We start from the raw sequence: 111,044 nt of genomic DNA, 5'->3' as shown, positions 1-111,044 counted from the left end.
GGACACCAACACCCAGGCAGCCGTCGCCAGGGCTGTCGGCATCCCGAGCCTGAAGTTCTTCAGCCACATCGGTTACGGCGGCGGCGCGGCCTGCGCGACCGTGCAGCAGGCCGCCATGGCGGTGGCCACCGGCGTCGCTGATGTGGTGGTCGCCTACCGTGCGTTCAACGAGCGGTCCGGCGCCAGGTTCGGTCAGTTCTCGCCCGCGCTGGCAGCCGCGCCGACGTCCTCGGGCATCGATGCGGGCTGGGCCTACCCGCAGGGGCTCGGCACGCCCGCCGCGCAGGTCGCGATGGTCGCCCGGCGGTACATGCACGTCACCGGCGCGACCAGCGCCGATTTCGGCGCCGTCGCGGTGGCCGACCGCAAACACGCCGCGGTGAACCCGAACGCCTTCTTCTACGGCAAGCCGATCACCCTGGAACAGCACCAGGATTCACGCTGGATCGCCGAACCGCTGCACCTGCTGGACTGCTGCCAGGAAACCGACGGCGGCGTCGCCATCGTGGTCACCAGCGCCGAGCGCGCCCGCGACCTCCCGCAGCGTCCCGCGATCATCGCGGCCGCGGCCCAGGGCAGCGGCGCCGACCAGTACGTGATGACCAGCTACTACCGCGACGCCATGACCGGCCTGCCGGAAATGGGTCTCGTCGGTGACCAGCTGTGGGCGCAGAGCGGCCTGAGCGCCGCCGACATGCAGGCCGCGATCCTCTACGACCACTTCACCCCGTTCGTGCTCATGCAGCTCGAGGAGCTGGGTTTCTGCGGGCGCGGCGAAGCCAAGGACTTCATCGCCGACGGCGCCATCGAGATCGGCGGCAGGCTCCCGCTCAACACCCACGGCGGGCAGCTGGGCGAGGCCTACATCCACGGCATGAACGGCATCGCCGAGGCGGTCCGCCAGATCCGCGGCACCTCGGTCAACCAGGTCGACGAGCTCGAACGCATCCTCGTCACCGCGGGCACCGGCGTTCCGACCTCGGGCCTGGTACTCACCGGAGCCGCGTAGGGGACCAGGTATTCGTAGGCTCGGCAGGGTGACCCCACGCCATCTGGTCGATGTCCACATCATCCTGATCCGCGACGAGCGGATCCTGCTGAGCCTGCGTCGCAGCGGCGACAAGTACGACAACCGCTGGCACCTGCCCTCCGGCAAGCTCGAAGCCGGCGAGTCCGCCACGGTGGGCGCGGCGCGCGAAGCCGCGGAGGAGATCGGCGTCGAGCTCGAGCCGGCCGCCCTGCGGCTCGTCCACGTCGCCCATGTGACCGCCCCTGGGCGCGATTCACGGCTCGGTCTGTTCTTTCGCGCCGAGCGGTGGCGTGGCGAGCCTTTCAATAGGGAACCCGACAAATGCTATGCGCTGCAGTGGTTTCCACTGAATGATCTCCCCGCCGACCTGATCGAGTATTCGGCGCTCGGAATTGCCGCGCTCAATTCCTCGGCCCCCTATTCGGAATTGGGTTGGGAATAGTCATCACTCGCGTTCGCCAGAAACTGTGAGAGTGGACGGGCGAGCTGCTCGACGGTCGCCGGCTGATCCGCGCGCAGACCGGCGAAGCGGTCGAAGACCAGTCCCTCCAGCAGGGCGAGGAAGTCGCCCGCCGCGGCTGCGGGGTCGGCGGCGCCGAGCGCGGTGAACAGCTCGGTGGCGCGGTCCAAGGAGAACAAACTGCCTGCTAGGCGGGCGTGTAGACCGGCGTCGGCGAGGGTCTCGATGATCAGCGCATGCCGGGCGATGAGGTCGTTGCGGCGGTGGGTGAGCAGGTGTTCGAGCCAGCCCGCGACATCCCGTGCGACATCCGCCGCGCTCCCGGCTGGTTCCCCGCCCCCACGAGGCCTGCCGGACGCACGCCACGCTGGGGATTCAGACTGCCCACCTGGTTCGCGCGGCGCCGGAGCTTCGCCCTGTGCCGCGGCGAAGTCGGCGTGGGAACGCGCGGTGATGCCGTCGGCCACCGCCTCGATCAGGGCGTGCCTGGTGCGGAAGTAGTAGGACGTGGAGCCCGCGGGCAGGTCGAGCCGGGTATCGACCGCGCGGTGGGTGAGCGCGCGGATGCCGCGGGTCGCGATGAGATCGATTGCGCCCGCAACGATCTGGCTGCGCCGGTCTGTGGACATCGTCACCTTCTCTGGTCGGCTGTCGGCCTGTCCTCTACAACTGTAGAGGAATAGGAGGTTGCGATGAATTCCGGCACGGTGGTTCTCGACCCGGCCCAGGTGGCGGCGGCAGATGCGCTCGCCGCCCTGCTCGACCGGCACGCCCGCCCACGCAAGCGGCACCGGGGTCTCTACCTGCACGGCAGGCCCGGCCGCGGCAAGACGATGGTGATGGACCGGTTCTTCGCGAGCGTGGACTCCGACCGCAAGCGCCGCTTCCATTTCCACAGCTTCTTCGCCGCCCTGCACGCGGCGGCACACGAGCTCGGCTCGATCGAACGGGCCGTCGCCGCGCTGCTTGCCGACGCCGACCTGGTGTGCTTCGACGAATTCCACGTCAACGACATCGGTGACGCCATGCTCGTCGCCCGCCTGCTCGACACGCTGTTCGCCCAGCGCCGCACGCTGGTGGTCACCTCGAACTACCCGCCCCGCGACCTGCTGCCGAACCCGCTGTTCCACGACCGTTTCGTGCCGACGATCGAGCGCATCCTGGCCAACCTCGACGTCGTCACCCTCGACGGTCCACTCGACTACCGGACCCTGGGCACCCGCCGCGACAGCGGCTTTGTCTCGGGCGCCTACATCCTCGAGCCGGCCGGCATCGGCGCAGCGCAGCGGACCGACATCGAGGCCGGGGACAGGACCTGTGTCGACCTCACCGTGGGGAACGGTCGCACGGTGCGGGCACACACCGTCGACGGCGATGCGGTGACCTTCGATTTCGAGCAGTTGTGCGGCGCGCCGACGAGTGCGGCCGACTATCTCGCCCTGAGCAGGCGTTTCCACCGCTGGACCCTGCGCGCGGTCCCGCCGCTACGCGAGGTGCCGCCGGACTGGGCCATGCGGCTGGTGAATCTCATCGACGTGCTCTACGACGCCGACCTGCACTGCACGATCCGGGCTCGCGAACCGGTGACCGCGCTGACGGCGGGTGTTCCCGTGATCCCCGACCTGGCCCGGACGGCGAGCAGGCTCGGTGAGTTGCCACTGGTCGACGCCGCGATGGTTCGCACCGCGTAACAAGCCGGGAAATTCGGGGGGACAATAAAAGGGGAGGTTATCCAAAGTATCGATTTCCTCCCGAGCGAACCACTCGGCATGTAACTATGTGGCTGTTTTGTGCAGGCACTGGGGTTTGGTGGTACAGCTGTGATCGGGGTGAGTCAGCCCATTCCGCGGGCGATCGTCGTGATCGCACTGCTTGTCGCTGCGACGATCGCGTTGCAGGGCTATGTCCCCGGTGCCGGTCCCGCCGAATCGCCGACCAGCGCGCCGTCGCCGCTGATGGTGGCGGTGATGCCGGTGCTGCTGCTGGTGTCCATCGTCATCCTGGTCGCCGGAGTGATCGCCAGTCAGCATCGTCTTCCGCTGGCCATGCCGCAAGCCGAACGCGAGGCGATGCCCCGCTTCCAATGGCGCAGGCTGGTGCTGCTCGGCCCGATCATCCTGGCCGTGCTCGCGCTGGTCTTCGCGGGCGGTGTGACCGCGCTGTTCCTGCTGCCAGGAGCCCGGCCGATGCGCCCGGCCTCGGAGACCCTGCCCGAAGGCTCCGGCCCGGTCCCGACCCCGACCGACGCGCCCGCGCCCGACCCCGGCACCGGCCCCGCCGAACTGACCGGCACCGCGCTCGTGATCGCCGGCGTGCTGGCCCTCGTGCTGATCGCTGTCGCGCTGCTGGGACTCATCGTCGTCGCGCTGGCCTCGCGCCGTGAACCCGCGCCCACCGCCCCCGCTCTCCCCGACACCGCGCCGAGCGCGGTCGACTCGCTCACCAGGGCCGCCGAGATGGGCCTGGCCGCGATGAACGCGCCGGGCCAGGACCCGCGCACCGCGATCATCGCCTGCTACGTGGCCATGGAACGTGGCCTGTCCAGTGACAGCGCCGCCCGCCCGCAGGCTTCGGACACCCCGATGGAAGTCCTGGCCCGTGCGTTCGAAAGCGGTGTGCTGCACGATGCTTCGGCACGTGAGCTGGTCGCGCTGTTCGAGGAGGCGCGGTTCAGCCCGCACTCGATGCTCGAATGGCAGCGCATGCGCGCCGAGCAGCTGCTGCGCATCGTGCTGTCGGATCTGCAGAGAAGGCTGGTTGCGGCATGAATCGTTCGTCCGTGATTGTGACCGCGGTCGTCGTCGTGCTGCTCGTCGAGGTGGCGCTGGTGCGGGTGGCCCGCGACGCGGTGCTGCTCGCCGTCGCACTGCCGGTCGCGATCGCACTGGCGACGCTGCTCTGGTCGCTGCGGCATCGCGTGGTGCGCGAGGAACCGCTGACCGAGTACATCGACAACGGCCCGGCGGAGATGCTCGGCCGCTGGCACGCGCGCGCCGAGATGCTGACCGCGCGCGCCGACGGCACGCGCGCCGACTGGGACCGCCACCTGCGGCCGTTGCTCGCCAAGGAGTTCGAACTGTCCACCGGCCTGCGGGTCGCCAAGAACCGAAGGGCCACCGAAGCTGCCGGGCAACTGCAGTTCGGTCCCGAGTTGTGGCGCTGGGTAGACCCGGCGAACTCGGCATTGCGCGACCAGACCGGTCGCGCACCGGGTAGGGAGGCGCTGGACGAGATCCTGCGCCGATTGCAGACGATGTGAGGGGTTAGAGGCCACCGATGACCATGCCGTTGAACGTGACCGTCCAGCGCTCCGACGCCGTGCTGCGTGAGCTGGGCCGAGTCGTGGTCGGCAAGCGAGATGAGTTGCAGCTCATCATGATCGCCGTGCTGTCCGGAGGACACGTCCTCATCGAGGACCTGCCAGGTCTGGGCAAGACGCTGATCGCGCGGTCCTTCGCGGCCGCGCTGGGCCTGGATTTCACCCGCGTGCAGTTCACGCCTGATTTACTGCCCGCTGACCTGCTCGGCTCGACGATCTACGACATGTCGTCGGGCCGGTTCAATTTCCGTCGCGGTCCGGTTTTCACGAATGTCCTGCTCGCCGACGAGATCAACCGCACCCCGCCCAAGACGCAGGCGGCGTTGCTGGAGGCCATGGCGGAAGGGCAGGTGAGCATCGACGGCGAGACCTTCCTGCTCCCACAGCCTTTCATCGTGCTGGCCACCGACAACCCGATCGAGTACGAGGGCACCTATCCGCTGCCGGAGGCCCAGCTCGACCGCTTCGCCATCCAGCTGCGGCTCGGTTATCTGTCCGAGCAGGACGAGACCCAGATGATCCGGCGCAGGCTCGAGCGCGGCGCGACGCCACCGCAGGTCGGCCAGGTCGTCGACGCCCAAGGCATGATGGAGATGCGCCAGTCGGTCGAGTTCGTCACCGTGCATCCCGATGTCGTGAACTACGTGGTGGCCCTCGCCTCGGCGACGCGCAGCCACCCGCAGGTCGAGGTCGGCGCCAGCCCGCGCGCCGAACTCGATCTGGTGCAGATGTCGCGGGCTCGCGCCCTGTTGCTCGGGCGCGACTACGTGATCCCCGAGGATGTGAAGGCACTGGCGGTGCCCGCGATGGCGCACCGCATCACCCTGCGGCCGGAGATGTGGGTGCGCCGCATCCGGGGTGAGGACGTCATCACCGAGCTACTGCGCCGGCTACCGGTGCCCCGCGCCACCAGCACATGAAGCACCGCGACGAATCCAGGACGGTCGAGGTCGACCTGCGCTGGCGGCCCGCGCCGCTGGTGTTCATCCTCGCCGGGTGCGCCGCGGCGGCGCTGGTCGTCGCGGTATTGCGCGGACAGTGGCAGCTGGTGGTCTTCGCCGCCCCGATGCTCGGCGTGCTCGCTACCGCGCCGTGGCAACAGAACCCGACCAGGATCCAGGTCGACGGCAGCGGCACCGTGCGCTGCTTCGAGGGCGAGGTGGTCGGCTGCAACGCTGCCGCTTTCGTCGAGAGCGGGCACGCGCTGCTGCGGATGACGGCGGTGCCGCTGACCGGTCTCGAGATCGAGGTCGAGGAGTCGCACGACTCCGGCGGTGCGCCGGCGGGCTTGCAGCTGGCGCTCTCGGCGGCGCGCTGGGGCCGATATCCGGTGCAGGTCAAGGTTTCCGCGCTGAGCCCGGCCGGCCTCGCGATCGCCACCGCCGAGCTGCCCGCGGCCAAGCTGTATGTGTACCCGATCGCCGATCCGCAGCGAATGCGCTTGCCACGCACCGAACTTCCCGACCGCATCGGCACCCACCTGACCCGCAGGCACGGTCCCGGCGTCGAATACGCCGACATCCGCGCCTTCGCGCCCGGTGACCAGCTGCGCACCGTCAACTGGGCGGTGAGCGCGCGCCGGGGCAGGCTCTACGTCACCGAACGCTTCACCAACCGATCCGCCGACGTGGTCGTCCTGGTCGACACGTCCCTGCAGGCGCCCGGCCCGGCCACTGCCTCGCTGGAGCTGTCGGTGCGCGGCGCGGCGCAGGTGGTGCAGTCCACCCTGCAAGCCGGTGACCGCACCGCCGTCGTCTGCCTGGGTGATGCCCCGCGCTGGCTGCGCCCCGACATCGGCCGCAGGCAGTTCTACCGGATCGTCGACACCGTGCTCGGCGTCGGTGACGAGCACGTCGAGACCACCGGCACGCTCGCCCCGCACGCCGCGGTGCCGATCGGCGCGATCGTCGTCGCCTTCTCCACCCTGCTCGACACCCAGTTCGCGCTGGCCCTGATCGACCTGCGCAAACGCGGACACGTGGTGATCGCGGTCGACGTCCTGCGCGGCACGCCGTTCGAGGACGGCCTCGACCCGACCATGGCCAAGATGTGGCAGCTCGAGCGTGCCTCGATGTATCGCGACATGGGCACCGTCGGCGTCGACATCATCGCCTGGCCCGCCGACACCAGGCTCGATCAGGCCATGCGCCTGCTGCCCGACCATCGCCGAACAGTGCGGGTGCGCCGATGACGAGATTCCTTGCCCTGCTCGCCGGCCTGTTGCTGGTCGCCGCGGTCGCGTTGATCAATACGTTCGCCGGGGTCGCCGCGCTCGCACTGGTCGTCGTGAGCTGGTGGTGGCGGCCCGCCGCGATCGGCGCGGTGCTGGTGGTGATCGCGGCGCTCGCGTTCTCCGATGTCGGCGTGATCGCCGCCGCCGCGACGGGCCTGGTGGCTACCACCTACCTGCTCAACGCGGCCGTCCTGCACGCACCCGAAGGTGTTGTGCCGACGACGATTCCGTCGGTCGGCGGCGCGGTGCTGTTCACCATCGCGGCGGCCACCGCGGCTCTGGTCCCGGTGGAACTGGTGTGGGCGCCGCTGGCCGCGCCGGTACTGATCGTGCTGATCTACGCGCTGCTGGTCGGCGGGCTCACCGGCAACGGCACCCGACCCACCGCCGCGGCCGAGACCGACTGAAACGCACACTGCCCGCCGATCGGATCGACCGGCGGGCAGTGTGTCGTGGGAGATCAGGCGATCTTCAGGGCGATCTCGCCGAGCACCGGCGCGTCCTCGCGTTCGATCACGGTGGCGGCGCCGATCAGCTCGTCGCCCTCGCGCCACACCTTGATCCGCAGCGTCTCGCCCGGGTACAGCACCCCGGCGAACTTGGCCCGGAAGCCGCCGACCCGGCTCGCGTCACCGTCGAGCAGGCCGTCGGTGAGCGCCTTGCAGACCACGCCGTAGGTGCACAGGCCGTGCAGGATCGGCGCGGGGAACCCGGCGCCCTTGGCGAACTCCGGGTCCGAGTGCAGCGGGTTGCGGTCACCGCAGAGCCGGTAGAGCAGGGCCTGCTGCGGCAGCGTCGGGGTGATGAGCTCCGCGTCGGGCGCCCGATCCGGCAGCGCGGCCTTGGCGCTCGGGCCACGCTCGCCGCCGAAACCGCCCTCGCCCCTGGCGAAGATCGAGGATCGCACCGTCCACAGCGGTTCGCCGTCGGAGCCGAGCACGGTGTTCTCCTGGACGATCACCGCGTTGGCGCCCTTGTCCCAGATCTCGCTGATCCGGCCGGTGCTGGTCGCCTTGCCACTGGCCGGAATCGGCTTGTGCACCACCACTTCCTGGTGCCCGTGCACGACCTTGGCCAGATCGATCTCGATGCCGGGGAAGCTGACCCGCGGCGCCGCGGTCTCGCGCAGGGTCGGGGCGACCGTCGCGAACGTGGGCAGCACCTGGGGCGCCTGGTCGTCGAGATAGGTCAGCTCGACCGGATCCGTCGGGTGCGCACCCGCGCCGAGGCCGAGGTGGTAGAGCTGCACGTCGGTGGGCGTCCAGCTGAACTCCCGCGCCGGGAGCGGCGCGCCGAGCGCGGTCTGGAGGTCGATGGGCATTGCTTACTCCTGCGAGGTCGGGGTGTGCTGGTCGTTGGTCACGCGGTGGCTTCGGCCTTCTTCGCGGCGACGATGTCGAGCACCGCGAGGTAGGCGAAGGTGATCGCGGGGCCGATGGTCGCGCCTGGACCCGCGTAGGTGTGGCCCATCACCGGCGCGCTGGTGTTGCCCGCGGCGTAGAGGCCATCGATCACCGAATCGTCCTCGCGCAGCACGCGACCGGCGGTGTCGGTGACCAGGCCGCCCTTGGTGCCGAGGTCGCCGGGGACCATCTTGGCCGCGTAGAACGGGCCCTGCGAGATCTCGGCCAGGCACGGGTTGGGCTTCACGGTGGGGTCGCCGTAGTAACGGTCGTAGTGGCTGTTGCCGCGACCGTAGTCGTCGTCCTTGCCCGCGGCGGCGAAGCCGTTGAACCGGGTCACCGTCGCGCTGAGGCTCTCGACGGGCACGCCGATGCGCTCGGCCAGTTCCTCGATGGTGTCGGCCTTGACGATGTTGTCGTTCTCCAGCCAGCGCGAGGGGAAGCGCTGACCCGGCTGGAGACCGGCGAAGATGTAGCGGTTGCGGTAGCGCTGGTCGAACACCAGCCAGGCCGGGACGTTCTCGCCCGGACCCGCGCCCTGGCCGTACTCACCGCCGTACATGGTGTGCACCGCCTCGACATACGGCGCCGACTCGTTGCCGAACCGCTCGCCCCGGTCGTTGACCATGATGGTGCCGGGCAGATTGCGCTCGGCGAGGGCGAACCAGGGCTTGCCGCCCTTGAAGATGGTCGGACCCCACCAGGCGTCCTCCATGAATCCGACCGTCGCTCCCGCTGCCATGCCCGCGACGATGCCATCGCCGGTGTTGGCCGCGGCGCCCGTTGTCCACTCAGTGGTTATCGGCTGTCGCTGGTACTTGGCGCGCATGTCGGCGTTGTGCTCGAACCCGCCGCTGCCCAGCACCACGCCGTAGCGCGCGGTGAAGGTGACCGACTCGCCGTCGACGGTGGCCTTGACCCCGGTGACCTTGCCGTCGGTGACCACCAGGTCGGTGAGCGGGGTGTTCAGCAGCACCGGGACGCCCGCGTCGAGCAGGCCCTTGCGCATGGCGGCGATGATCGCCTGGCCCATGCCGAGCAGGTGCTTGCCGGTGAACTTGGCCAGGTAGGTGCGGGCGCCGACGCGCAGTGCCCGCATCATGCCCTTGGGGTGGCGCTTGATCAGGTTGAGCCGCACGAAGTCGGCCTGCATGACGACCACGTTCAGCGGCGCCTTGGCGTAGGGCGGTTCCAGGTTGGCCAGTTCCGCGCCGAGCACCTTGCCGTTGAACGGCGTCGGCTCGCACGAACGCCCCTGGCCGAGCCCGCCCGGAGCCTCCGGGTAGTAGTCGGAGTAGCCGGGAACCCACTTCATCTTCAGCGGGGTGTGATCGAGGACGAAGTCGAACGCCTCGGCGCCGCGATCGAGGTAGGTGTCGATCTTCTCGGCGGGCACCACGTCGCCGATGATGCTGTGCAGGTAGGTGCGCGCGTCCTCGCGGTCGTCGGGGCGTCCCGAGGCCTTCAGCGCCTTGTTGCCCGGAATCCAGACGCCACCGCCGGATCGGGCGGTCGAGCCACCGTAGTGGGCGGCCTTCTCCAACAGCACGACGCTCAGTCCGTTGTGGGCCGCGGCGAGGGCGGCCGTCATCCCGGCGGCGCCGCTACCGACGACCACCACATCGTATTCCCGATCACTCATGTAGAACACGTTATAGAAGGGGTCCGATGTTTGGCGACCAAAACGGCGCTCCTGTTCGTGGGCTCCGCAGTTTGCCCTTGATATCGGTGGAACGTGTTATAGAAATCACCTGTGGGTGCGTTGTATTGTCAGGTGAACGGCTGACGGAGAAGGGCGCAACCGGTTACAGTTTTGGCGTCCGGAACCTACGGGCTGTGCCGCTTGGTCCTGTGGGCCGTGCGGCGTAGCCTTCCGGCCGGTGTCTAGCCGCACCGGCCGCGGCCTAGTCCAACCGGCTGTGCGGGTTTGGCTCAATCAGCTGAGTCCGGGCCGCACTGCTTACACCTACTGACCGTGCTGCCAAGGAGGTCCGCGTGCTGCCTGACGCGGTACGAACTCAACTCGCCGATGAACTGACCCGTGCCGAGGAAGAACGTGTGGCAGTTTCGCCGCTCATCGATCGGTTCCCCGACATCGATGTTGTCGATGCCTACGAGATCCAGCTGCTCAACATCCAGCGCCGGCTGCGGTCCGGCGCGAAGGTCGTCGGTCACAAGGTGGGGCTGTCGTCCAAGGCGATGCAGCAGATGATGGGCGTCGACGAGCCCGACTATGGTCACCTGCTCGCCGAGATGGAGGTCTTCGAGGACGTTCCGGTCGACACCGCCAAGTACCTGCTGCCGCGGGTGGAGGTCGAGGTCGGGTTCGTGCTCGGCGCCGACCTGCCCGGCGAGGACTGCACCGAGGCCGATGTGCTGGCCGCGACCGTCGCGTACGCGCCCTCGATCGAACTCATCGATTCGCGCATCAAGGACTGGAAGATCGGCCTGGCCGACACCATCTCCGACAACGCCTCCTCGGCCGGTTTCGTGCTCGGCAAGGAGCGCGTCGCACCCGGCGACATCGACATCAAGGCCATCGACGCCGTGCTCACCCGCAACGGCGAGGTCATCGCCGAGGGGCGCAGTGACGCCGTCCTCGGTGATCCGGTGATCGCGGTCGCGTGGCTGGCCCGCAAGGTCGCGACCTTCGGGGTGCGGTTGAAGAAGGGCGACATCGTGCTGCCCGGTTCCTGCACCCGCGCCATCGACGCCCGCCCCGGTGACGACTTCCTCGCCGAGTTCACCGGACTCGGTTCCGTCCGTTTGCGTTTCAGCTGACCCAGACTTCCCAAGGAGTACACCGTGACCAGCAAAGTCACCGCCGCGATCGTGGGGTCCGGCAACATCAGCACCGATCTGCTGTACAAGCTGCTGCGCTCGGACAAGATCGAGCCGCGCTGGATGATCGGCATCGACCCGGATTCGGAGGGGCTGAAGCGGGCGCGTGGGCTGGGTCTGGAAACCTCCGCCGAGGGCGCGGACTGGCTGCTCGCCCTCGAGGAGAAGCCGGATCTGCTGTTCGAGGCCACCTCCGCCTACGTGCACCGCGCGTACGCGCCGAAATACGAGGCCGCGGGCATCCGTGCCGTCGACCTCACCCCGGCCGCGGTCGGCCCGGCCGTGATCCCCCCGGTGAACCTGGATTCGCTGCGCGACGCGCCGAACGTCAACATGATCACCTGTGGTGGTCAGGCCACGATTCCCATGGTGGCGGCCGTATCCCGCGTCGTGCCGGTGGCCTACGCCGAGATCGTGGCGTCGGTGTCCTCGGTGTCGGCCGGTCCGGGAACTCGCGCGAACATCGACGAATTCACCAAGACCACCTCCAAGGGTGTCGAGACCATCGGCGGCGCACAGCGGGGCAAGGCCATCATCATCCTGAACCCGGCCGAGCCGCCGATGATCATGCGCGACACCATTTTCTGCGCCATTCCCGAGGACGCCGATCGGGATGCCATCGCCGAGAGCATCTTCCGCATGGAGAAGTCGATCCAGGAGTACGTGCCCGGCTACCGGCTGCTCAACGATCCGCAGTTCGACGAACCGTCGGTGATCTCCGGTGGGATGGCGAAGGTGTCGATCTTCGTCGAGGTCGAAGGCGCGGGTGACTTCCTGCCGCCGTACGCGGGCAACCTCGACATCATGACCGCCGCCGCCACCCGCGTGGGTGACGTGCTGGCCGACCAGATCATCTCGGCTCGGGTGTAAGGAGATTCGACCATGAGCAATATCCTGAAGCCCTTCTCGGGCGAACTCGATGTGCGTGTCACCGACACCTCGCTGCGCGACGGCTCACATCACAAGCGTCACCAGTTCACCGTGGACGAGGTGCGCAATATCGTTGCCGCCCTGGATGGTTCGGGCGTCCCGGTCATCGAGGTGACCCACGGTGACGGCCTCGGCGGATCCTCGTTCAACTACGGGTTCTCGAAAACCCCTGAGCAGGAGCTGATCAAGGCCGCCGCCGAGACCGCCAAGCAGGCCAAGATCGCCTTCCTCATGCTGCCGGGTGTCGGCGTCAAGGAAGACATCAAGATCTCCCAGGACAACGGCGCGTCCATCTGCCGTATCGCCACCCACTGCACCGAGGCGGATGTCTCGATCCAGCACTTCGGTCTGGCGCGCGAACTCGGCCTGGAGACCGTCGGATTCCTCATGATGGCCCACTCCACCACGCCGGAGAACCTGGCCAAGCAGGCCCGCATCATGGCCGACGCGGGCTGCCAGTGCGTCTACGTCGTCGATTCCGCGGGCGCCCTCGTCCTCGAGCAGGTGTCGGACCGCGTCTCGGCACTGGTCGCCGAACTCGGCGACGACGCCCAGGTCGGCTTCCACGGCCACGAGAACCTCGGCCTCGCCGTGGCGAACTCGGTCTACGCCGTGCGCGCGGGCGCCACCCAGATCGACGGCTCGGCCCGCCGCTTCGGCGCGGGCGCGGGCAACCTGCCGGTCGAAGCCTTCATCGGCGTCTGCGACAAGCTCGGCATCAAGACCGGCGTCGACTTCTTCGCCGTCACCGACGCCGCCGAGGACGTCGTCCGCCCGGCCATGCCGTCGGAATGCCTCCTCGACCGCCAAGCCCTGATGATGGGCTACGCGGGCGTCTACTCCAGCTTCCTGCGCCACGCCGAACGCCAAGCCGAACGCTACGGCGTCTCCGCCGCCGAAATGCTCGTCCGCGCAGGCAAGCGCAAACTCGTCGGCGGCCAGGAAGACCAGCTCATCGACATCGCCCTGGAACTCCAGCGCGAAGCCACGGTCACCACCTCGGCCTGACCACTCACCCCTGACGGCGTGACCCGAACCTCGGGTCACGCCGTTCGGCGTCTCGGGACAACCTGATTCGCTTGCGCCCGAACAGTCTGGATGCGCTTCGAAGCAGGCGGAACGGTCCCCAGCCTGCCCGTACTCGAGCGCCTGGCCCGAGCCCTCGACGCCGACCTCGTAGTCCAGGTGCGCCCCCGCGTCGCCTGACGCCGCCCGCGATCAACCTTCTCGGTCCGCGCTGGGTGCTGCGCGTCATCTGGGAGCTCCTGTGTAAGGCTTCCGTCACCGCGTGAGAGCACCTGCGGCGACGTAGTCGTCGCCGCCGACATAGAACGTCTGACCGATGGCGGCGGCTTCCGTGCCCGCCCGCACGATCACTCGCGCGAAATCCTCGACGGTGGGCAGCGGGCCTGCTGCACGGCGTGACTCGACACTGATCGGGTCACGCCGTTCCAGTAGACGGACGATGATCGTCCCGTCGATCATGTCGCCGGACACCACCGTGAAACCGATTCCGCGCTCCTGGAATTCGGGAATCAGCGCTCGCAGCGCGTCCTCGCCCGCCCGCTTGCTCCTCGCGATCGGCGCGTAACCCTGGGGCACATCGTCTTTCTCGTGGATGAAGTGCGCCTGATGGCTGGTGACGAACACGATCCGTCCACCCGCGGGCATCAACGGCAGCATTGCCGTCGCCAGATTCACCTGCGCATCCCGGTTGAGCCGTAGCGCGTACCCGGGATCGGCATCTCGTTCGAGCCCACCGGATGCATTGAGCACCAAGGTATCCAGCCGCCCGAACGTCCGTCCGATCTCCACGACCATCTCCGCGACATCGTCCGGATCCGACACATCCGCACCGAGCGTCGACGCACTACCTCCGGCGGCGACGATCCCGTCCACCACGGTCTGCGCACGCTTGCGCTTCTCCCGGAAGTTCACGATCACCTGCGCCCCCGCCGCCCCGAACTGCGCGGCCGCCTCCGCCCCGATCCCCCGTGAGGCCCCCGTCACCAGCACCACCCGCTGCACCGTCGAATCCACGATCGTTCTCCTTCCGCCGCCCCCGAGCGGTCCAGATGCTTCTGATTCAGAAGCAACTATCGTGCTTCTGAATGAGAAGCGCAACAGGGGATGGCGACCCCACCGAACCCTCCCGGAAGATCCTTGCCGCGATCGACCTCCTCGGTCAGCGCTGGATGCTGCGCGTCATCTGGGAACTGGAACCCGGCCCCCTCGGCTTCCTCGATCTCCGCCGCCGCATGGGCAACTGCTCGTCGAGCATGCTCTCCGACCGCCTACAACAACTCCAGTCCGCCGGCCTCACCCGCAAAAACGGCCCCCGCGGCGCCTACGAACTGACCACCGAAGGCGCCCTCCTCGCCGAATCCCTCCAACCTCTCTGGGACTGGTCCGAACAATGGACCTCCACTGGCGACGGCAACGGCCGAATCCCCTGGCGCGCCGCCCGCTAGGGAATTCGCCATCGCGCGCTCGTCTGGACGATTGATCACCAGGCCTTCGCGTCACTATCGCCCGAGAGCGAAAATCCCTCATTGCCTAGTGATCATGTGTCCAACCTCCCGCCTCGAAAAGGATGTGCTGCGAGGGTGGTTCGGGCGTAGGTTGGCGGCGTGGCTGACCTGTGCTGATGTGAGTTCGCGCAGCGCGTCGTCGGAACCGCCGACGGCGAGCCGGGGACCGAACCGGTGGAGATCGAACGTGGTGATGTGATCGCGGAGGGAATCGACCAGCAACTCGGCGCGACTCCCGTCGACCACCTGGCATTCATCGTCGGCACCATCCGCGACTATCTGTGGGCGGGCAAATGTGATCACGAGGGTGCGCTGTTCTATTGCCCGCGTTGCGGAGTCCGGATCCTGGATCCGCGCTGACCAGGCATGTCGGTGGGGTGGAGGACCATCTCGCGCATGGGGTATTCGATGAACCGTTTATCGGGTCGTGGGCGTTGGCGGCGGGAGCGGTCACACGGCATGAGTTGCGGCATGACTTCGACAGGGTTGCGCCGGATGTCTATGCGCGCAAAGGCATACAGCTCGATGTGACAGGCCGGGCCAAAGCGGCGGTCCACTGGACCAAGGGCGAGGGGGTGCTCGTCGGCCGGTCTGCCGCGGCGCTGCTGGGTAGCGCCTATGTCGATGCCGATCAGCCGGTTGAGATCGCCTTGCCGCGGCATCGCCGTCCGCCGCCGGGCATCACCGTGATACAGGCCGAGCTCACCCGGGGCGAGCGGTGCGAGGTCCACGGATACCCGGTCACGACACCGCCCCGCACAGCCTTCGACCTCGCCCGCCGCCTTCCCCGTGACCAGGCGATCCCCGCGCTCGACGCCCTGTGCCGCGCCACCGGTCTAGACCCGTCGACCGTGCTGTCCTTCGCCGATGGTCACCAGGGAGTGCGGGGCTGCGCGAGGGCGCGCGCTGTGCTCGGGTTGGTCGATCCCGGTGCCGAGTCCCCGCAAGAATCACTGACCCGGTTGCTGCTGATCGACCACGGACTGCCCGCGCCGACCACCCAGATCGTGGTCCGGGATCACGGTGGAGAGTTTCTGGCACGCCTGGACATGGGCTGGGAACGGTGGCAGGTGGCAGTCGAATACGACGGCGCCCAGCACTGGACCGACACCGCGCAGCGCACGAAGGACATCGACAGGCTCGCGATCCTCGCCGAGCACGGCTGGCTGATCGTCCGCGTCGGCGCCGACCTGCTGCGCAACCGCCCTTACATCGTCATCGACCGGGTACTGGCAGCACTGAATGCCCATGGCGTCCACCTTGATCCCGCCAGAGCGTCGTGATCTTGGTCGAGGTTCATGCTGGGCGGGCGAGCCAGGCGGGCAGTGGTTCGCAGCGGGTGGTCCATTCCTGGGGCGGTGGGGTTCGGGTGGCGAGGATTCCGCCGATGATGGCGCAGAGGGTGTCCGTGTCGCCGCCGGTGGCTGCGGCTGTGCGGAGAGCGGCGGCGAAGTCCGTGGGGTGCTGGGCTGCTGCCCAGAGGCAGAAGGGGACGGTGTCGGCTGCCGAGGTCTGTGCGCCGTTGCCGAGTTCGGATGCCGCGAGGTGTGGGTCGGCGGTGGTCAGGAGGTGCACGGCGTGCCGGATTCCTCGGCGGACGGTGCCGTCTGGGGTGCTGTCGATGACGTGGGTCAGCCATTCTTCGCCGGACGAGGCCGTCGTTGCGGCGCCTGCCGCGGCGACCGCGACGGCGATCGCTCCCGCGATGCCCTCAGGGTGGGTGTGGGTCACCTCGGCGGAAGCGGCCGCCTCGGCGATCACACGGTCGAGGTCGTCGGCGAAGAACGCGCCGAGTGGGGCGACTCGCATGGCCGCTCCGTTGCCCCATGACCCCTGCCCATTGCGGGCCTGCGGCGCGAGGTCTCGCCAGGTGCCGCGGCCGGCGCGGATGAGGCGGAGAATCCGGTTGGTTCCTGGCCCGTATCGCCGGTAGATGTCGTAATGGGTGACGAAGGACGTGGCCAGGGCATCTTGATCGATGCGCCCGAACCTCGCGAGGATGTCGACGATCGAACTGGCCATCTCGGTGTCGTCGGTCCACAACCAGGGGCCGGGCGGCAGTGGGTCGGTGGTCGCGACAACGGGATCGGCTGCCGCGCAGGCGCCGAATGCGTCCCCGACGGCCAAGCCGCGCAAGGAGATCTCCGCCCGCGCCAGTCGTGCCGGGGTCATCGGTGGTGGATGGTCGAGCTGATGATCGCCGCCGTAGTCGTTGGGAAGTTCCGTAGTGCAGCCTATTCGGACCGGATGCGCGGGACCGGGGAACGGGGGCGCGATCGCGAAACTCGCTGGACAGGGGCCTTATAACTGGTTGATGAGCGAAAACGTGGGGACGTTGTTCTGCGGGGTTGGGTTGGCGCGTCGGATCGAGGGGGTGGAGACCGGGGCTATTGCCGGTGCGGTGGAGGTGGGGATGCGGCGGGGGACGGGTGGGTTCGTGCGGGCGTTTGGGGATGGGGCGGCGTGTTTTGCGGGGGTGGGGTCGCCGTTGACCAAGGTGGTGGGGGTTGGGTTCGGTGGGGCGCCTTCAGTGGGGGAGTGGGAGGAGGTCGAAAGGGCTTATGCGGAGGTGGGGGCGCCGGTGCAGGTGGAGTTGGCGCAGTTGGGTGATTCGCGGATCGCGGCGGAATTGACGGGGCGGGGGTATCGGTTGATGTCTTTCGAGAATGTGCTCGGGATCGAGCTGGATGGGCGGACCTGGGTGGGGCCGGAGCAGGTCCAAGTGCGGCGCGACGAGGGGGATGAGGTGGATGTCTGGCTCGATGTCGTTGTCGACGGATTCGCTCATCCGGATGAGGATGGGGGCTCGTCGCATGAGGAGTTTCCTCGTGCGGCCATTGCCGAGGTGATGCGAGACATGGCTTCCGCCAATGACACCCGTCGCTACCTCGCCTATCGCGATGGGGCACCGGCCGGCGGTGCGAGCATGCGCACCGATGGTGGTATCGCGGCTCTCGTGGGTGCCGCGACGCTGCCCGCCCTCCGCAGGCATGGCGTCCAGACCGCGCTCCTGTCTGCTCGCCTGACCGAGGCGGCGGCAGCGGGTTGCGACCTCGCGGTGATCACCACTCAGCCCGGATCGAAGTCGCAACAGAATGCTCAGGGCCGAGGGTTCTCCCTGCTCTACACCCGCGCGTTACTCGTCAAAGAGGTCTGACGCGGCGTCGTGGGGCGATTCGGAGCAGCCCATCGCGTACCTGTGCTCGTGTGCGAGTGGGTCCCGATCCTGTCCGCGGACTGGTCCGAGGCGAGTGTCCGCAGATTTCGGCCGGCTGGTGGTCGGCTACGCGGCCGACCAGCCCGGTGGTGGACCCCGCACGATGCGAGTAGCACGAATTCGATGTCACAAGGCGCCGACAACCTGCGCAACCCGGGTCGCCCGTTCGGCCGGGGAGGTGGCCTTGAGGATGGGCAGGAACAGCCGGTACTGGTCGGAGCGACCGAGGGCTGCGTAGGCGGCGCGGGCTTCAGGCGCGGCGGCAAGCGCGGAGACCAGGTCGGCGGGAGTCTCGGCGGTGCTTTGACGCTCGTAGGCGCCCGCCCAGCGCCCGTCAGCCACGGCCTCTTCGATCACCGCATACCCCGCGGGCTGCATCCGCCCGGCCACGATGAGGGCCTCGGCTTTGGCCACATTGACCTGCGACCACGGGCTGCGGGCCCGGCGCGGCGAGTAACGCTGCAGGTAGTGATGGGCATCGAGCCCACGCCGATGGCTGTCGATCCAGCCGTAGCAGAGCGCGCCGTCGAGGGTCTCGGTGATCGTCACCGACGGTTCGGGGGCGCCCTTCTTGGCGATCCGCACCCAGACCTCACCCGCGGTGTAGTGATGGGTGGCCAGCCACGATTCCCAGTCGCTCGCCTCGGCGCAGGTGATGTAGTCGATGTTCATACGAACCATGATCCGCCGCAAAGTGCTCACCGAATGAGCACTTAAAAACGAAGGAAACGGGTGCGGCCGCGCATTGTGTGGGCGGCCGCACCCGCGGGACTCACAGCCAGGTGTCGAGGCTGGTGGTCGTGAGGAAATGGTCCAGATCCGCGCGCCAGGGCGCGGGGGTGGTCTTGTCCGGCTCGATGCCGGTGTACTGACCGCGGTAGAACAGCAGCGGCCGACCGCCGGTGGTGGCCGATTCCGCGAGCGCCTGGACCCGGCCGATGACGATGTAGTGGTCCCCGCCGTCGACGACGGAGTCGACGGTGCATTCGATGGTCGCCAGCGAATCGTCGAGCACCGGCACACCCAATTCCGAGGTGTGCCAGGAGACTCCGGCGAACTTGTCGGTCTCGCGCGAGCCGAAGCGCGCGCACGTCGGCTGCTGTTCCTCGGCGAGCACGTTCACGCAGAACTTGCCCGCCGCCTCGATCGCCGCCCAGGAGCGCGACCCCTTGGTGGGGCAGAACAGCACCAGGGGCGGGTCGAGGGAGAGGGCGGCGAAGGACTGGCAGGCGAAGCCGATCGGCTCACCCGCCGGATCGAGCGCGGTGATCACGGTGATGCCGGTGCAGAACTGCCCCAGCACATTACGAAATTGCCGGCCGTCGATCGCCGGTATCTGTTCGGTCATGTCCCTCGCCGCCATTCCTATTGCTGCTTGAATCCGACGGTGAAGTCGTGACCCCACAGGCTGACCGCGGTCGATTCGCGGGCGATCCAGTCGTCGTCGTCGACTTCCAGTCCCTCACAGCCGAATTCGATATCGAATCCGCCGGGAGTCTTCATGTAGAAGGACAGCATCTTGTCGTTGATGTGCCGGCCGAGGGTGGCCGACATCTTCACCTTCTTGCGGTAGGCGCGGTCCAGACAGAGGCCGACGTCGTCGGAGTTCTCCACCTCGACCATGAGGTGCACGATGCCGGTCGGATTCGGCAGCGGCAGGAACGCCAGCGCGTGGTGGCGCGGGTTGCAGCCGTAGAAGCGCAGCCAGGCCGGGTCGCCGTCGGCGGGACGGCCGACCATCTGCGGCGGCAGCCGCATGGAGTCCCGGAGCCGGAAGCCCAGGACGTCCTGGTAGAACGCCTGCGCCGCGGCATCGTCGGTGCAGGTCAGCACCACGTGGCCCAGACCCTGCTCGGCGGTGACGAACTTGTGGCCGTAGGGGCTGACGAAGCGGCGGCCCAGGTACTGCGCGCCGTAGAACGCCTCGAGGGTGTTCCCGGACGGATCCTGGAACCGGATCATGCCCTCGACGCGGCGCTCACCCAGCTCTTCCTTGGTGCCCTCGGTGAAGGTGACCCCGGCCTTGGCCAGGGTCTCCCGCAGCTGCTGCAGGCCGCGGGCGTCGGTGACCTCCCAGCCCGAGACCAGCAGCCGGTCCTGCTCGCCGGGGACGATCACCAGTCGCGCGGCGAAATCGTCCATGCGCAGGTAGAGCGCGTCGGGGTTGAGCCCGGTGCCCTCCATCATGCCGAGCACCTTGAGGCCGTACTCGCGCCAGGCCGCCATGTCGGTGGCCTCGATGCGCATGTAGCCCAGAGCGCGGATACTCATTGCTTCTCCTCGAGGAAATCGACCGTGAGCCGGTTGAATTCGTCGAACTTCTCCAGCTGTGCCCAGTGTCCGCAGCCGCCGAACACGTGCAGCTGCACGCGCGGGATGACCTTGGTGGCGACGAGCGCGCCGTCGAGCGGGTTGACCCGATCCTCGCGGCCCCAGATGAGCAGCACCGGCTGACGCAGCTTGTACGCGTCACGCCACAGCATGCCCTTCTCGAAGTCGGCGCCCGCGAAGGACTTACCCATCGCGCGCACGGCGGCCAGCGACTCGGGCGTGCTAGCCAGGGCGAACCGCTCGTCGATCAGTTCCTCGGTGATCAGCGACTGGTCGAAGACCATGATCCGCAGGAACTTCTCCAGGTTCTCCCTGGTCGGCGCGTAGCTGAACGCCGAGAGCAGCTTGACGCCCTCGGTCGGGTCGGGCGCGAACAGGTTGGTGCTCAGCCCGCCCGGGCCCATCAGCACGAGCTTGCCCGCGCGCTTGGGGTTGTCCAGGGCGAAGCGCACCGAGGTGCCGCCGCCGAGTGAGTTGCCCAGCAGGTGCACCCGCTCGGTGATCTGCAGGTGGTCCAGCAGCGCGAGCAGCGCGGTGGACGCGTGCACGAAGTACTGCGGATGGTCGACCGGCTTGTCGGACTTGCCGAAACCGGGCTGGTCGAGCGCGATCACGTGGAAGTTCTCGGCCAGCACCGGGATGTTGCGGGCGAAGTTCGACCACGCCGAGGCGCCGGGCCCGCCGCCGTGCAGCAGCACGATCGTGGGGCCGTTGCCGACGCCCGCCTCGTGGTAGTGCAGCTTCAGCTCGGGGGTGACCTGCGCGTAGCGGGAGGTCGATTCGTAGGTGAGTTCAGCGGTCTGAGTCATCGGCTACACCATGGCGTCGGTGACGGGCAGACCGAACTCGTGCGTGCCGTACATGACGTAGGCGCGCTCGGGATCGTTGGCCGCGTGCACCCGGCCCGCGTGCGCGTCACGCCAGAAGCGCTGCAGCGGGGTGCCGTTGGCGAGCGCGGTCGCGCCCGAGGACTCGAAGAGCTTGTCGATCGAGGCGATCACCCGGCCGGTCGCGCGGACCTGGTCGCGACGGGCGCGCACGCGCAGATCGAACGGCACCTCCTCGCCCGCCACCAGCAGCGCGTACTCCTCGGCGACATTGCCCGAGAGCTGACGCCACGCGGCGTCGATGTCGCTGGCGGCCTCGGCCACGCGCACCTTGGCGAACGGATCGTCCTTGGCGTTCTCGCCGGCGAAGGCCGCGCGCACGCGCTTGCCCTGGTGCTCGACGTGCGCCTCGTAGGCGCCGTAGCCCATGCCGACGATCGGCGTGGAGATGGTGGTGGGGTGGATGGTGCCCCACGGCATCTTGAACACGGCGTCGGTGTTCTGCTCGAGGCCGGGCGCGCGGCCCTCGCTCATCGCGCGGAAGCTCAGGAAGCGGTGCGCCGGGACGAAGACGTCCTCGACGACCACGGTGTTGGAGCCGGTGCCACGCAGGCCGACCACGTTCCAGACGTCATCGATGCGGTAGTCCGAGCGCGGGATCAGGAAGGAGCCGAAGTCGACCGGCTTGCCGTTCTTGATCACCGGACCGCCCAGGACCGCCCAGGTGGCGTGATCGGAACCCGAGGACCAGGCCCACGAGCCGCGCACGATGTAGCCGCCGTCGACCGCCTGGCCCGCGCCCATCGGGGCGTAGGAGGAGGAGATCCGCACGTCGGTGTCCTCGCCCCAGACGTCTTCCTGGGCCTGCTGGTCGAACAGCGCGAGGTGCCAGTTGTGCACGCCGATGATGCCCGCCACCCAGCCGGTGGACCCGCAGGCGCTGGCGATCTTGCGCACGGTGTCGTAGAAGACGACCGGGTCGGCGGCGTGGCCGCCCCACTGCTTGGGCTGGAGCAGCCGGAAGAAGCCGGTCTCCTGCAGCGCCTTCATGGATTCGTCGGGAATGCGGCGCAGGTCCTCGGCCTCCTGCGCACGTTCACGCAGTGTCGGCAGCAGTGCCTCGACCCGTTCGGTCACTTCTTGCGTCATTTCGGAGCCCGCTCCTGCCTTGTCGGATCGACAACCGGTTCTTGTTCGACTCTGAGATTAGAACAGGTTCTCATTTCTGTCGAGAAGATCGCCCTACCTCGGATATAACAGGGGCGTGGAGCGAAGTTCGCTGGACAGCTGGCGTGAAGCGGCCTCGTTTTGTAACGTGTTCTAGTGAACAAGGAGGGTTCGGGATGGCAGTCAACCCCAAGGTGAGGGAACTCGATGTCGGCACCACGCCGACGAGGTTTGCGCGCGGCTGGCACTGTGTCGGCCTGGCCTCGTCGTTCCGCGACGGTAAGCCGCACGCGATCGAGATCTTCGGAACCAAGCTCGTGGTGTGGACCGACACCAACGACGAGATCCGCGTGCTCGATGCCTACTGCAGGCATATGGGCGGCGATCTGAGCATGGGCACGGTCAAGGGCGACGACATCGCCTGCCCGTTCCACGACTGGCGCTGGGGCGCCAGCGGCAAGTGCACGTCGATTCCCTACGCGCGCCGCGTTCCGCCGCTGGCCCGCACCAGGAAGTGGACGACGCTCGAGCGCAACGGTCAGCTGTTCATCTGGCACGACCACGAGGGCAACGAGCCGCCCGCCGAGGTCACGATTCCGCACATCGAGGGCCCCTACACCGACACGGAGGGCAACCCCAGCGAGGATCATGACAGCGGCTGGACGCCGTGGACGTGGAACACGATGCGCATCGAGGGCTCCAATTGCCGCGAGATCATCGACAACGTCGTGGACATGGCGCACTTCTTCTACATCCACTATGCCTTCCCGACGTACTTCAAGAACGTCTTCGAGGGTCATGTGGCGACGCAGTTCCTGGAGACCAAGGGCCGTCCCGACATCGGCATGGCGGCCAAGTACGGCGGTGAGACGCTGCTGAAGTCGGAGGCGTCGTACTTCGGCCCGTCCTACATGATCAATCCGCTGGTCAACATCTATGGCGGATACGAGATCAAGGTCGTGCTGATCAACTGCCACTACCCGGTCAGCCAGGACGAGTTCGTGCTGCAGTACGGCCTGACCGTCGAGAAGCCCAAGGGCATCGACGACGCGACCGCCGAGAAGCTGGCGGCCTCGATGACCGAGTTCTTCGGCGACGGCTTCCTCCAGGACGTGGAGATCTGGAAGCACAAGTCCAAGGTCGAGAACCCGCTGCTGTGCGAGGAGGACGGCCCGGTCTACCAGCTGCGCCGCTGGTACGAGCAGTTCTACGTCGATGCCGCCGATGTCACCGAGAAGATGACCCAGCGCTTCGAGTTCGAGGTCGACACCACCAAGGCCAACCAGGCCTGGGAGGCCGAGGTGGCGGAGAACCTGCGCCGCAAGGCCGAGGCAGAAGCCGAAGCGGGCGTGTAACCATGTCCCCGACCTGGGCCAAGGCACCCGACTTCGCCGATCAGCCCGTGCGGCAGGCCGCGGTGCGGGCCCAGACCACGGTCGACAAACAGCGCTACCTGGACGAGGGCCTGACACCGGTGCGGTGTCAGGCCTGCCAGGCCGAGGTCCTGGTGCGCAAGTACAGCGCGCACCAGACCTCGGTGCAGTGGACCGAACGACCGGACACGCACTGCCCGGTCTTCGCCCAGCTCAGCGCGCACGGCGCGCGGCCGGGCAGGCCCGAATCGTGTCCGTCGCTGGAGAAGTCCATCAAATGGGCGGTCGACGAGGGTCTGCTCGAGGTGCCCGAGTAGTCAGCTGAACGGGGTGTGCGGGCGGTCCTGGAGTACGCCGTCGAGGTAGATGTCGACCTTCTCGTTGTAGAAGCACGCCAGGCCGGCGACCTTCTGGCTCTCCGGCAGCGGTGCGCGATAGATCCACACGATGTCGCGGTGCTCGGTGCCGTCGACCTGGACGTGCCAGTAGTCGGCGGTGCCCTTGTACGGGCAGCTGGTGTGGGTGTCGGAGCCGACGAGCAGATCCATCCGGACATCGGGCAGCGGCAGGTAATACCTCGCGGGTAAGCCGGTTTCGAACAGGATGCGCGGCGAGGACGAGTCGGCGACGGTGACGCCGTCGATCTCTACCCGCACATTGCGCGAACTGCCCAGGATGTCGACCCGGGAATACGGGTCACGGGGGTGCACGAAGATCGGCTCGTCCTCCTCGAACCAGTCGAAGGTGGCGAAGTCCAGGCGCACAGCGTCTTTCAGGTCGGGCAGCGGCGAGTCGAGGTAGCGCAGTGCCGCTCCGTCGGCGCGTACGCCGTCGGCCACCACGTCGTATCCGGTGCCCTCGCCACGGCTGGGGGAGTGCTCGTCGACCCCGTTCGGTTCCAGGTCCGCTCTGACATCGGTCAGCGGGAGGTAGTAGGTCGGGTAGTAGGGGACCTCCCAGACCAGCAGTGGCCGCACCGTGTCGGCCACCAGTCGTCCGTCGAGATAGGCCCGGACGCGCTTGTGCGCCGACTCGACCCTGACCCGCCCGCGCTTGTCGTCGCTCATGGTCTCGACGCTACGCCGGGCCACCGACTTCTTCCCGGCACGAAACCGCCCCCGCTGCTCGTGGCAGCGGGGGCGGCTCGATGTCACCGGGCGGGTCAGTCGCCGACGGTGATGGCTTGTGCTTCCTCGATGCTGTGCGGGGCCGGGTCGTGCTCGTCGATATGGGCGAGCGCGCTGCGGCCGAGGAACAGGACGGCGACCGCGGCGGCGGTGAAGGCGGCGCCGAGCCAGAACGGCAGCGAGACGCTGTGCTCGCCGAGCTTGCCCGCCACCCACGGCGCCGCGGCGCCACCGGCGAACCGGACGAAGCTGTAGGCCGCCGACGCGGTGGAACGCTCGACCGGCGCGGAGATCATCACGGCCTCGGTGATCAGCGTGTTGTTCACGCCGAGGAACAGGCCGGCGATGACCACGCCGACGATCAGCACGATCTTGTGCTCGGCGAACATGCCCATCACCGCCAGATCCGCGGCGAACAGGCCGAGCGAGAGCGCCATCATCGGCAGGGTGCCGAAGCGCGCTTGCAGTTTCGGCGCGAGGAACACCGAGGCCAGCGCGAGCATGATGCCCCAGCCGCAGAAGATGAAGCCGATCGCGTAGGTGCCCATGTCCAGTGGGAACGGGGTGTAGGCGAGCAGGGTGAAGAAGCCGAAGTTGTAGAGCAGCGCGGTGATGCTCACGGTCAGCAGGCCCCTGTGCCGCAGCGCCTTGAACGGGGCGGTGATCGAGGTCGGCTTGGCCGGCTTGGGCATCTCGGGCAGCAGCACGACGATCGCGATGAAGGCGATGGCCATCAGCACCGACACACCGAAGAACGGTCCGCGCCAGCTGATACCGCCGAGCAGGCCACCCAGCAGCGGGCCGGTCGCGATGCCGATGCCGAGGGCGGCCTCGTAGAGGATGATCGCCTTGGCGACGCCGCCGGTGGCCGCGCCGACGATGGTGGCCAGCGCCGTCGCGATGAACAGCGCGTTGCCCAGACCCCAGCCCGCGCGGAAGCCGACGATCTCGCCGATCGTGCTCGACATGCCGGCCAGCGCGGCGAACACCACGATGATCGCCAGGCCGGACAGCAGCGTCTTCTTCGCGCCGAAGCGGCTGGAGATGACGCCGGTGATCAGCATGGCGACGCCGGTGACGGCCATGTAGCTGGTGAACAGCAGCGAGACCTGCGAGGGGCTCGCGTTCAGCTGTTCGCCGATCGGCTTGAGGATGGGGTCGACGAGACCGATGCCCATGAACGCGATGACACTCGCGAAGGCGACGGCCCAGACGGCCTTGGGTTGTCCGGACGAGGTGGTGGCTGCGGCGGCGGTGTCGTCGGCGCGAGTCAACGGGGGAAGGCTCACTGGCGCTCCTGGTTGCATCACTGGTGACCGCGGGCAACCGCACGCAGGGCTGTCAGCAGGTCGTTCAGGTCGGTGTCGAGCCGGATCAGGCGATCGAGATCGAAGTCGGCGAGTCCGGGAGCCATGGCGGCCGCGAAGGCGCGCCTGGCCTCGACGAGGCGGTTCCGGCCCGCCGGGGTCAGTTCGATGAGAACCGCCCTGGAGTCCTGCGGGTCCCTGGTGCGGGAGGCGAATCCGTCGGCGACGAGCCGGCCGATCAGCGCCGTTGCCGCCGGTTGCGAACATCGATCGATCCGGGCGAAGTCGCTGACCCGCAGGCCGCCGTGTTCGTCGAGCACGGCGAGGGCGCGCAGGATCGCTCGGGGCAGATCGTCGTTGCTGATCGCCCCGGCGAGCCGGGTGAGCCGACCGGCAGTGACCAACAGGTCGACCACGATGTCGTCCGGGGAGGGCTGCTCTGTCTGCTGCACGAACAGTATTATTGCATAAGCTAACTATCTAAACCCAGGGATCGGGTGTCTCGAACCCGGTGACATCACGCACAACACGCCGAAAGCCCCGGTCGCGGGGTCGCGACCAGGGCTTTCGATGGGTGCGGCTAGGCGGCCGCGACCGGACGGCGGCCGGTGCCGAAGAGCTCGGCGGTGGCGTGCGCCCGCTTGAAGTACAGGTGGGCGTCGTGTTCCCAGGTGATGGCGATGCCGCCGTGCAGCTGGATCGTCTCGGCGGCCACGTGGGAGAAGGTCTCGGTGCAGTGCTTGCGGGCGACGTAGACGTCCTCGGCGGCCGAGTCGCTGTTCTCGGCCACGGCCTGGGCGGCGGCCAGTGCCGTCGACTCGGCCGACTCCACCAGCACGTACATATCGGCCATCCGGTGCTTGAGTGCCTGGAAGCTGCCGATCGGCCTGCCGAACTGCACGCGCGAAGCGGTGTATTCCACCGTCATCTCTAGGCAGTGCCGGGCGGCGCCGACCTGCTCGGCGGCCAGCGCGGCCCACGCGATCTCGCGCAGGCGGGTGCGCAGTGCGGCCGGGTCACCGGTGCCGATCCTGGTCGCCGGGGCGTCGGTGAAGGCGATGGCGGCCAGCTTGCGGGTGGGGTCGAGGCCCGGTGTCGGGGTGACGACCACGCCAGGTGCGTCGGCCGTGGTCTCGAACAGGCCGTCGTCGGTGAGCACGAGCAGCAGGTCGGCCTGGGCACCGTGCAGCACGTAATGCGCGGCGCCGTTGAGCTTTCCGTCGCTCGCGCGCACGCCCGCCGAGTCCCAGCCGGTGGCGTCGGCCCAGCACAGCGCCGCCGTGCGCGAGCCCTCGGCCAGGTCCGGCAGCAGCCGGGCGCAGGCCTGCTCGTCGCCCGAGAGCAGGATCGCCTGGACCCCGAGCACGGCGGACCCGAGCATCGGCACCCCCGCCAGCGTGCGGCCCAATTCGCCCACCACCATCAGCGATTCGACCAGCCCGGCACCCGCACCGCCCCATTCCTCCGGCACCGCGAGCGCGGCCACACCGACCTGCTCGCACAGCATGGTCCACAACTTCGGGTCGTACCCGAGGTCGGTGTCCATCGCGGCGCGCACCGCGGCGGGCGTGGCGTGCTTGGCCAGCAGGGCGCGGACGGAGGTGCGGAATTCGAGCAGTTCATTCGATGACATGGGGTTCCTCGGCAGAGTCGGTGATGGTCACCGCGGCGGCGGGTACGGGGAGCGGCATCCGCTTGCCTCAGACCGCCGCGGCAGCGGGTTCGGCCGCGCGCAGTGCGTCGGCGATGCGTCCGCGATGGAAATCGGCGGTGCCCCAGGCGGTGCGCAGGGCCGCCACCTTGGTGATCCACAGTGACAGGTCGCATTCGGCGGTGTAGCCGATGGCGCCGTGCACCTGCAGACCGGCACGCGAGGCGCGGTGGGCGGCATCGCCGCAGGCCACGATGGCTGCCGACACATCGCGAGCGCGATCGCCGGAGTCCAGAGTGAGCGCGGCCCGGTAGAGCAGCGGCTCGGCCAGGTCCAGGGCGATCAGCACGTCGGCGAGTTGCTGTTTCACGGCCTGGAATTCGCCGATCGCGCGGCCGAACTGCTTGCGCTGCTTGGCGTAGGTGGTGGTCTGGTCGAGCAGGGCGCGGCCCGCGCCGAGCAGCTGGGCGGCACAGGCGAGGACGCCGATATCGAAGGCGTAGTCGATGGCGTCCTGAACACCGTCGGCCACGGTCTCGTCGGCCTCGACCTGGAACAGCTTGCGCGCCGGATCGATCGAGGCGATCGGCCCGCCCTGCGATCGGCTTGCATCGGCCGGCTGCTCGTCGCCCGACGGGGTGCGGCGCCCGACGGCCAGCTGTCCGCCGTCCGCGACAAGCACCAGATCGGCGACGTCGGCATCGAGGGCGATGCCGCGCTGCGGACTGCCGAAGCTGACAGTGCCGAGCAGCGCACCGCCCGCGAGCGCGGGCAGCCAGCGCTGCGCGGGCTCGGCATTCGGAAGACGCTGCAGCAGTGCCGGAAGCACCGCGGTCGATTCGATCACCGGGCCCGGCGCCGCGGCGCGGCCCAGCTCGACGAGTGCGACGACGAGGTCGACCGGCGTGGCTTCGGCGCCGTCGTACTGCTCGTCGACGATCAGGCCGAACACACCCATCTCGGCCACCTGCCGCAGCAGCGTGCGCCCCTTGGCGGTGTCGCCCTCGGCCCACGCGCGCACGGCGGCGGGCGTCTGCCCGGCGTCGAGAATCTTGCGCAGCTCGGTGGCGAAATCGAGTTGTTCGGTGCTGAGGGCGAATCTCATCGCTTGCTCTCCCTTGGCAGGCCGAGGATGCGCTCGGCGATGATGTTGCGCTGGATCTCGTTGGTGCCCGCGTAGATCGGGCCCGACAGCGAGAACAGGTAGCCGTCGGTCCACTTACTGGTCAGCTCGGCGGCGGGGCCGAGCAGGTCGAGCCCCGTCTGGTGCATGGCGATGTCGAGCTCGGACCAGAACACCTTGGTGATCGAGGACTCCGCGCCGAGCTGCCCGCCGTCGGTCAGCCGGGTGACGGTGCCGAAGGTGTGCAGCCGGTAGGCCTCGCTGCCGATCCAGGCGTCCACCACCGCATTGCGCGCGGCGGTGTCGGTGGGTTCGGCGGTCTCGGTCCACAGGTCGATCAGCCGCTGCGCGGTCGCGCTGAACCGGCCGGGGCTGCGCAGCGACAGGCCGCGCTCGTTGCTCGAGGTCGCCATCGCGACCCGCCAGCCCTCGTTCGGCGCACCGATCACGTCGCGGTCGGGGACGAAGACGTCGTCGAGGAAGATCTCGGCGAAGCCCGGCTCGCCGTCGAGCTGCGGGATCGGGCGCACGCTCACGCCGTCGGCGGAGAGCGGGAACATCACGTAGGTCAGGCCGTGATGACGCTGCGCCTCGGGGTCGCTGCGGAACAGGCCGAAGGCCCAGTCCGCGTAGGTGGCACGCGAGCTCCAGGTCTTCTGGCCGTTGAGGATCCAGCCGCCCTCGGTGCGCCGCGCGGTCGAGCGCAGGCTCGCCAGGTCGCTGCCCGATTCGGGCTCCGACCAGGCCTGCGCCCAGATGTCGTCACCGCGCGCCATCCGCGGCAGGATCCGGGCCAGCTGCTCTTCGGTGCCGTGCTCGAACAGGGTCGGCGCGAGCAGGAAGATGCCGTTCTGGGCGACTCGCCCCGGCGCACCCGCCGCGTAGTACTCCTGCTCGAACAGGACCCACTCGAGGATGGAGGCATCACGGCCGCCGTACTCGGTGGGCCACGACACCGCCGACAGGCGGGCCTCGGCCAGCTTGGCCTCCCAGGCGCGATGGGCTTCGAATCCCTCCGCCGTATCCATCGAGGGCAGCGGCTCGCTCGGCACATTGGCGGCGAGGAACTCACGCACCTCCAGCTGGAATTCCCGGACTGCCGGGTCGATCTCGAGATCCACTTACTTCGTCCCGTTCTGTTCGGTCGCGGCGCCCTTCATCGAACGGGCATTCATCCCGCCCAGTGAATCGGCGCCGACTTCGGCATTGTGCGCGTGCGCGAAATGGTGCAGCCCGAAGACCGAGTCCATCCCGGTGCGCATTCCCATCAGGTCTTCGGCCTGGTTGACGGCCTTCTTGGTGAGCGCGAGCCCGAATTGCGGCATGGCGGAGATCTTCTCGGCCAGCGCCATCACCTCGGACTCGAGTTCCTCGCGTGGCACGACCCGGTTGACCATGCCCCACTCCTTGGCCTGGGCAGCGCCGAACCGGTCACCGGTGAAGAGGAACTCCTTGGCCGCGCGCGGACCCATCACCCACGGATGCGCGAAGTACTCCACACCCGGAATGCCCATCCGGACAACGGGATCGGAGAAGAAGGCGTCATCGGAGCAGACGATCAGGTCGCACACCCAGGCCAGCATCAGCCCGCCCGCGATACAGGCGCCCTGCACCATCGCGACGGTCGGCTTGGGGATCTCCCGCCAGCGGCGGCACATGCCCAGGTACACCTCGGACTCGCGGGCGAAGCGCTGATCGCCGCCCGCGCGGTCGACGTGGTCCCACCACAGCGCGGCCTTGTTCTCGTAGTGCACATCATGGTCGCGACCCGGCGTGCCGATGTCGTGGCCCGCGCTGAAGTGTTTCCCGTTGCCCGCCAGCACGATCACCTTGACGTCGGGGTCCTCGACGGCCCGCACGAAGGCGGCGTCGAGGGCATAGGTCATCTTCGAGTTCTGCGCGTTACGGAACTCGGGCCGGTTCATGGTGACGACGGCGACCGGTCCGCGCACCTCGTAGGTGACGACCTCGGTTTCGGTTTCGGGACTCACGACTTCTCCTCACGTAGCTCACGCTTGAGCACCTTGCCCGCCGCGCTGTAGGGCAGCTGGTCGCGGAACTCCACGAGCCGGGGCACTTTGAAATTGGCCAATGTGGACGCGGCGAAGGCGATCACCTCGTCCGCGGACAGCGTCGATCCGGCCTTGCGGACGACAACGGCCTTGCCGACCTCGCCCATCCGCTCGTCCGGCACGCCGATGACGGCCGATTCGGCGACGCCGTCGAGCCGGGCCAGGGTCTGCTCGATCTCGGCGGGGTACACGTTGAACCCGCCGGTGATGTACATGTCCTTGAGCCGGTCGGTGATCTTCAGATAGCCGCGCTCGTCGACGATGCCGATGTCGCCGGTGTGCAGCCAGCCGTCGGCATCGATCGCCTCGGCGGTGGCCTCGGGATCGTCGAGGTAGCCCAGCATCACGTTGGGGCCGCGCAGCAATACCTCACCGGCCTCGGACAGGCGCAGTTCGAAGTCGGCGATCGGGCCGCCGCAGGTGTTGGCGATGGTGGCCGCGTCGTCTTCGGGTCGGCACATGGTGCCGAACCCGGCCGACTCGGACAGGCCGTAGGCCGTGATGACCACCTCGAAGTCGAGATCGTCGCGCATCCGCTCGATCAGCACCACCGGCACGGTCGCCGCGCCGGTCACCGCCACCCGCAGCGAGGACAGATCGCGCTCGCCGCGCTGGGGATGCTCGAGGATGGTCTGGTAGATCGTCGGCGGGCCGGTCAGCACGGTGATCTGCTCGGACTCGATCAGCGCCAGCGCGGCGGGCACGTCGAAGGTGGCCTGCGGCACTATCGTGGCCCCGGTGACCAGGCACGCGAGAATGCCCGCCTTGTAGCCGAAGTTGTGGAAGAACGGCGGGATCATCAGGTAGCGATCGCCCGCGCGCAGGGTCGAGCACTCGACCCAGCCGCGCACCACGCCCAGTGCCTGCCGGTGCGCGACGAGCGTGCCCTTGCTGCGGCCGGTGGTGCCAGAGGTGAACAGGATGTCGGAGATGTCGTCGGGGGAGACGGCGTTCGCCCGCTCCTCACCCGCCTCGGCGGTGACGGTCCCGGCCAGCGCGAGCAGCGCCGACCAGCTCAGCGACCCGTCGCCGACGGCGGATTCGCCCTCGACCGGGATCACCACGACGGTGCCGATCTCCAGCTCCGGCGCGGTCTCGCGCAGCTCGGCGGCGCGATCGCGACCGAGGAACGGCCCGGCGACGAACAGCGCCTTCGCGTCCACCCGGACCAGCACATCGGCCGCTTCGGCGGCGACATAACGGGTGTTGAGCGGCACCAGCGCGGCGCCGACCGAGTGCGCGGCCAGCGCCGCGATCACCCAGTGATGGGTATTGGGCGCCCACATCGCGACCCGGTCGCCGCGGTCGATATCGCGGGCGATCAGGGCGCGCGCCGCGATCCGGACCTGGTCGAGCAGGTCGGACCAGGTCAGGCGGGTCGCGCCGTCGATCAGGGCCGGCTCGTGCGGATGCGCCGCGGCGACGTCTCGCAGTGCCTGCGGGGTGGTCTGTGCAGGGGTTGTCACGGGGTCCTCACCAATCGGCTAACAAAGCAAGTGCTTGGTAGGTTATCCTACCGACGTGGGCGTGATCCAGACCTCAGATTCCGATACCGCGACCTCCGACGCGGAGTTTTGCGCGGAAATACGCGACTGGCTGGCCGAAAACCTGGCCGGGGAGTTCCGTGACCTGCGTGGCACCGGCGGGCCGGGGCGTGAGCACGAGTTCTTCGAAGAGCGGCTGGCCTGGGACCGGCACCTCGCCGCGGCGGGCTGGACCTGCCTCGGCTGGCCGGTCGAATGGGGCGGCCGCGGTGCCAGCGTGCGCCAGCAAGTCATCTTCCACGAGGAGTACGCGAAGGCCGACGCGCCCGCGCGGGTCTCGCACGTGGGTGAGGAACTGCTCGGCCCGACGCTGCTGGCCTTCGGTACCGAAGAACAGAAGAAGCGATTCCTGCCGGGCGTGCGCTCGGTGAGCGAGCTGTGGTGCCAGGGCTACTCCGAGCCCGGCGCGGGTTCGGACCTGGCCGCGGTGAGCACCACCGCGCGCCTGGACGGCGACCGCTGGGTGATCAACGGCCAGAAGATCTGGACCTCGCTCGCGCACGTCGCCGACTGGTGCTTCGTCATCGCGCGCACCGAGAAGGGGTCGAGCAGGCACAAGGGCCTGTCCTACCTGCTGGTGCCGATGAATCAGCCGGGCATCGAGGTGCGCCCGATCGAACAGCTCACCGGCACCTCCGAATTCAACGAGGTGTTCTTCGACGATGCCGTCACCGAGGCCGGCCTGGTCGTCGGCGAGCCGGGCGACGGCTGGCGCATCGCCATGGGCACCTTGACCTTCGAGCGTGGCATCTCCACGCTCGGCCAGCAGATCCGCTTCGCCCGCGAACTCGCCGACATCGAGGCGCTGGCCCGGCGGACCGGCGCGGCGGACGACCCGCTGATCGCCGAGCGCATCGACAACGCCTGGGTCGGCCTGCGGGTCCTGCGCGCGCACGCGCTGCGCACCATGAGCGAGGACGTCGACGACGCCGGTGGCGCGTCGGTCTCGAAGTTGTTGTGGGGTAACTGGCATCGCGGGCTCGGCGAACTCGCCATGGCGGTGCAGGGCGCCGCCGGGCTGGTCCTCGGTCCTGACGACATGACCGCATGGCAGCGGCTGTACCTGTTCAGCCGCGCCGACACGATCTATGGAGGTTCGAACGAAGTGCAGCGCAACATCATCGCCGAGCGTGTGCTCGGCCTGCCGCGAGAGGCCCGCCCGTGACCGGCCCACTCTCCGTCCCGCCCCCGTCGATCCCCGGCCACGGCCTGCTGACCGGCCGCAAGGCCGTCATCACCGCCGCCGCGGGTACCGGTATCGGCTCGGCCACCGCGCGCAGGCTGCTGGAAGAGGGCGCTGACGTCGTCGTCTCCGACTGGCACGAGCGCAGGCTCACCGAGACCGCCGAGCTGCTCGCCAAGGAGTTCCCCGAGCGCAAGATCGGCGCCGTGGTCTGTGATGTCCGCGACACCGCGCAGGTGAACCAGCTGCTCACCGACGCCGCCGCCGAACTCGGCCGGATCGACATCATGGTCAACAACGCGGGCCTGGGCGGCGAGACACCGGTGGTCGACATGACCGACGAGCAGTGGGATCAGGTCCTCGACATCACGCTGACCGGCACCTTCCGCTGCACCCGTGCCGCGCTCGGGTACTTCCGGTCGGCAGGCCACGGTGGCGTGATCGTCAACAACGCCAGCGTGCTCGGCTGGCGCGCGCAGCACGGCCAGGCGCACTATGCTGCCGCCAAGGCCGGCGTGATGGCGCTGACCAGGTGCAGTGCGGTGGAGGCCGCCGAGTTCGGGGTGCGGATCAACGCCGTCGCGCCGAGCATCGCGCGGCATCCGTTCCTGGACAAGGTCAGCTCGAGCGAACTGCTCGACGCCCTGAGCGAGCGGGAGGCCTTCGGCCGCGCCGCCGAGCCGTGGGAGATCGCCGCGACGATCGCCATGCTGGCCAGCGACTACACCTCGTACCTGACCGGCGAGGTGGTCTCGGTGAGTAGTCAGCGCGCATGACGAGCGGCCCCCGAGTGCGGAGTTTCCAGAAACCAAGCAAGTGCTTGGTTGTAGGATGACGTCGTGACCGCATCCGACACCGTGAAACGTACTCGCCGCGACGAACTCCTCGACCTCGCCGCGAAGCTGTTCGCCGAACGTGGACTGCGTGCCACCACCGTGCGTGACATCGCCGACTCGGCGGGAATCCTCTCCGGCAGCCTCTACCACCACTTCGACTCCAAGGAGTCGATGGTCGACGAGATCCTGCGCGGCTTCCTCGACGACCTGTTCGGCCGCTACCGCGAGATCGCGGCCGCCGGGCTCAGCTCGCGAGAGACCTTGGAAGCCTTGGTGATCGCCTCCTACCAGGCCTTCGACCGGCACCACGCCGCGGTCGCCATCTACCAGGCCGAGGCCAAGAACCTGCGCGACATCGAGCGTTTCGGCTACATCCGCGACTTCAACACCGAGTTCCGCGACCTGTGGCACAAGGTGCTCACCGCCGGCGTCGCCGACGGCAGCTTCCGGCCCGAACTCGACGTGGAACTGGCCTTCCGCTTCCTGCGCGACACCGTGTGGGTGGCGGTCCGCTGGTACACCCCCGGTGGCGCGATCACCGTGCAAAGCCTTGCCCAGCAATATCTGACCATCGTGCTCGACGGGCTCACCGTGCCCGGGAGCACCGCGAAGTAGGAGTTCCCATGACCGCATCCGCCGAGCGTCGCCCGTACGCCCCGTTGCGTGACGCCTATGTAGTCGATGCGGTGCGTACCGCGGTCGGCAAGCGCGGTGGCGCGCTGGCCGGTGTCCACCCGGCCGATCTCGGCGCCGCCGCCCTGCGCGGGCTGATCGACCGCACCGGCATCGACCCCGCCGTCGTCGACGACGTGATCGTCGGCTGTGTCGACAACATCGGCCCGCAGGCGGGCAATATCGGCCGCACCATGTGGCTGGCCGCCGGCTACCCCGAGGCCGTCCCCGGTGTCACCGTCGACCGGCAGTGTGGTTCCAGCCAGCAGGCGATCAACTTCGGCGCCCAGGCCATCATGAGCGGCACGGCCGAGGTCATCGTCGCAGGCGGCGTGCAGAACATGAGCGCCATCCCGATCTCGGCCGCCATGCTCGCGGGCAAGGAGTACGGCTTCGATTCGCCGTTCCTCGGCGCCACCGGCTGGGACCAGCGGTACGGCACCGAGGAGGTCTCGCAGTTCCGTGGCGCGCAGCTGATCGCGGAGAAGTGGGGCATCACCCGCGAGGACATGGAGCGCTGGGCGCTGCGCAGCCACGAGCGCGCGCGGGCCGCGATCGCCGACGGCCGCTTCGAGGCCGAGATCGTGCCGGTCGGCGACTTCCGCGTGGACCAGGGTCCGCGCGAGACCAGCATGGAGAAGATGGCGAGCCTGCAACCGCTGGCCGAGGGCAGCCCGCTCACCGCGGCTGTCGCCAGCCAGATCTCCGACGGCGCGAGCGCGACCCTGCTCGCCTCGGAATGGGCCGTCAAGGAGTACGGGCTCACCCCGCGCGCCCGCATCCACCACGTCAGCGCGCGCGGAGCCGACCCGATCTTCATGCTCAGCGCGCCGATCCCGGCCACCCAGTGGGCGCTGGAGAAGACCGGCCTGACCATCGACGACATCGACGTCATCGAGATCAACGAGGCCTTCGCGCCGGTGGTGCTGGCCTGGATCAAGGAGATCGGCGCCGATCCGGCGAAGGTGAACGTCAACGGCGGCGCCATCGCACTGGGCCACCCGCTCGGCGCGACCGGCGCCAAGCTGTTCGCCACCCTGCTGCACGAGCTGGAGCGGGTGAACGGTCGCTACGGCCTGCTCACCATCTGTGAGGGTGGCGGCACCGCGAACGTGACGATCATCGAGCGGCTGGACGCGGACAAGTAGTCCGGACGAAGGTCTAGTGGTCCTCGGCGGATTCCGCCGGGGACCACACTTCGTTCACTGGTCGAAGCGCGCGGGTCGTCCGGGCCTACGATGGACCGGGTGAAGGTGCTCGGTGCGTGCCCGCTCGATTGCCCCGACGCGTGCTCATGGGTGGTGACCGTCGAGGACGGGGCGGCCACCGGGCTGCGGGGGAACAAGGAGCACCCGGTGACCCGTGGCGCGTTGTGCGTCAAGGTCAATCGCTATCTCGAGCAGGTCGGCTCGCCCGACCGGCTGCGCTATCCGCTGCGCCGGGTCGGGCCCAAGGGCTCGGGCCGCTTCGAGCGGATCAGCTGGGACGACGCGCTCGACGAGATCGCCACCCGGCTCACCGGCATCGTCGACGAATTCGGCGGCGAGGCGATCTGGCCGTTCCACGGCACCGGCAGCCTCGGCTACCTACAGGGTCTCGAGGGCTATCCCGGCCGGCGGATGTTCAACGTCCTCGGCGCCTCGCACCACGCCGCGACGATCTGCTCGGTCGCGGGCGGCACCGGCCTGCGCTACACGCTCGGTACCTCCGGCGGCATGGATCCCGAGGACTTCGCCAAGTCGGAGCTGATCCTGCTGTGGGGCACCAACCCGCTCACCTCCGGCCACCACCTGTGGAAGTTCGTGCAGGACAGCGGGGCCTACCTGGTGTCGATCGACCCGGTGCGCACCAAGACCTCCGAACGCTGTGACGAGCACATCGCGCCGCTGCCCGGCACCGATGCCGCGCTCGCGCTCGGGCTGCTGCACGTCATCGTCTCGCTCGGCGCGCAGGACGAGCGCTTCATCGCCGAGCACACCGAGGGCTGGCCCGAATTCCGCTACCGGGTCATGGAATTCACCCCGGAGCGCACCGCGGCGATCACCGGCGTGCCGCGGGAGCGGATCGTCGCGCTCGGTGAGCGGATCGCCCGCACCAGGCCGACCGCCATCCGCGCTTCCCAAGGCATGCAGCGGCACGCGGGCGGCGGTATGGCATTGCGGGTGCTGGCTTGTCTGCCCGGCGTCACCGGCGACTGGGCGATTCCCGGTGGGGGACTGCACTATTCGACCAGCGGCCACTTCCGGCTCGACGACGCGGCGCTGGTCCGCGACGACCTCTTGCCGCACCCGGTCCGCACCCTGTCGATGACCCGGCTCGGCGAAGCCCTGCTCGAGACCGAGGATCCGCCGGTCAAAGCACTGTTCGTGATCGGCGCGAATCCGGTCGGCTCCAACCCCGACCAGCGCCGGGTGATCGACGGACTCTCCCGCGACGACCTGTTCACCGTCGTGCTCGAGCACTTCGGCACCGACACCGTCGACTACGCCGACATCGTCCTGCCCGCCACCATGCAGCCCGAACACCTCGACGTGATCGCGGGCTACGGCCACCTCTACCTGGTCTGGAACGAACCCGCCGTCGAACCGCCGGGCGAATGCCTGTCCACCACCGAGACCTTCCGCAGGCTCTCGCGCCGCCTCGGTCTCACCGAACCGGCGCTCTACGACTCCGACGAGGAACTGGCCAGGCAACTGCTGAAGGGCCACGACCTGGACCGGCTCCGGGCCGACGGCTTCCTGAAGATCCAGCCCGGCTCCGTTCCGGCAGGCAAACTGCAATTCGTCTCGGCGCGTGCCGAACTGGCCGGACACGATCCGCTCCCGGACTACACGCCACCGGCCGACCGGGGTGACGGACTGGTGCTGATCTCCGCCGCCTCGCACTACTTCCTGAACACCTCCTTCGGCGGCAACCCCGAATTGCGGCGCCGGGCGGGCGAATCCACCATCACGTTGCATCCCGACGACGCGGGCGCCCGCGGTATCGCCGACGGTGCGCCGGTGCTGGTGTCCAACGCGCGCGGGTCGTTCGAGGCCGTGGCCGAGGTGTCGGACCGGGTCCGGCCGGGTGTCGCGGGGACGACGAAGGGCCGCTGGGCCAAGTTCACCAACGGCGCCACCGTCAACGCGACCATCGCCGAACGGGATTCGGACTACGGCGGCGGCGCGGTGTTCCACGACAACCGCGTCGAGGTGCGTCCCCGCTGACGTGACTCCGCCGGTGCATCTGCCCGGCACCGCGCCGACGCGCTCCGAGCCGAAAAGAGCACCGGACCCGATGCGCACCTCGTGAGTGCGGCACCGGGTCCGGTGTTCGATCGCCCCATGGGACCGACGGTTGGCTCTGGGCCGTCGATCGGGGCGAGCTTGTGGAGGGAGCCGGGTACGGCTCCGGGTCAGTGGGACTCGGCGGCGGGCTCGACGGTCAGCGCCGAGATCGCCTCGATCCGGGCGACGGCGTCGGTGACGATCCCGTCGATGAGCTCGGCCACGGTCGGCAGGCTGTCGATGATGCCGGTGACCTGGCCCGCGGGCAGCACGCCCGCATCCGTGCGGCCCTCGACGAGACCGGCCTTGGTCAGCATCGCCGAGTTCGCCGCCATCACGACCTGGGACCAGCTGAGGTCCTTGGTCTTGCGCATCGCCAGGCCGTCGCGCATCAGCGTCGACCACTTCATGCCGGTCATGGACTTGAACTTGGCCGCATTGCCGACCGCCGCGGACAGGCCGCGCCAGCCGCCGGAGTGCTCCAGCTTCTCGACCAGTTCGGTGTTCAGCATCCGGTGCGGCATGCCGTCGACCTTCACCGACACCACCGTGTCCTGCAGACCGCGCGCCAGGTACTCCTGCTTCACTGCCTCGGGGACGGTGCTCTCCTGGGTCAGCAGGAAGCGGGTGCCCATGGCGACACCGGCCGCGCCGTAGGACAGCGCGGCGGCCAGGCCGCGACCGTCGAAGAAGCCGCCCGCCGCGATCACCGGGATGTCGACCGCGTCGAGCACCGACGGCAGCAGCAGCGTGGTGGCGACCGGGCCGGTGTGCCCACCGCCCTCGCCGCCCTGCACGATGACCGCGTCGGCGCCCCAGGAGGCCACCTTCACCGCGTGCTTGGCGGCGCCGATCGAGGGCACCACCACGACACCGGCGTCCTTGAGCTTGGCGATGAGGTCCTGCTTCGGCGCGAGCGCGAAGGAGGCGACCTTGACCTGCTCGCGGATGAGCAGGTCGATGCGCTCGGTGGCGTCGGTCGCGTCGGCGCGGATGTTCACGCCGAACGGCTTGGCGGTGAGCGACTTGGTCTTGGCGATCGCCGCCTCGAGCTCCTCGAAGGTCATCGTGGCCGAGGCCAGGATGCCGAGGCCGCCCGCGTTGGCGGTGGCCGCGACCAGGCGCGGACCGGCGACCCAGCCCATGCCGGTCTGCACGACCGGATGCTCGATACCGACCAGCTCCGTCAGGGGAGTCCGCAGCCGCGCGCTCACGCCGCCACTTCCTTCTCACGGAAACCCTTGGGGTCGAGCACAGTACGGATGATCCGCAGCTCGTCCTCGGTGGGCAGCCTGGTCTCGCCCGCGGTGCCCAGCTCGGCCACCTCGAAGGAGGTGTTCTCGGCGACCTCGTCGGCGCTCACGCCCGGGTGCAGCGACAGCGCGCGCAGGGTGTGGTCGGGACCGTTGAAATCGAACACGCCCAGGTTGGTCACCACCCGGTGCAGGTGGTGGAAGCGGTAGGCCGGGTTCTCGGGATCGATGCGGTCGTAGCCGACGCCGGAGATGATGTCGACCTTGTCGACGAACACTCGCCTGTTGTGCCGGGGCACGAAGTAGCTGGTGGCGTGGTTGATGGTGTTGCCCGGCGCGCCGCGCACACCGAACATCTGCCGGGTCGGCTGCTGCAGCGGACCGAAGGCCGACAGGTTCTGGTTGCCGAACCGGTCGATCTGGTTGGCGCCCATCACCACGTGCCGACGGCCGGAGGCGACCACATCGAACACCTTGGAGAACGGAATCCAGCCCTCCACAGGGGCTTTCGCGCCGATCGCCGGAACCTCGGCGAAGAACAGCGCCTCGCCGTCGGACAGCAGCAGGTCGGGTTCGAAGGTGAGCCGGGCCAGCCGGGCACCGATGGTGGTGACCGTCGACATCGGGCTCGCCATGATCTCACCGGCCCCGCGGAAGATCTCCGCGGCGGCGACGACGCAGACCTCAGCACGAGTAATGCGCCCGCCCGTCTCCCGGCCGCCACCCCTCACGGAATCGCCTAGCGATGCTGTACTCATTTCTGCTCCTCGGCGAAAGCGTGGACGGCGGACTGGTATTCGTCCTCGGAGACATCCAGGTAGCGGGCCTTGAACTCGGCCCACGACTCGGGCGTCTGCGCGGCGGCCACATAGTGCTTCTGGAACTTCTCGTCGCGGCCGTAGCTGCCGGAGAAGGTGAAGTGCGCACCGCCGGGCGATTCGACGACCCCGTCGACGAGCATCCGGTTGAGGATGATCGCCTGCTGCGGAACGGCTTTCACCAGCTCGTCGGTCTCGACGAGGCGATCCACCGAGACGTAGCGCCGCTCGGCGGCCAGGCAGTACAGGTCGTCGAAGTACGGGTCGACGCCGGTGTAGGCGGCATTGCCGTGCTTGTCGGCCAGGTCCAGGTGCACGAAGGCGGCGTCGAGGGTGAGCGCGGGCATCGCCACGAGCGTCTCGGTCCTGCCGTCGGCGGCCGGGTAGGGCGACTGGATCGTCTTCAGCTCGCCGTCCCAGAAGTCGATCACCGACGAACCGAGACCCGCCCGGATCGGCAGGAACGGCAGCCGGGCCGCGGCGGCCTGCAGGCCGCACTTCACCATGCCCTCGTCCATCTCGCGCACGGTGATCGCGCCCTCGGTGCGCGCCTTGGCGAACCACGGATCGTAGAAGGGCGCCGAATCCAGCGAGACGAAGCCGTAGTACGCCTTGCGCACCTTGCCCGCCGAGCACAGCAGACCCAGGTCGGGACCGCCGTAGGTGACCACGGTCAGATCGGTGACATCCGAGCGCAGCAGCGCGCGCACCAGCGCCATCGGCTTGCGCCGGGAACCCCAGCCGCCGATGCCGATGGTCATGCCGCTGCGCAGCTCGCCGACGACCTCGTCGAGCGTCATTCTCTTGTCGCGCATGGCGCCTACTTCTCCTTCTTCTGCGCGGCGAGATCGTCGTCGAAACGCGCCCTGATCTCGTCGGCGACCCCGGCGAGGTTGAGCTCCATGGTGAAGCCCTGCTCGTAGCGGTAGGAGCGGTGCACGTCCTGCACGTCGATGCCGTTGAGCGCGCGCTTGGCGGCACGGATCACGCGGCCGTCCTTGTTCGCGATGTTCTTGGCGACCTCCATGGCCGCGGCGTCGAGTTCGGCACGCGGCACCACCTGGTACACCGAGCCGTAGTGGTGCAGCTGCTGGGCGGTGAGCTTGCCCGCGGTGTAGAACATGGTCCGCATCAGGTGCTGGGGGACCAGGCGCGCCAGGTGGGTGGCCGCGCCGAGCGCGCCACGGTCCACTTCGGGCAGGCCGAAGGTGGCGTCGTCGGAGGCGATGATGACATCGGAGTTGCCGACCAGCCCGATGCCGCCGCCCAGGCAGAAGCCGTTGACGGCGGTGACCACGGGGACCTGGCAGTCGTAGACGGCCGCGAAGGCCTCGAAGCAGCCGTGGTTGGCGCGGATCAGCGCGGTATGGCCGGTGTCGGCGTTCATCTCCTTGATGTCGACGCCGGCGTTGAAGCCACGGCCCTCGGCCCGCAGCACGACCACCCGGGTCTCCGGATTACGGCCTGCCTCCCGGATCGCATCGGCCAGGGCGAACCAACCGTCGGACGGCAGTGCGTTGACCGGCGGGTAGTCGACTGTGACGACTTCGACGCCCTCGGTTTCGGTGTGACGGTTTATCCCCATCGCAAGTCCTGGTGCTCGTTCATTCCGTTATCCCCATCGTGCGCGCCTCGGGCGAACCCGAGACAAAGCAAGCAATTGCTTGGTAGGTTAGCACGGTGGCTGTAGAAATCGACCTTTCCGAGCAGATCGTTCTGGTGACGGGTGGCGTGCGCGGTGTCGGCGCCGGCATCAGCCGGGCCTTCCTCGCCGCGGGCGCGACCGTGCTGACCTGCGCCCGCAGGCCCGCCGACGAACCGATCACGGTGGGGGAGCGCAGCACGGAACACCTCACCTGCGATGTGCGTGATGTCGACACGGTGTCGGCGATGTTCGCCGAGATCCTGGCCAGGCACGGCCGGATCGACCATGTGGTGAACAACGCGGGCGGCGCGCCCTTCGCGATGGCCGATGCCGCGAGCCCCAAGTTCCACGCCAAGATCGTGGAGCTGAATCTGCTCGCGCCCCTGCTGATCTCCCAGCAGGCCAATGCGGTGATGCAGAAGCAGGACGCGGGTGGCTCGATCGTGATGATCACCAGTGTCAGCGGGCATCGGCCCTCGCCGGGCACCGCCGCCTACGGCGCGGCCAAGGCGGGCCTGGACAACCTGGCGTCCTCGCTGGCCGTCGAATGGGCGCCCAAGGTCCGGGTGAACTCCGTGGTCGTCGGGCCGGTCGAGACCGAACTCAGTCACCTGCACTACGGCGATGCCGACGGCGTGGCCGCGGTCGCCAAGACCGTGCCGATGGGCAGACTGGCCAGCCCGGCCGACGTCGGCGGCGCCGCGCTCTTCCTCGCCTCACCCCTGGCCGCCCACGTCAGCGGCGCCACCCTGCTCGTGCACGGCGGCGGCGAACGCCCGGCCTTCCTGGACGCCGCCACCGCCAACCACTAGACCGAACCGATAGACACAGGAGCTTTCATATGGACGACCAGCAGTTGATCTGCGCGGGCCGCACCGTCATCGTCACCGGCGCGGGCCGGGGGATCGGCCGCGCGCACGCGCTCGCCTTCGCCGCCGCGGGCGCGCGCGTGGTGGTCAACGACGTCGGCACCGCGCTCGACGGCGCCGAGACCACCGAGACCCCGGCCCAGCAGGTCGTCGACGAGATCGTCGCCGCCGGTGGCGAGGCCGTCGCCAACTACGACGATGTCGCCGATTGGGAGGGCGCCCGTCGCCTGATCCGCCAGGCCGTCGACACCTTCGGTGGCCTCGACGTGCTGGTGAACAATGCCGGCTTCGTGCGCGACCGCATGCTGGTCAACCTGGGCGAGGACGAGTGGGACGCGGTGGTCCGCGTGCACCTCAAGGGCCACTTCGCCACCATGCGGCACGCGGCCGAGTACTGGCGCGGAGAGGCGAAGGCGGGTCGTCCGGTCGATGCCCGCGTGATCAACACCAGCTCCGGCGCCGGTCTGCAGGGCAGCGTCGGCCAGGGCAACTATGGCGCGGCCAAGGCCGGTATCGCCGGTCTCACCCTCACCGCGTCGGCCGAGTTCGGCCGCTACGGCGTCACGGTGAACGCGATCGCGCCCGCCGCCCGCACCCGGATGACCGAGACGGTCTTCGCCGACACCATGGCTGCCCCCGATTCCGGCTTCGACGCCATGGCGCCGGAGAACATCTCCCCGCTCGTCGTGTGGCTCGGCAGCACCGAGTCGGCCGGGGTGACCGGCCGGATGTTCGAGGTAGAGGGCGGAAAGGTGGCGCTCGCGCAGGGCTGGCGCCACGGTGCTCCGGTCGACCGCGGTGCCCGCTGGAACCCGGCGGAGCTGGGACCGGTGGTGGCCGAACTGATCGAGAAGAGCGTCGAGCCGGAACCGGTGTACGGCGCATAGCAAACTCATGGAGCGCAGGCCGGGAAACCTCCCCGGCCTGCGCTTATGGCATGTCACACCCGTTAATGAGGCTGGACGGCTCTTGCTCTCTCCTGCGTGGAAGCGACAGTGGGTTTACTATGGGCTACTGTTCGTCGAGCCCGGAATGTGTCGCGACCGGGGGTAATGCTGCGCTGACCGGATGAGGGGATGACAAGCGCATGGCCGTTGGTCGCATCTTGCGCGTACTTGCCGCTGCGAGCGTGCTGACCGGCTCTGCTCTGCTCGGGCCTGCCCTCGCCGTCGCCGCACCGGAAAAGCCGCCGACTCCCGCCGCCCAAGCACCGGGAAGTGGCAGTAATGGACAGGGCAACGGTGGCCAGGGCAATACCGGCCACGGCAATGGCAATGGCAAGCCCGCCGAGCTGAGGCTGCCCAGCGGCTCCGGTGACGGCGGCCATGGCAACAACGGCCAAGGCAACAACGGCCAGGCCCCCGTCGATCCCCAGCACCCCGCTGGTGCGCCCGTCGCCGGTGAAGGCGAGTGGCAGCCGCTGAATATCCCCGGCCAGTCGACCCATGACATTCCGAAGAAGGACGTCGCCGGCTCCGGTTCCGCCTCGGGCTCCGCTGCCGCCGGTTCGGCCGCGGGCGCGGGTTCGGCCGCTGCGGCCGCTGTCCTCGGCACCGGCTCCGCGGGTCTCGGCCTGCTGCTCGGCAGCGGCTCGGCCGGTGTCGGCGCCATCCTCGGTACCGGTTCGGCCGGGGTCGCGGCGGTCCTCGGCACGGGTTCGGCAGGCGCCGCCGCCGTCCTCGCAACCGGATCGGCAGGTGCGGCCGCAGTGCTCGGTACCGGTTCGGCCGCGGTCGGTTCAGCCGCGGCGGGCACCGGTTCCGCCGCGCTCGGCGTGGGTTCGGCCGTCCTCGGAACCGGTTCTGCCGCAGTGGGTTCGGCCGGTGTCGGCTCGGCCGCGGTCGGCTCCGCCGGTACCGGTTCGGCCGCGGTCGGCTCGGCCGCCGTCGGTTCCGCCGCGGTGGGCTCGGCCTCGCCGCTGCTCCTGCTGCTGATCCCGATCCCCTCTGCCCCGGCCGCGCCCGCGTTGCCGCCGATCGCGATTCCACCCTCACCCGCCGCGCCGTCGGCACCGAATGTGGCTGTGGCAGAGCCGGTTCCGGCCGCCGCACCGCCCGCCGTCGAGGCGCCCGCAGCGCCGCCCGCGGCGGCCGCGCCTGCCCCGGCGGCCACGCCGAATCACGCGTTCAAGCCCACCAGCGACAACAGCGGGCTGCCCGAACCGAAACTGCTGTCGGTGATCGGCGGCCTGATCGCATTGGCGCTGGCCGGAACCGGCTCGGGCGCAGTGAGTTTCCAAGGTGCCGCGGCAGCCCAGGCACGGGTGAACGCGGCGCGTGCCGAGTTCTTCGGACCGAGGTCGTGAGGGGATCTTCGATGAGCAAGAGCAAGACCCAGAGCACCTCCAGGTCCTATCGCCGCGTCGCCGCCGCCGTGGACGCGGTGTGCGCGGTCGCCGCCGACTACGACGCGACCACCCTCGATGAGGTCGTCGCGGCGATCTCGCTCGAGCGCAAGCGCGAAATCGAGATCACCAGTGCGCCATTGGGTCCCGGCGTCTGTGGTCAGCGCCGGTTCTACCCGGAACGCGACATCATCGTCCTCGCCGACGCCCTCCCCAGTCGCGACCACACCCTCGCGCACGAACTGGGCCACATCGTCTTCGACCACGAGGGCGCGCCCGCGGTGGAGACGACGCTCGAGGTCAGCGACGACCTGATCGCCTACATGCTCAGCCAGCGGGCGCACGCGCAGATCGTCGACGACGGCGCCGACGATCTCGCCGAGTGGGAGGCCGAGACCTTCGCGGCCATGCTCATGACCCGGCTGCGCGTGTTCAACAACCGGGGCGCGGGCGTCTCGGTCCTTCGATTCGATGAGGCACTCGGATGACACTCTGGTTGACAGCCCTGCTGGTCTGGGTTGCCGCGGGTGCGCGAGTGGGTCGCGTACTGGTCAAGCCCGCGACGACCGCCCGCGTGGCCATCGTCGTCGCGGTTGCCGCCGTCGCGCTCGCGGCGACCGTCGCGATTCCCGATATCGCGGTGGCCGTCGACAATCTGCTCCCCGGCGGCCTGCGCAGCGGCTGGTTGTCCACCGGCCTCGTCGATTCGGCGTGGATTCTGTTCACCACGGCCACCTCGGTGGTCGCCTCGGCCGCGTGGCCGGTGGTGTCGCGCCGCAATCTGCGCCAGATCGCGATGGTGGTCTACAGCATCGGCGCGCTCGCGATCGCGATCACCCTGGCCTGGTCGTTCACCTTCGGCTGGATCGTGGTCGCGCTCGGCGCGGTCTTCATCGTGACCACCGGACTGCGCAACCTCGACTGGACGACATTGGGTCGCGGCATCGCGATCTACACCGCCGGAACGGCTTTGGTCGCGGTGCTCGCGGTCGCCAACGCGGGCCGCGGTTTCCGGAACGCCGAGCCGACGCCGCCCGGCGAGCCGGCCTGGGGCTGGCAGGCCTGGGAGATCGCCTGCCTGCTGATCGCGTTCGGCGCGGTGTCGATCGTGGTCGAGTTGTGGTGGCGGGCCAGGATCCTGCTGCGCCGGATCCGGCCGCTGCACACACTGATGGTCGGGCGCTTCCCCGATGTGGTCGCCCCCGAGCAGAACGCCACGTCGACGCAGTTGAAGGCGTCCGACCACGTGGCGCAGGTAATGGACGCGCTCTACCTGCTCTCCGGCAGTGGCATCGTCATCCCGGCGGCGGGTGAGCCGCCTGCCTCGGTGCCGGCGCGGGCCGCGGTCGTCGCCGAGTGGACGCGAGATCCGTTGGGGGACTTGTTCGTCGACGCGCGCTGGATCGCGCCGCCACCGGGTGTGAGCCCGCGCGGCTGGGTACTGGCGATCGCGGCCGAGTACGACACCGCCGTCGCCGCGGCGGGCTGAGCTACAGCACTACAGCGAACGGGCCTGAGCTGGTGGATTTCACCGTCTCAGGCCCGTTCGCTGTACACGTATCCGGTGTTTCTCGGCCGTACCCAGGACACCAGCAGGTGCGTCAGGCCGACCGCTGAGTGGATCCTATTCTGTTCCGTCCGGAGGAATTTCGGGCAAGCCTTCGCTGGCCCTCAACTTCTCCGCCATGGAGGTGAGCAAATTCTGTGATTCTTCCGAGAGGTCGAATGCCCTGCTGGACAGTCGACGCAGCCCGTAGCCCTGCAGCTGCGCGAGCAGCTCCAGGTCGTGATCGATCTTGGCCGCGTAGATGTCGTTGAAGAAGTAGTCAGGCTTGACCTTGAAGAACTTCGCCAGGGCGGCCACCGTCTCGTCGGACGGGTTGGTTCGTTGTCCCGACCGCAGCTGCGAGAGATACGGCTTCGAGATCGGATGCCCGGAGGCAGTCAGCGCAGCCGCAACCTCTGCGTTGGTGTGCGGCTTGCGCCCCGGAGGATGCACGGTTTCGAACAGCTTGTTCAGCCGCGCCGCGAAATCAGCCATTGTGAGCCGCCCAATTCCCTTCACTGTACTAACAGTCGTTATCTCGGATACGTATCATTGATATTAGCGGCTCAGTAACTGAAAACCTACGCCTGATTCAGGATTTCTCTACGGTTTCCGACGTTCACCTGCGTGCAGGGGCGGCGGCGGTCGCGTTTGCGGGTCACGCCAACGACTCTTGTGGAGCCGGAGGGTGTCCGGGTTCGTGCCCGTCGCGGGGTTCTTCGACCACGGGCCGATGGTAACCCCAAGTTAGCTGATGTCTCATGTTCCCCCTGGCCCCCTGGATTGTGTGGCGTACGACACGTTCCGGGCGCCCTGGGATGAATGTTCAACCTGGGCGCCCGGTTTCGGTGCTGCTCAGTCTACAGGCGTTCGATGATCGTTCCGGTGGCGAGCGCGCCGCCTGCGCACATCAGCACCATGGCCGTACCCTTGCCGGTTCGTTCGAGCTCGTGCAAAGCGGTGGTGATGAGCCGGGAACCGGTGGAGCCGACCGGATGCCCGATTGCGATCGCACCGCCGTTGACATTTACCCGGTCCATGTCCGGCTGATGTACAGAAGCCCATGAAAGTGCGACCGACGCGAATGCTTCATTGATCTCGAAAAGGTCGATATCTGCAATCGTCATTCCGGAGCGCTCGAGCAGCCGGGTGCACGCCTGCACCGGACCGTCGAGGTGGAACTCCGGCTCCGCGCCGACGAGCACCTGGGTGTGGATGCGCGCCCGCGGTCGCAAACCCTTGCTGCGCGCGACGGTTTCGTCCATCAGCAGGACCGCGGCGGCGCCGTCGGAGATCTGCGACGAGGTGCCCGCGGTGTGGATACCGTCGGCCACCACCGGCTTCAGTGCCGCGAGACCCTCGAGCGTGGTGGCGCGCAGACCTTGGTCGCGGGTCACCTCCAGCTTCTCGCCGGTGACGTTGCCCTCGCTGTCGAGCACCGGCGCCGCCACCGGGAGCACCTCGCGATCGAAGCGACCCTCGGCCCAGGCCTGGGCGGCCAATTGCTGTGAGCGCAGGCCGAATTCGTCGATGTCGGAGCGGGTGATGCCCCGCCTGCGGGCAATACGTTCGGCCGCGCCGAACTGATCGGGCAGATCGATCGACCACGACGCGGGCCGACGCGAACCCGCTTCGGTGCCGACGTTCGCGCCGAGCGGCACGCGGCTCATGGCCTCGACGCCGCAGGCGATGCCGGTGTCGATCGCGCCGGTGGCGATGAGGCCCGCGACGAGGTGGTTGGCCTGCTGTGCCGAGCCGCACTGGGCGTCGATGGTGGTGGCGCCGGTCTGCCAGGGCAGGCCCGCGTGCAGCCACGCGACCCGGGTGACGTTGTTGGACTGCTCGCCCGCCTGGGTGACGCAGCCGCCGATCACCTGCTCGACCTCGGCCGGATCGATGCCGGCCCGATCGAGCAGGCCGCGCTGGGCCAGGCCGAGCAGTTCGGCCGCGTGCAGTCCCGAAAGCTGTCCGCGGCGCTTGCCGATCGGGGTACGCACGGCCTCGACGATCACGGGTGTGCCCATGTGATTCTCCCTCGTAACTGCAACAAGTTCTGTTCCTACGCCCAGGGTAAAACCGCGTGGTTCTTCCGTCACGGCAACCCCTGTGCTTGAATGATTGTAGAACGTGTTTCAGTTTGTCGAAGGAGACATCTGGTGGTAGATCCGCGCACCGAACACGCCGGCCCCGGTCAAGCAACGGGTACCCGGCCGAACCTGCCGGACGGGTTCGACGTCACCGACCCCGATATCTACGCCGAGCGTGTCCCGGTGGAGGAGTTCGCCGAACTGCGCCGGGCCGCGCCCATCTGGTGGAACGCGCAGTCGCCCGAGGTCGGCGGTTTTCACGACGACGGCTTCTGGGTGGTGAGCAAGCACGCCGACGTGAAGGAAGTGTCGCGTCGCAGCGATGTGTTCTCGACCTACGAGAACACCGCGATCCCGCGCTTCAACGACGACATCCAGCGCGAGCAGATCGAACTGCAGCGCTTCGTCATCCTCAACAAGGACGCGCCGGAGCACACCAAGCTCCGCAAGCTGATCGCCAAGGGCTTCACTCCGCGCGCGGTCAACGGGCTGCGCGCCGAGCTGTCGGACCGGGCGGAGAAGATCGTGAAGGCCGCGGCCGAGGCGGGTTCGGGCGACTTCGTCACCCAGGTCGCCTGTGAGTTGCCGCTGCAGGCGATCGCCGAACTGATCGGCGTGCCGCAGGAGGACCGGATGAAGGTCTTCGAGTGGTCCAACGACATGACCGGCTACGACGATCCCGACAACGTGGATATCGATCCGGTCGCCGCGTCGATGGAGCTGCTGGGCTACTCGTACCAGATGGCCGAGGCGAGGAAGGCCAACCCGACCGACGACCTGGTCACCACGCTGATCGAGGCCGACGTCGACGGCGAGGCGCTCACGCCGGAGGAGTTCGGCTTCTTCGTCATCCTGCTCGCGGTCGCAGGCAACGAGACCACGCGCAATGCCATCAGCCACGGCATGATCGCCTTCATGGAGAACCCCGACCAGTGGGAGCTCTTCAAGAAGGAGCGCCCGGCCACCGCGGTGGACGAGATCATCCGCTGGGCGACCCCGGTCACCTCCTTCCAGCGCACCGCGCTCGAGGACACCGAACTCGGTGGCGTGCAGATCAAGAAGGGACAGCGTCTGGTGATGCTGTACCGCTCGGCCAACTTCGACGAGGACGTCTTCGAGAACCCGGAGAAGTTCGACATCATGCGGGCCGACAACCAGCACCTGGCCTTCGGCGGCACCGGCGCGCACTTCTGCGTCGGCGCGAACCTGGCCCGGCTCGAGGTCGACCTGATCTTCAACGCGATCGCCGACCACCTGCCCGACATCACCAAGGTCGACGCGCCCAAGCGCCTGCGCTCGGGCTGGCTCAACGGCATCAAGGAACTGCCGGTCGACTACAAGACCTCCGGGTGCCCGGTAGCGCACTGATATCCCGGAAACGAAACAGCCCCGGACCGAAAGGTCCGGGGCTGTTTTCGTCGGTGCGGTTCAGGAAACCTTGCGGGTGGTGGCCATGGCGCGGTCCACCTCCCAGAAGGCGCGCAGGGCGGCGATCTTGCCCTCGGCGTCGACCTTGTAGGTGAACACGCCCTCGGCATCGATGACATGGCCCGCCATGGTGGTGCGGATCATCCCGGTGAAGGCGATCTCGTTGCCGCAGGCGAAGGAGTCCTCGAAGAGGAATTCGATCGACTCGGTCAGCGCGATCGCCTTGTCCCAGAACGCGCCGATCGCCTCGTGGCCCCGATGGCCGACGCCCTCGGGGTCGAAACCCGAAGGGCCGACCGGATCTTCGACGATCCCGTCGGCGGCGAACAGGGCGACCCAGGCCGCCCGGTCCTTGGCGCGCACCGCGGCCTGGGAGGCCAGGCCCGCCGCGCGCGCCGAGCGGTCGACCACTGTCTCGCTCATGACACGTCCTTCCCGATGATGGGGTCGGCGATGTACTTCGCGGCGAACTTGCGCAGCGAGTCCTGCTTGGCGGCCAGCTCGCCGTCGAAGCCGATGCCGTCGGACAGCCACGGCACCACGATGGTGTCGGTGACGCCGGCGTCGGCCAGATCTTGATAGCCGCTGCGACCGAACTTGTCGATGCACACGGCCTGGATCTCGAAGGGCACCTCGGACCTGCCGTATTCGGTGCGCAGCTCGCGCAGGGTCGCGATGGTGGTGACCAGATCGTCGAACTTCATCATCGCCGAGGTCCAGCCGTCACCGATGCGGGCGGCCCGGCGCAGGGCCGGACCGGTGTGCCCGCCGATGTAGAACGGCACCCGCTCGCTCGGCGCCGGGCTGATCTGCAACTCGTCGAAGTCGAAGAATTCGCCGTGGTACTCGACCATGCCGCCGTCGAGGACCAGCCGGATGATCTTGATCATCTCGTCGACCCGGGCTCCGCGGCGGGCGTAGGGGACCCCGCACCACTCGAATTCCTCCGGGGCCCAGCCGATCCCGATGCCGAAGCCGAAGCGGTTGCCCGACATGTTGGCGATCGAGCCGACCTGGCGGGCCAGCAACAGCGGATTGCGCGAGCCGAGCTTGAGGACGTTGGTGTAGAACCGCAGCGTCGTGGTCACCGCGGCCATCGAGGCCGCGGCGATCAGCGGGTCGACCCACGGTGTCTCCGGACCCCAGAACCGGCTGCCGTCGGGGGTATACGGGTAGTCGGCGGCCTGCGACTTCATGTAGAACAGCGAGTCGGGCAGGCCGATCGAGGTGAACCCGCATTCTTCGGCCGTCTTGGCCAGCTCGGTGAGCTGGTCGAGCGGGCTCAGCGCGATTCCGAGGGTGAACTTCATTCCGGGCGCTCGCTTCCCACGACCCACATCGAGAAGTACTGGGAGCCACCGCCGTACGCGTGACCCATCGCCTTGCGGGCATTCTCGACCTGGTACGCGCCCGCCCGGCCCATGACCTGCTTGGCCGCTTCGGCGAAGCGGATCAGGCCGGAGGCGCCGATCGGGTTGGAGGAGAGCACCCCGCCCGACGGGTTCACCGGGATGCGGCCACCGATCTCGGTCTCACCCTTGTCGGTGAGTTTCCAGCCCTCGCCTTCGGCGGCGAAGCCGAGGTTCTCCAGCCACATCGGCTCGAACCAGGAGAACGGCACGTAGATCTCGGCGACGTCGATCTCCTCGAGCGGGTCGGTGATCCCGGCCGAGGCCCACAGCGCGGCGGCCGCGTCGCGACCGGCCTGCGGGTTGACCTGGTCACGACCGGAGAAGGTGGTCGGCTCGGTCCGCATCGCGGTCCCGTGCACCCACGCGACCTTCTTGCCCTGGGCCTCCACCGCCGCCGCGGCCTCGGCATTGCCGATCACCAGGGCGCAGGCGCCGTCGGAGGACGGGCAGGTCTCGTCGAACCGGATGGGATCCCACAGCATCTGGGACGCGAGCACCGATTCCATGGTGATGTCGGGCTGGTGCAGATGCGCGAGCGGATTCTTCGCGCCGTTGCGCCGGTCCTTCACCGCCACCATGGCGCCGATGTGCATCGGGGCATTGGAACGACGGATGTAGGAGCGCACGTGCGGGGCGAAGTAGCCGCCCGCGCCCGCGCCGACGGGCATGGTGAACGGCACCGGAATCGACAACGCCCACATGGCATTCGACTCCGACTGCTTCTCCCACGCGATCGCGAGGACCTTGCCGTGCACGCCCGCCTGCACCAGGTTGGCGGCGACGACGCCGGTCGATCCGCCGACCGAGCCGGCGGTGTGCACGCGCAGCAGCGGCTTGCCGATCGCTCCGAGGGCTTCGGCGAGATACAGCTCGGGCATCATGACGCCCTCGAAGAAGTCGGGGGCCTTGCCGACGACGACGGCGTCGATGTCGTCGATGGTCAGGCCCGCGTCATCGAGCGCCCGATCGATCGCTTCACGGCACATGCCCGCCATGGACACGTCCGCGCGCTTCGTCACGTGATGAGTTTGGCCGGTGCCGAGCACCGCCGCGGGGAAGCTCATCGTGCCTCCGATTCCAGAACGGCGACCAGGTTCTGCTGCAGCGCGGGGCCGCTGGTCGCATGAGCGAGGGTCCGGTCGGCGGTGCCGGAGATGATGGCCGTGGCGGCGTTGCCGATCCGTTCCAGGCCCGCCGCGAACATCGGGTTTGCCGCGAGCGCACCGCCGGACGGGTTGACCGGGGTCTCGGGGGGCAGGCCGATCGCCTCGGCCAGGATCAGCTGCTGATGACTGAACGGCGCGTGCAGTTCGGCCAGGTCGAAAGTGGTGTTACCGCCGGTCGCGGCCGCGGCCGCCCTGGTGGTGGATGGCGAGCGGGTCAGGTCGCGGCCACCGAGCGCCTGGGCGTCGATATTGTGCGCGATCCCGGTGATCCACGCCGGACGCTCGCACAGCTCCCTGGCTCGATCGCCGACCGCCAGCACGATCGCGGCGGCGCCGTCGGTGATCGGGGCGATATCGTGCGCGCGCAGCGGATCGGCGACATACGGTGCGGCGAGCAGGGAGTCGATGTCACCACCGGTGACGGCGGCCATTTCCCGCTCGGTCCAGCGGCCCGCGTCCAGCCCGGCGCGTGCCTGCAGGCCCGCGACCGAGACGGCGTCGGGCCACAGCGGGCCGACCAGATACGGGTCGAGCTGCCTGCTCAGCACCTGCCGCAGGGTGCCCGCCGACGACTTGCCGAAGCCGTACACGAGCGCGGTCTGCGCCTGGCCGGAGAGCAGCTTCACCCAGGCCTCGTAGAGGGCCCACGCGGCGTCCATCTCCACGTGCGACTCGTTGATCGGCGGCACCGCGCCGATCGCGTCGACCGCGGAGATGAACGAGAACGCCCGCCCCGCCAGGTAATCCGAGGACCCGGAGCACCAGAAGTCGATATCGGTCTTGGTGATGCCCAGGTCGGCGTAGAGCTGCTGGAAGCACGGCACGAGCATCTCGACGCCGTTGGTGGTGCCGAAGGTCTCCGGCACGTGCGGTGCGTGGGCGAACCCGACCACCGCGATTTCTGGTGTACTCAACGTCGCCTCTCAGAGGTGGTGCTGGTAGGACTCGTACGGGGCATCGGGCTCACCGCTCGGCCGGAAGTGGTCGATATTGGCCAGCGCGTGGCCCCATTCCTCGCGCGGTTTCCACACGGCTTCGACCCGCATGCCCATCCGCACCTCGGACGCCTCGCAGCCGAGAACCAGGTGCAGGAACGGGATGTCGGCGCCGTCGAGGAGCACGTAGGCGGCCACGTACGGCGGCTTGATCCGCTGGCCGAGGAACGGCACGTTGACGATGCAGAAGGTGGTCACCGTGCCCTTGTCCGGCAGCTCGACCAGGTCGTCGGTCGGGGTGCCGTCGGTCGGGTTCGCGCCGCGCGGCGGGAAGTAGACCCGCCCGCCCGCCTCGGAGCGGCCGCCGATCAGCTTGCCCTCGGCGAGGCCGCGCAGGTAGACGCTCTCCTGCGGCGACGCTGTGTGCTTGTAGTTCATGTCGACCGGTGTGGTCAGCATGGTCACCGGCTCGGCGGTGTCCTCGGACGGTGTCACGGCCGCGGCCTGTTCGCCCGGCTCGAAGCAGGCGATGTCGTGAATCGTGCCGGTCCGTTCCTCGGCCCAGCGCACGCGCACGCGCAGACCCGTGCTCACCTGGCTCGGGTCGGTCACATCCAGCGCGTGCAACATCGCCGTGTCGGCTCCGTCCAGCTGGACGAGGGCCCACGCGAACGGCCGGTCGAACGGCTGCCCGGGCAGCGGCTCGGCTACCCACGTCCACGACTGCACCGTGCCGGTCGGTTCGACCTGGACCAGCTCGGCCAGTGGGGCCGAGGTGATCGGGTCGTATTCCTGCGCGGGCACCAATACCCGGCCGTCACTGCCGCGCACGCCGAGTATCCGGCGGTCGCGCAGTCCGGTCAGAAAGGCGCCGATGATAGGTCCGACGGACCTGGTGTAGTCGAACTGCACCCGTAGGGGTGCACTCAATACTTCCACTGCGGTATTCCCCTGGGTCACGATATCGAGTAGAACAGGTTCTTATTCTGCTTGCAAGGATTCGCCGGAAAGGGCGTCGGTCATGAAATTCGGACTGCAACTCGGTTACTGGGGTGCGCAGCCGCCCGCCAACGCCGGCGCGCTGGTCGTCGCGGCCGAGGAAACGGGGTTCGACGCGGTGTTCGCGGCCGAATCGTGGGGCTCGGACGCGTTCACTCCGCTGGCCTGGTGGGGGTCGTCGACCGAGCGGGTGCGCCTGGGCACCTCGGTCGCGCAGATGTCGGCCCGCACGCCCGCGGCGGCCGCGATGCACGCGCTCACCCTCGATCACCTCAGCGGCGGCCGGGCCATCCTCGGCCTCGGCGTCTCCGGTCCGCAGGTGGTGGAGGGCTGGTACGGGCAGCCGTTCGCCCAGCCGCTGCGCCGCACCCGCGAGTACGTCGACATCGTGCGGAAGGTGCTGGCCCGCGAGGCCCCGGTGACCTCCGACGGCAAGCACTACGGCCTGCCCTACACCGGTCCCGGCGCGACCGGCTTGGGCAAGCCGCTCAAGCCGATCGTGCATCCGCTGCGCGCTGAGCTGCCGATCTGGCTGGGTGCGGAGGGTCCGAAGAACGTCGCCCAGACCGCCGAGATCGCCGACGGCTGGCTGGCGATCTACTACGCGCCGCGCCTGGCCGGCATGTACAACGAGTGGCTCGACGAGGGCTTCGCGCGGCCGGGCGCCCGGCGCAGCAGGGCCGATTTCGAGATCGCCGCGAGCGCCCAGGTGGTCGTCACCGACGATCCGGCGGGCGAGATCGAGCGGATGCGCTGGGTGACCTCGCTCTACATCGGCGGCATGGGCGCGCCCGAACTGAACTTCCACGCCCAGGTGTACAAGCGGATGGGCTACAGCGCCGAGGTCGACGAGATCTCCGCGCTGTTCCAGGCGGGCCGCAAGGCCGAGGCCGCCGCGGCGGTGCCGGACGAGCTGATCACCGACACGGCGATCTTCGGCGACGAGGCCCACGTGCGCTCGCGGCTGAAGGAATGGGAGGACGCGGGGGTGACGATGATGCTGATCTCGGTTTCGGACGCGGATCAGATGCGTCGGCTCCAAACCCTTGTTTCCACCTAGAACACGTTCTAAATTCGATGGGGTGAGCAGCCAGCAGACAACGGAAGTCCTCGGACTGTGGAATATCGCCGCGGCCGATCCCGAGCGGATCGCCGTCGTCGACCCGGACGGCAGGGAGATCACCTATCGAGAATTGGCCACCCTCGCCAACCGCTACGCCAACGGACTACGCGGCATCGGATTGCGCACCGGCGACGTGGTCGTCAGCATGCTGCACAACGGTGTGGAGGCGATCGCCGCGTACTTCGCCGCCTATCAGGCGGGCCTGTACATCGTCGCGGTGAACTGGCACCTCACCGCGCCCGAGATCGCCTACATCCTCGGCGACAGCGAGGCCTCGGCCTTCCTGGCCAGTGAGCGGTTCGCCGCCACCGCCGCCGAGGCCGCCGATCTCGCCGAACTGCCCGCCGCCGCCCGCTTCTCGGCGGGCAACATCGACGGCTTCCGGCCGGTCTCCTGGCTCGGCGCCGCCGACACCGGCCGCCCGGACGAGCGTTCGGTCGGCGCGCCGATGCTCTACACCTCGGGAACCACGGGGCGCCCCAAGGGCGTTCGCCGTCCGCTGACCGGCGCCGATCCCGATCAGGTTCCGGCGCCGAACAAGGCCTTCTTCGCCCTGTTCGAGCTCGCGCCCTACGACGACCACGTGCATATCTGCGGCTCGCCGCTCTATCACACGGCCGTGCTGAACTTCTCCACCATCTCGATCCAGATGGGCCACAAGCTGGTCCTGATGGATCGGTGGGACGCCGAGGACATGCTCGCGCTGATCGAGCGCCACAAGGTGACGCACAGCCACATGGTGCCCACCCAGTTCCACCGCCTGCTCGCCCTGCCCGAGGACGTGCGCGCCCGCTACGACGTGTCCTCGCTGCGCAGCATGGTGCACGGCGCCGCGCCGTGCCCGCAGGCGACCAAGCGGCAGATGCTCGAGTGGTGGGGTCCGGTCGTCACCGAGTACTACGCCGCCACCGAGGGCGGCGGCACGGTGATCAACGGGACCGAGTGGCTGGCCAAGCCCGGTTCGGTCGGCAAGGCGTGGCCGTGGTCGGTCATCAAGATCCTCGACGAGGCCGACGGCTCCGAACTGCCCGCGGGCAAAGAGGGCATGGTCTACATGAAGATGGGCGCCTCCAGCTTCGAGTACCACCACGCCAAGGAGAAGACCGAGGAGTCGCGCGTCGGTGACCTGTTCACCGTCGGCGACATCGGCTACCTCGACGAGGACGGCTATCTGTTCCTCTGCGACCGCCGCTCCGACCTGATCCTGTCCGGTGGCGTGAACATCTATCCGGCCGAGATCGAGGGCGTGCTGATGAGCCACCCGAAGGTGGCCGACGTGGCGGTTCTCGGTGTGCCCGACCCGGATTGGGGCCAGCAGGTCAAGGCGTTCGTGCAGCCGGTCGACGGCGCCGCGGGCGACGACGCGCTCACCGCCGAGATCCTCGAGTTCGCGGCCGGTCAGCTCGCCAAGTACAAGCTGCCCCGCACGGTGGAATACCGTGCGGAGCTGCCCCGTGACCCCAACGGCAAGCTGTACAAGCGCCGCCTGCTCTGAAAGATGTTCCCGCTCAGACGGCTTCGCGCCACTCCGGCGCGAGCCCGAAGAGCGGGAACAACTTCTCGGTGTCGAGGAAGAAGTTCAAGCCCGAGATGGTGTCGCCCTCGAGTTCGAGCACGGTGATCGACCACGGCACCCAGACGTCGGGCTCCGCGCTCGGCTTGTAGTGACCGAAGGCGGGCAGCCCGTTGGCGCCTTCCAGCGGCACCATGCGCGAATTGCGGCACGCACTGCCGGTGCTGAGCATGAACGCGGCCACATTCTCCGGCCCGGAGATCCAGAGATCGAAGGGCGGCATCGACAGCGCCACATCGGCTTTCAGCAGCGTGGTGAGCGCGTCCATGTCGTAGGCCTCGAAGGCCTTCACGAAATCGTCGACCAGCTTGCGCTGCTCGGGATCGCCCTCGTCGAAACCGTCGGTGACGGTCGGCTGCACCTTGGACATGGTGGCCCTGGCGCGTTGCAGCGCGCTGTTCACCGACGCCGGCGACATCATCAGCGCCTCGGCGGTCTCGCCTGCGGAGAATCGCAGCACCTCGCGCATGATCAGGATCGCGCGCTGGGTGGCGGGCAGATGCTGGCAGGCGGCGACGAAGGCAAGGCGCAGCGTGTCTTTGGCCGAGGCGTGCTCGGCCGGGTCGGCGCCGAAGGCGAGCGCGTTCGGGATCGGCTCGATCCACACGTAATCAGGCTGCGGCGCCGGCAACGGCGAATCCGGGCGGCCGGGGCCGTTGAGGTCCATCGGCCTGGCCCGGCTCTGCGGCCGGTCGAGCATGTCCAGACAGATATTGGTGGCGATCTTGTACAGCCACGAGCGCAGGCTCGCGCGGCCCTCGAACGAATCGTAGGAGCGCCAGGCGCGGGTGAAGGTCTCCTGCACCGCGTCTTCGGCCTCGAACGAGGAGCCGAGCATGCGATAGGCGTACGCGCACAATTCGCGCCGGTGGGTTTCGAATTCGGCCAGTACAGCGGGGTCCGGGCCGGTGGTCGCGGTTGTGGCGTCGCTCATAGTTTCCCACGATGCCACAGGGGTCCGACACTCGACAGAGGAGAAAACGGACCATCGAAATTTCGCGAACTTCACCGTCCGTCGATGAATCGGCGGGCCGCGCGGCGTCTACATGAACGAGACCGCAACGACGTTCCCGAAAGGCTGACACCCATGAGCAGCAAGATGATCTTCATCAACCTCCCCGTCGCCGACCTCGACCGCTCGAAGAGCTTCTACGAGGCGCTCGGCTGGAAGGTCAACGAGGATTTCACCGATCAGAACGCGTCGTGCATCGTCATCGACGACAACATCTGCCTGATGCTGCTGACCAAGCCCTTCTTCTCGACCTTCAGCACGCGCCCGATCGCCGACACGATCAACACCGCCGCCGCGGGCTACGCGCTCTCGCTGGCCAGCGCCGAGGAGGTCGACGCGCTGACCGACGCGGCCGTCGCCGCGGGCGCGACCGAGCAGACCAACGAGGACAAGCGCGCCCAGGAGGCCCAGGTGGGCATGCACGGCCGCACGTTCCTCGACCCCGACGGTCACCAGTGGGAGCCGTTCTACATGAACTACCCGGGCGCGTAGGCACCCGGCCGAACAGGGCGCGAGGCGGATGGCTCGCGCCCTGTCCGCGGTGACTACTGCCCGGTGAAGTTCGGCTTGCGCTTCTCCGCGAAGGCGCGCGGCCCTTCCTTGGCATCGGCTGACCTGAACACCTCCATGCCGATCTTCGCCTCGATAGGGAACGCCTCGTTCTCCGGCATCGCCTCGGTTTCGCGCAGCGTGCGCAGCATCGCCTGGACGGCGAGAGGGCCGTTGTCGGCGATCTGGCCGGCCAGCGCCATGGCCTTGTCGAGGGCGGTTCCGTCGGGGACCACGTGGCCGATCAGGCCGATCTCCTTGGCCTCGGCGGCAGTGATGTGCCGACCGGTCAGCAGCAGGTCAGCGGCCACCGTGTACGGGATCTGCCGGGCCAGCCGCACCGCGGAACCGCCGAGCGGGAACAGGCCCCAGCGGGCCTCGGAGACGCCGAACTTGGCGCTTTCCCCGGCCACGCGCAGGTCGGTGCCCTGCAGGATCTCGGTGCCACCGGCGATGGCCGGGCCCTCGACTGCCGCGATCAGCGGCTTGGCCAGTCGCCGCCCCTTCAGCAGCGCGGGGAGGTAGGCCGGGTCCCAGCTGCCTGCGGAGGCGGTGTCCCCCGGATGCTGCGAGCTCATCGCCTTCAGGTCCATCCCCGCGCAGAACGCGCCGCCCGCGCCGGTGAGGATCGCGACGCGGATATCGGGATCGCTGTCCACCTGGTCCCAGGCGTCGCGCATGATCGCCATCATCTCGCCCGAGAGAGCGTTGCGCGCCTCCGGCCGGTTCATGGTGACGATGAGGACGTGGTCTCGCTTCTCGACCAGACAGTGGGCCATTCGATATCTCCTGACGTTCGAGCCTTGTCAGAAACAGTAACACGTTCTATTTTTGTTCCTGTGAGCTACAACATAGCCGATCTCGTCGAACACGCCGTCGACCTGATGCCCGACCGGATCGTGCTGGTCGGCGAACATCGCGAGTCGACCTACGCCGAACTGGAGGAGCGGGCCAACAAGCTGGCCCACTACCTGCTGGAACAGGGTGTGCAGCCCGGCGACAAAGTCGGAATCTACTCCCGCAACACCGTCGAAGCCGTCGAAGCGATGGTGGCGATCTTCAAGGCGCGGGCGGTGATGATCAACGTCAACTACCGCTACGTCGAGAACGAGTTACTGCACATCTTCGACAACTCCGACATGGTCGCGCTGATCCACGAGCGCCGCTACACCGACAAGGTCGAAGCGGTCCGCGCGAAGGTGCCCGGCCTGAAGACCGTGCTCGTCGTCGAGGACGGCACCGAGGGGCCGACCGCGCCCGGCACGGTGGAGTACGAGGCGGCGCTGGCCGCCTCCTCCGGTGAGCGCGACTTCGGCGAGCGCTCGCCCGACGACATCTACATGCTGTACACCGGCGGCACCACCGGCCTGCCCAAGGGCGTGATGTGGCGGCACGAGGACGTCTGGCGGGTGCTCGGCGCCGGCATCAACTTCATCACCGGCGAGTACACCAAGGACGAGTGGGAGCTGGCCAAGATCGGCGCGGCCAACCCGCAGATGGTGCGCTTCCCGATTCCGCCGATGATCCACGGCGGCGCGCAGTGGGCGACGTTCCACAGCCTGTTCGGCGGCGGCAAGGCCGTGATGATCCCCGAGTTCAGCGGCCACGGCGTCTGGCAGGCCGTCGACAAGCACAAGATCAACCTGATCTTCATCACCGGCGACGCGATGGCGCGCCCGATGCTCGACGCGCTGGAGGAGGGGAACCCGGAAACCGGTGAGCCCTACGACCTCTCGTCGCTGTACGTGCTCGCCAGCAGCGCGGCGCTGTTCTCGCCGCCGCTCAAGGACAAGTTCCTCGAGCTGCTGCCCAACCGCCTGCTCACCGACTCCATCGGTTCCTCGGAAACCGGCTTCGGTGGCCTGGCGACGATCGCCAAGGGCCAGACCCACACCGGCGGCCCGCGGGTGAAGATCGACGCGGCCACCCAGGTGCTCGACGAGGAAGGCAATCCGGTCGAGCCGGGTTCCGGCGTCGTCGGTCTGCTGGCGCGCAGCGGCCACATCCCGCTCGGGTACTACAAGGACGAGGTCAAGTCGGCCGCGACGTTCAAGGAGTTCAACGGGATTCGCTACGCGATCCCCGGCGACTACGCGCGCGTCGAGGAGGACGGCACCGTCACCATGCTCGGCCGTGGTTCGGTGAGCATCAACAGTGGTGGCGAGAAGATCTACCCCGAAGAGGTCGAAGGCGCGCTCAAGGCGCATCCGGACATCTTCGACGCGCTGGTCGTCGGCGTCGAGGACGCGCGCTGGGGTCAGCGGGTGGTCGCGGTGGTGCAGTGTCGCGGCGGTAAGCGCCCGACCCTGGCCGATCTGAAGCCGGTGCTCACCCAGGAGATCGCGTCGTACAAGCAGCCGCGCAGCCTGTGGTTCGTCGACGAGATCAAGCGCTCGCCCGCGGGCAAGCCGGACTACCGGTGGGCCAAGTCGCAGACCGACGAGCGGCCTGCCGACGAGCACGCCGACGCGGGCTCCGCGTAGCGGGTTCGTACAGCAATGGGCCCTTCCGGCAATGTCGCCGGAAGGGCCCATAGCTTTTCAGCGGTTGCCGAGTTCGGCGAGCTGGTAGGCCAGTTTGCCGCGGACCGCGGGGATGCCGGTGAGCAGGCGCATCGCGGTATTGCGCAGGGTGCGGGCCGGGGCCGACTGGAGGGTGGCCATGCGGGTCATCCGGTCGGTGAAGGCGACGACGTCGAGAGCGACCGGCCTGCGTACGGTCTCGTACTCGTCCAACAGCGAATCCGGCGCGCCGGCAGCCACTTTCGCCAGCAGCCCGGCGAGCATCGCGGCGTCCTGGATGCCGGTGTTCATGCCCTGCCCACCCGCCGGGCTGTGGACGTGCGCGGCGTCGCCCGCGAGCAGGATGCGGCCCGCGCGGTAGTGGTCGGCGACGCGGTGGTGTACGCGGAAGCGTGAGCTCCACAGCACCTCGTCGACGTGGACCTCGCCCGCCGGCCCGCGGGCGTCGAGGAGGGTCTGGATGTCGTCACGGGTGGGGTGCTCCGGTGCCTCGTCCACGGTGGCAACGACGCGGTACCGCTCCTGCTCCGGATCGGGCAGCGGCGCGACGACGGTGACGCCCTCCGGTGAAAGATGCAGCGAGACTTCGGTTCGCGGCGTCGGCCAGCTCATCCGCACATCGGCCAGGATGAACGACGCGGGGTAGGTGTCGCCGGTGAAGCCGATGCCCGCCTGTTCGCGCACCACGCTGTGCATGCCGTCGGCGCCGATCACGTAGTCGGCGGTGATGGTGCCCGCCGTGTTGTCGGCGGTGGTGTATTCGACGGTGACACGGCCGTTCTCGTCGCTGACCCGCTCGACGGTGAGCGGCCGGTGGACAGTGCCGCCCAGCTCGTGCAGCCGGTCGAGCAGGACCTGCTCGGTGACGTCCTGGGGGATCATCAGCGTGTAGGGGTGGGCGGTCGGCAGGTCACCGAATTCGACGGTGGCCAACGTTTTCGGGCCGTCGTGCACCTTGAAGGTGGGAACCTGGATACCGCGCGCGAGGAGTTCCTTCGCGATGCCGAGTTCGTCGAGGACCTCCAGCGTCCTGGCGTGCACGACCGCGGCGCGGGAAGTGTTGGCGCCCTCGCTCAGTCGATCGATGAGGATGTGGTCGACGCCCGCTTCGGCGAGCACGATCGCGGCGGTGAGACCGGCGGGGCCCGCGCCGACGATGACGACGGAGGTGGCTTCGGGCAGTGGGGTGGCGGACATTGCGACTCCTGGTCAACGCTTGTTTGCCAACGCTTGTAGGCATAACGGTAGACCTGCCCGTCGCGGAAAGTCAACAGTTGTTGGCCTACACTCGTTGGCATGACTTCCGCCGACCAGGAGACCCCGGCCCGCCGCTCGGACGCCACCCGCGCCGCCATCCTCGCCGCCGCGCGCGCCCGCTTCGCCGCCGACGGCTACGCGAAGGCGACCATCCGCGCCATCGCCGCCGACGCCGCGATCGACCCGTCGATGGTCATGCGCTACTTCGGCTCCAAGGACGGCCTCTTCGCCGCCGCGGCCCAGATCGACCTCGACCTCCCCGACCTCGGCGCCGCGGACCCGGACACCATGGGGGAGTTGCTGATCCGCCGATTCCTCACCATCTGGGAGGAGAACGACAACACCGTCCTGCTGATCCTGCTCCGCTCCTCGATCACCGACGACGCGGTGGCCGCCCGCTTCCGCGAGATCTTCGCCGACCAGGTCCTCCCCGCCGTCCTCCGCTTCGGCACCCCCGCCGACGCCCCCCGCCGCGCCGCCCTCATCGTCACCCAACTCCTCGGCCTGGCCCTGTGCCGCTACGTCCTGCGCATCCCCCCGGTGGTCGAGCTGACACCGTCGCAAATAGTCACCGACATCGCGCCGACCCTCCAGCGCTACCTGACCTCCGGGCCTTCGGGTGCTATCGGCAATGTCGGGGAATCTGGCGACCTTGTCGATTCAAGTTCGGCCTGACGAACGATGGCGCAAGCGTAAACCTGTAGAACCGGCTGGTACCACGCGGTACCATCGGGCCATGGCTGGTCTCAACGTGCGATTCACCGATGAGGAACTGGATGCGCTCAGGCAGCGCGCCGAAGCTGAAGGGCGGAGTATGCAGCAGTTTGCGCACGATGCGGTTGTCGCGGCGATCAACGAGCGGGCGCGACTGTTCAACGAGGCGGCAGATCATGTGCTCCGGGTCAGTGAAGAGCTGAACCGGCGGCTTGCCTGATGCAGTATCTGACGTTGTCGGAGCTGCTGAGCTTGGCACAGCGGCTCGGTACTCCGGACGTCCGTGACTACGGGCTGCTCGATTCCGCATTGGCGCGGCCCCAGTCGAGCGTTTTCGGGCAGGACGCGTATCCCGACGTGTGGCAGAAGGCCGCCGCGCTGATGGAATCACTCGCCCGCAATCATGGCCTGGTCGACGGGAACAAGCGGCTCGCTTGGTACGCGACCTGGGTGTTCTTGCACCTCAACGGAGCCCCGCTCGACGAGACATTCGACGTGGATCGCGCTGAGGAGTTCGTGCTCGCTGTGTGTCAGGGGCACCTCGACGTGCCGGCCACCGCGAAGGAACTCGTCCGCTTCGCGCGATAACGCCCCACGGCACTCGCACTTGAAGCAGCACAACGAGGTCGGGGCCCGTGCGGATCGCGAGTCGATCTGCACGGGCCCCGACTTCGTTGTGTGTGCGGTCAGCTCGCCAGTTCCGCGCCCAGGGCGAGGAGGTGGGGAGTGGCGCCGCCGAGGGCGAATTCGTGGTGTTTGGCGGCGGTGAAGTAGTTGTGGACGATGTGGTCGCGGTCGATGCCGAGGCCGCCGTGGACGTGGACGACGGTGTGGGCGACCTTGTGGCCCGCGTCGGCTGCCCAGAACTTGGCGATGTGGATGGACTCGGCGGCGGGGAGGTCCTCGGACAGGCGCCAGGCGGCCTGGGTGACTGTCAGGCGCAGGCCGCCGATGTCGATGTAGGCGTCGGCGAGACGCTGGGCGACGGACTGGAACGAGCCGATCGGCTTGCCGAACTGCTCGCGGGTGCGGGTGTGCTCGGCGGTCAGCTCGAGCGCGCGCTCCAGGGTGCCGAGCTGCAGGGCCGAGAGGCCGAGCCAGGCGTGTTCGCGCAGCCAGGTGAGGATGTCGGCGCCGGACTCGACGGTGCCGAGCAGCGCGGCCGGGGTCGCGGCGAGCTCGACGACGAACTCCGGGCTCAGGTCGACGACCTGCTGGGCGGTGCGGGTGACCGACGCGTGGTCCGGGTCGACCACGAAGACGCCGACACCATTGGACGTGATGGCGGGCACCAGGATTCGCTCGGCGCGGTCGGCGTACGCGACGGTGGTCGCGGTACCGGTCAGCGTCCAGCCCGCACCCGCGGACTCGGCGACGATGCCCGGCGCGGCGGTGGTCGCGCGCAGTTCCTCGGCGAGCGCTGCGGTCAGCACGACCTCGCCCGCGCCCGCCCGCGCGGCCAGCTGCCGCTGCTCTGCATCGCCGAACTTCGCCAGCGCGCCCGCGCCGACGACGATCGACCACAGGTAGGGCACCGCGGCGACGACGCGGCCGAGTTCACGCAGGATCGCGGTCTGTTCGAGCATGCCGAAATCGCTGCCGCCCAAGTCTTCCGGCAGGGCAGCGGCCAGCACGCCGGTCTCGGCGAGCGACTTCCAGAGCTGTTCGTCGTAGCGGCCCGCGGTGTCGAGTTCACGCAGGCGGTCGGCGGTGACGAGCTTGGCGCAGATCTCGCCGGTCAGCCGGGCGAGATCGGTCTGGGCTTCGGTGGGGGTGAAATCCATGAGGGGATACCGGCTTTCGGGATCAGCGGGCGGACGCGGGCTGGCGCAGGGCGGTCATGGCGATGATGTCGCGCTGCACCTCGTTGGTGCCGCCGCCGAAGGTGAGGATCAGCGCGGCCCGGTGCATCCGCTCGAGCCTGCTGAGCATCACCGCGCCGGGGGAGTCCTGGCGCAGGTAACCGTGCGACCCGACGACTTCCATCAGCAGGCGGTAGGCCTCGGTGGCCAGCTCGGTGCCGTAGACCTTGCACGCGGAGGCGTCCCACGGCTTCGGCGCGGCCTCGCCGCCCTGGTCGGCGCGGCTGGCGATCTCCCAGTTCAGCAGCTTGAGGTATTCGACCTTGGCGTAGACGCGAGCCAGGTTGAGGCGCACCCACTCCTGGTCGATCACCCGCTTGCCGTCGGAACCGGTGGTCTCGCGCGCCCACTGCACCGTCTGGTTGACCGCGAGCGAGAGTGGCCCGGCCGAGGTCAGCGCGACGCGCTCGTGGTTGAGCTGGTTGGTGATCAGCGACCAGCCGCCGTTCTCCGGCCCGACCATCGACGAGGCGGGGACCCGCACGTCCTGGTAGTAGGTGGCGCTGGTGTCGGGTCCGGCCATCGTGTGCACCGGCGTCCAGGAGAACCCTTCGACATCGGTCGGCACGATGAACATCGTGATGCCCTTGTGCTTCTTGGCCGTCGGATCGGTGCGCACCGCCAGCCAGATGTAGTCGGCGTAGGCGATGAGGCTGGTCCACATCTTCTGGCCGTTGATGACGAAGTCGTCGCCGTCGCGGACCGCGGCGGTGCGCAGCGAGGCCAGGTCGGTGCCCGCGCCCGGCTCGGAGTAGCCGATGGCGAAGTGCAGCTCGCCGGAGGCGATCTTGGGCAGGAAGAACTTCTTCTGCTCCTCGGTGCCGTACTGCATGATCGTCGGCGCGACCGAGTTCAGGGTGAGGAACGGGACGGGCGCGCCGGCGATGGCGGCTTCCTCGACGAAGATCAGCTGATCCATCGTCGTGCGGTCCTGGCCGCCGTACTCCTTCGGCCAGCTCAGCGTCAGCCAGCCGTCGCGGCCCATCTGGCGCACGACCTCGCGGTAGACATTGCCCTCGCCGTACTCGCCGGTCTGCAGGCTCAGCGCGGCGCGTCGTTCCGGGGTCATCAGCCGGGCGAAATATTCGCGCAGCTCGGCGCGCAATTCTTCCTGCTGCGGCGTATACGCGACGCGCATGGGTCCCTACCTCGGTCTCTGCTGCGAAAACGGACGCGGCGGGGCGCAGGGGATGGGCCCCGCCGAAACCGATCATTGCATACCGACTGGAACATGTTCCAGTATTGACAGTGAATGGACAGCTGTTCCGCCGCGCGGGCCGTGCTGTCTGGGTTAGTGTCGCGGAGACCGCTTGGAAGGAAGTTCTCATGAAGATCATCGTCGATTTCGACCGGTGTGAAGCGAACGGCGTGTGTGTAGGAATCGCCCCTGACATGTTTGAACTCGATGACGACGATCAGCTGCACGTGCTCGAGGGTGATGTGGCCGCCGATCGCGTCGCCGACGCCGAGGAAGCGGTGGCGCAGTGTCCCAAGGCCGCGCTGAGGTTGGCGTGATCGGCTCTTGTCGGATAGTGAAACACGTTCTAAAGTCGGCCCGATGAGTGTGATGCAGACTTCACTGGACGGCCGGGTCGCGATCGTCACCGGTGCCGGCGCCGGGCTCGGCCGGGCCGAAGCCCTCGCGCTGGCGGCCGCGGGCGCGGCGGTCGTCGTCAACGACCTCACCGAGGATGCCGCGGCCGAGACCATCTCCGCGATTCGCGAGCTCGGCGGCAAGGCGGAGTTCGTCGGCGGCAGTATCGCCGAGCGCTCGACGGCCGACGCGCTCATCGCGACCGCGCAGGAATCCCTCGGCGGCCTCGACATCGTCGTCAACAACGCGGGCATCACCCGCGACCGCATGCTGTTCAACATGTCCGACGAGGACTTCGACGCGGTGATCGCCGTGCACCTGCGCGGTCACTTCCTGCTCTCGCGCAATGCCGGCGCCTACTGGCGCGCGGCGTCCAAGGCCGCGGGTGCGCCGGTCTACGGCCGGCTGGTCAACACCTCCTCGGAGGCCGGGCTGCTCGGGCCGGAAGGCCAGGCCAACTACGGCGCCGCGAAGGCGGGTATCACCGCGCTGACGCTGTCGGCCGCGCGTGGCCTGTCCCGCTTCGGCGTGCGGTCCAACGCGATCTGCCCCCGGGCCAGGACCGCGATGACCGAGGCCGTGTTCTCCGAGGCGCCCGAGGGTTCGGTCGACCCGCTCGCACCCGAGCACGTGGCCAAGCTCGTCGCCTACCTCGCCTCGCCCGCCGCCGACGCGGTGAACGGTCAGGTCTTCGTCGTCTACGGCCCGATGGTCGCCCTGATGGCGGCTCCCGAGGTGGAGGCCCGCTTCGACGCCGCCGGCGCCGAATGGTCCGAGGAAGACCTCGCCTCGACGCTGCACGGCTACTTTGCCGAGCGGCCCGCCGACCACACGTTCTCGGCCCGCGCGCTCCGCGATCTCGGCTGATTTTCCGGCAGCGCGGTTTGCCGGATGTTGGCCCGCCGTGAGCCGGGGCGTTCATGTCTGCCGTGTTGTGTTGAACGTCGGTCCAGCTATTGGTAGACATGAGCGTCGAGGTGTGTGACGCCTCACAGGAGGTAGCGGATGTTCGGTAAGGTTTCGTTTCAGTTTTGACGGCATATTTCTCGAAAATGCACTGGTAAAAGTCTCGCCAAACGCCAGACGTCAACAGGAACATGTTCTAGTCTTTGGGCAGTCTTCAGAACGGGGTGGCGGTGAAGTACGGGTACGCGGATCGAATGGTCCGCCCGTCTGAGAAGGAGGTGGTCGCGTGAACGACCTCCTTGCTGTCCCGTTGCGGGCGGTCGGCGGATTCTTCGAACTCGGCGCGGACGTGGCCAAGGCCACCGTCACTCGGCGGTTCCAGTGGCGTGAGTTCGTCGACCAGTCGTGGTTCGTCGCTCGTGTCTCGATCGTGCCGACGCTGTTGGTGGCGATTCCGTTCACGGTGCTGGTGGTCTTCACCCTCAACATCCTGTTGCGCGAGATCGGTGCCGCCGATCTGAGCGGGGCGGCCGCCGCGTTCGGCGCCGTCACGCAGGTCGGACCCATCGTCACGGTGCTGATCGTGGCCGGCGCCGGCGCCACCGCGATCTGCGCCGACCTCGGCGCCCGCACCATCCGCGAAGAGATCGACGCGATGAAGGTGCTCGGCATCGACCCGATCAGCCGGCTGGTCGTGCCACGCGTTTTCGCCTCGATGTTCGTCGCCCTGATGCTCAACAGCCTCGTGTGCACGGTCGGCATCGTCGGCGGCTTCGCTTTCTCGGTATTCCTGCAGGGCGTGAACCCGGGCGCGTTCGTCAACGGCATTCCGCTGCTGACGAGTCTGCCCGAGTTGATCCTCTCCGAGGTCAAGGCAGGCCTGTTCGGTTTGATCGCCGGAATGGTCGCCTGCTATCTCGGGCTGCAGGTGAAAGGCGGACCGAAGAGTGTCGGTGACGCGGTGAACCAAACGGTCGTATTCGCCTTCATGGCACTGTTCGTGGTGAATGTCGTCGCCACCGCGATCGGCCTGAACCTCACGGTGCGGTGACCGAAATGGCATTTATTGTTCGCAGTAAGTTCCCGCGTACGGTCCGCCGTTTCGAGCGCGCGTCGAAATCCGTGGATTCTCTCGGTGAGAAGGCGATCTTCTTCGTCAAGGCGCTCGGCTCGGTGCCCCGCGCGCTGATGCACTACCGCACCGAGACCATTCGGCTCATCGCCGAGATCAGCATGGGCAGTGGCGCACTGGCGGTGATCGGCGGCACCGTGGTGATCGTCGGCTTCCTGACGCTGATGGCGGGTGGCACCATCGCGGTGCAGGGCTACAGCTCGCTCGGCAATATCGGTGTCGAGGCGCTCACCGGCTTCTTCGCGGCCTTCATCAATGTGCGCATCGCCGCGCCGGTGATCTCCGGCATCGGCCTGGCCGCCACCATCGGCGCAGGCGCGACCGCCCAGCTGGGCGCGATGCGGGTGGCCGAGGAGATCGACGCGCTGGAATCGATGGCGATCCGGCCGATCCCGTTCCTCGTCGGCACCAGGGTGCTGGCGGGCTTGATCGCGATCATCCCGCTCTACGCGCTCGCGGTGGTCGCCTCGTTCCTCGCCAGCCGTTTCGCGACGGTGGTGATCTACGGTCAGTCCGCCGGTGTCTACGACCACTACTTCTCGACCTTCCTGATCCCGAGCGACATCCTGTGGTCGTTCGCGCAGGCGATCGTCATGGCGCTGGCCATCATGCTGATCCACACCTACTTCGGCTTCACCGCCGCCGGTGGTCCGGTGGGCGTCGGTGTCGCGGTCGGTAACGCGGTGCGGGCCTCGCTGGTCGCGGTCGTCACAGTGACGCTGCTGCTCTCGCTGGCCATCTACGGCACCTCCGGCAACTTCCACCTCTCGGGATAGCGCGATGGATACCAATCGGTTCGTTGCCGCACTGCAGGGCGGGCTCGGGCGCAAGCTCGCCGCGCTCGCACTGGTCGGCTTGCTCGTCGCGGGCGCCTCGCTCGCGTTCGCACTGTTCCAGGGCGCGTTCACCAATACCGCTGTGGTGCTGGTCGACGCGCCACGTACGGGTCTGGTGCTCGACGCCGATGCCAAGGTGAAGGTGCGCGGTGTCGAGATCGGCCGGGTCACCGAGATCGACTTGCACGACGACGGTGCTCAGCTGCGGCTGGAAGTAGACCCCGACCAGCTGAAGCTGGTGCCCGCCAACTCCGGCGTCGACATCCGCTCGACCACGGTGTTCGGCGCCAAGTACGTGAATTTCGTCATCCCCGAGCAGCCGTCCGCCACGGCGCTGGCGCCGGGTAGCACGGTGGCGGTGAGCTCGGTGACCGTCGAATTCAACACGCTGTTCCAGCACCTGTCCGATGTGCTGGCCCAGGTGGAGCCGGAGAAGCTGAACGCCACGCTCACCGCGCTCGGCACCGCACTGCAGGGCCGCGGCGACAAGCTGGGTGAACTGCTGGTGAGCTCGGACCGCTACCTGCGCGAGCTCAACCCGTATCTGCCCACCCTGCAGCAGGATCTGGACAAGACGGCCCAGGTGTCCGATATCTACGCCGATGCCTCCGGCGCGCTGCTGCGCACCGTGGACAATGCCACGGTCACCTCGAACACGTTGTCGGAGTTGCAAGGTCAGCTCGACGATGTGCTGGTGAACGTGATCGGACTGTCGGACACCACCGGTGCGGTGTTGCGGGAGAACGAATCCAACCTCGTCACCGCGCTCGACCTGCTGCGGCCGACGACCAGTCTGCTGTTCGACTACGCGCCCGCGCTGCGCTGCATCATCGATGGACTCGGCCCGCTCATGCCGCTGGCCGACGAGGTATTCGGCGGCGTGGTGCCCGGTGTCGGCATGCACGCCTCGTTCATGCCCGGCCAGAAGCCCTACACCTACCCCCAGGATCTGCCCAAGGTGAACGCCACCGGTGGACCGCACTGCGAGGGCGTGGTGGACCGGGTGCCGGAGAGCCACTCGAACTTCGTGGTGACCGACACCAGCCAGGGCGCGCCGTACACACCGCGTACCGCGGGGCCCGAATTGAACGCACCAAAGGTTATCCAGCTCTTGCTGGAAGGACTGCCGGGAGTGACACGGTGAGAAACACGGCGACGACGGTCAAGCTCGCGATCTTCACCGTGGTGATGACCCTGGTATTCGCCGGCCTGGCGATCGTGCTGAGTCAGGCGCGATTCTCCAGCGAGAACAGCTACAAGGCGGTGTTCACCAGTTCCTCCGGCATGCTGCCGGGGGCGAAGGTGCGGATCGCGGGTGTGCCGGTCGGCTCGGTGACCTCGGTGAAGGTCGGCGACGACGATCTCGCCCATGTCGAGTTCGACGTGGACACCAAGTACGCGCTGCTCGCCAGCACTCGGCTGGCGATCAAGTACGAGAACCTGGTCGGTGACCGGTACGTGGAGCTGCTGGAAGGCCCCGGCTCGCCCCGTCGGCTGCCCGACGGCGCCACCATCGGCAAGGAGCAGACCACGCCCGCGCTGGACCTGGACCTGCTGCTCGGTGCGTTCAAGCCGCTGCTCCGTGGTCTGGATCCGGGCCAGGTCAACGACCTGACCTCGGCGCTGCTGCAGATCTTCCAGGGCCAGGGCGGCACGCTGGTCTCGCTGCTCAACAGCGGTGGCAACTTCTCCAAGACCCTCGCCGACCGCGATGCCCTGATCGGCAGCGTGATCGACAATCTGAACACGGTGCTGGCCACCATCGACGATCGCGACGAACAGTTCACCACCACGATCGACGAATTGCAGCGTCTGGTCAGCGGATTGGCCGCCGAACGCGATCCGATCGGCGCCGCCCTGCCTCGTATCGCCGGTGCGACGAAGGAACTCAACGACCTGCTGACCACCGCCCGCCCCGACCTGCGCAACACCATCGAGCAGACCGGCAGGCTGGCCACCAACCTCGACAACGGCTCCGACGATCTCCAATGGGTGCTCGAGCGACTGCCGGAGACCTATAAGCAACTGGTTCGCATCGGCTCTTACGGCGCGTTCCTGCAGCTGTACATTTGCGGCACCGTTCTCCTGGTCGACGGCCCGAATGGTCAGACGATGGAAGTGAGAATCCCGGGTTCGCAGGCTACCGGAAGGTGTACGCCGAATGAGTGAGAAGAAATCATCGGCCGTCACCATCGGCGTCGTCGGCATCGTGCTGGCGGTGACGATCTCGCTCGCCACCCTGCAATACACCAAGTTGCCGTTCCTCCGTTCCGGTGCGACGTTCACCGCGTTCTTCGTCGATGCGGGCGGGCTGGTACCGGGCGACCCGGTGCATGTGGCCGGCGTGCGTTCCGGCGAAGTCGACAAGGTGTCGCTCGATGGTTCGAAGGTGCTGGTGAAGTTCACTCTCGACGAGTCGATCGTGCTCGGCGAGAAGACATCCGCCGCGATCAAGACCAACACGGTGCTCGGGCGCAAGTCCCTGGACGTGGTGCCGACGGGACCGGGTGCGCTGGGTACCTCGGACACCATCCCGCTCGAGCGGACCACCTCGCCGTACTCGCTCAACGAGGCGCTCAGCGATCTCGGCGGCACCGTCCGCGATCTCGACATGGATCAGATCGACCAGACCCTGGACGCCCTCTCGGCGGCCTTCGCCGACACCCCCGGCCCGCTGCGCAACGCACTCGACGGTGTCACCGCGCTCTCGCGCAGCATCAATACGCGGGACCAGGCGCTGACCGATCTGCTCGGCAGGGCGCAGAACGTCACCAGGATCCTGGCCGACCGTAGTTCGCAGCTCAACGCGCTGCTGCTCGACGGCAACAACCTGCTCGGCGAACTCGACAACCGTCGCGCCGCCATCAACCAGCTCATCGTCTACGTCGACTCGGTCGCCAAGCAGCTCTCCGGGCTGGTCGCCGACAACGAGGCGCAGATGAAACCGACACTGGACCGGCTCAATTCGGTGCTCGGCCTGTTGCAGCGCAACAAGGAGAACCTGACCCAAGCGCTCGAGAACATCGGCCCCTACGCCTCGGCGCTGGGCGAGCAGGTCGGCAGCGGCCCGTGGTTCAACGCCTACGTGGTGAACGCGACGAGTACCACGCTGCGCCCGCTGGTCGACGCGCTCGTCTGGCCTGAGCATGTGCCGCAGGACCTGCTCGACTACCTCACCCATCCGGCGCCGCCGAGCATCTTGCCTTCCGAGGAGGACCCGCCGCGATGAACATCGCATCGAAAGTTCGTGGCGTGCCACGTTGGACGCTGGCGGTCGCCGTTGTGGTGATCGTCGGACTGGTCGCGGTCGGGGTCTACTTCAGCCTCGGCATCGGGAAGACCAAGATCACCGCCGCGTTCACCTCGACCACCGGCCTGTACGCGGGCGACGAGGTGCGGATGCTGGGTGTGAAGATCGGCTCGATCGACGCGATCGAGCCCGGTGAGGGCCGGGTGCAGGTGCGGATGTCCGTCGACCGCGGCATCGACCTGCCCGCCGACGCGCGCGCCGTGCTCATCGCGCCCTCGCTGGTGTCGGCCAGGTTCATCCAGTTGGCGCCCGCCTACGAGGGTGGCCCGAAGCTGGCCGACGGTGCGCAGATTCCGATCGAGCGCACCGCGGTTCCGGTGGAGTGGGACGACATCAAGGCCGAGCTGTCCAATCTCGCGACAGCGCTCGGACCCGTCGGGGACGACGAGCAGGGTTCCTTCGGGCGCTTCGTCGACACCGCCGCGAACAACCTCGACGGCAACGGCCAGAAGTTCCGCGACACCCTGCGTGAACTGTCGGCGACGCTGACGACGTTGTCCGACGGGCGCACCGACCTCTTCGGCACCATCCGCAACCTGCAGAAGTTCGTCGAGGTGCTCTCGGCGAGCAACGAGCAGATCGTGCAGTTCGGCGGCCGCCTGGCCTCGGTGGCCTCGGTGCTCGCCGGTGCGTCGGAGGAACTCGGTGCCGGCCTGGACAGTCTGGATGTGGCGCTCGCGGACGTGAAGCGCTTCCTCGACGGCAGCGGCGCCGAACTCACCGAGGGTGTCGCGCGACTCGCCGATGTCACCCAGACGCTGGTCGACAAGCGGCCGGAGATCGAACGGCTGCTGCATTCCGCGCCGACCGCGCTGGTGAACTTCTATCAGATCTACCAGCCGGCCCAGGGTGCGCTGAGCGGCTCTGTGGCACTGAACAATACGGCCGATCCGTTGAGTTTCCTCTGCGGTTCCATCCGCGCGCTCGAGATGAACGACTCGAATCGGTCGGCGGATCTGTGCGCGGAATTCCTGGCCCCGGTGATCAGCTCGCTGGCGATGAACTACGCGCCGATCATGCTCAACCCGGTCAGCGGCACGACAGCCCTGCCCGGCCAGTTGACGTACAGCCCGCCGAGTCTGGAAGCGCAGGTGGATCCCTCGCGCGTGCCCCCGACGGCACCGGTCGGCGTGCCGAACGGTCTCGCCGGACTCGCGGTTCCAGGAGGACAACGATGAGGCCCCAACGAATGCTCGCCGGGCTGGCGGTGGGCGTCGCCGTGACGCTCGGCGCGACCGGCTGTCAGTGGGACGGCCTGAACTCGCTACCCATGCCGGGTTCGGAGGGCACCGGCCCCGGTTCGTACACCGTGCGGATCCAGATGCCCAATGTCACCACGCTGACCCGGAATTCGCCGGTGCGGGTAGACGATGTCGAGGTCGGCAATGTCACCGGGATCGAGGTCGAGGGTTGGCACGCGCTGGTCACGGTATCGCTGAATCCCGAGGTGAAACTACCCGCCAACGCGATCGCCAAGATCGGTCAGACCAGTCTCCTCGGCAGCAATCACGTCGAGCTGTCCGCGCCTACCACTACGCCCCCCGAAGGTCAGCTGCGTGACAACGACGTGATCCCGCTGGAGCGGGCCGGGGCGTACCCGACCACCGAGCAGGTGCTCTCCTCGCTGTCGGTGGTGCTCAACGGCGGCGGCATCGCTCAGCTCGAGACCATCACCAAGGAGCTGAATGCGGCGCTCAACGGTCGCGAGACCGAGATTGCGGACCTGCTGCCGCAACTCAACACGCTCACCACCGGCTTGGAGAAGCAGACCGGCAACATCATCGCCGCGATGGCAGGCCTGGACCGGCTCGCGGGGAACCTCGCCGACCAGAAGGACGTGCTGGCCCGCGCGATCGACGAGATCCACCCCGCGCTGACCGCGCTCGCCGACCGCACTGCCAACATCACCAGGGCGATCACCGCGCTGGGTGAACTCGGCGATGTCACCGAGCGGATCATCCAGACCAGTGGCGACGACCTGAAGGCCAACCTGGCCAGCCTCGGCCCGGTGCTGGAAACGTTGGCGAACACCGGCACCAACCTCATCGCGTCGATGCGCATTCTGCCGACCTTCCCCTTCCCCATGCGGAATATCGGCAACGCGATCAAGGGTGACTACCTCAACCTCTTCATCACCTTCGACCTGACCGGTAGGCGACTGGACACCAACTGGCTCACCGGCACTCCGCTCGGGGGTCGCTTCGGCGGTGTCGAGGGCGTGCTCGGTTCTTTCGCGCCCACTACCGCGACCGACGCCGGCGACCCGACCCAGCTCCCGCCGACGCCCGCACCCAGTGCGGCACCGACGCCGACACTGCCCGGACTACCGGCGATCCCCGGCCTGCCCTCCATTCCCGGAATCACCGTGCCGCTGCCCGGCCAGGAAGGTGCGGGTCGATGAAACTCACCAGGTTCGTCCGCATTCAGCTCGCGATCTTCTCGGTCCTCACCGTGGTCGGTCTCGTCGTGATGGGCGGGACGTACATCCAGATACCCGCGATGTTCGGCATCGGCCGCTACGGTGTGACCGTTCAGCTCGCCGCCACCGGCGGGCTGTATCCGACCGCGAACGTCTCCTACCGCGGCACCAATGTCGGCAAGGTGGAGGCGGTCCGGCTCACCCAGGCCGGGGTAGAGGCCGATCTGTCGATCGACAGCGATTACAAGGTGCCCGCGGACTCGATCGCCTGGATCCGCAGTGTGTCGGCGATCGGTGAGCAGTACGTCGATCTGGTGCCCGAGGCCGATGCGGGCCCCGGCGACCTGTACGACGGCTCGGTGATCCCGGTGGAGCGCACCAGGCTGCCCCAGGATGTCGGGTCGCTGCTCGATCAGACCGACAGGCTGCTCTCGACCGTCGCCGATACCCGGCTGCGTCAGGTGATCGACGAGGCGTTCAAGGCGTTCAACGGTGCGGGCCCCGACCTGCAGCGGTTCATCGACTCGGCGTCGCTGCTGGTGCAGCAGGCCGAGACCGATGTGGAACCGACCAAGAAGCTGCTCGATCAGATCGGCCCGCTGCTGGACACCCAGATCGAGTCGGACGCCAATATCCGTTCCTGGACAGCGGATCTCGCCACCGTCACCGATCAGCTCCGCCAGCACGATCCGTCGTTGCGAAACCTGTTGAACGACAGCCCTTCCGCGATGCAGAAGGTGAACGAGCAGTTCCAGGATCTGCGTCCGACGCTGCCGATTCTGGCGAGCAATCTGGTGAGTCTCGGCCAGGTCGGAGTGACGTATCACGCCGGTGTCGAACAACTCCTGGTCGTTTTCCCGCCGCTGATCGCGGCATTCCGGACCATCTTGCGCGGACCGACCAAGTACGGCGCGATGGTCAACTTCATGACCGTGCTCAACGACCCGCCCGCCTGCACCACCGGCTTCTTGCCACCCGACGAGCGGCGTGACCCGAGCGACTTCAGCCCGATCGACACCCCGCCCGGGCTGTACTGCAAGGTGGCACAGGATTCCCCGATCGAGGTGCGCGGCATCCGCAACACCCCGTGTATGGAATATCCAGGCGTTCGGGCGCCCACTCCCGAACTGTGCCGGACCGGGTACGTGCCCCTGGGCACCAACCCGCCGTTCGGCGCGCCGCAGCCGGTCGCACCGGCCTCGGCTCCGACCGGCGCGTCCACGGGCGGTGTGACCCCCGCCTCAGCGCGCCCCTATGATCCGTCCACAGGCACCTATCTGGGCACCGACGGGCGAACGTACCGGCAAGGTGACATCGCGGCCGACGGCTCGGGCACGGTCCCGGCCAGCTGGCAGGCGATGTTGGAGGAGCAGCAACGATGAGTGACAACGACAACCGCCGCCCGCGCAGGCGGGCCGCACGGTCGGCCGGTCCGCCGGTGGACGAATCGACGCAGGCCACGGTGCGCATCCGCAAAGCCGACGCCGAGGTCACCGAGGTCGTGTCCGTCGCGGCGGCTCCGGCCGAGACCGCGCCGGCCGCCGACAAGGCCGCGTCGGCGGTTGTCGTTCCGGCGGTCGCGGAGAAGACCGTGGTCGTGCCTGTCGCCGACGAGACCGTCGTCCTGGACAAGTCCGTCGTCGCGGCGGAGCCCGACGCCGACCCCGAGGACGACAGCGCCGACACGGTGACCTCGACCGGCCGTGGCCGGATCTTCGCCCTCGCCGCCGCGGTGGTCCTGGTGCTCGCGCTCGTCGTCGGCGCCGGTTTCGCCGCCTTCGCGGTCCGCTCGGTCGACGCCGACGAGGACCTGCGCGCGGAGTACACCCAGACCGCCCGTCAGGCGATCGTCAACCTGACCACCATCCGCGCCGACTCCGCCAAGGAGGACATCGATCGCATCCTGTCGGTGGCCTCGGGCGAGTTCAAGACCGAGTTCGACGGTCGTCTCGACCCGTTCATGGACGTGGTCAAGCAGGCCAAGGTGGTTTCCCACGGCGAGGTCGTGGAGTCGGGGATCGTCTCCGCCGACGACAAGACCGCCACGGTGCTCGTCGCCGCGAAGCAGACGGTGAGCAACAGCGGCGCGGCCGAGCCGCAGCAGCGTCAGTACCGGTTCCGGGTGACCGTCACCAAGGGCGACACCGGCATGACCGTCTCGAAGGTGGAGTTCGTCGGATGAGTGGGAACCGCGCAAAGATCGTTTTCGGCAGCCTCGGTGTCCTCGGCCTGATCGCCGCGGTGATCCTCGGCCTGAGCGGTTACCAGCTCTACGAGCACAGTCGCACCGAGCAGGCCCGCACCGACGCGCTGACCACGGCCGGCCGCACGGTGACCGCCATGTTCAGCTACGAGCCGGGCACGGTCGACACCGAACTGCCCAAGGCCGCGGACAACCTCACCGAGGACTTCCGCGCCGACTACCTGAAGCTGATCGAGCAGGCCATCGCGCCGGGTGCCAAGGAGAAGCAGCTCACCGTCAAGGCCACCGCCCAGGCCGAGGGTGTCGTCTCCGCCGATCCCGAGCACGCCGTGGTGCTGCTGTACCTGAATCAGCTGACCACCAGCAAGGATTCGCCGCAGGGCACCACCTCGGGCAGCCGGGTGCGGGTGTCGCTGGACAAGGCCGACAACCGCTGGCTGGTCTCCCAGGTCACGCCGGTCTGATCAGCTGGCCCGGCGCGGTTGCAGGGTCGGGACAACTGAACCGACGGCCGTCACGCGTGGTCGGCCCGCACCTCGCGCGGTAGGTGTACGACGAAGGTCGCGCCGCCGCCCGGCGTCTGCTCCACCCGGACGGTGCCGCCGTGCGCGGCGACCAGCGCGGCCACGATGGACAGCCCCAGCCCGGTGCCGCCGCTGCTGCGGGTACGTGAGGCGTCGGCGCGGTAGAAGCGTTCGAAGATCCGCGCCGATTCCTCCGTGGACAACCCGGGGCCGGTATCGGCGACCTCGAGCAGCACCTCGTCGTCGGCCGGGGTCAGCCGCACCGTGATCGAAGTACCGTCCGGTGTGTGCGTCCGGGCGTTGTTGAGCAGGTTGGCCAGGATCTGGCGCAGCCGGTGATCGTCGCCCAGGATCTCCAATGTGCCGGTGCCCTCGGCGATCTCGAGGGTGATCGGCCGGTGCTCGCCCGCCGCCTCCTCGACCGCGCGTGCGCTGTGCACGGCGTCGCCCGCGATGGCGAGCAGGTCGACCGGTCGCAGGTCGACGGGTCGTTGCGCGTCGAGCCTGGCCAGCATCAGCAGGTCCTCCACGAGCAGGCCCATTCGCTGCGCCTCGTGCTCGATGCGGTTCATGAACGTCGCCGGATCGCCGGTCGCGCCCTGCCGGTACAGCTCGGCGAAGCCGCGGATGGTGGTGAGCGGGGTGCGCAGTTCGTGACTGGCGTCGGCGACGAAACGCCGCATCCGCGCCTCGGATTCGCGCGCGGCCGCCTCGGAGGCCTCGGTGGCGGCGAAGGCCTGCTGGATCTGGGTGAGCATGCTGTTGAGCGAGCGGGACAGCCGGTCGACCTCGGTGTCGGTGCCGCGCACCGGGACTCGGTGGTGTAGCTCGCCCTCCGCGATGGCCGCGGCGGTCGCCTCGACCCGGCCCAACGGCCGCAGGCTGCCGCGGACAACGAAGTAGGCGGCGATCGCCAATGCCGTCAGGATGATCGCGCCGACCACCAGTTCCAGCACGACGAGATTGCGTACGGTCTCGATGTTCTCGGTGAGCGGCCAGGCGACCGTCGCCGACGCGTGCTTGCCGTGCACCGTCAGCACCCGCCACTGATCGGTCGCGTCACCTTCCGAGCCGACCGTGACCGGTTGCAGCGCAGGTGGATCGGGCAGCGCCGGGGTGGCATCGGTGCCGAAGACGTTGTCCAGGGTGATGTCCCGGGTTCCGTCGGAACTCTCGGCGTGCAAGTAGTACCGGCCAGGCGGCTGGCGGTCCGGTGCCGGAGCGGGCAGCACGGGGGCGGGGAGGCCGACCCGGCGCTCCCATTCGATCGCCGCATCCGTCAATTGCTGATCGGTGCGGTTCTGCAGCGAGTTCTCCATCGCCTTGGTCACCACGAAACCCGAAGCGACCAAGCCGAATCCGGCCATCGCCACCAGGATCAGCACCAGCGTCACGCGCAGTGGGATCGCCGAGAACCTGGGGACGCGCAGCCTCATCGCGCGGCCGGCTCCCGCATCACGTATCCGACGCCGCGCAGGGTATGGATCAACCGCTGCTCGCCGGTGTCGACCTTCTTGCGCAGATACGACACATACGTCTCCACTACCCCGACCTCACCGCCGAAGTCGTAGCGCCACACGTGATCCAGGATGCGAGGTTTGCTGAGCACGCTGCCCGCGTTCACCATGAAATAGCGCAGCAGCGTGAATTCGGTGGGGGACAGGGCAACCGGCTCGCCCGCCTTCCACACCTCGTGGGTGTCGTCGTCGAGTTCGATGTCGGCGAACCGCAGCCGGGTACTCGCCCGTTCCGGCGCGGTCTGGCCCGCGCGGCGCAGGATCACCCGCAGCCGGGCCACCACTTCCTCGAGGCTGAACGGCTTGGTGACATAGTCGTCGGCGCCCAGAGTGAGGCCGGTGATCTTGTCCTCGACCTCGTCGCGGGCGGTGAGGAACAGCACCGGGGCGTCGATGCCGTCGGCGCGCAACCTGCGCAGCAGGCCGAAGCCGTCCATCCCGGGCATCATCACGTCGACGATCAACGCCTGCGGGCGGAACACGCGCGCCCTGTCCAGGGCCTCGGCGCCGTCGGCGGCCGTCGCCACCTCGAAACCCTGGTAGCGCAGGCTCACCGCCAGCAGTTCGACGATCATCGGTTCGTCGTCGACGACGAGCACCCTTGCCTCGGGCGCATCAGGCACACCGCTCATGGGTCTCATCGTCGCGCACCCGGCTGGGAAGTGGCTGGACCCATGCTGTGAGGTCGCTGTGTGCCGCTCAGCGCGACGTTTCGCCGAACACGTCCTCGTCTTCGCTGAGCAGGGCCGAGCCGGCGACATTGCTGTGGGAGAGCGCGTCGAGGAAGGCGCGGGCCCAGCGCTCGACGTCGTGGGTGAGCACCTGGCGGCGCAGCGACCGCATCCGGCGGCGCTTGGTGTCGCGGTCGTCGTCGAGCGCGCCGGCGATGGCGTCCTTGACGCTGTCCAGGTCGTGCGGGTTGCACAGGTAGGACTGGCGCAGCTCGGCGGCCGCGCCGGTGAACTCGCTGAGCACCAGGGCGCCGTTGAGGTCGCTGTGGCAGGCCACGTACTCCTTGGCGACCAGGTTCATGCCGTCGCGCAGCGGGGTCACCAGCATGGCGTCGGCGGCGACGAAGAAGGCGATCAGCTCGTCGCGGGGGATCGGGCGGTGCAGATAGTGCACGACCGGGTAGCCGACGCGGGCGAACTCGCCGTTGATCCGGCCGACCTGGCGTTCGATGTCGCCGCGCATCTTGATGTAGCTCTGCACGCGTTCTCGGCTCGGGGTGGCCAGCTGCACCATCACCGTCTCGGACGGGTCGATCCGGCCCTCTTCCAGCAGTTCCTGCAGCGCGTTGAGCCGGATGTCGATGCCCTTGGTGTAGTCGAGGCGGTCGACGCCGAGCAAGATGTTCTTCGGATTGCCCAGCTCGGCGCGGATCTTGGCGGCCCGCTCGCGCACCGAACGGCGCCGCGAGTGCTCGTCGAGCTCGGCGGAGTCGATGGAGATCGGGAACGCGCCCACCCGCACCGTGCGGAAGCCGACCTGCACCACACCCAGCTTGGACCGCACGCCGATGGTGCCGCGCGAGGTGGGCTGACCGGCCAGCCTGCGGGCCAGGTAGAGGAAGTTCTGCGCGCCGCCGGGTAGGTGGAAGCCGATCAGGTCGGCGCCGAGCAGGCCCTCGACGATCTCGGTGCGCCACGGCATCTGCATGAACAGCTCGACCGGGGGGAACGGGATGTGCAGGAAGAAACCGATGGTGAGGTCGGGCCGCAGCATCCGCAGCATCTTCGGCACCAGCTGCAGCTGGTAGTCCTGCACCCAGACCGTCGCGCCTTCGGCGGCCACCTTCGCCGTCTCCTCCGCGAACCGGCGGTTGACCTCGACGTAGGCGGCCCACCAGGCTCGGTCGTACACGGGACGCACGATCACGTCGTGATACAGCGGCCACAGCGTGCCGTTGGAGAACCCCTCGTAGTAGTCCTCGACCTCCTGCGCCGTCAGCGGCACCGGATGCAGTTCCAGACCGTCCTCGATGATCGGCTCGACCTCGACGTCGGGCACGCCCGCCCAGCCGACCCAGGCCCCCTTGTTGCTGCGCAGGACCGGTTCCAGCGCGGTCACCAGACCACCGGGGCTGCGCTTCCATCGGGTCGTGCCGTCGGGCAGGCGCTCGAGGTCTACCGGTAGTCGATTGGCGACGACCACGAACCCCGAGCCTGCACCGCTCGCGACGGGTTCGCTGTCATCGGACGGACGGTCGTTGGACTGTTTATCGATCATTGGTCCACTCACGCATCCTTTGCGCGTCGCAGGGTCCCGCTTTGAGGTTGTGGTTGTGGGAGGGTCAGCTGGGGCCTATGCCGAGCATCGACAGCAGCATCCGGCACTCGTCGGCGTCTTCGGCATATGCCGCGACGACGCGCTGTGCCTGGCGAGCGGTCTCGTCGGCCAGCGGCTCGAGCTCGTCGTCGGCGATGTCGTTGGCGCTGCTCTTCGCGGCCATAGTGGTTCGTCCTCCCGGTTTCCAAACGCTCTGCGTGCGAGTAGTCAATAGTAACGGTCGCCTGTGCACGGCCGATGAACTCCCGACCCGATCTCCCCACCCTGGTGCAGCGTCGTGGCGGTCCCGTTACCGTGGTCCGCCGGACAGCTCCACTCCGCAGAGAGGTTTCCTTCATGCCACTGGCCACGGTGAACGGCATCGCACTGAACTATCAGGTCAAGGGCGACCGTACCAAGGGCACCGACGTCAAGGGCGGTGGTCCGCTGGTGGTGTTGATCATGGGCACCGGGTCGCCGGGCCGGGTATGGGAACTCCACCAGGTTCCCGCGCTGGTCGCGGCCGGGTACCGCGTCTGCATCTTCGACAACCGGGGCATCGCACCGTCGTTCGAGGCGGCGGGCGGTATGCGGATCGAGGAGCTGGTGGCCGACACCGCGGCGCTGATCGAGTTCCTCGACGAGGGGCCCGCTCTGATCGCGGGTACCTCGATGGGCGCCCGGGTCGCTCAGGAGCTGGCCCTGGCGCGTCCCGACCTGGTCCGCAAGGCCGTTTTCATGGCGGGCCACGGCAGACTGGACCAGTTCCAGAAGACGCTGTCGGCCGGTGAGCAGGACCTCGACGCGGCGGGCATGCAGCTGCCCGCGAAATTCGAGGCGGCGATGACCGCGGTGATGAATCTGTCGCCCGCGACCATGGCCGACACCAACGCCGCCCGCGACTGGCTGGATCTCTTCGAGTTCACCGTCGGGCCCGCCACCCCCGGAATCCGCGCGCAGCGGGCGATGGATCACGAGTTCGACCGGGTGGCCGCCTATCGCGGAATCACCGTGCCCTGCCTGGCAATTGGCTTCGCCGATGATAGGATGATTCCGCCTTATCTGTCGCGGGAGGTTGCCGAGGCCATCCCCGGCGCCAGGTATCAGGAGATTCCGGACACCGGCCACTACGGCTACCTGGAAAGCCCCGAGGCGGTCAACAAGATCCTCCTCGATTTCTTCGCGGCGTGACCGCCGAGGCTGAGGTAACCACCTACACGTAACGTCTGCCTTGCTAGGGTCGACACAACGCCCGGGGGTGCGCACCCCTGAGCGATCCCGTACACAGCGCCAGTATCCAGTGAGGTGAAATGAGCACCAACCCCTTCGACGACGAGGACGGCCGCTTCTTCGTTCTGGTCAACGACGAAGAGCAGCACTCCCTGTGGCCCGCGTTTGCGGAGGTCCCGGCGGGTTGGCGTGTCGTGTTCGGTGAGGAAAGCCGGGCCGCGTGCGTCGAATACGTCGAGAAGAACTGGACCGATATGCGTCCCAAGAGCCTGCGTGACGCGATGGCCGCCGACGATGCGGCCCGCGCCCAGTCCTGAGCAGTAACACAGATACTGCGCCGGGACCTCGCTGAGCGTGTCGGCCGTGTGGCACTCCTACCGATGCCACGCGGCCGCCGCGTGCCGCTATGATGGTCGCTGCCCTCCGGGGCTCATGAAATACCCGCCTCCTTAGCTCAGTGGTAGAGCACCGCTCTTGTAAAGCGAAGGTCGTCAGTTCAATCCTGACAGGGGGCTCTCTGCGAACGGCTCTGACCCTGGTCAGAGCCGTTTTCACGCTGTAGTCACCGCCCGAGAACCGGCGTTTGGCCTCACTGTGGACGCACTCTGTTCCAGCCGCTCGGCTACGGCGTCCAGGTCGTCATCGAACAAGTCTGCGTAGACGTCCAGGGTCATCGCCGCCGACTAGTGGCCCAGCATCTTCTGGATCGCCTTCACGTTCGCCCCGGCCGAGACGGCCAGTGAGGCGGCGGTGTGCCGGAGATCGTGCGCGGTGACCCTGGGGAACGTCTCGTCGGCCTTCATGCACCGGGCATCCATGAATCCTTGGACGCGGGCGGGCCGACGTGTTCACCCTTGCACGGGCCATCAATGGCGCGCGAGCCCCATCGATCTCGGCCGGCTTGCGGCGCACCGTACGTGTTGGTGAACGACGAGGACCAGCACTCGTTGTGGCCGACCTTTGCGGAGTTTCCGCCGGCTGGAAGATCGTCTTCGGTGAAGGCAGCGGCGCCGCGCGCGTCGAGTACGTCGAGAAGAACTGGACGGACATTCTTTGCCGTGACCCCAAGACTTTTGGGGCGACCTCGCGTCCATGCGCTGCGGTATCTTCCATGCGATCGCCGCACCCTGGTCGGCGCGCAGAGGAAGCACACACCACATGCTCAACAAGTCCTTTGCGGCCGCCGCGCTCTCGGTGAGCGCCGCTGCCGTCCTCGCGGCACCGCCCGCCGCCGCCGACCCGGTCAACTGGGGCGCCGTTTCCCTCAGCGTGTGGGGCAATGTCTACGCGTTTTCGGTCAACCACCCGACGGAAGCCGACGCCATTCGAGCCGCCGACCGAGCGTGCAAGGGTCAAGGCATCATCGACTGCCGGATGATGGTGACGTTCGCGAACGGCTGCGGTGCAGTCGTGACGAGTCCGCTCGCGATCGTCGCAGGGTTCCCGATCGTGGGCTTCGGTAAAGGGGCGACCCCAGGGGAGGCATACGCAGACGCCACCCGCAACCTCCCCACCGGCACCGGAAGCGCCGGCTCGTTCAATCGCGACCACGCCTGCACCCGGCCGTGATCTAGTTCCCGCACGTAGAGCACTCGCCTTGTAGCGAATGGCCGTCAGCTCAATCCTGACATGGCTCCGAGATCAGGCCTCCGACCTGCGTTGAGCGCGGTCGGAGGCTTTTCGCGTCAACCGCGCTCCTGCGCGAACTGTTGGGCATAAGGTGAGTTCACCGGTGAACTCACCTGGAGATCCGATGAACCTCTCTCGTCCGACGTGCCGGACAGTCGGCGTGCTGGCCGTCACCGCGACGGCCGCGCTCCTGCCCGCGAACCCGGCTGCCGCCGCACCGGAATCGTGTCCGCAGTGGACGCAGCGGACGGTCGCGTCCGGCTATGGGTTCCTGGAGAACCTCGGCTTCGACGGCCGCGGGAACCTGCTGCTGTCGGAGCAATCCGCCACCGGAGTCGGCGGCTCGCTGCAGCGTCTGGCAGCCGACGGCACGAAATCCGTCGCGGTGGGCGATATCGATGGCCCCGGCGGCGTCATCGTCGTCGGCGACACGGCCTATTTCACCACCGGTAACAGCGCCACGGCCGCGCTGACGGGCCGCACGGACGGGACCATTCGCGCGCTGGACCTCGACACCGGCGCGGTGACCACGGTCGCCACCGGTTTGACGATGCCGAACGGCCTGGCGCAACTGCCGAACGGTGATTTCGTCGTCAGCAAGGACGTCGGCGCAGGGTCCATGACGCGAGTCGGGGCGGATGGCAATGCGTCGCCGTACGCGCCGTCACTCACCTCCACCAACGGTCTCGCGTTCGACCGCGCACGCGATCGGCTCGTCGTTTCGACGACATTCGACCCGACGACGGTGGTTACCTTCGTCGACTACGCCGATCCATCCCGGCAGGCCCCGCAGACCGTGATTCCCGGATACGGCCCGCTGAACGCGGCGGACGATCTGACCGTCGGGCCGGACGGCACGGCATATGTGGCGCTCAATGTCGCGGGCCGGATCCAACAGGTCGACCTGGACACCCGACAAACCTGCTCGATCGCCGACGGACTTCCCCTGTCGTCATCGGTGCGTTTCGGCTCCGGACCGGGCTGGAACTCGCATGCCCTGTATGTGACGAGCTTCCTGGGCACCGTCACAGAGCTGACGCCACCCAAGCCCTGACGATCCTGCAACCCGCCGACCGCCTCGGTCGCCGAGCGTACGATGACACCGTGTCCAGGTCCATCGGCGGTCGTCCGGAACTTCCCGAGTCCATGACCTGGGAAGAACTGGAGCAACTCCCTGAAGAGATCGCCGCGCAGATCGAGTTGTGGGAGGGGCGGGTGGTATGGCTACGCCGCGGCCCCGGCGAACACCAGATGGCGACGTTTCGGCTGACCCAAGAGTTGGAGCGTGCGGCACGCGCCGACAGCGCCGCCACCACTGAACGCTGTTGGCGGGCCATTTTCGAAACCAATGTCTTTCTGGGTACAACCGGAAAGTCCGATTTCGTGACCCCGGATTTCCTGGTCCACCGCTGCCTACCGGCGGGCGCGGATGTGCGGTCCGCGGATACGGTGCTGGTCGGTGAAGTGCTGTCGCCGTCGAATACGCCGGGCGAGATCGAGGCGAAGAAGGCTCGCTATGCGGGGGCAGGCATCCCGACCTATTGGGAAGTGGAGCTTCGCCGCGATCTCACCGCGATCCACGCTATCCGCGTCTACGCCCTCAATGTCGGCCCTACCGAACTGCCGCCGGGCGTGCGCCCGCTGCGCCGGGCGAACTACCTGCTCGCGGGGGAGTGGTCACCCGAGAACACCATCGGCCTCTCATTTCCCTACCCGTTCGAGATCGACATGCCGTGGTCCGCACTCACATTCTGAGGCGCGTGGCCATTCTGCATCGCCGGGCCGATCGGGGCACCAGTAGGTTGCGACTCTGTGAGCTTCCGGCGCAAGGACACTTCGACTTCCAGAACCGCCATCGAGCAGATTGATGGCCGATGGCCGGAACCGGGCGACGACGCGACCTACGTGGTTCGGACAGTGCACCGCTTGCGTCGGGTTCCGATCCGGGATCTCACTACCGAGGGTCTACGAATGCTTGTCGGGCAATGCGTTTCGCTGCCTCTTATCGCGCCGCGCGTGCTCGAGGTGCTGGACCGGGATCCCCTGATCGCGGGGGATTTCTATCCTGGGGACCTCTTGGTGGCGACGCTGCGTAATGCGGATCAGCTTGGGACTGAGCATCGGGACGAGCTCCGGGCCGTGGTCGAACGGATTCGCGATGGTGCATGCGGACCTGTGCCCGCCGAGGTGTGGGAGCTCGCGAACGACCTCGGCGGTGGGAGTCAGTCGGGGACGTTGGCGCCGTAGCCGAGTTCGCGGAGGGCGGCCTTGATCTTGTCGCGGGCCTCGTCGAGGGATTCGGGCTTGGGGGCGGTGTCTGCGCCGGAGATGTCGAAGTCGCCCATGGTGTAGGCGGGGAAGACGTGGGTGTGCAGGTGGGGGACTTCCAGGCCCGCGATGAGCAGGCCGGCACGGGGGGCGTCGAAGGCGATGCGGACGGCCTGGCCGATCTTCTGGGCGACGCCGGTGAGGCGGGCCATGACGGCGGGGTCGACGTCCTGCCACTGGTCGATCTCGGCGCGCGGGACGACGAGGGTGTGGCCCTGGGTGACGGGGGCGATGGTGAGGAAGGCGACGAACTCGTCGTCCTCCCAGACGAAGCGGCCGGGAAGCTGTCCGGCGATGATCGCGCTGAAGACGGATGCCATGCGGCGAGCCTAACTAGATCGCGACGAAATGCGACAGGATGCCCTGCACCTCGTAGATGTCGACCTGACGGTTGAACCGCTGCTTGACCGGCTCGTTCCCGCTGCCGATCCAGATGTACAGCTCGGCGTCGAGGTCGAAGGTGCCCGCGGTCTCGACGGCGAAACGGGTGATCGAGCGGTAGGGGATGGAGTGGTAGCTGACCTTGCGGCCGGTGACGCCCTGCTTGTCGACCAGGATCAGCCTGCGATTGGTGAACAGCATCGCGTCGCGCACCAGGATGAAGGCCGAGTAGACCTGCTCACCCTGGCCGAACAGCTTCGCGTACTCCTGCTGGGCGGCGGCCGGGTCGATACGCCCGGCATTGCCCATCATTCCGTCGAGCAGACCCATGATGTGCTCCCCTCGCCCGTTCTCCGGCATGCGGCGGACCCGTTGTCCCGCCAGCATCATTGTCCCCCAAACGAACCCGATGTGGGTGGCGTGCGCGGGTGAATTCCCGGTACCCGGGCGGGGAACAGGATCGGTGACCGCCGCCGGGCAACCGCTACCGGATATCGCTTCTCGGTGTCGATATGGGGCGTGCGAAGTGCCTGCGTAGCGCGCGACTAATCTGTGACCGTGCGCGTACTCGTCATCGGTTCCGGAGCCCGTGAACATGCCCTCGTCCTGGCGCTGCGCCGAGATCCCTCGGTGACGGCGGTGATCGCCGCACCCGGCAATCCGGGCATCGGCCAGCAGGCCGAGCTACGTCAGGTCGATCCCTGCTCCGCCGAGGCCGTCGTGGCGCTGGCCACCGATGTCGCCGCCGACCTCGTGGTGATCGGGCCCGAGGTGCCGCTGGTCCTCGGCATCGCCGACGCCGTACGTGCTGCCGGGTTCCCCGTGTTCGGCCCGTCCGGTGACGCGGCGCGGATCGAAGGCTCGAAGGCGTTCGCCAAGGACGTGATGGCGGCGGCCGGTGTGCGGACCGCGCACAGCGAGATCGTCGACAACCCGGCCGACCTGGACGCGGCGCTGGACCGCTTCGGCCCGACCTGGGTCGTCAAGGACGACGGCCTGGCCGCGGGCAAGGGCGTCGTGGTGACCGCCGACCGCCGCGCGGCCCGCGACCACGGCGCCGAGCTGCTCGAACAGGGCCATCCGGTGCTGCTCGAGTCCTTCCTCGACGGGCCGGAGGTGTCGCTGTTCTGCCTGGTCGACGGCGAGACCGTGGTCCCGCTGCTGCCCGCCCAGGACCACAAGCGCGTCGGTGACGGCGACTCCGGCCCCAACACCGGCGGCATGGGCGCCTACACCCCGCTGCCGTGGCTGCCCGCCGAGACGCTGAACGAGATCGTCGAAGACGTGGTGAAGCCCGTCGCGGCCGAGCTCGTCGCGCGCGGCAGCGCCTTCTCCGGACTGCTGTACGCGGGCCTGGCGATCGGCACGAACGGTCCCGCCGTCGTCGAATTCAACTGCCGCTTCGGCGATCCCGAGACCCAGGCCGTGCTGGCCCTGCTGGACAGCCCGTTCGCCGAACTGCTGCACGCCACCGCCACCGGCCGCCTGGCCGAGATCGAGCCGCCGCGCTGGAAGGACGGCTCGGCCATCACGGTCGTGCTGGCCGCCGAGAACTACCCGGCCCGCCCCCGCACCGGTGACGTGATCACCGGCGCCGACGACGTCGCGCTGGACGGTGACACCTTGGTGCTGCACGCCGGCACCGGGCAGCGCGAGGACAAGGCGCTGGTCTCAGCCGGTGGGCGCGTGCTCAATGTCGTCGGTGTCGGCGAGGACCTGGCCCAGGCCAGGGAGCGGGCCTATGCCCGCCTGGCCCAGATCAAGCTCCCCGGTAGCCATTTCCGGACGGATATCGGCGCCACTGATGTCGTCGTCCCGGAGCGGGCGAAGTAGCCAGCACCTCTGCGCTGCGCCCCGACCGTCATCGTTGGTGGAGGCTGCTTTGTCCGGTAGCATCGGCCGACGTGAGTATTCCTGGGGGGAGTGACGGTCAGCCGTTGTCGGTAGTCCCCGTCGAGGTCAGTGAAGTCGGCAAGTACGTCTACGGCCTCGCCGAAACGCTTCGCACAGCGTTGGATTCGGCAAGCGGGGATGTCGAAGCCTTGCTCAGTGGCGGTTGGCTCGGTGATTTGGCCGACGAATTCAGTACCGGTTGGACCGAAACCAGTAGTGGCGGAAGTCGGATCTGCGCCGCCTTGACCGAGATGGCCGAGAAGCTGGGTGTCACAGCCGACACGTTCCAGAGTCAAGATACCTCGAATCAGTTTGCTCTCAACATGATTGGCCTCGATCTACCGGAGTTGTGATGGGTTCGGAGTTTTCTGTCGATATGGATCAGCTCGATCAGATCGTGGCTCGCCTGGCCGGATTGGCTGGGTTCGTAGCCGATCATCTCGATGACATCGATGATCAGGTCGCAAAGCTGAAGGGCACCAGCTGGGAAGGGCTCGCGGCGGATGCCTACCAGGTCGCGCACCTGCAGTGGGTCACGGGGGCACGCGAATTCGCCGAGGGCATACGCGACATGAGTGATGCGGCGAAAGCCGCTCACGGCCGCTACACCACTGCGGCTGATGCCAACAAGCGGATGCTGCAAAGTGGTTAACCGATGACTTGGATCATCGACTCCGGCATGTACTACGATGCCGCGAAAAAGTGCCACCTGCTCGCCGACGATATCAGCCTTGCGCTGGGGCCACTGAACTCCACGCTGCAACATGAGTGCGGTGGAATGGCTGGGGATCACGAGAAATGCGGGGAGTGGACCACGACCTACGACCGGCACGCTGCCGATATCGTCACTCTCACCGCCACCTTGGCGAATGCCTTGCGCCGGTTCGGAGACGTGCTTGAAGCGTCCGGCTATAACTGGTGGCATTCCAACCGAACCAAGGCCAGCGGCACCGAACCCGCCCGACCAACAGAGTCCGAACCACTGTACGACTCCGGGATGGCGCTACCCGTCACTGCGAAGGGTGACAATGGCGCGGGCCTGGATGAAGGTGCTGTCGTCGGGCTGCTGGAGAAAGTCGGCAAGATTCCCAACGGTGACGCCGCCAAACTCGTCAAGGCCCGAGACGCCTGGAAGGCGTTCGCTGAGAGTGGCTACATCACCGGCGCGGCAGACCGGGTCAGGGGCGTCAACGCCAAGTTTTCCGGTAGTACCGATCCGAACATTCTCGATCTCGAGGAAAAGCTCAACATTCTCGAGAACGCCGCGAAGCTCGTAGCCGAGGCGGCCAAAGGCATGGTAACCCCGGTCACCGAGCATGAATCTGCGCTCACCGATATGCGCTCGGAGATTCAAGCCGCTGTCGCGCAGGCAGGTATCGAAGTCGCTGCCGCGATCGGCATCACCATCGCCGTTGTCGCGGTCGCCGCGGTCTTCACCGCCGGGCTCGCCTCGGGCGGTGCGGCGGCAGGTGGAGCCGTTGTCACCATCGAGATCGTCGAGGCCACGGCCTTGATCATCAAGAACACTGTGACCGCCAGCCGTCTCCTGGTGATCTTCGGCGCGGTCGTCGCGGTGGGGACAGCGACAGGCGGATTCACCGGAATCCCCGACCTCACCAACGCTGGCGTCAAAGCTGCCGTGACCGCCATCGCTGGTATGGCGGTCTACATCGCCGGTCAAACGGTCGCCACGAAATATGAGGACCTTCCCGAAGCGCCCGATAATCCTGCGCCCGGTCTCACAGATGCTGCTGAAGAATATGTACTTGGAAAGCACGTCAAGGATGCTCCGTATTACAATCCGTCAAAGGGTACTTGGCCCGACGCGGATGTCGACCTCGATGAACTTGCCGAAGCCGCCGAAAACGTCGTAGCGCGGGGTCCTAATGACGATGGAAATTATGAACGTGACGTCGATGCGGGGCGAGTGATCGGTAGCGTGGCAGAGCAAATCGGAGGCGCAGCTACCACTCGATACAAGGTGGTTACCGACCGATTCGGTGGTGTCATAACCATGTATCCAATACCTTAAGGAGTGGAAATGGGAATAGATGTCATTATTCAGAATCAAGTGCACAAGCAAATAGAAGTTCTCACTGGCGGCGCATTGGAATCGATGAGCGGTGTAGTGTCGAATGCGCCGAGTGGATCACTGCTTTGGGGTATTCATAAACATGCGGACACGATGTTCAACGCCAAGCAGCTGGACGCGCTGATCGAGGAGATTGCAGCGCTGTCTCCGCGAAATGATATCGAACGAGAACTGTTTGCAATGTTGAGCAATGCGGCAGAGTTTGCAATCCGTCAGCGGGGCTACATCTGGTTCAGTGGCGATTGAGCGGCCCATAGCGGACAGAGCTGACGGATGAATTGTCCGACGGTGCGGAGGACAACGCAGTCGACGTCGCGCGTGGTAATTCGTCGCCGCGAGTGAGTCGGATCGTCAGGTCAGCCGCAGGCCGTGCAGAGCCAGCCACGCCTGTGGGTCGACGTGCTGCCCGTTCTGCACGATCTCGAAGTGCAGGTGGGGGCCCGTGGAGTCGCCGCGGTTGCCGATGCGGGCGATCTGCATGCCCGCGGGGACGCGTTCGCCCTGGGAGACGAAGAAGTCGTACATGTGGCCGTAGATGCTGATGGTGCCGTCGTCGTGGCGGATGCGGACCCACAGGCCGAAGCCCTGCGCGGGTCCGGCTTCCACGACGGTGCCGTCGGCGACGGCGTAGATGGGGCTGCCGATGGGGGCGGCGATGTCGATGCCGCGGTGCATGGTGCCCCAGCGTGAGCCGAAACCGGAGGTGAACGCGCCCTTGGCCGGCAGGCTGAAGCCGCCGCCGGACGGAGTCGACCCCGGCACCATGACCCCGGGAACCACCGGGGCCCGCTGACCCATCCAGTCCTGCCACTCGCCCGACGCCGCGGCCGCCGCTTCCGCCTTCGCCCGCTCCAGGGTGGCGCGCGCGGCGGCGGCGACCACCGCTGCCTCGCGACGCTTCTCACCTCTGGCGATGGCGGCGAGCAGGCGGCTCGACGACTGCGGATTCGACGCGAGCTGCGGGGGATAGGCGATCGCCACCCGCTGCGCTTCGCCCGGCGCAAGCGGACTATCGCTAGCGATGTCCCTGATCTGCGAGTCGGCGGCGGCGAACACCGCGACGATGGCGACTCCGGCGATCAGCACCCGTCGCTCGAGCAGTACCTGACGCACTCGATCCCGGCTCGGCCGCTGCGCCCACAGTGCTTCGGCGCGCGCCTTGGGCCGCAGCCAGAACACTGTGCGCACGTCGCCTGCGCGCAGTTCACCGGCGATCTCGCCGACTGCCGGATGGTTGTCCACCCAGGTCGTCACGTGCTCACGAACGCTGGTCTTCGACGGCAGCTGTGCGCGCCAATTTGCTTGCAGGACATGACCGTTGCCGCTGACGACGCGCCGGTCCGCGCGATCGGCGGCGGATTGCGCCGACACGTTGTCGTCCGCCGGCCCGCTGTGGCTGGCCGAAATGTCATCCGCTGCAACACCATCGGCCGTGGCCTGCTCGCCGGCGTCCGTGTCTTCCGGGCACACGCCGTCAGCTGCCCCCTGCTCGCGAGCGCCGGCCTCCGCATTTGCCGGGCCAACACCGTCAGCTACCGCCTGCTCGTGACTGCCCGCCCCTGTGTCTGCCGGGCGCACACCGTCATCCGTCGTCGACGGGTGGTCCGCTACCTCGGCCGAGCTCTCGACATCCGGCGGCGTGTCAGCGCGATCGGCCGTTCGCGTCTCCGCCCGCCGCACTCGCCCCGCCGTCCTCATCCACTCCATGATGCCCCCGCGCCCCGGCCCCGACGCAGCTGCGCCGGCTGTGTCGGTGGCTGCGTCTTCGCTGTCGGAGCCATTGTGCCGACCATATCTGTGAACGCGCGCAACCGGGTGCTCTACCGTCTCTCGGGTGTCCAGAGAATCGCGCCGGTCGACAATTCCCCCCTTCTACGTGATGGATGTGTGGAAGGCGGCAGCCGAACGGGCCAGGTCGCACGGGGATGTGCTGGTCCTCGCGGCGGGGCAGCCGTCGACGCAGGCGCCCGCGCCGGTGTTGCGGGCCACCAGGGCCGCGATCGACCATGAACTGCTCGGCTATACCGAGACGTTCGGCATCCTGCCGTTGCGCGAAGCCATCGCGGGGCATCACAGCGAGACCTACGGCTACGAGGTGCACCCGGACGAGGTGGTGGTGACCACGGGGTCGTCGGGCGCGTTCACGCTGATCTTCCTGGCCGCCTTCGACGCGGGCGACACCGTGGTGGTGGCCAGGCCCGGCTACCCCGCCTACCGGAACACGCTGACCGCCCTGGGCTGCACCGTGGTCGAACTGGACTGCGGCCCGCAGACCCGCTTCCAGCCGACCGTGGCCATGCTCGAGGCACTGCCGGAGCCGCCCGCGGGCCTGGTGGTGGCCAGCCCGGCCAACCCGACCGGCACCATGATCGACCCGGCCGAGCTGGCCGCGCTGGCCCGCTGGTGCGAGGCGCACGGCACCTTGCTGATCTCCGACGAGATCTACCACGGCATCACCTACGAAGGGGCGAGCACGCCGACCTCATCGGCGTGGGAGTTCTCCCGGTCCGCGGTGGTCATCGGTTCGGTGTCGAAGTACTTCTCGATGACCGGCTGGCGGCTCGGCTGGATGCTCGCCCCCGAGGACCTGCGTCCCGCGTTGCAGCGGCTGGCCTCCAACATGACCGTGTGCCCGCCCGCCATCTCCCAATACGCGGCGGTGCACGCGTTCGGGCCGGAAGCCAAGGATGAACTGGACGGTCACGTGCGCCGGTACGCGCGCAACCGGGCACTGTTGCTGGAGGGTCTGCCGAGCATCGGGATCACCGACCTCGCGCCCGCCGACGGCGCGTTCTACGCCTATGCCGATATTGGTCATTTGACCAACGATTCCCGCGCCTGGTGCGCCGAGATACTCGAGCACACCGGCGTCGCGCTGGCACCCGGTCTGGACTTCGACACGGTGCACGGTCTTCGCACGGTTCGCTTCTCCTTCGCGGGCGCCACCGACGACATCGCCGCAGCACTGGACCGGTTGGGAAGGTTCCTGAAGGACTGACCAGTCTTGCTGTCAACAGTGATGTGCGACAACAACTTTGCCTAGTACGAACACTTCCGTGCCGGGATGCGGTAAAACTCAGTTATCCCTATTTCCCGCGTTTCCCCGATGACGATTGCGCACGGTTGAACTGATGATGACTGGCACGATGGCACGGTGACCACCGCGACGACCCCGAAAGGCGAACGACGTCGCCAGGCCCTGGTGGCGGCGGCGGCTGAACTGTTGCTCGAAGGCGGCTTCGACGCGGTGCGACATCGCTCGGTGGCGTCGCGGGCCGATCTTCCGCTCGCCTCGACGACCTACTATTTCGAGTCGCTGGAAGATCTGATCGCCCGGGCCGTCGAGTTCAGCGGCGCGATCGAGCTCGACGCGATGCGTCGCCGGGTCGGTGAGGTCAGCCATCGCAGGCGCGGTCCCGAGGCGACCGTCGACCTCGTCCTCGACCTACTCGTCGGGCCCGACGACGGCGACCTCGACGCCCGCGGTCAGTTGATCGCCCGCTACGAGCGCTCCGTCGCCTCCGCCCGGCACCCCGAGTTACGCGAGGTCCAGCTCCGACTACGCACCCAGCTCGAAGATCTGCTCGCCGACGTGCTGCGCCGCTCCGACCGAGTGGTGCGCCCCGAGCAGTTGCGCAGGCTGGTCGCCGTCGTCGACGGCGCCGTGGTGGCCGCGCTGATCGAGGGCCACCCGGAACCGCGGCGCCCCGCACGGGCCGGTCTGCTGGAAATGATCGACATCGTCGCCCCGCCCGTAGTCCCCAACATGATGCCCCAGCAGCTGGAACGGGCACGCCAACTAGACTGAACGTTCGTGAGCCTCGTCCCGAATGTCCTCGCCACCCGATACGCCAGCCCGGAGCTCGTCGCGCTCTGGTCGCCCGAGAACAAGATCGTGCTCGAGCGCCGGCTGTGGCTCGAGGTGCTGCGGGCTCAGTCGGAGCTCGGCATCGACGTCCCCGCGGGTGTGATCGACGACTACGCGCGCGTGATCGACCACGTGGATCTGGCCTCGATCGCCGAGCGTGAGCGGGTCACCCGCCACGACGTGAAGGCGCGCATCGAGGAGTTCAACGCGCTGGCCGGGCACGAGCACGTGCACAAGGGCATGACCAGCCGCGACCTCACCGAGAACGTGGAGCAGCTGCAGATCCGGCTCTCGCTCGAGCACGTCTACAACCACGGTGTCGCCGTCGCGGCCAGGCTGGCCGAGCGGGCCGCCGAGTACCAGACGCTGGTGATGGCCGGCCGCTCGCACAATGTCGCCGCGCAGGCCACCACGCTGGGCAAGCGCTTCGCCTCCGCCGCCGACGAGGTGCTGGTCGGGCTCGCCCGGCTGCGCGATCTGATCGACCGCTACCCGCTGCGCGGGATCAAGGGCCCGATGGGCACCGCCCAGGACATGCTCGACCTGCTCGACGGTGACGCGGGCAAGCTGGCCGCGCTCGAGCAGCAGGTGGCCACCCACCTCGGCTTCGCGACCGTGTTCACCAGCGTCGGCCAGGTGTATCCGCGCTCGCTGGACCACGACGTGCTCTCAGCGCTGGTGCAGCTGGGTGCCGGCCCGTCGTCGTTCGCGCACACTATCCGGCTGATGGCGGGCCACGAGCTGGTCACCGAGGGCTTCCAGCCCGGCCAGGTCGGGTCGTCGGCGATGCCGCACAAGATGAACACCCGCTCCTGCGAGCGCGTCAACGGGCTGCAGGTCGTGCTGCGCGGCTACGGCTCGATGGCGGCCGAGCTCGCGGGTGCGCAGTGGAACGAGGGCGATGTGTTCTGCTCGGTGGTGCGCCGTGTCGCGCTGCCGGACGCGTTCTTCGCCATCGACGGCCAGACCGAGACCTTCCTGACCGTGCTCGCCGAGTTCGGCGCGTACCCGGCGGTGGTCGCCCGTGAGCTCGACCGGTACCTGCCGTTCCTGGCCACCACCCGCATCCTGATGGCGGCGGTGCGCGCGGGCGTCGGTCGCGAGACCGCGCACGAGGTCATCAAGGAGCACGCGGTCGCGGTGGCGCTGGCCATGCGCGAGCAGGGCCGCGAACCCGACCTGCTCGACCGTCTGGCCGCCGACGACCGGATGCCGCTGGACCGCGCCGCGCTCGATGCCGCGTTGGCCGACAAGTCGGCGTTCATCGGCGCCGCGTCCGATCAGGTGTCCGAGGTGATCGCGCAGGTGCAGAAGCTGGTCGAGGCGAATCCCGAGGCCGCGCGCTACACGCCGTCGCCGATCCTCTAGTGCCGATGCCGCTGCCGCGTCCGGGAATTCGTACCAGGGCGCGGCGGCTCGCGGGCATTTTAGGATGGGGTGTGAACCCCTACACGATCTTCACCGACATCGTCGCAGGCCGGGCACCCGCGTCCAGGGTCTACGAGGACGACGATGTGCTGGCCTTCATGGATATTCGTCCCGTGACGCCCGGTCACGTGCTCGTGGTGCCGAAGGTGGCCGCGCCGAGCCTGGCCGATCTCGATCCGGTCCTGGGCGGCAAGCTGTTCCAGGTGGGGCAGCGGATCGCGGCCGCGTTGCGGTCCAGTGAGGTGGCCGCCGACGGGGTGAACTTCTTTCTCGCCGACGGTGTCACGGCCGGGCAGGAAGTCTTCCACGTGCATCTGCACGTGATCCCGCGGACGCCGGGCGACGGCTTCGGACTGCGTGCGCGACCGACCTCGCCCGCTCGCGCCGACCTCGACTATCTGGCCGGTTCCATCCGCGGCGCGCTCACTCGCTGACGCTCACTTCGGGCGAACCGGGCATTGCAAACCGGTGAGTTTGCTGAAGAAACGCCCGAAACGCCGAATCCTTCCGGTTCATTCACCCCTGGGTTACCTTGGACTGTCATTGGCATGCGGTAATGGAGGGTGGGACGTGCGTCGTACAGGTGTTGCTGCTTCAGTGCTGGCTTTCGCTCTCGCGTTGCTCGGACCCGCGGTGGTGAATCCCGCCCCTGCGGCGGCCGCGCAGATCATCGGGGTGAACAACCTCAGCCCCACCCGCACGGCGATCACGGTCGCCTCGCCTGCGATGGGCCGCAATATCGACCTGCAGGTGCTGCACCCGGCGGGCGGCGGCTCGCGGTCGACGTACTACCTGCTCGACGGCCTCGATCCCGGTGTCGGCCAGAGCACCTGGACCAACGCGACCGACGCGGAGGCCTTCTTCCGCGGCAAGAACGTCAACGTGGTGATGCCCATCGGCGGGCAGGCCAGCTACTACGCCGACTGGATCACCGACGACCCGCGCTTCGGCCGGTACAAGTGGGAAACGTTCCTCACCCAGGAACTGCCCGGCCTGATCGACGCGGAGTTCAACGGCAACGGCGTCAACGGCATCGGCGGCCTGTCGATGGGCGGCAACGCGGCCTATGTCCTGGCCGCCCGCCACCCCGAGCTGTATCGAGCCGTCGCCGGCTACAGCGCGTGCCCCGACAGCGCGATGGCGGCGGGCGCGATCATGTTCTCCATCGCCAATCGCGGTGGCAACCCGGTCAATATGTGGGGCGCGCCCGGCAGCCCGGAATGGGCTGCGCACGATCCGGCGCTGATGATCGACCGGCTGCGCGGCAAGGCCCTGTACCTGTCGACCGGTACCGGCATCCCCGGCCCGCACGAGGCCGAGCTCAAGCCGCAGCTGGCGGAGAACATCTTCCTCGGCGGGCCGATCGAACTCGGCGTCAACACGTGCATGGTGGGCTTCGACCAGCGCCTGCGCGCGGCGGGCATCGGCGCCAAGATCGATTACCACCCGGTCGGGACGCACTCGTGGTCCTACTGGCAGGACGCGCTGCACGCGTCGTGGCACACCATCGGCCCGGCGCTGGGGGCCTGAGAATCCTGCTCGACGCGGCCCGGCTCGACGGCTTCGCAGCCCGAGAGCCGGGCCGCGGTGCGTTCCAGGGTGCTATCGAGCCGATCGGCGGCGCAGTACCGCGCCCGCGATCACGCCGATGACGGAGAGCCCGGCGATGATCAGCACGTAACCCGCTGGGAAGCCCAGGATCTCGACGTACTCCCTGCTCACCACCCGGTCGCGCACGGTGTCGTCCTTCGATGCCGCGGCGAGGGTGAAATCGCTGGTGATGGTCGACGGCTGAGGGATGCTCACCGAGAGCTCGGTCAGGTAGTTCTTGCCCGCGGCAAGCGCTTTCAGATCGGGGTCGGTGAGTTCACTGATAGGGGAAGCGAATTCGGTGATGGTCGATTGGGTCGCGGTGTCGGCGTCGATGCGCGCCACTCGGTGGTCGCTGAAGACGTAGAGATGAACCGACTGGGGCCGGGTGGCCGCGGCGGACATCCGCATCGGGTAGACGAGGCGGTCGGAGTCGAAGGTGAGGCGCACCGGATCGAGCTCGCCGGAAAGGGGTTTCGCGCTGGTGAGGCGCATGGCGACGAAGGACCAGCCCTCACGCAGATAAGGGTCGAGGGTGGCGCTCACCTCCGGCCGGAGCTGATAGCCGTTGGCGTCCAGCCACTCGCGTACGCCGGTGAGGTCGCCGCCACGCAAGGTGGTCGCCTCCAGCGGGCCGAGCTGTACCTGCCCGAGCACGTCGGGGCCGGAGCCGGGCCCGGCACCCGAGGTCGCACCGTCGTAGTCGCTACCGAACCAGTGGTATTCCTTGACGACCTCGGGCGCGGTGAGCCGCGACAGCTCGCTGAAGGAGGTCGAACTCCCGGCCGACACGGTCGCCGGCGTCGGAGTCGGAACGATCAAGGCCGCATCGGCGCCGTCGAACTGCATCCCCAGCCGCATCAGAACCGTCTCGCGCGTGCCGTCCCACCCGAGCACCGCCGTCTCGCTGTCGACCCGCGCCGAGTTCCCGCCACTGACCACCCCACCGCACGCACACGCGGTCGCCGGTGTCACCGCCGCCGAACCGGCCGCCAGCACCACCCCGACAGTCACGACGAACGATCGAACCGCGTACCGCATCCCCATGGGAGCAGGCTACGCACTCCCCGCCCCGCTGCCATCCGCAGAAATACCTAGCACGGACGCCCAGGGGCGTAGCGGCCGAGTTGGCGGGCCCGGCTGGAGCGCTGCGGCTACGGTGGACCCATGGCTGGCGAGAATGAGACGGTGTCGGCGCCGATCGCGAAGAAGGTGCCCTTCGAGCGGGTGCATCACGGTGACACGTTCGTCGACGAGTACGAGTGGCTACGGGACAAGGACGATCCCGAGGTCATCGCGTACCTGGAGGCCGAGAACTCCTTCACCGAGGCACAGACCGACCAGCTCCAGCCGCTCCGGGACAAGATCTTCGACGAGATCAAGGCCCGCACCCAGGAGACCGATCTGTCGGTCCCGACCCGGCTGGGGGAGTACTGGTACTACTCGCGCAGTTTCGAGGGCAAGCAGTACGGGGTGCACTGCCGCTGTCCCATCGACGCGAACGCCGACGGCATCGACGCGTGGACGCCGCCGCAGCTCGAGGCCGAGACGGTGATCGAGGGCGAGCAGGTGCTGCTCGACAGCAATGTCCTGGCCGAGGGGCTGGACTTCTTCGCGCTCGGCGCGTTCTCGCTGAGCCACGACGGCAACCTGCTCGCGTACTCGGTCGACAGCACCGGTGACGAGCGCTACACGCTGCGGATCAAGGACCTGCGCACCGGTGAGCTGCTGCCGGACGAGGTCGTTGGCGCCGCGCCCGGCGCGACCTGGTCGCTGGACGGCACGCACATCTTCTATCAGACCGTCGACGAGTCGTGGCGTCCCGACACCGTGTGGCGGCACCGCGTCGGCGCCGCCGCCGACACCGACGTGACGGTGTTCCACGAGCCCGACGAGCGCTACTGGGTGAGTGTCGGCGCGAGCCGCTCCGAGAAGTACCTGATGATCTGGCTCGGTTCCAAGATCACCACCGAGGGCTGGGTGCTCGAGTCGGACAACCCCGAGGGCGAGTTCCGGGTGCTGCTGCCGCGCCGCGAGGGCGTCGAGTACTCGGCCGAGCACGCGGTGATCACCGGCGAGGACCGCTTCCTGATCCTGCACAACGACGTGGTCGACGGGGTGAAGGCGGAGAACTTCGTGCTCGCCGAGGCGCCCGCCACCGACCCGTCGGACATGACCATCCTGATCGGGCACCGCGAGGACGTGCGGCTCGAGGACATCGACGCCTTCGCCAACCACCTGGTGCTCGGCTACCGCCGCGACGCGCTGCCGCGCCTGTCGGTGTGGCCGCTGACCACCGAGGGTTACGGCGAGCTGACCGAACTGGACTTCGGGCTCGAATTGTTCTCCGCCGGTGCGGGTTCCAGCCCGGAATGGGAACAGCCGACGCTGCGGGTCGGGGTCACCTCGTTCATCACCCCGATGCAGGTGTTCGACTACGTGCCCGCCACCGGTGAGCTGCTGCTGCGCAAGGAGCAGCCGGTGCTCGGCGGCTACGACCCGAACGACTATGAGCAGCATCGTGATTGGGCGGTGGCCCAGGACGGCACCCGGATCCCGATCTCGCTCATCAAGCGCCGCGATCTGCCCGCCGACGGCCCGAAGCCGATGCTGCTCTACGGGTACGGCTCCTACGAGGCCAGCATCGACCCGTCGTTCTCGGTCTCGCGGCTGTCGCTGCTCGATCGCGGCATGGTGTTCGCAGTGGCGCATGTGCGCGGCGGCGGCGAGATGGGCAGGCTCTGGTACGAGCACGGCAAGACGCTGCAGAAGAAGAACACCTTCACCGACTTCGTTTCCTGCGCAAGCCATCTCATCGGCTCCGGCGCCACGGCGGCGGACCGGCTGATCGCCGACGGCGGCAGCGCGGGCGGCCTGCTGGTCGGCGCGGTCGCCAACCTGGCGCCGGAGCTGTTCACCGGCATCCTCGCCAATGTGCCGTTCGTCGACCCGCTCACCTCGATCCTGGACCCGTCGCTGCCGCTGACGGTCATCGAATGGGACGAGTGGGGAAACCCGTTGGCGGACAAGGACGTCTACGAGTACATGAAGTCCTACTCGCCGTACGAGAACGTCGAGGCCAAGGACTACCCGGCAATCCTGGCGATCACCAGCCTCAACGACACCCGGGTGCTCTACGTCGAGCCGGCCAAGTGGGTCGCCAAGCTGCGCGACACCAAGACCGGCGACAGCGAACTGCTGCTGAAGACGGAGATGAGCGCCGGTCACGGCGGCGTGAGCGGGCGCTACGAGAAGTGGAAGGAAGTCGGCTTCGAGTACGCCTGGGTGCTGGACAAGGTCGGCCTGGCCGACGCGTGATCACCTCGCACCGGCAGCGGTGGTGAGGCGTGCGCCGATGTTCGTCGGGGCGTCATCGGCGCAGCACGCGGGTGTCACCTGGGGCTGACACCGTAGGTCCATGAACGCTGAGCTGATCGTTTCCGTATCGGGGATCCGGGACACGACCCGCGACGCCGCGATCGAGTTCGCGGCGGAGATGGACCAGCGCGGTGTTCGGCTGTCGCTGCTTGTCGCGCCCCGGTTGAAGGGCAAATACCGGCTGGCCGACGATCCGGCGACGCAGTCGTGGCTGCGCGGCAGGCGGCTCGAGGGCGACGCGATCGTGCTGCACGGGTACGACCAGGCGGCCACCAAGTCCCGGCGGGCCGAGTTCGCGAACCTGCCCAGGCACGAGGCCACGCTGCGGCTGAAGGCGGCCGACCGGGTGATGGAACAGGTGCAGTTGCGCACCCGGTTGTTCGCCGCGCCGCGCTGGGACGCCTCGGCGGGCGCGCTGGCCGCGCTGCCCGAGGTCGGCTTCCGCATGGCATTCGGCCTGACCACCATGCTGGATCTGGAACGCGACGTGGCACAGCGGGCCCGGGTGTACGGCATCGGTGAGGGTTTCCGCGCCGAACCGTGGTGGTGCCGGGCGCTGGTGATGGGCGCCGCCCGCACCGCGCGGCGCGGCGGCGTGCTGCGGCTGGCGATCTCGGCCGCTCAGTTGCAGCGGTCGGGTCCGCGCCAGGCGATGCTCGACGCGGTCGATCTGGCGCTGTATCACGGCGCGCGCAGCGACGTCTACCGCTGGGAACCGTTCACCGCGGCCAGAGCTGCCTGACCGGCCACCGCCGCGCGCGTCGGCGATCAAGCGCGCGGCGGTGGCCCCATGTCACGGCACTTCCGGGGCGGCGTCGTGGGTGAAGCCGCCCGCCTGCGCGCGGGTCAGCGGCGTGCGCCACGGATTGGCCGAGAGCTGATGCAGGCTGCGCCCGATGTCGGCGAGCAGGAGTTCGGCCATGTCGATGGTGAAGCCGTGCCGGAACACCGCGCGCATGATCGACTCGTCCTGCCGGTCGGCGGGCAGCGGATAGGCGGCGATGAGCCACCCGCGGGCGCGCAGCCGGTCGGACAGGTCGTAGAGGTTGTAGCCGGCGCCCTCGGTCAGCCGCCACGCCACCGCGGTGATGCCGCGCTCCGGTTCGCCCGCGTGGATCAGCTCGAACGGTCCGACCGCGCCCAGCCCCTTCGCGAAATGCTGCGCGACGAAGTAGATCGCCGACTGCACCCGGGTATAACCCGCCCGGCCGAGCCGGATGAAGTCGTAGTACTGGGTGATGATCTGCCCGCCCGGCCTGGAGAAATTGAGATTGAACGTCGGCATGTTGCCGCCGAGGTAGTCGACGTCGAAGATCAGTTCCCGCGGCAGATCGGCGGCTTCGCGCCACACCGCCCAGCCGACGCCGAGCGGGGCGAGACCGGTCTTGTGACCGGAGGCGTTGATCGACTTCACCCGCGGTAACCGGAAGTCCCACACCAGCTCCGGTGCGGTGAACGGACCGAGGAAGCCGCCACTGGCCGCGTCGACGTGGATCGGGATGTCGGGCCCGCCCGCGGCGTGCAGGCGGTCGAGGGCGGCGCTGATCGCGGCGACGTCCTCGAACAGGCCGGTGAAGGTCTGGCCGAAGGTCGGCACCACGGCGATGGTGTTGTCGTCGCAGTACTTCGGCAGGTCGTCGGGGTGCAGGTCGTACCGGTCGCCGCGCAACGGGACCTGCCGCAGCTCCACGTCGAAGTAGCGCGCGAACTTCTCCCAGCACACCTGCACCGGCCCGCTCACCAGGTTCGGCATCCCGGTGCCGCCACGCGCCCGCCAGCGGAACTTCGCGGCGAGACCGCCGAGGATCGCCGCCTCGCTGGAGCCGGTGGTCGAGGTGCCGAGCGTGGACGCGGGATCGGGGGCGTGCCACAGGTCGGCCAGCATGCGCACGCAGCGCTTCTCCAGCTCGGCGGTCTGTGGGTATTCGTCCTTGTCGACGATGTTCTTGTCGACCGATTCGGCCATCAGGCTGCGGGCCTTGTCGTCGATCCACGTCGTGCAGAAGGTGGCCAGGTTCATCCGGGCGACACCGTCGAGGATCAATTCGTCGTGCACGATCTCGTAGGCGACGTCGGGAAAGAGTTCGTGGGCGGGAAAACCGCCGTGCGGGGCGGGCCGGGCGAAGCCGGGAAGACTGAAAAGGTCGTTGGGGAAGAGATTCTCGGCCACTGTTCCTCCAGTCAGAGGGTGCACTGCCAGGTGTTTGCTCTACCGGGATTCTGCAACGATTCCGCTCTCTTTGTGCTCGATTCGAGCCTACCGGGAGGATGCTCGACAGTTACTATGCAGGAGCAAGTGATCGAGGTTTCCGCTAGTTGTGCAGATACAGCAGGAGGCAACGCTGATGACGGGCACCGCGACGAAAGCCGCGACGACGACGAAGTATTTGTCCTGGGTGACATTGGCGCTGATGACCACGAGTTCGGTGGCCAGCCTCCGTTCGGCGCCCACGATGGCGGTCTACGGACTCGCCTGTGTTTTCCTCTACATCATTCCCGCGATTCTGTTCCTGCTCCCGACCTCGCTGGTCGCCGCGGAACTCGCCTCGGGCTGGCAGGGCGGTATCTACAAATGGGTCGGGGACGGGCTGAACAAGCCGCTCGGCTTTCTCGCCGTCTGGTGCCAGTTCGCCATGACGATCTTCTATTACCCGAGCTTGCTCGCTTATGTGGCAAGCACTTTCGCGTACATCATCGATCCGTCACTGGCGTCCAACGGCCTCTACGTGGCGATCGTGATCATCACCATCTATTGGGCCGGTGTGTACGTGTCCTCGCAGGGCACCAAGACGGTCGCCGGGCTGTCGAGCATGGGCCTGGTGATCGGCACACTGATCCCCGGCACCATCCTGGTCCTGCTGGGTATGGTGTTCCTCGCGCAGGGCAATCCGTCTGCGGCGCCGATGGATTCGAGTCATCTGCTGCCGGCCTGGACCGGTTTGGCGAGTCTCGTGCTGATCGTGAACAACTTCCTGTCCTACGCGGGCATGGAGATGAACGCGGTGCACGTGTCGTCGCTGAAGAATCCGGCCAAGGAATTCCCGAAGGCGATGTTCCTGGCGATGGGCCTGGTGCTGGTCATCTTCATCCTGCCCGCGCTGGCGATCAGCTGGGTGGTCCCGTCGGCCAGCCTGAGCCTGACCGCGGGCGTGATGCAGGCCTTCGACGGGTTCTTCAGCCACTTCGGCGTCGGCTTCCTCACCCCGATCGTCGGCATCGCGCTGGTGGCGGCCGCGGTCGGCGGCATGCTCACCTGGCTGGCCGGACCGTCCAAGGGGCTGTTGCTGATCGGGCGCAGCGAGGGTTATCTGCCGCCGTGGCTGACCACGATGAACAAGCACGGCGTGCAGCAGAACATGCTGGTGGCGCAGGGCGTGTTCACGACGTTCATCGCGCTGCTCTACGCCTTCATCCCGAATGTCTCCAGCGCGTACTGGATTCTGTCGGTGATCACCACGCAGGTGTATCTGATCATGTACGTGCTGATGTTCGCGGCGGCCGCCAAACTGCGCCGCGACGATCCCGACCATCCGCGCGGCTATCGGGCACCCGCCCTGTTCGCGCTCTGCGGTCTCGGCGCCGCGTCCTCGATCGCGGCGTTCGCAATCGGCTTCGTACCGCCCTCGCAATTCGGCTCGGGGAGCCCGTGGGTGTATCTGCTCATCGTCGGCGGCGGCATGGGCATCGTCGGTCTGCTGATCCCGTACCTGTTCTACCGAAACCGCAGGGACAGCTGGAAACTCGACGTTCCGGAAGGGGAGAAGGCATGACGACCGGAGACGCCCCCGAACACAAGCGCCGCTGGATCTACCTCACCGCGGGTGTGCTGCTCGTGGTGTTCGCCCTGATCGGCCTGCTCACCTTCGGCGAGATCCGCGAGAACACCGAGGCGACCGCCAAAGCCGAACAGCTGCACAGCAATCTGCTCGCGGCGGGCCTGCCCGCACCCGAGCCCGAGGTGATCGCCGATGCGCTCGGCGACGACGGCGGCTCGGTGTGCCAGGACCCGAGTTCGCCGCTGATCAAGGCGAATTACCAGGCCTCGATCACCAACGGCGCGGCTGGACCGGGGCAGCGCCCGGTGATCGGCCCGCGCGCCACCACCCAGGCGGTGGCGCTCACCATCGCCGTCTATTGCCCGGATCGCCTGCCGGACTATCTTTCTCACCTCGACACCCTGAAGCTGGACGACACCACTAAGTGAGGCGTGATCGATGACGGATACCCCCGAAGTGGCTGCGCTGCGCACCACGATCGCCGGTCTGATGGGCCAGGCGAAAAAGGATCTCACCCAGCTGGTTTCGCTCAAATCGGTCGCCGACCCGCGCCAGTTCCCGCCGGAAGGCTGTGCGCAGACCGCGCAGTGGGTGGCCGACGCGTTCGCCGCGGCCGGGCTGACCGAGGTGGGCCTGCACGAGACGCCCGACGGCAGCAAGGCCGTCATCGGGCACAAGCCGGGCCCGCCGGGCACGCCGACGGTGCTGCTCTACTGCCACTACGACGTGCAGCCGCCGCTGGACGACGCCGCCTGGAACACCCCGGTGTGGACCCTGACCGACAAGGACGGCCGCTGGTACGGCCGCGGCGCCGCCGACTGCAAGGGCAATATCGTCACCCACCTGACGGCCCTGCGTGCGATCGGGCCCGACTTCCCGATCGGCATCAAGGTGGTCTCGGAGGGCTCCGAGGAGCAGGGCACCGGCGGGCTGGAGAAGTTCGTCGTCGCCAATCCCGACCTGCTCGCCGCCGACGTGATCCTGGTGGCCGACTGCGGCAACTTCGCGGTCGGCGTACCCACCTTCACCCAGACCCTGCGCGGGAACGTGAATGTCGTCGTCACGGTGAAGACGCTGGCCGGGCCGATGCACTCGGGCATGTTCGGCGGCCCGGCACCGGACGCGCTGGCCGCGATGATCCGGCTGCTGTCGTCGCTGCGGGACGAGCACGGCAACACCACCATCGACGGGCTCACCGGCGACCAGCAGTGGACCGGCGTGCAGTACCCGGTCGAGGACTTCCGCGCCGACGCGGGCGTGCTCGACGGCGTCGACCTGCTCGGCGGCGGCACCGTCTCGGACATGGTGTGGGCGCGGCCCGCGCTGACCGTGCTCGGGATGGACGTGCCCGCCGTCGTCGGATCGTCGGCGGCGATCCAGCCGAGCACCCGGGCCAGGCTCAACCTGCGCATTCCGCCGGGCACCGAGCCCAAGCAGGCCTATGACCTGCTGGAGAAGCACCTGCGCGCGCACCTGCCGTGGAACGCCCAGCTCGACATCGAACTCGAGGCGCTCGGCGAACCGTTCGTCGCCTCCGAGCAGGGGCCGGCCCGGTCGGCGCTGGAGCAGGCGATGGCGACCTCCTACGGCCGCCACGTGACCACCGAGGGCCAGGGCGGGTCCATCCCGCTGTGCAATGTCTTCGCCGACACCTACCCGCAGGCCGAGATCATGCTGATCGGCGTGGAAGAGCCGAAATGCCTGATCCACGCGCCCAACGAGAGCGTCGACCCGAGCGAGATCGAACACATGGCCTTGGCCGAGGCGCTGTTCCTGAGCAGCTACCGCTGATTCAGAACTGCGCCTGATCCTCCGGCTGGATCGCCCTGAATTCGGTGCCCGCCGGAGCCATCTCGTTCAGCCTGCCGAAGTAGATGCCCTGCGCCGCCGGCTCGATGATCCCGAAATGGATCGGGACGGCGGTGCGGGGATTCACGGCGCGCAGGTAGTCGACGGTGTCCCAGATCCGCATCCACGGGGCGACGGCCGGGATGGCGAGCACGCCGACCGGGACCGGCGGAACCCAGAGCGAGTCGCCGGGGTGGACCAGCTGGGCCGGGTCGGCCTCGGTGCCGAGCTGGAAGACCGTGTTGTCGATCACCGGGATCTCCGGGTGGATCACGGCGTGGCGCCCGCCGCCGCCGGTGATCTGCAGCTCACCGATATCGAGCACCTGACCGGCCGAGACCGGCTCCCAGCCCTCGCTGCGCTGCTGGGCGGTCTGCGGGTCCGACAGCAGGCGGGCGGTCGGGTTGGCCTCGATCAGCGCCTCGATCCGCTTCGGGTCGATGTGGTCGGGATGCTGGTGGGTCACCGCGATCGCGTCCAGTCCGGTGATGCCCTCGAAGCCGTGCGCGAAGGTGCCTGGATCGAACAGCACCTTCACGCCGTGCAGTTCCACAAGGATGCAGGAATGACCGAAGTGGGCGATACGCATACCCGATGCTAAGCCGCCACGACCCCGGAACGCGGGCACGACGGCCGGGTCAACTAGGATTTCTCGGGTAACCCCCCACACCACATGAGGAGCAACGCGTGGCACGAGTCGTGGTCGAGGTCATGCCGAAGGCCGAGATCCTGGACCCCCAGGGACAGGCCGTGGTCGGCGCGCTCCCGCGTCTGGGATTCGCCGGAATCTCGGATGTGCGGCAGGGCAAGCGATTCGAGCTCGAGGTGGACGAGAGTGTCTCCGACGCCGAGCTCGAGCAGATCGCCGAGGCGCTGCTCGCCAACACCGTGATCGAGGACTGGAAGGTCGTTCGGGTCTCGTGAGCGCGCGTATCGGCGTAATTACTTTTCCGGGCACGCTCGACGACGTCGACGCTGCCCGCGCGGTGCGGTTGGCCGGCGCCGAGGCCGTGAGCCTGTGGCACGCCGACGCCGACATCAAGGGTGTCGACGCGGTCATCGTGCCCGGTGGCTTCTCCTACGGCGACTACCTGCGCTGCGGCGCCATCGCCCGGTTCGCGCCGGTGATGGGCGAGGTCGTGCGCGCGGCCGGTCAGGGCCTGCCGGTGCTCGGCATCTGCAACGGCTTCCAGGTGCTGTGCGAGGCCGGGCTGCTGCCCGGCGCGCTGACCCGCAACGAGGGCCTGCACTTCATCTGCCGCGACGAGTGGCTGCAGGTCGAGGCGACGAACACCGCGTGGACCTCCCGCTACGAGCAGGGCGCGCAGATCCTCGTCCCGCTGAAGTCGGGCGAGGGCCGCTACCAGGCCTCGGCGAAGGTGCTCGACGAGCTCGAGGGCGAAGGCCGCGTGGTGTTCCGCTACGCGGGCGACAACCCGAACGGCTCGCAGCGCGGGATCGCGGGCATCTCCTCGGCCAACGGCCGGGTCGTCGGCCTGATGCCGCACCCCGAGCACGCCACCGAGGCGCTGACCGGTCCGAGCGACGATGGCCTGGGCATGTTCTTCTCGGTCATCGACAGCCTGATCAGCGCCTGAGTTCCCGGCGCACCACGAACCACTGACAACGCCCCGGCCTCACCTCGAGGTCGGGGCGTCGTCGGTTGCTAGGGGAGTCGGTCCAGGATGTCGAAGTCGACGCCGTCTGCTCGGGCAAGGTGGGCGGGGCCGACGGCTTGGTTGCCGATGAAGCCGTTGCGGGTGGACTGGCCGTCCAGGACGAGGCCGGTGGCGAGGCGGCCCGCGATGGTGGGTACGTCCAGGGTGCCGACGGTGTCGGCCAGCGTGCGCAGCAGATGGACCGCCTCGTAGGTGGAGTTGCTGAACGTGGTCAGCGCGGGGGCGAAGTCGCCCTGGTGTTTGCGGTAGCGGGCGCGGCGGGCGCGGCCGTCGGCGGTGTGCTCGTCGACGAAGAAGCTCGACGCCACATACAGGTTGGTGTTGGCGGCGGGGCCCGCGCTCAGGAGCACGTTCTCGTCGACGGCGGGGCTCAGGCGCGGCATGATCGCGGGCAGGCCGGTCGCGGTGAATTGGCGGTTGAAGCGGGCGGTGTCGGCGCCGACCATCAGGATCAGCACCGCGTCGGCGCGCAGCAGGGCCGGACTGTCCAGGAACGCGTGGAAATCGGTGGTGCCGAGCGGGACGTACTGCTCGAGCACGATATCGGCCGGTGACGGCAGCGAGCGGCGCAGCGCGTTGACCGTCTGACGCGGCCAGATGTAGTCGTTGCCGATCACCGCCCACTTGCGAACACCCAGTTCGCGCGCCATCCACGCGACGGCGGGCACGGTCTGGTGATCGGGATGCTCACCCACCAGCAGGACGCCGGGACGTTCGTCGGGCAGGCCCTCGTGATCGGTCGCGTACAGGTAGGGGACGCGGCCGTCGACGGCGTCGGCGACCGCGCGGCGCACGGCCGAGGTGTGCCAGCCGGTGATCGCGCCGACCATGCCGGTCGCCAGAAACGCCTCGATCTCGGTGGCCACTTCGTGCGGTGAGCGGCCGCCGTCGATCGTAGTCAGCCGAATTTCGCGGCCGAGAATTCCTGTGCCGCTATTGATTTCATCGACAGCGAGGGAAATGGCCGCGGTACACGATGGAGCGATGATCCCACCGGGGCCCTGAGCAGGCACGATCGAGAGAATCTCGATCGTCTCGTCCCGACTCTCGTCGAACGTGGGCATTCTGTACTCTATCGCTCGAGTGCGAACAGGTTCGTTCGAATGAATGTGTCGGCAGGTGGGAATGCAATCGGTGTCCATCATAAGTGGGTTTTCCACGCTGCACGGCGCGCTGCGCTCGGCGGAGCGTAACTGGGTCCGTCAGCTCGAATCGGCGCTGTCGGCCGACAATCTCACGGCGGATCACTGGGCGATTCTGTCGCAGTTGTCCACCGACGACGGCATGACCATGTCGGAACTGGCGGCCGCCGCGCGCCTGGCGCCGTCCTCGGCCACCCGGCACGCCGACCATCTCGCCGAACGCGGCCTCATCTTCCGGGTCGCCGCGACGGATGACCGCAGGCGGATCCTGATCGGCCTGAGCAGTCTGGGCGCCAAGCTGGTCGGGCGGATCCGGGCCGAGGAACAGCAGGCGGAGGACGACCTGCGTGCCCGGCTCGGTACGCGCCGCTACGGCGAATTGGTTGCCGCACTGTCAGTCATCGCCGAGCTGTGATTTTGGAGCGCTGGCGCGCTCGAGGTCGCGGCCCCTCCTGTCCCGCCGGTCAGGCACCGTTGCTTGCTCCTTCGTCGCCTACGCAACGGCACCTGACC

The 111,044-nt window shown here is 68.1% G+C and carries 116 protein-coding genes, 1 tRNA gene and 2 pseudogenes (1 of these 119 running past the window's edge); 73 read left to right on the top strand and 46 right to left on the bottom strand.

Annotated features, from left to right (window positions below):
• Together ACFVAV_RS24485 and ACFVAV_RS24480 are read left to right on the top strand one after the other, a co-directional pair.
• Window positions 1–1,009: the 3' portion of a lipid-transfer protein gene (locus ACFVAV_RS24485; protein ID WP_379037517.1), read on the top strand. Its footprint begins 167 nt before the window's first position; only the last 1,009 of its 1,176 coding nucleotides appear in the window; its start codon lies off the left edge, out of view; the stop codon is at window positions 1,007–1,009.
• Between the two features lie 28 nt (window positions 1,010–1,037).
• Window positions 1,038–1,472 carry an NUDIX domain-containing protein gene (locus ACFVAV_RS24480; RefSeq protein WP_379037514.1) on the top strand — a complete coding sequence of 145 codons (435 nt, stop codon included), beginning with the start codon at window positions 1,038–1,040 and terminating at the stop codon, window positions 1,470–1,472.
• Here the strand turns inward: ACFVAV_RS24480 and ACFVAV_RS24475 are convergent.
• Window positions 1,448–2,119, bottom strand: coding sequence for a TetR/AcrR family transcriptional regulator (locus ACFVAV_RS24475; RefSeq protein WP_379037513.1), 672 nt, complete (start codon window positions 2,117–2,119; stop codon window positions 1,448–1,450). The two genes, ACFVAV_RS24480 and ACFVAV_RS24475, sit on opposite strands and share 25 nt — an antisense overlap.
• 63 nt (window positions 2,120–2,182) lie before the next feature.
• Here ACFVAV_RS24475 and zapE point away from each other — a divergent pair, with 63 nt between their 5' ends.
• From zapE to ACFVAV_RS24445, 6 genes are all read left to right on the top strand, one after another.
• Window positions 2,183–3,181, top strand: a complete 999-nt coding sequence (gene zapE, locus ACFVAV_RS24470) for a cell division protein ZapE (RefSeq protein ID WP_379037511.1) — start codon at window positions 2,183–2,185, stop codon at window positions 3,179–3,181.
• A gap of 138 nt (window positions 3,182–3,319) precedes the next feature.
• Window positions 3,320–4,258, top strand: coding sequence for a DUF4129 domain-containing protein (locus tag ACFVAV_RS24465; protein ID WP_379037510.1), 939 nt, complete (start codon window positions 3,320–3,322; stop codon window positions 4,256–4,258).
• 11 nt (window positions 4,259–4,269) lie between these two features.
• Window positions 4,270–4,749: a hypothetical protein gene (locus tag ACFVAV_RS24460; protein ID WP_379037509.1), complete on the top strand. Its 480-nt coding sequence runs from the start codon at window positions 4,270–4,272 to the stop codon at window positions 4,747–4,749.
• Between the two features lie 17 nt (window positions 4,750–4,766).
• Window positions 4,767–5,729: an AAA family ATPase gene (locus ACFVAV_RS24455; protein ID WP_379037508.1), complete on the top strand. Its 963-nt coding sequence runs from the start codon at window positions 4,767–4,769 to the stop codon at window positions 5,727–5,729.
• On the top strand, window positions 5,726–7,000 hold the full coding sequence (locus ACFVAV_RS24450; RefSeq protein WP_379037507.1) for a DUF58 domain-containing protein: 1,275 nt from the start codon (window positions 5,726–5,728) through the stop codon (window positions 6,998–7,000). Before ACFVAV_RS24455 ends, ACFVAV_RS24450 begins: the two co-directional genes overlap by 4 nt.
• Entirely contained in the window at window positions 6,997–7,449 is a 453-nt protein-coding gene (locus ACFVAV_RS24445; protein WP_379037506.1) for a hypothetical protein, read from the top strand. The genes ACFVAV_RS24450 and ACFVAV_RS24445 overlap by 4 nt, the downstream gene beginning before the upstream one ends.
• Window positions 7,450–7,502: 53 nt before the next feature.
• Here the strand turns inward: ACFVAV_RS24445 and ACFVAV_RS24440 are convergent, their stop codons facing one another.
• Window positions 7,503–8,363 carry a MaoC/PaaZ C-terminal domain-containing protein gene (locus tag ACFVAV_RS24440; protein WP_379037505.1) on the bottom strand — a complete coding sequence of 287 codons (861 nt, stop codon included), beginning with the start codon at window positions 8,361–8,363 and terminating at the stop codon, window positions 7,503–7,505.
• A gap of 38 nt (window positions 8,364–8,401) precedes the next feature.
• Complete coding sequence (gene kstD, locus ACFVAV_RS24435) at window positions 8,402–10,096, bottom strand: 3-oxosteroid 1-dehydrogenase (RefSeq protein ID WP_379037504.1); 1,695 nt, start codon at window positions 10,094–10,096, stop codon at window positions 8,402–8,404.
• A 344-nt stretch (window positions 10,097–10,440) separates the two neighbouring features.
• Between kstD and ACFVAV_RS24430 the strand changes: the two genes are divergently transcribed.
• From ACFVAV_RS24430 to dmpG, 3 genes are read left to right on the top strand one after another with little or no spacing between them, the layout of a single operon-like run.
• The gene (locus ACFVAV_RS24430) at window positions 10,441–11,226 is read left to right on the top strand and encodes a 2-keto-4-pentenoate hydratase (protein WP_379037503.1); all 786 of its coding nucleotides are present in this window, start codon (window positions 10,441–10,443) and stop codon (window positions 11,224–11,226) included.
• A gap of 24 nt (window positions 11,227–11,250) precedes the next feature.
• Window positions 11,251–12,156, top strand: a complete 906-nt coding sequence (locus ACFVAV_RS24425; RefSeq protein WP_379037502.1) for an acetaldehyde dehydrogenase (acetylating) — start codon at window positions 11,251–11,253, stop codon at window positions 12,154–12,156.
• A gap of 12 nt (window positions 12,157–12,168) precedes the next feature.
• Window positions 12,169–13,224, top strand: coding sequence for a 4-hydroxy-2-oxovalerate aldolase (dmpG, locus tag ACFVAV_RS24420; protein WP_379037501.1), 1,056 nt, complete (start codon window positions 12,169–12,171; stop codon window positions 13,222–13,224).
• Between the two features lie 273 nt (window positions 13,225–13,497).
• Here dmpG and ACFVAV_RS24415 read toward each other — a convergent pair whose 3' ends face one another.
• Window positions 13,498–14,259, bottom strand: a complete 762-nt coding sequence (locus tag ACFVAV_RS24415; RefSeq protein WP_379037595.1) for an SDR family oxidoreductase — start codon at window positions 14,257–14,259, stop codon at window positions 13,498–13,500.
• Between the two features lie 68 nt (window positions 14,260–14,327).
• On the opposite strand from ACFVAV_RS24415, the gene ACFVAV_RS24410 reads away from it, so the two are divergent.
• The 3 genes from ACFVAV_RS24410 to ACFVAV_RS24400 all read left to right on the top strand — a co-directional run bounded on the left by ACFVAV_RS24410 (window position 14,328) and on the right by ACFVAV_RS24400 (window position 16,030).
• On the top strand, window positions 14,328–14,687 hold the full coding sequence (locus tag ACFVAV_RS24410; RefSeq protein WP_379037500.1) for a winged helix-turn-helix transcriptional regulator: 360 nt from the start codon (window positions 14,328–14,330) through the stop codon (window positions 14,685–14,687).
• 234 nt (window positions 14,688–14,921) lie between these two features.
• Entirely contained in the window at window positions 14,922–15,107 is a 186-nt protein-coding gene (locus ACFVAV_RS24405; RefSeq protein ID WP_379037499.1) for a hypothetical protein, read from the top strand.
• A 17-nt stretch (window positions 15,108–15,124) separates the two neighbouring features.
• Window positions 15,125–16,030, top strand: coding sequence for a DUF559 domain-containing protein (locus ACFVAV_RS24400; RefSeq protein WP_379037498.1), 906 nt, complete (start codon window positions 15,125–15,127; stop codon window positions 16,028–16,030).
• Between the two features lie 13 nt (window positions 16,031–16,043).
• On the opposite strand, the gene ACFVAV_RS24395 is transcribed toward ACFVAV_RS24400, so the two are convergent.
• Entirely contained in the window at window positions 16,044–16,919 is an 876-nt protein-coding gene (locus tag ACFVAV_RS24395) for an ADP-ribosylglycohydrolase family protein (protein WP_379037496.1), read from the bottom strand.
• Between the two features lie 142 nt (window positions 16,920–17,061).
• On the opposite strand from ACFVAV_RS24395, the gene ACFVAV_RS24390 reads away from it, so the two are divergent.
• Window positions 17,062–17,904 (top strand): GNAT family N-acetyltransferase, encoded by an 843-nt coding sequence (locus tag ACFVAV_RS24390; RefSeq protein ID WP_379037495.1) that lies wholly within the window; start codon window positions 17,062–17,064, stop codon window positions 17,902–17,904.
• A gap of 186 nt (window positions 17,905–18,090) precedes the next feature.
• On the opposite strand, the gene ACFVAV_RS24385 is transcribed toward ACFVAV_RS24390, so the two are convergent.
• The 5 genes from ACFVAV_RS24385 to hsaA all read right to left on the bottom strand — a co-directional run bounded on the left by ACFVAV_RS24385 (window position 18,091) and on the right by hsaA (window position 22,271).
• A complete protein-coding gene (locus ACFVAV_RS24385; protein ID WP_379037493.1) occupies window positions 18,091–18,636 on the bottom strand; it encodes a YdeI family protein in 546 nt (181 codons plus the stop codon).
• A gap of 100 nt (window positions 18,637–18,736) precedes the next feature.
• Window positions 18,737–19,312 (bottom strand): 3-hydroxy-9,10-secoandrosta-1,3,5(10)-triene-9,17-dione monooxygenase reductase subunit, encoded by a 576-nt coding sequence (hsaB, locus tag ACFVAV_RS24380; protein WP_379037492.1) that lies wholly within the window; start codon window positions 19,310–19,312, stop codon window positions 18,737–18,739.
• A 17-nt stretch (window positions 19,313–19,329) separates the two neighbouring features.
• Window positions 19,330–20,235: an iron-dependent extradiol dioxygenase HsaC gene (gene hsaC, locus ACFVAV_RS24375; protein WP_379037490.1), complete on the bottom strand. Its 906-nt coding sequence runs from the start codon at window positions 20,233–20,235 to the stop codon at window positions 19,330–19,332.
• The gene (gene hsaD / locus ACFVAV_RS24370; protein WP_379037489.1) at window positions 20,232–21,104 is read right to left on the bottom strand and encodes a 4,5:9,10-diseco-3-hydroxy-5,9,17-trioxoandrosta-1(10),2-diene-4-oate hydrolase; all 873 of its coding nucleotides are present in this window, start codon (window positions 21,102–21,104) and stop codon (window positions 20,232–20,234) included. Before hsaD ends, hsaC begins: the two co-directional genes overlap by 4 nt.
• Before the next feature lie 3 nt (window positions 21,105–21,107).
• Window positions 21,108–22,271, bottom strand: coding sequence for a 3-hydroxy-9,10-secoandrosta-1,3,5(10)-triene-9,17-dione monooxygenase oxygenase subunit (gene hsaA / locus ACFVAV_RS24365; protein ID WP_379037488.1), 1,164 nt, complete (start codon window positions 22,269–22,271; stop codon window positions 21,108–21,110).
• A 194-nt stretch (window positions 22,272–22,465) separates the two neighbouring features.
• Here hsaA and ACFVAV_RS24360 point away from each other — a divergent pair, with 194 nt between their 5' ends.
• Entirely contained in the window at window positions 22,466–23,644 is a 1,179-nt protein-coding gene (locus tag ACFVAV_RS24360; RefSeq protein WP_379037487.1) for a Rieske 2Fe-2S domain-containing protein, read from the top strand.
• A 2-nt stretch (window positions 23,645–23,646) separates the two neighbouring features.
• Complete coding sequence (locus ACFVAV_RS24355) at window positions 23,647–23,979, top strand: hypothetical protein (RefSeq protein WP_379037485.1); 333 nt, start codon at window positions 23,647–23,649, stop codon at window positions 23,977–23,979.
• Here the strand turns inward: ACFVAV_RS24355 and ACFVAV_RS24350 are convergent, their stop codons facing one another.
• From ACFVAV_RS24350 to ACFVAV_RS24315, 8 genes are all read right to left on the bottom strand, one after another.
• Window positions 23,980–24,729: a DUF427 domain-containing protein gene (locus ACFVAV_RS24350; RefSeq protein WP_379037483.1), complete on the bottom strand. Its 750-nt coding sequence runs from the start codon at window positions 24,727–24,729 to the stop codon at window positions 23,980–23,982. It abuts the gene before it with no gap.
• A 95-nt stretch (window positions 24,730–24,824) separates the two neighbouring features.
• The gene (locus ACFVAV_RS24345; RefSeq protein ID WP_379037481.1) at window positions 24,825–26,078 is read right to left on the bottom strand and encodes an MFS transporter; all 1,254 of its coding nucleotides are present in this window, start codon (window positions 26,076–26,078) and stop codon (window positions 24,825–24,827) included.
• A 17-nt stretch (window positions 26,079–26,095) separates the two neighbouring features.
• A complete protein-coding gene (locus ACFVAV_RS24340; RefSeq protein ID WP_379037480.1) occupies window positions 26,096–26,548 on the bottom strand; it encodes a MarR family winged helix-turn-helix transcriptional regulator in 453 nt (150 codons plus the stop codon).
• Between the two features lie 128 nt (window positions 26,549–26,676).
• On the bottom strand, window positions 26,677–27,729 hold the full coding sequence (locus ACFVAV_RS24335) for an acyl-CoA dehydrogenase family protein (protein ID WP_379037479.1): 1,053 nt from the start codon (window positions 27,727–27,729) through the stop codon (window positions 26,677–26,679).
• Between the two features lie 67 nt (window positions 27,730–27,796).
• On the bottom strand, window positions 27,797–28,852 hold the full coding sequence (locus ACFVAV_RS24330; protein ID WP_379037478.1) for an acyl-CoA dehydrogenase family protein: 1,056 nt from the start codon (window positions 28,850–28,852) through the stop codon (window positions 27,797–27,799).
• Window positions 28,849–29,991, bottom strand: a complete 1,143-nt coding sequence (locus tag ACFVAV_RS24325) for an acyl-CoA dehydrogenase family protein (protein WP_379037477.1) — start codon at window positions 29,989–29,991, stop codon at window positions 28,849–28,851. The genes ACFVAV_RS24330 and ACFVAV_RS24325 overlap by 4 nt, the downstream gene beginning before the upstream one ends.
• Window positions 29,992–30,861 carry an enoyl-CoA hydratase gene (locus ACFVAV_RS24320; RefSeq protein ID WP_379037476.1) on the bottom strand — a complete coding sequence of 290 codons (870 nt, stop codon included), beginning with the start codon at window positions 30,859–30,861 and terminating at the stop codon, window positions 29,992–29,994.
• On the bottom strand, window positions 30,858–32,408 hold the full coding sequence (locus ACFVAV_RS24315; protein ID WP_379037475.1) for a FadD3 family acyl-CoA ligase: 1,551 nt from the start codon (window positions 32,406–32,408) through the stop codon (window positions 30,858–30,860). Before ACFVAV_RS24315 ends, ACFVAV_RS24320 begins: the two co-directional genes overlap by 4 nt.
• A gap of 55 nt (window positions 32,409–32,463) precedes the next feature.
• Here ACFVAV_RS24315 and ACFVAV_RS24310 point away from each other — a divergent pair, with 55 nt between their 5' ends.
• The 5 genes from ACFVAV_RS24310 (at window position 32,464) to ACFVAV_RS24290 (ending at window position 38,386) form a co-directional block, all read left to right on the top strand.
• Window positions 32,464–33,651, top strand: coding sequence for an acyl-CoA dehydrogenase family protein (locus ACFVAV_RS24310; RefSeq protein WP_379037474.1), 1,188 nt, complete (start codon window positions 32,464–32,466; stop codon window positions 33,649–33,651).
• Window positions 33,648–34,445: an SDR family oxidoreductase gene (locus ACFVAV_RS24305; protein ID WP_379037472.1), complete on the top strand. Its 798-nt coding sequence runs from the start codon at window positions 33,648–33,650 to the stop codon at window positions 34,443–34,445. Before ACFVAV_RS24310 ends, ACFVAV_RS24305 begins: the two co-directional genes overlap by 4 nt.
• A 63-nt stretch (window positions 34,446–34,508) precedes the next feature.
• Complete coding sequence (locus tag ACFVAV_RS24300) at window positions 34,509–35,120, top strand: TetR/AcrR family transcriptional regulator (protein ID WP_379037471.1); 612 nt, start codon at window positions 34,509–34,511, stop codon at window positions 35,118–35,120.
• A gap of 44 nt (window positions 35,121–35,164) precedes the next feature.
• Window positions 35,165–36,325 carry an acetyl-CoA C-acetyltransferase gene (locus ACFVAV_RS24295; protein WP_379037594.1) on the top strand — a complete coding sequence of 387 codons (1,161 nt, stop codon included), beginning with the start codon at window positions 35,165–35,167 and terminating at the stop codon, window positions 36,323–36,325.
• A 99-nt stretch (window positions 36,326–36,424) separates the two neighbouring features.
• The gene (locus tag ACFVAV_RS24290; protein ID WP_379037469.1) at window positions 36,425–38,386 is read left to right on the top strand and encodes a molybdopterin-dependent oxidoreductase; all 1,962 of its coding nucleotides are present in this window, start codon (window positions 36,425–36,427) and stop codon (window positions 38,384–38,386) included.
• Between the two features lie 188 nt (window positions 38,387–38,574).
• Here the strand turns inward: ACFVAV_RS24290 and ACFVAV_RS24285 are convergent, their stop codons facing one another.
• Genes ACFVAV_RS24285 through ACFVAV_RS24270 form a run of 4 tightly spaced genes read right to left on the bottom strand, consistent with a single transcriptional unit; the run spans window position 38,575 to window position 42,102 of the window.
• A complete protein-coding gene (locus ACFVAV_RS24285; protein WP_379037468.1) occupies window positions 38,575–39,660 on the bottom strand; it encodes an NAD(P)H-dependent flavin oxidoreductase in 1,086 nt (361 codons plus the stop codon).
• A complete protein-coding gene (locus ACFVAV_RS24280) occupies window positions 39,657–40,457 on the bottom strand; it encodes a CoA-transferase subunit beta (RefSeq protein WP_379037467.1) in 801 nt (266 codons plus the stop codon). Before ACFVAV_RS24280 ends, ACFVAV_RS24285 begins: the two co-directional genes overlap by 4 nt.
• Window positions 40,454–41,332 (bottom strand): CoA transferase subunit A, encoded by an 879-nt coding sequence (locus tag ACFVAV_RS24275; RefSeq protein ID WP_379037465.1) that lies wholly within the window; start codon window positions 41,330–41,332, stop codon window positions 40,454–40,456. Before ACFVAV_RS24275 ends, ACFVAV_RS24280 begins: the two co-directional genes overlap by 4 nt.
• Before the next feature lie 5 nt (window positions 41,333–41,337).
• A complete protein-coding gene (locus ACFVAV_RS24270) occupies window positions 41,338–42,102 on the bottom strand; it encodes an enoyl-CoA hydratase family protein (protein WP_378846455.1) in 765 nt (254 codons plus the stop codon).
• 95 nt (window positions 42,103–42,197) lie between these two features.
• Here ACFVAV_RS24270 and ACFVAV_RS24265 point away from each other — a divergent pair, with 95 nt between their 5' ends.
• The 5 genes from ACFVAV_RS24265 to ACFVAV_RS24245 all read left to right on the top strand — a co-directional run bounded on the left by ACFVAV_RS24265 (window position 42,198) and on the right by ACFVAV_RS24245 (window position 46,864).
• Window positions 42,198–42,974: an SDR family oxidoreductase gene (locus ACFVAV_RS24265; RefSeq protein ID WP_379037463.1), complete on the top strand. Its 777-nt coding sequence runs from the start codon at window positions 42,198–42,200 to the stop codon at window positions 42,972–42,974.
• A 29-nt stretch (window positions 42,975–43,003) separates the two neighbouring features.
• On the top strand, window positions 43,004–43,918 hold the full coding sequence (locus ACFVAV_RS24260; RefSeq protein WP_379037462.1) for an SDR family oxidoreductase: 915 nt from the start codon (window positions 43,004–43,006) through the stop codon (window positions 43,916–43,918).
• Between the two features lie 200 nt (window positions 43,919–44,118).
• The gene (locus ACFVAV_RS24255) at window positions 44,119–45,336 is read left to right on the top strand and encodes a hypothetical protein (protein WP_379037461.1); all 1,218 of its coding nucleotides are present in this window, start codon (window positions 44,119–44,121) and stop codon (window positions 45,334–45,336) included.
• 11 nt (window positions 45,337–45,347) lie between these two features.
• Window positions 45,348–45,863 carry an ImmA/IrrE family metallo-endopeptidase gene (locus ACFVAV_RS24250; protein ID WP_379037459.1) on the top strand — a complete coding sequence of 172 codons (516 nt, stop codon included), beginning with the start codon at window positions 45,348–45,350 and terminating at the stop codon, window positions 45,861–45,863.
• Complete coding sequence (locus ACFVAV_RS24245; protein WP_379037458.1) at window positions 45,860–46,864, top strand: hypothetical protein; 1,005 nt, start codon at window positions 45,860–45,862, stop codon at window positions 46,862–46,864. Before ACFVAV_RS24250 ends, ACFVAV_RS24245 begins: the two co-directional genes overlap by 4 nt.
• Window positions 46,865–46,999: 135 nt before the next feature.
• Here ACFVAV_RS24245 and ACFVAV_RS24240 read toward each other — a convergent pair whose 3' ends face one another.
• Entirely contained in the window at window positions 47,000–47,416 is a 417-nt protein-coding gene (locus ACFVAV_RS24240; protein WP_019044759.1) for a helix-turn-helix domain-containing protein, read from the bottom strand.
• 365 nt (window positions 47,417–47,781) lie between these two features.
• Window positions 47,782–48,945 carry a steroid 3-ketoacyl-CoA thiolase gene (locus tag ACFVAV_RS24235; RefSeq protein ID WP_379037457.1) on the bottom strand — a complete coding sequence of 388 codons (1,164 nt, stop codon included), beginning with the start codon at window positions 48,943–48,945 and terminating at the stop codon, window positions 47,782–47,784.
• A 132-nt stretch (window positions 48,946–49,077) separates the two neighbouring features.
• On the opposite strand from ACFVAV_RS24235, the gene ACFVAV_RS24230 reads away from it, so the two are divergent.
• Window positions 49,078–50,376 (top strand): cytochrome P450, encoded by a 1,299-nt coding sequence (locus ACFVAV_RS24230; protein WP_379037455.1) that lies wholly within the window; start codon window positions 49,078–49,080, stop codon window positions 50,374–50,376.
• Window positions 50,377–50,436: 60 nt separating this feature from the next.
• Here the strand turns inward: ACFVAV_RS24230 and ACFVAV_RS24225 are convergent, their stop codons facing one another.
• Genes ACFVAV_RS24225 through ACFVAV_RS24205 form a run of 5 tightly spaced genes read right to left on the bottom strand, consistent with a single transcriptional unit; the run spans window position 50,437 to window position 54,909 of the window.
• A complete protein-coding gene (locus ACFVAV_RS24225) occupies window positions 50,437–50,859 on the bottom strand; it encodes a nuclear transport factor 2 family protein (protein WP_379037454.1) in 423 nt (140 codons plus the stop codon).
• Window positions 50,856–51,746 (bottom strand): TIGR03619 family F420-dependent LLM class oxidoreductase, encoded by an 891-nt coding sequence (locus ACFVAV_RS24220; RefSeq protein ID WP_379037453.1) that lies wholly within the window; start codon window positions 51,744–51,746, stop codon window positions 50,856–50,858. Before ACFVAV_RS24220 ends, ACFVAV_RS24225 begins: the two co-directional genes overlap by 4 nt.
• Entirely contained in the window at window positions 51,743–52,912 is a 1,170-nt protein-coding gene (locus tag ACFVAV_RS24215) for a thiolase domain-containing protein (protein WP_379037452.1), read from the bottom strand. The genes ACFVAV_RS24220 and ACFVAV_RS24215 overlap by 4 nt, the downstream gene beginning before the upstream one ends.
• Window positions 52,909–53,928 carry a thiolase domain-containing protein gene (locus ACFVAV_RS24210; RefSeq protein WP_379037451.1) on the bottom strand — a complete coding sequence of 340 codons (1,020 nt, stop codon included), beginning with the start codon at window positions 53,926–53,928 and terminating at the stop codon, window positions 52,909–52,911. The genes ACFVAV_RS24215 and ACFVAV_RS24210 overlap by 4 nt, the downstream gene beginning before the upstream one ends.
• Before the next feature lie 9 nt (window positions 53,929–53,937).
• Window positions 53,938–54,909, bottom strand: a complete 972-nt coding sequence (locus ACFVAV_RS24205) for a Zn-ribbon domain-containing OB-fold protein (protein WP_379037449.1) — start codon at window positions 54,907–54,909, stop codon at window positions 53,938–53,940.
• Window positions 54,910–54,970: 61 nt separating this feature from the next.
• On the opposite strand from ACFVAV_RS24205, the gene ACFVAV_RS24200 reads away from it, so the two are divergent.
• Together ACFVAV_RS24200 and ACFVAV_RS24195 are read left to right on the top strand one after the other, a co-directional pair.
• Entirely contained in the window at window positions 54,971–56,008 is a 1,038-nt protein-coding gene (locus ACFVAV_RS24200; protein ID WP_379037448.1) for an LLM class F420-dependent oxidoreductase, read from the top strand.
• Between the two features lie 22 nt (window positions 56,009–56,030).
• Window positions 56,031–57,566, top strand: a complete 1,536-nt coding sequence (locus tag ACFVAV_RS24195; protein ID WP_379037446.1) for an acyl-CoA synthetase — start codon at window positions 56,031–56,033, stop codon at window positions 57,564–57,566.
• Window positions 57,567–57,579: 13 nt separating this feature from the next.
• On the opposite strand, the gene ACFVAV_RS24190 is transcribed toward ACFVAV_RS24195, so the two are convergent.
• On the bottom strand, window positions 57,580–58,578 hold the full coding sequence (locus ACFVAV_RS24190; RefSeq protein ID WP_379037445.1) for a sigma-70 family RNA polymerase sigma factor: 999 nt from the start codon (window positions 58,576–58,578) through the stop codon (window positions 57,580–57,582).
• A gap of 153 nt (window positions 58,579–58,731) precedes the next feature.
• Here ACFVAV_RS24190 and ACFVAV_RS24185 point away from each other — a divergent pair, with 153 nt between their 5' ends.
• Entirely contained in the window at window positions 58,732–59,148 is a 417-nt protein-coding gene (locus ACFVAV_RS24185) for a VOC family protein (RefSeq protein WP_189029928.1), read from the top strand.
• Between the two features lie 53 nt (window positions 59,149–59,201).
• Here ACFVAV_RS24185 and ACFVAV_RS24180 read toward each other — a convergent pair whose 3' ends face one another.
• A complete protein-coding gene (locus ACFVAV_RS24180; protein ID WP_379037444.1) occupies window positions 59,202–59,984 on the bottom strand; it encodes a crotonase/enoyl-CoA hydratase family protein in 783 nt (260 codons plus the stop codon).
• 60 nt (window positions 59,985–60,044) lie between these two features.
• Here ACFVAV_RS24180 and ACFVAV_RS24175 point away from each other — a divergent pair, with 60 nt between their 5' ends.
• The gene (locus ACFVAV_RS24175; protein ID WP_379037443.1) at window positions 60,045–61,688 is read left to right on the top strand and encodes an acyl-CoA synthetase; all 1,644 of its coding nucleotides are present in this window, start codon (window positions 60,045–60,047) and stop codon (window positions 61,686–61,688) included.
• Between the two features lie 57 nt (window positions 61,689–61,745).
• On the opposite strand, the gene ACFVAV_RS24170 is transcribed toward ACFVAV_RS24175, so the two are convergent.
• Entirely contained in the window at window positions 61,746–62,924 is a 1,179-nt protein-coding gene (locus ACFVAV_RS24170) for an FAD-dependent oxidoreductase (protein ID WP_379037442.1), read from the bottom strand.
• A gap of 99 nt (window positions 62,925–63,023) precedes the next feature.
• On the opposite strand from ACFVAV_RS24170, the gene ACFVAV_RS24165 reads away from it, so the two are divergent.
• The 3 genes from ACFVAV_RS24165 to ACFVAV_RS24155 all read left to right on the top strand — a co-directional run bounded on the left by ACFVAV_RS24165 (window position 63,024) and on the right by ACFVAV_RS24155 (window position 64,286).
• Window positions 63,024–63,659 carry a TetR family transcriptional regulator gene (locus ACFVAV_RS24165; RefSeq protein WP_379037441.1) on the top strand — a complete coding sequence of 212 codons (636 nt, stop codon included), beginning with the start codon at window positions 63,024–63,026 and terminating at the stop codon, window positions 63,657–63,659.
• Window positions 63,660–63,720: 61 nt separating this feature from the next.
• Window positions 63,721–63,918 carry an antitoxin Phd gene (locus ACFVAV_RS24160; RefSeq protein WP_358152882.1) on the top strand — a complete coding sequence of 66 codons (198 nt, stop codon included), beginning with the start codon at window positions 63,721–63,723 and terminating at the stop codon, window positions 63,916–63,918.
• Window positions 63,915–64,286: a type II toxin-antitoxin system death-on-curing family toxin gene (locus ACFVAV_RS24155; RefSeq protein ID WP_379037593.1), complete on the top strand. Its 372-nt coding sequence runs from the start codon at window positions 63,915–63,917 to the stop codon at window positions 64,284–64,286. Before ACFVAV_RS24160 ends, ACFVAV_RS24155 begins: the two co-directional genes overlap by 4 nt.
• Window positions 64,287–64,384: 98 nt before the next feature.
• Here the strand turns inward: ACFVAV_RS24155 and ACFVAV_RS24150 are convergent, their stop codons facing one another.
• Window positions 64,385–65,482, bottom strand: a complete 1,098-nt coding sequence (locus tag ACFVAV_RS24150; protein WP_379037440.1) for an acyl-CoA dehydrogenase family protein — start codon at window positions 65,480–65,482, stop codon at window positions 64,385–64,387.
• A gap of 22 nt (window positions 65,483–65,504) precedes the next feature.
• Window positions 65,505–66,698 (bottom strand): acyl-CoA dehydrogenase family protein, encoded by a 1,194-nt coding sequence (locus ACFVAV_RS24145; RefSeq protein ID WP_379037438.1) that lies wholly within the window; start codon window positions 66,696–66,698, stop codon window positions 65,505–65,507.
• A gap of 188 nt (window positions 66,699–66,886) precedes the next feature.
• On the opposite strand from ACFVAV_RS24145, the gene ACFVAV_RS24140 reads away from it, so the two are divergent.
• The 12 genes from ACFVAV_RS24140 to ACFVAV_RS24085 all read left to right on the top strand — a co-directional run bounded on the left by ACFVAV_RS24140 (window position 66,887) and on the right by ACFVAV_RS24085 (window position 78,424).
• On the top strand, window positions 66,887–67,075 hold the full coding sequence (locus tag ACFVAV_RS24140) for a ferredoxin (RefSeq protein WP_379037437.1): 189 nt from the start codon (window positions 66,887–66,889) through the stop codon (window positions 67,073–67,075).
• A gap of 43 nt (window positions 67,076–67,118) precedes the next feature.
• Complete coding sequence (locus tag ACFVAV_RS24135; RefSeq protein WP_379037436.1) at window positions 67,119–68,021, top strand: 3-oxoacyl-ACP reductase; 903 nt, start codon at window positions 67,119–67,121, stop codon at window positions 68,019–68,021.
• Window positions 68,022–68,346: 325 nt separating this feature from the next.
• A complete protein-coding gene (locus tag ACFVAV_RS24130; RefSeq protein WP_379037435.1) occupies window positions 68,347–69,111 on the top strand; it encodes an MlaE family ABC transporter permease in 765 nt (254 codons plus the stop codon).
• A gap of 5 nt (window positions 69,112–69,116) precedes the next feature.
• Window positions 69,117–69,968: an MlaE family ABC transporter permease gene (locus ACFVAV_RS24125; RefSeq protein ID WP_379037434.1), complete on the top strand. Its 852-nt coding sequence runs from the start codon at window positions 69,117–69,119 to the stop codon at window positions 69,966–69,968.
• A gap of 4 nt (window positions 69,969–69,972) precedes the next feature.
• A complete protein-coding gene (locus tag ACFVAV_RS24120) occupies window positions 69,973–71,172 on the top strand; it encodes an MCE family protein (RefSeq protein WP_379037433.1) in 1,200 nt (399 codons plus the stop codon).
• A complete protein-coding gene (locus tag ACFVAV_RS24115) occupies window positions 71,169–72,197 on the top strand; it encodes an MCE family protein (RefSeq protein WP_379037432.1) in 1,029 nt (342 codons plus the stop codon). Before ACFVAV_RS24120 ends, ACFVAV_RS24115 begins: the two co-directional genes overlap by 4 nt.
• Window positions 72,190–73,257 carry an MCE family protein gene (locus ACFVAV_RS24110; RefSeq protein ID WP_379037431.1) on the top strand — a complete coding sequence of 356 codons (1,068 nt, stop codon included), beginning with the start codon at window positions 72,190–72,192 and terminating at the stop codon, window positions 73,255–73,257. The genes ACFVAV_RS24115 and ACFVAV_RS24110 overlap by 8 nt, the downstream gene beginning before the upstream one ends.
• Entirely contained in the window at window positions 73,254–74,516 is a 1,263-nt protein-coding gene (locus ACFVAV_RS24105) for an MCE family protein (RefSeq protein ID WP_379037428.1), read from the top strand. The genes ACFVAV_RS24110 and ACFVAV_RS24105 overlap by 4 nt, the downstream gene beginning before the upstream one ends.
• Window positions 74,513–75,739 (top strand): MCE family protein, encoded by a 1,227-nt coding sequence (locus tag ACFVAV_RS24100; protein WP_379037426.1) that lies wholly within the window; start codon window positions 74,513–74,515, stop codon window positions 75,737–75,739. The genes ACFVAV_RS24105 and ACFVAV_RS24100 overlap by 4 nt, the downstream gene beginning before the upstream one ends.
• The gene (locus ACFVAV_RS24095; protein ID WP_379037424.1) at window positions 75,736–77,139 is read left to right on the top strand and encodes an MCE family protein; all 1,404 of its coding nucleotides are present in this window, start codon (window positions 75,736–75,738) and stop codon (window positions 77,137–77,139) included. Before ACFVAV_RS24100 ends, ACFVAV_RS24095 begins: the two co-directional genes overlap by 4 nt.
• Complete coding sequence (locus tag ACFVAV_RS24090) at window positions 77,136–77,939, top strand: hypothetical protein (protein ID WP_379037423.1); 804 nt, start codon at window positions 77,136–77,138, stop codon at window positions 77,937–77,939. The genes ACFVAV_RS24095 and ACFVAV_RS24090 overlap by 4 nt, the downstream gene beginning before the upstream one ends.
• The gene (locus ACFVAV_RS24085; RefSeq protein WP_379037421.1) at window positions 77,936–78,424 is read left to right on the top strand and encodes a h domain protein; all 489 of its coding nucleotides are present in this window, start codon (window positions 77,936–77,938) and stop codon (window positions 78,422–78,424) included. The genes ACFVAV_RS24090 and ACFVAV_RS24085 overlap by 4 nt, the downstream gene beginning before the upstream one ends.
• A 50-nt stretch (window positions 78,425–78,474) precedes the next feature.
• Here ACFVAV_RS24085 and ACFVAV_RS24080 read toward each other — a convergent pair whose 3' ends face one another.
• The 4 genes from ACFVAV_RS24080 to ACFVAV_RS24065 form a co-directional block, all read right to left on the bottom strand.
• On the bottom strand, window positions 78,475–79,920 hold the full coding sequence (locus tag ACFVAV_RS24080; RefSeq protein ID WP_379037420.1) for an ATP-binding protein: 1,446 nt from the start codon (window positions 79,918–79,920) through the stop codon (window positions 78,475–78,477).
• Complete coding sequence (locus tag ACFVAV_RS24075; RefSeq protein ID WP_379037419.1) at window positions 79,917–80,633, bottom strand: response regulator transcription factor; 717 nt, start codon at window positions 80,631–80,633, stop codon at window positions 79,917–79,919. The genes ACFVAV_RS24080 and ACFVAV_RS24075 overlap by 4 nt, the downstream gene beginning before the upstream one ends.
• Before the next feature lie 67 nt (window positions 80,634–80,700).
• Window positions 80,701–82,230: a trehalose-6-phosphate synthase gene (locus ACFVAV_RS24070; protein WP_379037591.1), complete on the bottom strand. Its 1,530-nt coding sequence runs from the start codon at window positions 82,228–82,230 to the stop codon at window positions 80,701–80,703.
• 64 nt (window positions 82,231–82,294) lie between these two features.
• Entirely contained in the window at window positions 82,295–82,453 is a 159-nt protein-coding gene (locus ACFVAV_RS24065; RefSeq protein WP_019044795.1) for a hypothetical protein, read from the bottom strand.
• Window positions 82,454–82,626: 173 nt separating this feature from the next.
• Between ACFVAV_RS24065 and ACFVAV_RS24060 the strand changes: the two genes are divergently transcribed.
• The 3 genes from ACFVAV_RS24060 to ACFVAV_RS24050 all read left to right on the top strand — a co-directional run bounded on the left by ACFVAV_RS24060 (window position 82,627) and on the right by ACFVAV_RS24050 (window position 84,014).
• Window positions 82,627–83,460 carry an alpha/beta fold hydrolase gene (locus tag ACFVAV_RS24060; RefSeq protein WP_379037418.1) on the top strand — a complete coding sequence of 278 codons (834 nt, stop codon included), beginning with the start codon at window positions 82,627–82,629 and terminating at the stop codon, window positions 83,458–83,460.
• Window positions 83,461–83,579: 119 nt separating this feature from the next.
• The gene (locus tag ACFVAV_RS24055) at window positions 83,580–83,816 is read left to right on the top strand and encodes an MbtH family protein (protein ID WP_022565839.1); all 237 of its coding nucleotides are present in this window, start codon (window positions 83,580–83,582) and stop codon (window positions 83,814–83,816) included.
• A 126-nt stretch (window positions 83,817–83,942) separates the two neighbouring features.
• Window positions 83,943–84,014 (top strand) — tRNA-Thr (locus ACFVAV_RS24050).
• A gap of 36 nt (window positions 84,015–84,050) precedes the next feature.
• Here the strand turns inward: ACFVAV_RS24050 and ACFVAV_RS24045 are convergent.
• Window positions 84,051–84,305 (bottom strand): annotated as a pseudogene (locus ACFVAV_RS24045) (tyrosine-type recombinase/integrase); the annotation flags it as partial.
• A gap of 63 nt (window positions 84,306–84,368) precedes the next feature.
• Between ACFVAV_RS24045 and ACFVAV_RS24040 the strand changes: the two are divergent.
• From ACFVAV_RS24040 to ACFVAV_RS24020, 5 genes and pseudogenes are all read left to right on the top strand, one after another.
• Window positions 84,369–84,550: pseudogene (locus ACFVAV_RS24040) on the top strand (MbtH family protein); the annotation flags it as partial.
• Between the two features lie 107 nt (window positions 84,551–84,657).
• Window positions 84,658–85,068 (top strand): DUF4189 domain-containing protein, encoded by a 411-nt coding sequence (locus ACFVAV_RS24035; protein ID WP_379037417.1) that lies wholly within the window; start codon window positions 84,658–84,660, stop codon window positions 85,066–85,068.
• 184 nt (window positions 85,069–85,252) lie between these two features.
• Complete coding sequence (locus ACFVAV_RS24030; protein ID WP_379037415.1) at window positions 85,253–86,182, top strand: SMP-30/gluconolactonase/LRE family protein; 930 nt, start codon at window positions 85,253–85,255, stop codon at window positions 86,180–86,182.
• Between the two features lie 92 nt (window positions 86,183–86,274).
• The gene (locus ACFVAV_RS24025) at window positions 86,275–86,883 is read left to right on the top strand and encodes a Uma2 family endonuclease (RefSeq protein ID WP_379037590.1); all 609 of its coding nucleotides are present in this window, start codon (window positions 86,275–86,277) and stop codon (window positions 86,881–86,883) included.
• 57 nt (window positions 86,884–86,940) lie between these two features.
• Window positions 86,941–87,375: a contact-dependent growth inhibition system immunity protein gene (locus ACFVAV_RS24020; protein ID WP_379037414.1), complete on the top strand. Its 435-nt coding sequence runs from the start codon at window positions 86,941–86,943 to the stop codon at window positions 87,373–87,375.
• Here the strand turns inward: ACFVAV_RS24020 and ACFVAV_RS24015 are convergent.
• Window positions 87,351–87,776, bottom strand: a complete 426-nt coding sequence (locus ACFVAV_RS24015) for an HIT family protein (protein WP_378855708.1) — start codon at window positions 87,774–87,776, stop codon at window positions 87,351–87,353. The genes ACFVAV_RS24020 and ACFVAV_RS24015 overlap by 25 nt on opposite strands.
• Window positions 87,777–87,789: 13 nt before the next feature.
• Window positions 87,790–88,167 carry a PH domain-containing protein gene (locus ACFVAV_RS24010; protein ID WP_379037412.1) on the bottom strand — a complete coding sequence of 126 codons (378 nt, stop codon included), beginning with the start codon at window positions 88,165–88,167 and terminating at the stop codon, window positions 87,790–87,792.
• Window positions 88,168–88,395: 228 nt separating this feature from the next.
• On the opposite strand from ACFVAV_RS24010, the gene purD reads away from it, so the two are divergent.
• From purD to ACFVAV_RS23985, 5 genes are all read left to right on the top strand, one after another.
• Window positions 88,396–89,670, top strand: coding sequence for a phosphoribosylamine--glycine ligase (purD, locus tag ACFVAV_RS24005; protein WP_379037410.1), 1,275 nt, complete (start codon window positions 88,396–88,398; stop codon window positions 89,668–89,670).
• 71 nt (window positions 89,671–89,741) lie between these two features.
• A complete protein-coding gene (locus ACFVAV_RS24000; RefSeq protein WP_379037409.1) occupies window positions 89,742–90,083 on the top strand; it encodes a WXG100 family type VII secretion target in 342 nt (113 codons plus the stop codon).
• A complete protein-coding gene (locus tag ACFVAV_RS23995) occupies window positions 90,083–90,382 on the top strand; it encodes a WXG100 family type VII secretion target (RefSeq protein WP_379037408.1) in 300 nt (99 codons plus the stop codon). The genes ACFVAV_RS24000 and ACFVAV_RS23995 overlap by 1 nt, the downstream gene beginning before the upstream one ends.
• A 3-nt stretch (window positions 90,383–90,385) precedes the next feature.
• Entirely contained in the window at window positions 90,386–91,762 is a 1,377-nt protein-coding gene (locus ACFVAV_RS23990) for a hypothetical protein (RefSeq protein WP_379037407.1), read from the top strand.
• 9 nt (window positions 91,763–91,771) lie between these two features.
• Entirely contained in the window at window positions 91,772–92,068 is a 297-nt protein-coding gene (locus ACFVAV_RS23985; RefSeq protein WP_379037406.1) for a hypothetical protein, read from the top strand.
• A 105-nt stretch (window positions 92,069–92,173) separates the two neighbouring features.
• Here ACFVAV_RS23985 and ACFVAV_RS23980 read toward each other — a convergent pair whose 3' ends face one another.
• The gene (locus ACFVAV_RS23980; RefSeq protein ID WP_379037405.1) at window positions 92,174–93,193 is read right to left on the bottom strand and encodes a M23 family metallopeptidase; all 1,020 of its coding nucleotides are present in this window, start codon (window positions 93,191–93,193) and stop codon (window positions 92,174–92,176) included.
• Window positions 93,194–93,656: 463 nt separating this feature from the next.
• Here ACFVAV_RS23980 and ACFVAV_RS23975 point away from each other — a divergent pair, with 463 nt between their 5' ends.
• The 5 genes from ACFVAV_RS23975 to ACFVAV_RS23955 all read left to right on the top strand — a co-directional run bounded on the left by ACFVAV_RS23975 (window position 93,657) and on the right by ACFVAV_RS23955 (window position 98,648).
• Window positions 93,657–94,820: a pyridoxal phosphate-dependent aminotransferase gene (locus ACFVAV_RS23975; RefSeq protein ID WP_379037403.1), complete on the top strand. Its 1,164-nt coding sequence runs from the start codon at window positions 93,657–93,659 to the stop codon at window positions 94,818–94,820.
• A 156-nt stretch (window positions 94,821–94,976) separates the two neighbouring features.
• Window positions 94,977–95,630 carry a TetR/AcrR family transcriptional regulator gene (locus ACFVAV_RS23970; protein ID WP_379037402.1) on the top strand — a complete coding sequence of 218 codons (654 nt, stop codon included), beginning with the start codon at window positions 94,977–94,979 and terminating at the stop codon, window positions 95,628–95,630.
• A 6-nt stretch (window positions 95,631–95,636) separates the two neighbouring features.
• The gene (gene purB, locus ACFVAV_RS23965) at window positions 95,637–97,058 is read left to right on the top strand and encodes an adenylosuccinate lyase (protein ID WP_379037399.1); all 1,422 of its coding nucleotides are present in this window, start codon (window positions 95,637–95,639) and stop codon (window positions 97,056–97,058) included.
• 71 nt (window positions 97,059–97,129) lie between these two features.
• Window positions 97,130–97,552, top strand: coding sequence for an HIT family protein (locus tag ACFVAV_RS23960; RefSeq protein ID WP_379037398.1), 423 nt, complete (start codon window positions 97,130–97,132; stop codon window positions 97,550–97,552).
• 163 nt (window positions 97,553–97,715) lie between these two features.
• On the top strand, window positions 97,716–98,648 hold the full coding sequence (locus ACFVAV_RS23955) for an alpha/beta hydrolase (RefSeq protein ID WP_379037396.1): 933 nt from the start codon (window positions 97,716–97,718) through the stop codon (window positions 98,646–98,648).
• Window positions 98,649–98,720: 72 nt separating this feature from the next.
• Here the strand turns inward: ACFVAV_RS23955 and ACFVAV_RS23950 are convergent, their stop codons facing one another.
• Window positions 98,721–99,755: a DUF2330 domain-containing protein gene (locus ACFVAV_RS23950; protein ID WP_379037395.1), complete on the bottom strand. Its 1,035-nt coding sequence runs from the start codon at window positions 99,753–99,755 to the stop codon at window positions 98,721–98,723.
• Window positions 99,756–99,875: 120 nt separating this feature from the next.
• Between ACFVAV_RS23950 and ACFVAV_RS23945 the strand changes: the two genes are divergently transcribed.
• Together ACFVAV_RS23945 and ACFVAV_RS23940 are read left to right on the top strand one after the other, a co-directional pair.
• Window positions 99,876–102,026: a S9 family peptidase gene (locus ACFVAV_RS23945; RefSeq protein WP_379037394.1), complete on the top strand. Its 2,151-nt coding sequence runs from the start codon at window positions 99,876–99,878 to the stop codon at window positions 102,024–102,026.
• 100 nt (window positions 102,027–102,126) lie between these two features.
• Window positions 102,127–102,828 carry a DUF2334 domain-containing protein gene (locus ACFVAV_RS23940; protein WP_379037393.1) on the top strand — a complete coding sequence of 234 codons (702 nt, stop codon included), beginning with the start codon at window positions 102,127–102,129 and terminating at the stop codon, window positions 102,826–102,828.
• A gap of 51 nt (window positions 102,829–102,879) precedes the next feature.
• Here ACFVAV_RS23940 and ACFVAV_RS23935 read toward each other — a convergent pair whose 3' ends face one another.
• Window positions 102,880–104,256: a glutamate decarboxylase gene (locus ACFVAV_RS23935; protein ID WP_379037392.1), complete on the bottom strand. Its 1,377-nt coding sequence runs from the start codon at window positions 104,254–104,256 to the stop codon at window positions 102,880–102,882.
• Between the two features lie 175 nt (window positions 104,257–104,431).
• Between ACFVAV_RS23935 and ACFVAV_RS23930 the strand changes: the two genes are divergently transcribed.
• Genes ACFVAV_RS23930 through ACFVAV_RS23920 form a run of 3 tightly spaced genes read left to right on the top strand, consistent with a single transcriptional unit; the run spans window position 104,432 to window position 107,653 of the window.
• Window positions 104,432–105,856, top strand: coding sequence for an APC family permease (locus ACFVAV_RS23930; RefSeq protein ID WP_379037391.1), 1,425 nt, complete (start codon window positions 104,432–104,434; stop codon window positions 105,854–105,856).
• Window positions 105,853–106,290: a hypothetical protein gene (locus ACFVAV_RS23925; protein WP_379037390.1), complete on the top strand. Its 438-nt coding sequence runs from the start codon at window positions 105,853–105,855 to the stop codon at window positions 106,288–106,290. The genes ACFVAV_RS23930 and ACFVAV_RS23925 overlap by 4 nt, the downstream gene beginning before the upstream one ends.
• A gap of 10 nt (window positions 106,291–106,300) precedes the next feature.
• Window positions 106,301–107,653, top strand: a complete 1,353-nt coding sequence (locus tag ACFVAV_RS23920; RefSeq protein ID WP_379037389.1) for a dipeptidase — start codon at window positions 106,301–106,303, stop codon at window positions 107,651–107,653.
• Between the two features lies 1 nt (window position 107,654).
• Here ACFVAV_RS23920 and ACFVAV_RS23915 read toward each other — a convergent pair whose 3' ends face one another.
• Window positions 107,655–108,299: an MBL fold metallo-hydrolase gene (locus ACFVAV_RS23915; protein WP_379037387.1), complete on the bottom strand. Its 645-nt coding sequence runs from the start codon at window positions 108,297–108,299 to the stop codon at window positions 107,655–107,657.
• Between the two features lie 98 nt (window positions 108,300–108,397).
• Between ACFVAV_RS23915 and purS the strand changes: the two genes are divergently transcribed.
• Together purS and purQ are read left to right on the top strand one after the other, a co-directional pair.
• Window positions 108,398–108,634, top strand: a complete 237-nt coding sequence (gene purS, locus ACFVAV_RS23910; protein WP_022565847.1) for a phosphoribosylformylglycinamidine synthase subunit PurS — start codon at window positions 108,398–108,400, stop codon at window positions 108,632–108,634.
• A complete protein-coding gene (gene purQ / locus ACFVAV_RS23905) occupies window positions 108,631–109,308 on the top strand; it encodes a phosphoribosylformylglycinamidine synthase subunit PurQ (protein WP_379037386.1) in 678 nt (225 codons plus the stop codon). The genes purS and purQ overlap by 4 nt, the downstream gene beginning before the upstream one ends.
• Window positions 109,309–109,376: 68 nt before the next feature.
• On the opposite strand, the gene ACFVAV_RS23900 is transcribed toward purQ, so the two are convergent.
• On the bottom strand, window positions 109,377–110,453 hold the full coding sequence (locus tag ACFVAV_RS23900) for a substrate-binding domain-containing protein (protein WP_379037385.1): 1,077 nt from the start codon (window positions 110,451–110,453) through the stop codon (window positions 109,377–109,379).
• 61 nt (window positions 110,454–110,514) lie between these two features.
• Here ACFVAV_RS23900 and ACFVAV_RS23895 point away from each other — a divergent pair, with 61 nt between their 5' ends.
• Window positions 110,515–110,946 carry a MarR family winged helix-turn-helix transcriptional regulator gene (locus ACFVAV_RS23895; RefSeq protein ID WP_379037588.1) on the top strand — a complete coding sequence of 144 codons (432 nt, stop codon included), beginning with the start codon at window positions 110,515–110,517 and terminating at the stop codon, window positions 110,944–110,946.
• Window positions 110,947–111,044: the final 98 nt, after the last annotated feature.

The organism is Nocardia sp. NPDC057663 (genome assembly GCF_042799895.1).
Classification (GTDB): Bacteria; Actinomycetota; Actinomycetes; order Mycobacteriales; family Mycobacteriaceae; genus Nocardia.
This window is presented reverse-complemented; position numbering and strand designations above follow the sequence as displayed.

Bases quoted from the DNA above. Each gene is read 5' to 3' on its own strand.
- ACFVAV_RS24475 (WP_379037513.1), bottom strand. From the start codon at position 2,119: ATGTCCACAGACCGGCGCAGCCAGATCGTTGCGGGCGCAATCGATCTC.
- zapE (WP_379037511.1), top strand. From the start codon at position 2,183: ATGAATTCCGGCACGGTGGTTCTCGACCCGGCCCAGGTGGCGGCGGCA.
- ACFVAV_RS24455 (WP_379037508.1), top strand. From the start codon at position 4,767: ATGACCATGCCGTTGAACGTGACCGTCCAGCGCTCCGACGCCGTGCTG.
- ACFVAV_RS24450 (WP_379037507.1), top strand. From the start codon at position 5,726: ATGAAGCACCGCGACGAATCCAGGACGGTCGAGGTCGACCTGCGCTGG.
- ACFVAV_RS24445 (WP_379037506.1), top strand. From the start codon at position 6,997: ATGACGAGATTCCTTGCCCTGCTCGCCGGCCTGTTGCTGGTCGCCGCG.
- ACFVAV_RS24440 (WP_379037505.1), bottom strand. From the start codon at position 8,363: ATGCCCATCGACCTCCAGACCGCGCTCGGCGCGCCGCTCCCGGCGCGG.
- dmpG (WP_379037501.1), top strand. From the start codon at position 12,169: ATGAGCAATATCCTGAAGCCCTTCTCGGGCGAACTCGATGTGCGTGTC.
- ACFVAV_RS24410 (WP_379037500.1), top strand. From the start codon at position 14,328: ATGAGAAGCGCAACAGGGGATGGCGACCCCACCGAACCCTCCCGGAAG.
- ACFVAV_RS24395 (WP_379037496.1), bottom strand. From the start codon at position 16,919: ATGACCCCGGCACGACTGGCGCGGGCGGAGATCTCCTTGCGCGGCTTG.
- ACFVAV_RS24390 (WP_379037495.1), top strand. From the start codon at position 17,062: ATGAGCGAAAACGTGGGGACGTTGTTCTGCGGGGTTGGGTTGGCGCGT.
- ACFVAV_RS24385 (WP_379037493.1), bottom strand. From the start codon at position 18,636: ATGAACATCGACTACATCACCTGCGCCGAGGCGAGCGACTGGGAATCG.
- hsaB (WP_379037492.1), bottom strand. From the start codon at position 19,312: ATGACCGAACAGATACCGGCGATCGACGGCCGGCAATTTCGTAATGTG.
- hsaC (WP_379037490.1), bottom strand. From the start codon at position 20,235: ATGAGTATCCGCGCTCTGGGCTACATGCGCATCGAGGCCACCGACATG.
- hsaD (WP_379037489.1), bottom strand. From the start codon at position 21,104: ATGACTCAGACCGCTGAACTCACCTACGAATCGACCTCCCGCTACGCG.
- hsaA (WP_379037488.1), bottom strand. From the start codon at position 22,271: ATGACGCAAGAAGTGACCGAACGGGTCGAGGCACTGCTGCCGACACTG.
- ACFVAV_RS24360 (WP_379037487.1), top strand. From the start codon at position 22,466: ATGGCAGTCAACCCCAAGGTGAGGGAACTCGATGTCGGCACCACGCCG.
- ACFVAV_RS24355 (WP_379037485.1), top strand. From the start codon at position 23,647: ATGTCCCCGACCTGGGCCAAGGCACCCGACTTCGCCGATCAGCCCGTG.
- ACFVAV_RS24350 (WP_379037483.1), bottom strand. From the start codon at position 24,729: ATGAGCGACGACAAGCGCGGGCGGGTCAGGGTCGAGTCGGCGCACAAG.
- ACFVAV_RS24335 (WP_379037479.1), bottom strand. From the start codon at position 27,729: ATGTCATCGAATGAACTGCTCGAATTCCGCACCTCCGTCCGCGCCCTG.
- ACFVAV_RS24330 (WP_379037478.1), bottom strand. From the start codon at position 28,852: ATGAGATTCGCCCTCAGCACCGAACAACTCGATTTCGCCACCGAGCTG.
- ACFVAV_RS24280 (WP_379037467.1), bottom strand. From the start codon at position 40,457: ATGAGTACAGCATCGCTAGGCGATTCCGTGAGGGGTGGCGGCCGGGAG.
- ACFVAV_RS24275 (WP_379037465.1), bottom strand. From the start codon at position 41,332: ATGCGCGACAAGAGAATGACGCTCGACGAGGTCGTCGGCGAGCTGCGC.
- ACFVAV_RS24270 (WP_378846455.1), bottom strand. From the start codon at position 42,102: ATGGGGATAAACCGTCACACCGAAACCGAGGGCGTCGAAGTCGTCACA.
- ACFVAV_RS24260 (WP_379037462.1), top strand. From the start codon at position 43,004: ATGGACGACCAGCAGTTGATCTGCGCGGGCCGCACCGTCATCGTCACC.
- ACFVAV_RS24255 (WP_379037461.1), top strand. From the start codon at position 44,119: ATGGCCGTTGGTCGCATCTTGCGCGTACTTGCCGCTGCGAGCGTGCTG.
- ACFVAV_RS24250 (WP_379037459.1), top strand. From the start codon at position 45,348: ATGAGCAAGAGCAAGACCCAGAGCACCTCCAGGTCCTATCGCCGCGTC.
- ACFVAV_RS24245 (WP_379037458.1), top strand. From the start codon at position 45,860: ATGACACTCTGGTTGACAGCCCTGCTGGTCTGGGTTGCCGCGGGTGCG.
- ACFVAV_RS24240 (WP_019044759.1), bottom strand. From the start codon at position 47,416: ATGGCTGATTTCGCGGCGCGGCTGAACAAGCTGTTCGAAACCGTGCAT.
- ACFVAV_RS24235 (WP_379037457.1), bottom strand. From the start codon at position 48,945: ATGGGCACACCCGTGATCGTCGAGGCCGTGCGTACCCCGATCGGCAAG.
- ACFVAV_RS24225 (WP_379037454.1), bottom strand. From the start codon at position 50,859: ATGAGCGAGACAGTGGTCGACCGCTCGGCGCGCGCGGCGGGCCTGGCC.
- ACFVAV_RS24220 (WP_379037453.1), bottom strand. From the start codon at position 51,746: ATGAAGTTCACCCTCGGAATCGCGCTGAGCCCGCTCGACCAGCTCACC.
- ACFVAV_RS24215 (WP_379037452.1), bottom strand. From the start codon at position 52,912: ATGAGCTTCCCCGCGGCGGTGCTCGGCACCGGCCAAACTCATCACGTG.
- ACFVAV_RS24200 (WP_379037448.1), top strand. From the start codon at position 54,971: ATGAAATTCGGACTGCAACTCGGTTACTGGGGTGCGCAGCCGCCCGCC.
- ACFVAV_RS24190 (WP_379037445.1), bottom strand. From the start codon at position 58,578: ATGAGCGACGCCACAACCGCGACCACCGGCCCGGACCCCGCTGTACTG.
- ACFVAV_RS24185 (WP_189029928.1), top strand. From the start codon at position 58,732: ATGAGCAGCAAGATGATCTTCATCAACCTCCCCGTCGCCGACCTCGAC.
- ACFVAV_RS24180 (WP_379037444.1), bottom strand. From the start codon at position 59,984: ATGGCCCACTGTCTGGTCGAGAAGCGAGACCACGTCCTCATCGTCACC.
- ACFVAV_RS24170 (WP_379037442.1), bottom strand. From the start codon at position 62,924: ATGTCCGCCACCCCACTGCCCGAAGCCACCTCCGTCGTCATCGTCGGC.
- ACFVAV_RS24165 (WP_379037441.1), top strand. From the start codon at position 63,024: ATGACTTCCGCCGACCAGGAGACCCCGGCCCGCCGCTCGGACGCCACC.
- ACFVAV_RS24160 (WP_358152882.1), top strand. From the start codon at position 63,721: ATGGCTGGTCTCAACGTGCGATTCACCGATGAGGAACTGGATGCGCTC.
- ACFVAV_RS24150 (WP_379037440.1), bottom strand. From the start codon at position 65,482: ATGGATTTCACCCCCACCGAAGCCCAGACCGATCTCGCCCGGCTGACC.
- ACFVAV_RS24145 (WP_379037438.1), bottom strand. From the start codon at position 66,698: ATGCGCGTCGCGTATACGCCGCAGCAGGAAGAATTGCGCGCCGAGCTG.
- ACFVAV_RS24140 (WP_379037437.1), top strand. From the start codon at position 66,887: ATGAAGATCATCGTCGATTTCGACCGGTGTGAAGCGAACGGCGTGTGT.
- ACFVAV_RS24135 (WP_379037436.1), top strand. From the start codon at position 67,119: ATGAGTGTGATGCAGACTTCACTGGACGGCCGGGTCGCGATCGTCACC.
- ACFVAV_RS24125 (WP_379037434.1), top strand. From the start codon at position 69,117: ATGGCATTTATTGTTCGCAGTAAGTTCCCGCGTACGGTCCGCCGTTTC.
- ACFVAV_RS24120 (WP_379037433.1), top strand. From the start codon at position 69,973: ATGGATACCAATCGGTTCGTTGCCGCACTGCAGGGCGGGCTCGGGCGC.
- ACFVAV_RS24110 (WP_379037431.1), top strand. From the start codon at position 72,190: ATGAGTGAGAAGAAATCATCGGCCGTCACCATCGGCGTCGTCGGCATC.
- ACFVAV_RS24105 (WP_379037428.1), top strand. From the start codon at position 73,254: ATGAACATCGCATCGAAAGTTCGTGGCGTGCCACGTTGGACGCTGGCG.
- ACFVAV_RS24100 (WP_379037426.1), top strand. From the start codon at position 74,513: ATGAGGCCCCAACGAATGCTCGCCGGGCTGGCGGTGGGCGTCGCCGTG.
- ACFVAV_RS24095 (WP_379037424.1), top strand. From the start codon at position 75,736: ATGAAACTCACCAGGTTCGTCCGCATTCAGCTCGCGATCTTCTCGGTC.
- ACFVAV_RS24090 (WP_379037423.1), top strand. From the start codon at position 77,136: ATGAGTGACAACGACAACCGCCGCCCGCGCAGGCGGGCCGCACGGTCG.
- ACFVAV_RS24085 (WP_379037421.1), top strand. From the start codon at position 77,936: ATGAGTGGGAACCGCGCAAAGATCGTTTTCGGCAGCCTCGGTGTCCTC.
- ACFVAV_RS24080 (WP_379037420.1), bottom strand. From the start codon at position 79,920: ATGAGGCTGCGCGTCCCCAGGTTCTCGGCGATCCCACTGCGCGTGACG.
- ACFVAV_RS24075 (WP_379037419.1), bottom strand. From the start codon at position 80,633: ATGAGCGGTGTGCCTGATGCGCCCGAGGCAAGGGTGCTCGTCGTCGAC.
- ACFVAV_RS24070 (WP_379037591.1), bottom strand. From the start codon at position 82,230: ATGATCGATAAACAGTCCAACGACCGTCCGTCCGATGACAGCGAACCC.
- ACFVAV_RS24065 (WP_019044795.1), bottom strand. From the start codon at position 82,453: ATGGCCGCGAAGAGCAGCGCCAACGACATCGCCGACGACGAGCTCGAG.
- ACFVAV_RS24060 (WP_379037418.1), top strand. From the start codon at position 82,627: ATGCCACTGGCCACGGTGAACGGCATCGCACTGAACTATCAGGTCAAG.
- ACFVAV_RS24055 (WP_022565839.1), top strand. From the start codon at position 83,580: ATGAGCACCAACCCCTTCGACGACGAGGACGGCCGCTTCTTCGTTCTG.
- ACFVAV_RS24035 (WP_379037417.1), top strand. From the start codon at position 84,658: ATGCTCAACAAGTCCTTTGCGGCCGCCGCGCTCTCGGTGAGCGCCGCT.
- ACFVAV_RS24030 (WP_379037415.1), top strand. From the start codon at position 85,253: ATGAACCTCTCTCGTCCGACGTGCCGGACAGTCGGCGTGCTGGCCGTC.
- ACFVAV_RS24025 (WP_379037590.1), top strand. From the start codon at position 86,275: ATGACCTGGGAAGAACTGGAGCAACTCCCTGAAGAGATCGCCGCGCAG.
- ACFVAV_RS24015 (WP_378855708.1), bottom strand. From the start codon at position 87,776: ATGGCATCCGTCTTCAGCGCGATCATCGCCGGACAGCTTCCCGGCCGC.
- ACFVAV_RS24010 (WP_379037412.1), bottom strand. From the start codon at position 88,167: ATGGGTCTGCTCGACGGAATGATGGGCAATGCCGGGCGTATCGACCCG.
- ACFVAV_RS23995 (WP_379037408.1), top strand. From the start codon at position 90,083: ATGGGTTCGGAGTTTTCTGTCGATATGGATCAGCTCGATCAGATCGTG.
- ACFVAV_RS23990 (WP_379037407.1), top strand. From the start codon at position 90,386: ATGACTTGGATCATCGACTCCGGCATGTACTACGATGCCGCGAAAAAG.
- ACFVAV_RS23985 (WP_379037406.1), top strand. From the start codon at position 91,772: ATGGGAATAGATGTCATTATTCAGAATCAAGTGCACAAGCAAATAGAA.
- ACFVAV_RS23950 (WP_379037395.1), bottom strand. From the start codon at position 99,755: ATGGGGATGCGGTACGCGGTTCGATCGTTCGTCGTGACTGTCGGGGTG.
- ACFVAV_RS23945 (WP_379037394.1), top strand. From the start codon at position 99,876: ATGGCTGGCGAGAATGAGACGGTGTCGGCGCCGATCGCGAAGAAGGTG.
- ACFVAV_RS23940 (WP_379037393.1), top strand. From the start codon at position 102,127: ATGAACGCTGAGCTGATCGTTTCCGTATCGGGGATCCGGGACACGACC.
- ACFVAV_RS23930 (WP_379037391.1), top strand. From the start codon at position 104,432: ATGACGGGCACCGCGACGAAAGCCGCGACGACGACGAAGTATTTGTCC.
- ACFVAV_RS23925 (WP_379037390.1), top strand. From the start codon at position 105,853: ATGACGACCGGAGACGCCCCCGAACACAAGCGCCGCTGGATCTACCTC.
- ACFVAV_RS23920 (WP_379037389.1), top strand. From the start codon at position 106,301: ATGACGGATACCCCCGAAGTGGCTGCGCTGCGCACCACGATCGCCGGT.
- ACFVAV_RS23915 (WP_379037387.1), bottom strand. From the start codon at position 108,299: ATGCGTATCGCCCACTTCGGTCATTCCTGCATCCTTGTGGAACTGCAC.
- ACFVAV_RS23900 (WP_379037385.1), bottom strand. From the start codon at position 110,453: ATGCCCACGTTCGACGAGAGTCGGGACGAGACGATCGAGATTCTCTCG.
- ACFVAV_RS23895 (WP_379037588.1), top strand. From the start codon at position 110,515: ATGCAATCGGTGTCCATCATAAGTGGGTTTTCCACGCTGCACGGCGCG.